Here is a 108,331-nt window from a genome sequence, read left to right as displayed (position 1 = left end):
GCTTGTGCGGGTCCCCGTCAATTCCTTTGAGTTTTAATCTTGCGACCGTACTCCCCAGGCGGTCAACTTCACGCGTTAGCTACGTTACTAAGGAAATGAATCCCCAACAACTAGTTGACATCGTTTAGGGCGTGGACTACCAGGGTATCTAATCCTGTTTGCTCCCCACGCTTTCGTGCATGAGCGTCAGTGTTATCCCAGGGGGCTGCCTTCGCCATCGGTATTCCTCCACATCTCTACGCATTTCACTGCTACACGTGGAATTCTACCCCCCTCTGACACACTCTAGCCGTGCAGTCACCAATGCAATTCCCAAGTTAAGCTCGGGGATTTCACATCGGTCTTGCACAACCGCCTGCGCACGCTTTACGCCCAGTAATTCCGATTAACGCTTGGACCCTACGTATTACCGCGGCTGCTGGCACGTAGTTAGCCGGTCCTTATTCTTCCGGTACCGTCATCGACCCCAGGTATTAACCAGAGCCATTTCTTTCCGGACAAAAGTGCTTTACAACCCGAAGGCCTTCTTCACACACGCGGCATTGCTGGATCAGGCTTTCGCCCATTGTCCAAAATTCCCCACTGCTGCCTCCCGTAGGAGTCTGGGCCGTGTCTCAGTCCCAGTGTGGCTGATCGTCCTCTCAGACCAGCTACTGATCGTCGCCTTGGTGGGCCTTTACCCCACCAACTAGCTAATCAGACATCGGCCGCTCCTATAGCATGAGGCCTTGCGGTCCCCCACTTTCACCCTCAGGTCGTATGCGGTATTAGCTAATCTTTCGACTAGTTATCCCCCACTACAGGGCACGTTCCGATGTATTACTCACCCGTTCGCCACTCGCCATCAATCTAGCAAGCTAGATCATGCTGCCGTTCGACTTGCATGTGTAAGGCATGCCGCCAGCGTTCAATCTGAGCCAGGATCAAACTCTTCAGTTCAATCTGCTGTTTTTCGCTCTTTACGAGCGGTCGCTCACTCTCAGAATCTGACTTGAACTTTCGTTCAAACCTTACTTCTGTGCGAGCACTTCATTACTTGTTAGCTAGCGGATCGAAATCCGCCGCATCCAGTATTAAGCGCCCACACTTATCGGCTGTTTGCTTGTTAAAGAACTTCGCGATCAACTTTGTTCACCGCGTCGCTGCGTTGTCTGCAGCAGAGAAACGAGATTATGCAGAGCTTTTTCGTCGCTGTCAACAACTCGTCGAAGAATTTTTATCATCAACTCGCCGCCAACCACTCCTGAATTTCCAGCCAATCGCCAACCACACAATCGACCGCAAACCCGCCCCACTCCTGCTTCTCCACCACCTAACTCCACCGCCTCAACCTGCGTTTCGGCGCTGTGTTTTGCAGCGAGGGGCGAACTATAGGCGGGTTTTCCGAACAGTGCAAGCCCTTTCTCATTACGGGGTCTTTCTGCACTTTCCCCAGGGTTATGGCGCCTTGTGGGACCGCATCCATCGCAGACCCTTGGCTGCCCGGCCCCGCGCGCTGCTGGCGCGCTTGTGAAAGGCGTTCACTATAGACAGCGGCGGCGTCGCATCCAATACGCCCGCAACGCAATCAAGGGCGACACTCGCATCGTGTACCTCGCCCAGGGCGTCTTGCAGTTTGCGCAAATGGCTCCGGTACCGCTTGGCTACGTTGGCGCCAAGCGCCGGGTAGAACGCTTCATATAGATAGCGCCATTGCTTGGCGGCGATGCGAGCACGATGCAGCCGCGGTGCAGACAACCGCCTGGGGTGGCGCCCGCGACGGATCAGCTTCTTTCTGAGCGCCCGGGCCTGTGCACGAGCGAAACGGAGATGCCGTTCGGGCTCACCTTCTATATGAAACGCAGCGACCGCCTGCTCCAGTTCAAGCAGCGCTTCCGACACATCTGGCGACGCCAGCTCAGCACGCAGTTCCTCCCATGCACGGTTGCGCGCCCCTTGGGACTTTGTAAGCGCCTCGTCCAGCCATGCCCGGCCTGCCTCGTCACTATCGAGTAGCGACTCCCGGGCAGCGGGAAGCCAATCGGAGAGCAACACATCCCATTCGCGCACAGGACCCGTGGAAGCGGCGAGCGCACGCAGGCGCGGTATCCACTCTGCGGCAAAGCTGGTTGGCAGGACCGGCGCGAACGTCACCCAAGCCGAACGCAGGCGGCGCAGAGTGACGCGAAACTGGTGAAGATCTTCGCCGCTTGGGCTGGGCGCAGCCAGCCTGGCGAGGGCATCGCGCAAAGCAGCGATGTGTTCGGTGACGATGCCCGCGAAGATCGAAAGGATTGCCGCATGTGAGTGCTTGCTCACGATGCTCCCCGTATGACGAATCTGGATGACAGTGCGGCTCGCAAGGTGCGCGCCTTGTCATTTCACTGTAGTCGACGGGGCGAAGACTGCAGGAGCGCCAGATCAAACGTCAGAGCGTTTCGCTGGCGACGACCACGTCGACCTCGGCGGCGCGGAAGACTTCGGCCATCGGCTCGGGCACCGGGACGTCAGTGAAGAACTTGTCGATCTGGGAAACATGGCCCAGGCGGACGACCGCGCGGCGGCCGAACTTGGAGTGATCGGCGACAAGCCAAACTTCGCGCGACTGCTCGATGATGGCCTGGGCGACGCGGACCTCGCGGTAATCGTAGTCGAGCAGCGTGCCGTCTTCGTCGATGCTGGAGACGCCGATGATGCCGATGTCGACGCGGAACTGCTTCATGAAGTCGATCGTAGCCTCGCCAACGATGCCGCGGTCGCGGTTGCGCACGAGGCCGCCGGCGACGATGACTTCGGCATCCGGGCTGCCGGAGAGGATCGACGCGACGTTCAGGTTGTTGGTGATGACGCGCAGGCCGCGCGGTCCGCTCTGGCCGACCAGCGCCTTGGAGACTTCTTCGGTGGTCGTTCCGATATTGATGATGAGCGAGCGGCCGGACTCGACATGGCGCGCGACGACTTCGGCGATGCGGCGCTTGGCGTCGATGTGCAGGACCTGACGCTGGTCGTAGTCGATGTTCTCGACCGACGATGGCAGGCCAACGCCGCCGTGGTAGCGCGCGAGCAGGCGCTCGTCTTCGAGCTGCCGAATATCGCGGCGAATGGTTTGCGTCGTGACGCCGAGCACGCGAGCAAGCGCGTCGACGGAGGCATCGCCGTGCTGGCGGACGTATTCGAGGATCTGGCGGTGTCGCGGAAGCATCAAGTCACGAAATGAACACAAACGAACACATGTGAGCGGATTAGGCGATTCCCTATGTTGCTTTATTTTCGCCCTTCACTAAACTATCCGCCAACGCGTCACTATTCGCAAGAAAAGACGCGCAAATCAACAGATTCCAACCCATGCAACTCACTGACGCGTCGCATCTGGACTGTGATCTGCTGGTGGTCGGAGGCGGCATCAACGGCGTGGGTATCGCGCGGGATGCCGTGGGCCGTGGCCTGTCGGTGGTCTTGTGTGAAAAAGACGACCTGGCCCAGCACACCTCTTCGGCCTCAACCAAGCTGATCCACGGCGGGCTGCGCTACCTCGAATATTACGAATTCAGCCTGGTGCGCAAGGCTCTGCAGGAGCGCGAGGTGCTGCTGCGCATGGCGCCGCACATCATGTGGCCGCTGCGTTTCGTGATGCCGCACGATGCGGCGCAACGCCCGGCATGGATGATCCGCGCGGGCCTCTTCCTCTATGACCACCTGGCGCGCCGGCGCTTTCTGCCGGGTTCGGAATCCATCAAGCTTGCGCAGCACCCGGCAGGTAAGCCGCTCAAGGCAGGCTACACGCGGGGTTTCGTCTATTCCGACGGCTGGGTGGACGACGCCCGCCTGGTGGTGCTCAACGCCCGCGACGCGGCGGACCGCGGGGCGCAGATTTTCACCCGCACGCGCTGCCTGAACGCCGAGCGCCGCGCCGATGGCTGGCACGCCTCGCTGGCCGGCCCGGAGGGCATTCGCTCCGTGCGCGCAAAGGCAATCGTCAATGCAGCCGGGCCGTGGGCAGCGGAGTTCGCCCGCTCTGCGCACGCCCTGCCGAGCACGCGCGGCCTGCGCCTGATCAAGGGCAGCCACATCGTCGTGCGGCGGATGTTCAACCACCCGTTCGCCTATATCTTCCAGAACCCGGACGGGCGGATCGTGTTTGCGATTCCGTACCAGAACGAATTCACGCTGATCGGCACGACGGATCTGGAATACAAGGGCTCGGTGGACCAAGTGGCCATTGACGCGGGCGAAATCCAATACCTGTGCGAAATGGCCAGCCGCTATTTCACCCAGCAGCTGACGCCGGGCGACGTGGTGTGGAGCTACTCGGGTGTGCGGCCGCTGCTGGACGACAGCGCCGCCAACGCTTCGGCCATCACGCGCGATTACCTGGTCGAATGCGAAACCGGCGCCGACGGCGCCAGCGCACCGCTCGTCAACGTGTGGGGCGGCAAGATCACCACCTACCGCAAGCTGGCCGAAGAAGCGCTGGACCACCTGGCCCCGCATTTGCCTCTTGCGGGCAAGCCTTCGTGGACGGCCACCGCATCGCTGCCGGGCGGCGATCTGGAAGCGCCGGGGCAGTTGGTTGCCGAATACACCTTCGACGATTTTGTGACGCGCCTGCAAAAACGTTTGCCTTGGCTGCCGACCCAACTTGCGATGCGCTATGCGCACCAGTACGGCACGCGCCTGAACACGATGCTGGCCGGCGCCACGCGGCTGGAAGAGCTGGGCGCCGAAGTGACGCCCGGGCTGTACGAAGCCGAAATCCGTTATCTGATCGAACACGAATGGGCCCGCACGGCGCAAGACATCCTGTGGCGGCGGACCAAGCTGGGCCTGCACGCCAGCGATGCAGACCGCAGCCGCCTGGAAGGCTGGCTGGCGCGGCATCTGCCCGAAGGCGAGACCGCGCCAGTTGCGGAACGCGCGCCCTGACGCACCGGGCCGGGCGCACGAGCCAAGACATCAAGAAATCAAAGCAGTAAGACGGGAGACATCAATTGATTCTGGAACTGGACCAGGTTACGGCCATGGTCGGGGCGCAGACGCACCTGTACCCGACCAGCCTGCGGCTGGCGCCCGGCGCCATCAACGTGCTGCTGGGGCCGACGCAGGCCGGCAAGACCACGTTGATGCGCATCATGGCCGGGTTGGACCGGCCGACGACCGGCCGCGTACTGGTCGACGGCAAGGACGTGACGGGCGTGGGGGTACGCGATCGCAATCTGGCGATGGTGTACCAGCAATTCATCAACTACCCGGCGATGACGGTGTACGACAACATCGCCTCACCGCTGCGCCTGCAGGGCACCAACAAGAGCGAGATCGACACGCGTGTGCGTGCCGTCGCCGCAAAGCTGCACATCGAACACCTGCTGCAGCGCCTGCCGGCGGAGCTGTCCGGCGGACAGCAGCAGCGTTGTGCGCTGGCCCGGGCACTCGTCAAGCGTGCACCGCTGGTGCTGCTGGACGAACCGCTCGTCAACCTCGACTACAAGCTGCGCGAAGAACTACGTGCCGAGCTGGCATCGCTCTTTGCCGACGGCGGCACGACGGTCGTCTACGCCACCACCGAGCCGCAGGAAGCGCTGCTGCTGGGCGGCCACACCGTCGTCATGCATGAAGGCCGCGTGCTGCAGGACGGTCCGACGCTCGACATGTACGAAGTGCCGGTATCGGTCAACGCGGCGGCCATCTTCAACGACCCGCCGATGAACGTGCTGGACGCCACCGTGGTTGAGGGCAACCAGATCCGGCTGCCGCAAGGCATTGACGTTGCGTGGACGCGCCCGCTGCCGATGGCGGCCGGCACGCGCTGCCGCATCGGCCTGCGTCCGAGCCACATCCGCCTGACGCCGCGCAACGGCGGCGCAGTTGCCCTGCCGGGCACGGTAGAACTGGCCGAGTTATCGGGCTCCGAGACCTATCTGCACGTGCGCGCGCATGCTGCCGGCCAGTCGAACACGATCGGCTTGGTCGCGCAGTTGCCCGGCGTGCACGAGTTCAAACTCGGCGCGGCGCTGGACGTGTTTGTCGATCCGGCCGAACTGTTCCTGTTCGACGATGCGGGCAAGCTGGTGAGCGCGCCCAAGCAGGGAGGCGCACATGGCACGCATTGAATTCCGCAACCTGGGGCACAGCTACCGGCCCAATCCGCAAAGTCTGAGCGACTACGCGCTGCAGCCGATGAACATGACCTGGCGCGACGGCGGTGCATACGCATTGCTGGGCCCGTCGGGCTGCGGCAAATCCACGCTGCTGAACATCATCTCCGGGCTGCTGACGCCGTCCGAAGGACAGGTGCTGTTTGACGATCGCGACGTCACGCACGCAACGCCGCGCGAACGCAACATCGCGCAGGTGTTCCAGTTCCCGGTCATCTACGACACGATGACCGTGTTCGACAACCTCGCCTTCCCGCTGCGCAACCGCAAGACGCCGGAAGCCGAAGTGAAGAAGCGCGTGGAGGAAGTGGCCGAGATTCTCGAACTGCAGCACGCGCTCAAACGCCGCGCCTCGGGCCTGGCGGCTGACGCCAAGCAGAAGATCTCCCTGGGCCGCGGCCTCGTGCGCAAGGACGTGGCGGCCATTCTGTTCGACGAGCCGCTCACCGTCATCGACCCGCACCTGAAGTGGCAACTGCGTCGCCAGCTCAAGAAGATTCACCACCAGCTCAAGCTCACGCTGATCTACGTGACACACGATCAGGTGGAGGCGCTGACCTTTGCCGACGAGGTGGTGGTCATGACCGAAGGCAAGGTCGTGCAGCAAGGCGGCCCGGAAGCGCTGTTCGAGCGGCCGGACCACACCTTCGTCGGGTACTTCATCGGAAGCCCGGGCATGAACCTGTACCCGGTGACGGTGGACGGCGATGTGATTGCCCTGGGCGATCAGCGTCTGACGGTCGGGGGCGACACGCTCGCCACGCTCAAGAACGCAAACGGTTCGCTCAAGCTCGGCATCCGCCCGGAATTCGTGCAGCTGGCGGCGGCCGGTGAAGTCGGCACCGTGGCCGCCAACGTGCATCAGGTGCAGCAACTGGGTACGCACCAGTTGCTGACGGCCAGCCTGAGCGAGGCCGGCGGCTTGCCCATCAAGGCAAAGCTGCCGAATGAAGTGAGCATCACCGAATCGCGCGTGTGGCTGCGCCTGGATGCGCCGCAGACGCTGTACTACAGCAATGACGAGAGGATCGGCCGATGAACAAGCCGCTCAACAACAAGGCGTGGTTCCTGATCCTACCGGTGTTCCTGTGCGTGGCGTTCTCCGCCATCCTGCCGCTGATGACGGTGGTGAACTACTCGGTGCAGGACATCATCAGCCCCGAGCAGCACGTCTTCGTGGGCGTGGACTGGTTCCGCCAGATCCTGCGCGACAGCGATCTGCAGGACGCGCTCACGCGCCAGCTGATTTTCTCGCTGTGTGTGCTGGCCGTGGAGATTCCGTTGGGCATCGGCCTGGCACTGTCGATGCCGTCCAAGGGCTGGAAGGCTTCGGCTGCACTGGTGGTACTCGCCATGCCGCTGCTGATTCCCTGGAACGTGGTCGGCACGATCTGGCAGATCTTCGGGCGCTCGGATATCGGCCTGGCCGGATACTGGCTCAACGAGATGGGGATCGACTACAACTACACGTCGCACTCGTTCGATGCGTGGATCACCGTGCTGATCATGGACGTGTGGCACTGGACGCCGCTGGTGGCGTTGCTGGCGTATGCCGGCCTGCGTTCGATTCCGGATGCGTTCTACCAGGCCGCCGAGATTGACGGCGCCAGCCGCCTGGCCGTGTTCCGCTACATCCAGTTGCCGAAGATGCGCGGCGTGCTGATGATCGGCGTGCTGCTGCGCTTCATGGACAGCTTCATGATCTACACCGAGCCGTTCGTGCTGACCGGCGGCGGCCCTGGCAATGCCACGACGTTCCTGTCGCAGTACCTGACGCAGAAGGCGGTCGGCCAGTTCGACCTGGGTCCGGCGGCGGCATTCTCGATCGTGTACTTCCTCATCATCCTGCTGTTCTGCTTCGTCCTCTACAACTGGATGCAGCGCATGGGCAGCGCCAGCACGGCCGCGGGAGACGACCATGCCTAAGCAGAACAACAACGAGCACAAGCGCAAGATTGCTCGCGCGATCACGCTGGCGGTGTATGTGGCGTTTGCCGTGCTGCCGCTGTACTGGATGTTGAGCATGTCGCTCAAGACCAACGAGGAGACGCTCGCCGGTTTCTCGATCTGGCCGAAGCTCGTCACGTTCGACAACTACAAGATCATCTTCACGGACCCGTCGTGGTACTGGGGTTACATCAACTCCATCATCTACGTGACGATGAACACGGTGCTCTCGACCGTGGTGGCGCTGCCGGCGGCCTACGCCTTCTCGCGCTACCGCTTCCTGGGCGACAAGCACATGTTCTTCTGGCTGCTGACGAACCGCATGACGCCACCCGCGGTGTTCCTGCTGCCGTTCTTCCAGCTGTATTCGACGGTCGGCCTGATGGATACCCACCTGGGCGTGGCGCTGGCGCACATGCTGTTCAACGTGCCGCTGGCGGTGTGGATTCTGGAAGGCTTCATGTCGGGCATCCCGCGCGAGATTGACGAGACGGCCTACATCGACGGCTACAGCTTCCCCAAGTTTTTCCTGAAGATCTTCCTGCCGCTCATCAAGGCCGGCGTGGGCGTGACGGCGTTCTTCTGTTTCATGTTCAGCTGGGTGGAGCTGCTGCTCGCGCGCACGCTTACGTCCGTCGATGCCAAACCCATCACCGCGGTGATGACGCGCACGGTGTCGGCCTCGGGCATGGATTGGGGCGTGCTGGCTGCGGCCGGTGTACTGACGATCATTCCCGGCGCGCTGGTGATCTGGTTTGTGCGGAACTACATCGCAAAGGGTTTTGCGATGGGCCGCGTGTAAACGCGATCAGGACGATTCTGACGGCCCGGCGCGGCCTTGCCGTACCACACGTACTGTCTGCGGCCACGCCGAACCGTCAGAACCGCTGTGCTTCGCCCTGATCACGTTTCCACGAACGCGGGAACGAATGTTGGAGAAAAGAATATGTTCAGTTGGATGGCCTGGACGCCCGAAGTGGCGACCTTCTTCGGCTGCATCGCCTTGATGCTGGCCAGCATGACGGTGTGGGAGGTCGTTCGACCGACCGTGGAGCGCAAGGGCTTCCTGCCCATTGCCACCACGCGCGGCGACCGCCTCTTCATCGGCCTGCTGACTGCGGCCTATATCAACCTGGCGTGGGTTGGGCTCACGTCGGAAGAGACGAGCGCCTGGGGTGGCTTCATCGCCTCGATGGTGGTGCTGGTGATCGTGATGTGGCGCGGCTGATGCGCCATCGATGTACTTGAATTTGCAAGTCCGGAGGCATCGGCACACGTTGATGCTTCCACGCCCAAATTGACGTACGGGCACAGGCATTCCATCACGCTCCCCGCGTCGGAATGCCGGATGTTTTCGCTGCGGGGAGAACAACAAGCCAACAAGCACGAGGAGATACCAATGAAAACATCCTGGCGCATGACGCTTCAGATCAGTGCCATTGCACTGGCGAGCGCCCTGGCAGTCGGCGCAACCCATGCCGGCGAAGCCGAAGCCAAGAAGTGGATCAGCAGCGAATTCCAGCCCAGCACGCTGTCGCAAGACAAGCAGATGGCGGAAATGAAGTGGTTCATCGACGCCGCAGCCAAGCTCAAGGCCAAGGGCGTGACCGAGATCCACGTCGTGTCGGAAACGCTCGACACGCATGCGTATGAATCGAAGACGCTCGCCAAGGCCTTCGAAGAAATCACCGGCATCAAGGTCAAGCACGACATCATGCAGGAAGGCGATGTCGTCGAAAAACTGCAGACCTCGATGCAGTCGGGCAAGAGCATCTATGACGGTTGGATCTCCGACTCCGACCTGATCGGCACGCACTACCGCTATGGCGTGGTGATGCCGCTGTCGGACTACATGGCCGGCGAAGGCAAGGAGTTCACCAACCCGGGCCTGGACCTGAAGGACTTCATCGGCACGAGCTTCACCACCGCGTCTGACGGCAAGCTGTATCAGCTGCCGGACCAGCAGTTCGCCAACCTGTACTGGTTCCGCGCCGACTGGTTCGCCCGCAAGGACCTGCAGGACAAGTTCAAGGCCAAGTACGGCTACGACCTGGGCGTGCCCGTCAACTGGACGGCCTATGAAGACATCGCCAACTTCTTCACGAACGACGTGAAGGAGCTGGACGGCAAGCGCGTCTACGGCCACATGGATTACGGCAAGAAGGATCCGTCGCTGGGCTGGCGCTTTACCGACGCCTGGCTGTCGATGGCCGGCTCCGCCGACAAGGGCATCCCGAACGGCCTGCCGGTCGACGAATGGGGTATTCGCGTGGAAGGCTGCGCCCCGGTGGGCGCCTCGATGTCGCGTGGTGGTGCCACCAATAGCCCGGCCGCGGTGTACGCCCTCACCAAGTACATCGACTGGATGAAGAAGTACGCGCCGCCCGAAGCCACCGGCATGACCTTCAACGAAGCCGGCCCGGTGCCCGCACAAGGCCACATCGCCCAGCAGGTGTTCTGGTACAGCGCCTTCACCGCGCCGATGACCAAGCCGGGCCCGGTCGTCAACGCCGACGGTTCGCCGAAGTGGCGCATGGCCCCGTCGCCGCACGGCCCGTACTGGAAGGACGGCATGCAGAACGGCTACCAGGACGTCGGCTCGTGGACGTTCTTCAAGTCCACCCCGTTCGAGCGCCGCTCGGCCGCGTGGCTGTACGCGCAGTTCGTCACGTCGAAGACCGTGTCGCTCAAGAAGTCGATCACCGGCCTCACGTTCATTCGTGACTCCGACATCCACAGCGACTACTTCACCAAGAACGCAGCGAAGTACGGCGGCCTGATCGAGTTCTACCGCAGCCCGGCCCGCGTGGCCTGGACGCCGACCGGCAACAACGTGCCCGACTATCCGAAGCTGGCCCAGCTCTGGTGGAAGAACGTCGCCACGGCCGTCACGGGCGAAAAGACCCCGCAAGGCGCGATGGACAACCTGGCCAAGGAAATGGACCAGGTGATGGGTCGCCTGCAGCGCGCCGGCATGAAGAACTGCGCGCCGAAGCTGAATCCGGAAAGCGATCCGTCGAAGTGGCTGTCGACCGAACACGCCCCGTGGAAGAAGCTCGACAACGAGCGTCCGAAGGGTGAGACGGTGGCCTACGACAAGCTGCTCGCAGCCTGGAAGGCAGGCAAGGTGCGCTGAACCCGCTCACGATCCTACGGCGCGGCCCGATCTTGGCCCCGCGATGCTCGCCGTACCCATGTACGGCTGCGCTTCTCAAGCCAACCTCGGGCCGCTCGCTACGGATCGTGAACAGGTTCCAGATAACGAGTGATCCGGCACCAGGATCATCTGCATCGCACGCCTGCCAACGGCGGGCTATGCTTTCGCATCACCATTGCATCAATTGCCGGGGTAGAGTGATCTTCCCCGGCACTTCAATGTCTCTGCCTTATGGAATACCTCCTCGCGCTCGACCAGGGCACGTCCAGCTCACGCGCTATCGTCTTCAACCGCGCCGGCCAGATCGTCGCCAGCGCCCAGCAGGAGTTTCCCCAGCATTTTCCGCAGCCCGGCTGGGTCGAGCATGACCCGTTCGACATCTGGAACAGTCAGCTCGCCACCTGCCGCGCCGCACTCGAACAAGCGAAGCTCTCCGCCGCCGACATGGCTGCGCTGGGCATCACCAACCAGCGCGAAACGACCATGGTGTGGGAGCGCGCCACGGGCAAACCGATCTTCAACGCCATCGTCTGGCAGGACCGCCGCACGGAATCCATCTGCGAGCGCCTGCGCGCCGAGGGCCTGGAAGACGAGGTGCGCAAACGTACCGGCCTGATCATCGACCCGTACTTTTCCGCCACCAAGCTGCGCTGGATTCTCGACCACGTGGATGGCGCCCGCGAGCGCGCCGCGCGCGGCGAACTTGCCTTCGGCACCATCGACAGCTGGCTGGTGTGGCAACTCACGCGTGGCCGCCTCCATGTGACCGACGTGTCGAACGCCTCCCGCACGATGCTGTGGAACATCCACACCGGCGAATGGGACGCTGACCTCATGCGCGCGCTCGACATTCACCCGAGCCTGTTGCCCGAGGTGCATCCATCCGCGTATCAATTCGGGCAGACCGATGCCGACTGGCTTGGCGCCTCGCTCACCATCGGCGGCATTGCAGGCGACCAGCAATCGGCCCTATTTGGCCAAGCCTGCTTCAAACCCGGCATGGCCAAGAACACCTACGGCACCGGCTGCTTCATGCTGCTCAACACGGGCGACAAAGCTGTCCAGTCGCACAACGGCCTGATCAGCACGGCGGCTTGTCAGAGCGGCGCGAAACGCAGCTACGCGCTCGAAGGCAGCGTGTTCGTTGGGGGCGCGGTGGTGCAGTGGCTGCGCGACGGCCTGCGCGCCATCCAGCGCTCGGCCGACGTCGAGGGCCTGGCCGCCTCGGTGCCCGATTCCGGCGGCGTGGTGTTCGTGCCGTCGTTCACGGGCCTCGGTGCGCCGTACTGGGACCCGACCGCGCAAGGCGCCATCGTCGGCCTGTCACGCGGCACGACCATCGGACACATCGCGCGCGCGGCGCTGGAATCCATCGCCTTCCAAAGCACCGCCCTGCTGCAGGCCATGACGCGCGATGCCGTCTCTACCATCTCGGAACTGCGCGTCGATGGCGGTGCCTCGGCAAACAATCTGCTGCTGCAGTTCCAGGCCGATTTACTCGGCATCCCGGTGGTGCGCCCGGAGATCATCGAAACCACGGCGCTGGGTGCGGCCTATCTGGCCGGCATCGCCACGGGCTTCTATCGTGACGAAGCCGAGGTCGCCCAGCAATGGCGCGCCTCGCGTACATTCCACCCCGTCATCAGCCGCGACGAAGCCGCGCATCGCATCGCCCAATGGGAAATGGCCGTCGCGCAGGTCCGCCTGCCGACAACGCGCGGGCACTGAAGGCAAAATCAGCGGACAGAAAAAAGGCGACCCTCGGATCGCCTTTTTTTCATGGTTCGGCCGGCGGCTTACTTGCCTTCGCTGGCCGGCGTCTGGGCAGGCCCGCCCTGTCCGCTCATGGCTTCCTTGCGCTTGGCGCGGGCTTCCTTCTTCTCCGCCTTGCGGTTGGCCTTGGCGGCCTTCTTCTCTTCCTTGTACGCGGCCTTGGCGTCGGACTTGCGGGCCTTGTATTCGTCGCTGGCGGCCTTGTCGTCAATGCGCTTCTGCACCAGCGGGTCAGACGACGAGGTGGCCGGCCCACCTTGTGGGGCGGTCTGCACGGTGCCGGTGGTCTGCGGTGAAGTCTGCGGTGCCGGCGTCATCTGTGCGAAAGCAGCCGACGCAGCAAACGTGGCGGCCACGGCGAGGGCGGTTTTCAGGCGCAGTTCAATCATGGTTGGGCTCCTTCTTTTACAAAAACACGGAATGGACTGACCACATAAGCGGCGCGCGAAGCACCCGAAGTGATCTCGGCGCACATCAACAGCGCACGCCGGACGTTGCAAATCACAACACCCATCCCGTCGCAAGAAGCGCTCCCAGGCCATCGACTACACTGCGCGCTATCTCATCCCTCCTATGCGCCGTGTCCAATCACGCCCCTGATTTCGTCCTGCTTGATCCGCCCGCCGATGCGCTGCCCCTGAACGCGGATGACGCAGCCCATCATGTCGCGCGCGTGCAGCGCTGGCTCGAAGACGCCGTCATCGGCCTGAACCTGTGCCCCTTCGCCAAGGCCGTGCATGTCAAACAGCAGGTTCGATACGCCGTCAGCCGCGCGACGATGGACGGCGACGTGCTCGACCACCTGCGTGCCGAAGCCGATTTGCTGCACGCCACCCCCGCCGCACAGATCGACACCACGCTGCTGATCGTTCCCGCCCTGGCTGACTTCCTCGATTTCCACTCGCTCACGGAGCGCGCTGACTCCGTGCTCGCCAAGGCCGGCTACGAAGGCGAGCTGCAACTGGCAAGCTTCCACCCCGATTTCGTCTTCGCCGATGCCGCCCCAGACGACATCGCCAACGCCACCAATCGCGCGCCCGTCCCCATCCTGCATCTGCTGCGCGAAGACAGCATCGCCCGCGCCGCAGCAGCCGTACCCGATGCAGCGGACATCTACGAGCGGAATATCGCGACGATGGAAAAGCTCGGCCCCGAAGGCTGGGCAGAAATGGCGGCGAAGTTCAGCAAGACATCGCCCCACAACTAACCCAGAGCAGCGACGGTTTGGCCGTCCCCTGCCCTAGATGGCGCCTTGAATTTCTGTTGCGGGGAGGAAAAAGAAGGGAGGCCTGTCTGAGCGCAGCGAGTTTGCCTCCCTTCCCTCCCCGCGACATAAATTCAAGGGATGGGTCGCCATCTCGGGCGCGCCTTTCTTTGCCTACTTTCTTTGGCAAGACAAAGAAAGTAGGTCAGCCCCGGCAGGGGATGAAACAAGGGACGCACCACGCGCATCAATCAACCAAGCCAAAGAATCAAACCGCCCGATCCACCGGCGGCGTCCACTGATACGCCCAAGTCTCAGACAGCAACCGCTCCCCCGACTGCAACGTCAGCAACAACTCGATCGGCGCGTTGCTGGCATCCGGCACCACGTCAAACATCGCCCGCACACCGTCGATGCTCGCCAGCGGCCGCGCCGATGCAATCTCGACCCGCCCGCGCGAGGCTCGGATGACAGGCTCCACGGTCGACCCCGCCGTGCTGCGCCCCAGCCGCGACAACTCCCCACCGGCAAAGTCCACCACAAACCGCCAGGAGAAGTATTTGCGCGGCTGCCCGACCACGCCGCCAATGCCCGTGCGCGTGGCTACCACCCGCGCGAGCGGCGAGGCCGCCGCAGGCTGCGCGCCCCACGTCAGCCGATAGCCAAACGCCAGCTCCTGCCCCGCATGCGGCGCCACGGCCGGTCGCCAGAACGCGACGATGTTGTCGAAGGTTTCATCGTTGGCCGAAAGCTCCACCAGTTCCACCGCGCCTTCACCCCAGTCATGCGTGGGCTCCACCCACACACTTGGGCGCTTCTCGTAGAACACGCCGTCATCCTGGTAATGATCGGGATTGCGATCGCGCTGCAGCAGGCCGAAGCCGCGCGGGCTGTCGTCGGCAAAGCGCTGACTGCGCAGCATGGGCGGATTGGCCAGCGGCCGCCAGACCCACTCGCCCGAGCCGCGCCAGATGGCCAGGCCGTCGGAATCATGAATTTCCGGGCGCCAGTCCGATGCACGCCAGCGGCGGGCGGCGCTGTGGCGATCGCCAGCGCGGTCGGCGCGGTCGTTCTCGCCGTAAAGGAACATGCTGGTCAGCGGCGCGATACCCAGGCGCTCGATCGGCTTGCGCACGTAAAGGGTGACGGCCACGTCCATCACCAGCGTGTCGCCGGGGCGGATGTCGAAGCGGTAGACGCCCGCCACGCTTGGGGAATCGAGCAACGCATAGACGCGCAACGTATCGGCGTCGGCGGCCGGGCGCACCAGCCAGAATTCGGTGAAGTCCGGAAACTCTTCTGCGCGGGGCAAGCCGGTATCAATCGCCAGCCCCCGCGCCGACATGCCGTACTGCCACTGCCCGCCGACGGCTCGGAAATAGCTGGCACCGAGGAAGGCAGCCACATCGCGCGTCGGGTCTGCCTTGGTGGTCAGCCGAAAGCCGGCAAAACCGAGATCGGCCGGCAGCGCCCGATGATCCAACCCGCTCTTGCCGTAATCGAACATGGCGGGGTCGTAGGCGATTAAGCGAGCTTGGCCGTCGACCACCTCGTGCATCTGCACGGCCGACTTGAAGAACAGCCCCAGGTGGAAGAACTTGGCCTCAAAAGGCAAGTGCTGCCCGGCCCACAGAGCGTGATCGCGGCGATAGCCGATGGATTGGTAGCCGTCCCAGCCGAGTACGGCCAGTGGCGGGGGCAACTGCGTGCTGCGAGGCCGGTATGGCCGCGCCGCCAAGGCCCGTGCACGCGCCAGCAGGCGTGCTTCGTCAAACGGTTCGGAGGCGCCAGCGGCGGAGCCGGGCGCGGCACTGCGGGACAAACCAGGAGCCAGGGCAAGCAGCCCGGCGGCCAACTGCTTGAGCAGATCGCGACGGTGCATGGATCGGGGCAAGACCAGGGGGTGAGCCAAGGATGATTCATCTTCGCACAACCCACGCCCGGGCAGCATCCGGGAAAAAACCTTTCATTGGACCCACAACCCTGCGCCGTGACCGGGATTGGACCGGTTGCGCGTGGCGCGGGGCAGCCAGTTGGAGCACAATCCCGGGTCTGTTCACATGTACAACGCATGTACGTCGCCTATGGTGAACAGAACAGATCCGAGCAATCGGCCGGGCTAAAACGGGTCGACGCCCGCCACGATCATCACGGCGCACATGCTTTCACAATCCTCCACGCCCCCGCTGCCCGATACGGCCACCGAACTGTCCGCTGACATTGCGGCTGCCCTGGAATCATTCGACCGCTATTACGACGACGTTCTGCTGCCCATGTGGCTCGGCCCGGGCTGGAACGCGCAGGCCGGTCTCTGCTATGAGGCGCTCGTCGTCGACAACGGCGCGCTGGTGCCGGCATCAACCGCGCGGTACCGGGCGATGGCATGTGCGCGGCAGTTGTATACCTTCGCGCGCGCCACGCAGCTCTCCAAGCGCCACCGCGATCTCTGCGCCGAACGCGCCGCCGCGCTGTGCCATGCACTGGACACGCGCTTTCGCGACACGATCCACGGCGGCTGGCTGTTTGCGATCGACAGCGCGCTGGCGCCGCACGACACCACCAAGGATCTGTACACGCACGCCTTCGTGCTGTTTGCCGCTGCACATTGGCTGGCCGTGAGCGAAGACCCGCGTGCCGCCGCGCTGATGCACGACGCGCACGACGTGATCGTGCGCAGCTTTGCTCGCGCCGGGGCCAAACCGCTGCCGGTCGCATCCATGGACGCCACGTTCAGCACCACGCTGGCCGGTGTCGCACAGAACCCGGTGATGCACCTGACCGAGGCCTACCTGGCCGCCGCCGCGCTGGACGAACCGCCCGCCTGGGCCGAGACCGGCGTGCGCACGCTGGCCGAAGGCATCCTCGCGCGCTTCATCGACCCCCGCACGGGCGGCATCGCGGAGTTGCCGGTGGACGAGGCCAGCGCCGACAACCGCATCGAGCCCGGTCACCAGTTCGAATGGTTTTACCTCGTGCGCGCACACGCCGACGTCTTTACGCGCTCCGAAGCCGGCCGCCATCTGGCCGAGAGCCTCGCCCGTGCGGTGGACGCGGCCTGTGCCGACGGCGTGGATGCCGAGACGCAGGGCGTGTGCCTGTCACTCAATCTGGACGGCACGATGCGCGACGCCAGCCAGCGCATCTGGGCACAGACTGAATACGGCCGCGCCCTCGCGCTGTGCACCGAAACGCAGGGTGCCATGCTCGCGCGCCTGCTGCCGGCGTGGTCGACACGCTTCCTGCACGCACACGGCTGGAACGAGGTGATCGACCCCGCGGGCCAGCGCCTGCGCGCCGACATGCCGTCGAGCACGCCGTACCACATCACCACTTTTTACGAGGCGGCCCGCAGTTCGCTGTCCGGCTCGCCCGCGCGTTGTACCCAAGCTGTTGAGTGAGACCCTTCATGCATACCTCCAACCCCAACGAATCCAAGGCCCGCACCATCTTCCGGGTGGTCAGCGGTAACTTCCTGGAGATGTACGACTTCATGGTCTACGGCTATTACGCCAAGGCCATTGCCGACACCTTCTTTCCGGCCGGCAACGAGTTCCTCTCGCTGATGCTGTCGCTGGTGACCTTTGGCGCCGGCTTCCTGATGCGGCCGCTGGGCGCGATCTTCCTGGGCGCGTACATCGACCGTCACGGCCGCCGCACGGGCCTGATCGTCACGCTAGCGCTCATGGCCTGCGGCACGCTGCTGATCGCACTGGTGCCCGGCTACGCCACCATCGGGCTGGCGGCGCCGCTGCTGGTCCTGGTCGGCCGGCTGCTGCAGGGATTCTCGGCCGGCGTGGAGCTGGGCGGTGTGTCGGTCTACCTGGCCGAAATCGCCACCCCCGGCAAGAAGGGCTTCTTTGTGAGCTGGCAATCGGCCAGCCAGCAAGTGGCCGTCATGTTTGCCGCCCTGCTGGGCGTGTTGATGTCGTACCTGCTGCCGCCGTCTGAGATGAGCGCATGGGGCTGGCGCGTGCCGTTCCTGATCGGCTGCCTGATCGTGCCGTTCCTGTTCATCATCCGCCGCTCGCTGCAAGAGACGGAGGAGTTCCAGAAGCGCAAGCACCGCCCGGACCTGGCCGCCGTGTTCCGCTCGATGGGCCAGAACTGGCGCCTGGTAGGCGCAGGCACGCTGATGGTCGTGATGACCACGGTGTCGTTCTACCTGATCACCGCCTACACGCCGACCTTCGGCAAGAGCGTGCTGCATCTGTCCGACATGGACAGCCTGATCGTCACGCTGTGCGTGGGCGCCTCGAACTTCTTCTGGCTGCCTGTGATGGGCGCCGTGTCTGACCGCGTCGGCCGCCGCCCGCTGCTGATCCTCTTTACAGTGCTGATGCTGGCGACGGCCTACCCGGCCATGCAGTGGCTGGTTGCCGCACCGTCGTTCGCCCGCATGCTGACCGTGCTGCTGTGGCTGTCGTTCCTGTATGGCAGCTACAACGGCGCGATGGTCGTCACGCTCACCGAGATCATGCCGCCGGAAGTTCGTACCACCGGCTTCTCGCTGGCATACAGCTTGGCCACGGCCATCTTCGGCGGCTTCACTCCCGCGATTGCCACGTGGCTGATCCACACCACCGGCAACAAGGCGATGCCGGGCGTATGGGTGTCGTTTGCCGCGTTGTGCGGGTTGATTGCCACGCTGGCGATCGTCAAGCCGGCGGGCAGGCATGAGCATGGGGCGGGCACGGCGCCTATTGCCTGACCGACATCGTGGATGAATGAACGCCTCTCAGAGGGGAATCTCTCTGAGAGGCGTTTTGCTTTGTGCTTTTGGCTTTTTGCTGGGATTTTTTTTAGTGGTTCATCCCCCTTTCGGTCCCGGCAGGGGATGAAACAAGGGATGCACCACCAACAAAGAAATCCCCGCCCCTCGCAACTTCCAAATCCGCCATTAGGCACAACAAACTGCACAGACGCAGCCTTACTGAATCACCAGCCCATTAGGCCCCACCACCCCCAGCTCCACATAGTGCGAACCAGGCCGCGTACGGTCGGAAAAGTCCACCATAAACCCGCCTCCCACATCGAAATTGCGCAGGTGGGCCAGCTCGCGGCGCACCTGGTCGCGCGTGGGCTTGGGGCCCGCGCGGCGCACGGCTTCGGCAAGCACCTTGGCTGCCACAAAGCCTTCCACGGCTCGGAATGAAAGTTCGACATCTCTGGCGCCCACGGCTGCGCGTGCGCGGTTGAATTCGCGGATGACGGGGTTGACGCCCTTGCCCGGGTTCGGCATCACAAGCGCCAGCGAATAGCCGCGCACCGCATCGATACCGGCCACCTTGAGCAGGATGCCCGGATCGATGGACGACAGCCCCAGGAGTTGCGCAGCACCGCCGCGCGCGCGGTATTGCTTGATGAACTGCGCGGCGGGCTCCGCCGTGGCGCCCAGGAAAATGGCCTGCACATCGGCGCCGAGCAGCTTGTCGACAGCGGCGCTCACCGAGGCCGTGTTGCGCGGGTACGAAGCGGTGGCCGCAATCATCAGCTTGTACGGCTTGAGCGTGCGCTCAACGCCCGCCAGCACCTCCTTGCCCAGCGCATCGTCCTGATACAGCACGCCGATACGCGTAACGCCGATGGTGGCGAGCGCCCCCACCATCTTGTCCATCTCCTGCTGATAGCTGGCCTTGATGGGGAAGACCAGCGGATCGCCGGTCATGCTGGAGGCCCCCGTGGCGGGCCCGACCAGCGGCAGGTTGGCTTCGGCCAGCACGCCGCTGCGCATGAGCGCTTCCACATTGGCGGTGCCGACCACGGTGAGCGCCGCCACGGGGTTGTCGATCTTGGCCATGTCGCGCACATTGCGCAGGGTCTGCTCGACCTTCTGCTCGTCGTCGCGGGCGACCAGGCGGATGGTCTCGCCGTTGATGCCGCCATCGAGGTTGAGCCAGTCGAAATACAGGCGTGCCCCGGCATTGAGCGCCCGCCCCGTCGCGGCTTGTGTGCCGGACAGCGGCAAGGACTGGATGATGCTGATGTCGGCGCGGGCGGCCGGCGCTGTCAACGCAGCCATGCATGCCACACACATGGCAAGCGCGGCCCACGGCCGCAACCATCCCATCGCCCCGCGCGCCCCCCGGCTACGCGTGTGATTTCCCGTTTGCATTGTTCGCACCCATGTCGCCGCGTGCCTCGTGGGCAACGGCGTTTTTTGTCGAGACCGCTTGAGCGATCCGCTTTGTTGTGTGGCGCCAAACATCTGCGGCGCCGGGCGATAGCCTGCCATCGACATCTGCCTTCGACAAGTCCTGCCGGCGCATTTACACTGGGCTGACCGCTTCTGTCGCAAACCCGCCATGCCACAGCGCATCCTGCCTACCGATATCGAAGGCCGCACGCCGCCCTCAACGGCGCATCCGGTGCGGCTCTACACGCGGCAGATGGACGCCAACACGCGGTTCCCGCGCCACACCCATCCGTGGGCGCAGGTGGCGTATAGCCACAACAGTGTGCTGCGCGTGCAGGCGGGCGACACCGCCTGGGTAGTGCCACCTTCACGGGCGATCTGGATTCCGCCCGGCATCGAGCATGAGGTGTGGGTGGTCGAAGCCGCCTTTCTGCGCACGCTGTATGCCGACCCGTCCGTGGTGACCGGCACGCTGGCGCAGTGCCGCGTGATGGAGGTGTCGCCGCTGTTGCGCGAGCTGATTGCCGCGATGGACGTGCGCCAGCCGCTGCCGGCCGCGCGCGAGCAGGCGCTGGCCATGCTCATCCTCGACGAGCTGCGCCGTAGCGCCCCGCTGCCGCTGGATTTGCCCATGCCCGCCGACAAGCGCCTGCGCGCCCTGTGCGAGCGCGTGATGGCCGACCCCGGCACCCCGCTCACCTTCGACGTCCTCGCCCGCGATGTAGGCGCCAGCGCCCGCACGCTGGCGCGGCGCTTCCGGGACGAGCTGGGCGTAAGCTTTTCGCAGTGGCGCCAGCAGGCCGTGCTCGCCAGCGCCATCCCGATGATGTCGCAGGGGATGCCGCTGTCGCGCGTGGCGCAGGAGCTGGGCTACAACAGCCAGAGCGCGTTCTCTGCGATGTTCCGGCGGGCGTTCGGCAGCAGCCCGAGCGCGTTTCTGCATCGGCCGGGCGGCGACCAGGCCTAGCCCCCCAGGTTGACCGATCCAGCTGCGCTTACAGCGGCGGAATCGCCATGTCAGGCAGCAGCACGGAAAAGCGCGCACCGCCGCCCGTTGCCGCATCGAGGCGGACATCACCGCCATGCACCAGCGCAATACGCCGCACGATCGCCAGCCCGAGGCCGAAGCCTCCGGTATGGCGGTCGCGGCTGGCATCCAGGCGCAGGAACGGCTCGAACACGCGCGCGCGATCCGGCTCGGGAATGCCGGGGCCGTCGTCTTCCACCGTCAGGCGCAGCGCACCGGCGGGGCCCGCTTCGGCGCGGATGGTGATGGTGTTGCTGGCATAGCGCGTGGCATTGCGGATCAGGTTGAGCAGTGCACGCGCCAGCAGGCGCGGGTCGCACACGTGGTGCGCGGGGGCGCCCTCGGCATGCACGGCCAGGGTGAGCTGGCGGTCGGCCACGTCGTTGGCGACGCTGGCAACCACGCTGTCGAGCCATTCACCCACGGCCACGCGCATCAGCACGAGGTGCATGGCGCCCTGCTCCAGGCGGCTCAACGCCAGCAGCTCGCTCACCAGTTCATCGAGTTCACGCACGTCACGGCGCAGCGCATCGAGCCGCACGTTGCGCTGCATTTCTGACGACGGCGACACCGGCGACTGCAGCAGCGCAATGCCGAATTCCAGCCGCGCGATCGGCGTCTTCAGCTCGTGCGAGATGCCGTTCATCATCTCGCGCTGGTGCTGGATCGAGCCCTGGATGCGCTCGGCCATCTCGTCGAACTGGCGCGCCAGCGCATACACGTTCGAGCGCTTGCGCAGATTGGCGCGCGTCGCCAGCTTGCCGGCGCCAAAGCCGCGAGCCGCTTCTTCCAGCACGCGCAGGTCGCGCCAATGCATCCAGACCCAGAGCAGCAGCGGCAGAAGCGCGGCAATGGCGATCAGCGAATAGGCGACCAACTGGATGCCGAGGTAGTCCATGTCCTCGCTGTAGGCGTGCAGGACGGTGCCGTCGCGCAGCGGCAGGTAGTAATCCTTGCCGTTGGTCATCAGCACGAGCTTGTGATCCGCCAGATCGCGCCGCTGCTGGGCTGAGAAATTCGGCACGGTGTCCGGATCGACGAGGTCGAATGTCTCCCACGCGTTCTTGTTCAAACGCGCGATGGCGGCATCGCGCCCGTCGGGGCCCGCGCGATCAAGGTAGTCCTGCAGCACGAAGGCGTAACCCTTGCGCACCTCGCGCTCGCCGTGGGTGAGTGTGTCGTGGAACAGCCAGACGAACGACTTGTTGACGCCGATAAGCGCCAGCGCCGCGGCCACCACGACCATTGCGTACAGCTTCAGTAACGACTTGAGCACGGTTCAGTCCTCCCACGCCGACGGGCTGAACAGATAGCCGCGTCCCCAGATCGTCTTGATCTTGTGCGGCTCGGGCGAGGCGTCGCCAAAGCGGCGGCGCAGGCGCGAGATGCCTGAGTCGACGGTTCGATCCAGCCCGTCGAACTCGATGCCGCGCAACTGCTTGAGGATGTCGTCGCGGCTGAGCACGGTGCCGGCGGCGCGCGCGAGGATCAGCAGCAGATTGAACTCCGCCGTCTTGAGGTCGACCGGCTGGCCGCGCCAGGTGACGGTGCGGTTGGGTGGCGAGATGGCGAGTTCGCCAAAGACAAGCGTGTCGTCGCGCGGCGCCACCGGCTCGGACGTCGACATGGCCGGCACCGAACGGCGCAGCAGCGCGCGGGCCCGGGCAACGAGCAAGCGCGGCTCGATCGGCTTGAGCACGTAGTCGTCGGCGCCGATCTCCAGCCCGGCCACCTGGTCATACGTATCCACGCGCGCGGTCAGGATCAGCACCGGCACGCGCGAGAACGCGCGGATGCGCCGGCACACTTCCATGCCGTCCATGTGCGGCAGCATCAGGTCGAGGATCACCAGCGCAGGGTGGTGTTCGCGCACGGCAGCCACGGCGATGTCGCCACGGCGCACCACTTCGACTGCAAATTCATAGTTGCCCAGGTATTCGCTGACGAGCTGCGCGAGACGGTCGTCGTCTTCGATCAGCAGCACCTTGGTCTTGAGCGGCTCGTCGGTCATCGCCGTCATCGCTCGTACCCCCGTTTCTTCTTGTGTTGGCGCGCAGTGTACGGCGATGGCCTTGCGAGCGGATGGCGTGGAGAAACTTGCAGACACTCGCGCACAATTGCGCACAACTTCCCGGCAATTTCCAGACAGACGTGCGTGCGGCACCTCGCCAGACTGCGGGCTCTCTCTCAAGAGGTCCAACAAGAGGTCCTACGTGCTCAATCGTCTCTCCCCCCGGTTCTCCATCGCTTATCTGGCCGCGCTCTCGGGCATGTGGCTGTCGCCCTCTTCGGTGTATGCCGACGATGCGTCGTACTCGCTGTCGCTCAACGCGGGTGTAGCGCCGCGCTACCAGGGCGGCAAGGAGTACACCGTGACGGCCGGCCCCGGCTTGCGGGCAGATTTCGGCAACGGCTGGTTCATCGACCCGACCCAGGGCGGCGCGGGCTATGCCATCCGCTTCCTGAACGGCATGTTCGCCTCGGCCGCGCTGGCGTACGACCCCGGCCGCTCCGACACCAACCGCTACGGGCGCCCCGGCTCGGACCATCTCAAGGGCATGGGCACCGTCAAGGGCTCGCTGCTGGGCGTGGTCACGGTGGGCGGCAAGCTCATCGGCGACACCACGGGCAGCGCCACGCTGGAAGTGCCCATCACCAACCGCGAGCGCGGCTGGTCGGGCCACATTGACGTGGCGGCGCCGGTCGTGAGCTGGGGCAGCGACAAGATCACCGTCAGCCCGAGCCTGCATTTCGGCTCCAGCAAGTACATGCAGACGTACTTCGGGGTGACGCCGCAGCAGTCGGCCAACAGCGGCTTCGCCCAGTACAGCGCGGGCAGCGGCCTGCAAGCCGCCACGCTCACGGTGGCCTGGACGCACGAGTTTTCGCGCCATTGGGCGGTGCAGACGGCGATCGGCACCTCGCGCCTCTTGGGCAACGCGGCGAAGAGCCCGATCGTGCAGAACAAGCAGAGTTACTTTGGCGGTACGGGCGTCGTCTACACGTTCTAAGCGCGCGGAACCGCAAAGGACGGCTCAGGCCAGGGCATCGAGCCACGCCACGGTTTCACGCCACCATGGCGCACCGGACGATGCCCGGAAGAAGCCCATGTGGCCGACACCCTTTGCACCCAATGCTGCACCGCCCATTTGTCGGCGCGTCACGCGCGTGGCGGGAAACTGTGCGACCAGCGCATCAATGGCGTTAGCCGGTGCCAACGGGTCATCGTCAAAACCCCAGGCGAGCAGCGGCACGGCGAGCCTCGGATAACGCGAGGTATCCAGCCCGGTGCGCGGCGCGAAGATGTAGCCGCGCAGGCGGGCAAAGCGCGCCCAATCGCCCAGGATGGCGGCCGGAATCGACATCGGCCCCATGCCGACGGCCGCGAGCGGCAGCATGCCACCGCGCACGCGCGCCACCGCCAAGGGAATCCGCACACGCAGCAGCCAAGCAAATTGCGGACGGGCCAGCGGCCCGCGCCACGGCCACAGCCGCGCATCTGCCAGCGGCACCGCTACGTGCGCCAGCGCATCGGCATGCACGATGTGCGGTGCCAGCCCCGCCAGTTGGCCGCCCGCGCTGTGGCCGAGCACCACCAGCTTGCGGCCGCTGCAGCCCTCGGGGACGAGCGTGTCGTGCACCCATTTCAGCACGGCGTCGATGTCCTGCCGGCCCCAATCGGCAAAGCGCGGGGTGCCCGGACCGGTCGCGACCGCCTCGCCAATGCCGCGGTAGTCGAACGTCACCACACGCCAGCCCGCCAGGCACAGGGCACGCGCAAACGCCGCGTAGAACTGGCGTGGCACGCCCAGCGCCGAGCAGATCACCACCGTGCCGTGCGCACCCAGCCCAGGGCTGGTGACGGTCACGGGCAGCGTCCAGCCGTCGGCTGTGCGGACGCGGTCGTCGCGGGTGGGAAGGGCATCGGCGGGGTAGTCGATCGGTTCGCGCTGCATGGGCACTCGGCTCGGGAGTCTCGGGATAGGCTCAGTATTGGCGCCGCCCGTTGCGGTCACAATTACGCGACAGGTAATCGCGGCAGCTACCTGACTCTGCTTCAATAGGTGGCATGACATCCGCCAAGCCTGCCTCATCATCCTCGTCCTTGTCCGCCACCGACGACACCCTCATGCTTGAAGACGCCGATGCCGCCCCAGTGGCGATTGAGCCGCCCGAAGCAGCGCTGTCGCGCTTTCCGCAGTTGCTGCGCTTCTGGCGCACGCGGCGCGGGTATAGCCAACTGGCGCTGGCCCTGGCAGCGGGCGTATCGCAACGGCACGTGAGCTTTCTGGAATCCGCGCGCGCGGCGCCCAGCCGGAACATGATCCTGCAACTGGCAGAGGAGCTGAACGTGCCGCTGCGCCATCGCAACCAGATGCTGCTGGCGGCCGGTTTCGCCCCCGCCTATTCCGAGCAGGGCCTCGCCACACCGGCCGATGAGGCCTCGCCGATGATGCAGGCGGTGCGCCATGCGGTGAAGCTGATCCTCGACAAGCAGGCACCGTATCCGGCCATCGTGCTCGACCGTTTCTGGCATGTGCTGGATGCCAATGCCGCGCATCGCCGCCTGATGCGCTGGGCCATCGGCGACGACCGGTCCGAAGGCGCACCGGGTGCCGTCAACATGATGAAACTGGTATTCGACCCGACCGCGCTGTGGCCGGCCATCGCCAACCGTGACGTTGTCGGCCGCTACCTGGCCCGGCGCGTGCGGCAGGAACTGGCGCTGCAAGCCATCGACCCGGCAACGCAGCGGCTGCTGCACGACATCCGCGCGATGCAACCGGCGCTGTTCGATGCGGCGGATGCGCCGGCAGCCCCCGCCGCGCACGCGCACGATGCCGGCGATCCGCCGCCGTTCCTGCCCATTTCACTGCAGCGCGACGGCGTGACGATCTCGCTGTTCTCCACGCTCACCACGCTGGGCACCCCGCGCGATGCGGGGCTGCAGGAGATGCGCATCGAGTGCTTCTATCCGGCGGATGAGGCATCGCGGCGGGCCTTGGAGCGTATTACGTTGTAACCGGCAGTCGATTGCAACGAGAATCATTCTCATCTATATTGGCCGGTCGATTTGCCTCCCTCCGGCGGCCCTTGCGCCGCCTTGTGCTTCATGACCGACCTGTCCCATCCCCGGCTCTCGGCCGAGCCCGACGCCAATCCAGGCGCCAACGCGCGCCCCGCGAAGGCCAAGGCCGAGCATCCCGCCAATCGCCGCGCCACGATCGTCCGGTGGTTGCGCAAGACACACGGCTGGTTCGGGCTGTGGGGCGCGGTGATGGGCCTGATCTTTGGTGTGTCAGGCATCTGGCTGAATCACCGCGCGGTATTGAAGCTGCCCGTGGCGCAGCAGCGCACCAATACGCAGATCGCCCTGCCCGACCCGGTGCCTGCTACGCCCGACGCGATGGGCGCCTGGCTGCAGCAGACGCTCAACATATCGGAGCCCGCCACCCGCACGCGCGTGGAAAAAGCCAAGCTGGTCGCCTGGGCCGAGCGCCCTGCCAAGGGTGAAGGCGCGCAGGACGAGAAGAACGCCGACGCCCCGCGCGAACCCGCCGCCAAGCCGCTCATGCAGCCCGAGCAATGGACCTTCAACTTCGGCAGCGCGACCACGCAAATCCAGGCTGAATACTGGGCCGGCAATCGCTCGGTATCGATCCGCCAGACCGACAATGGCTTCCTCGGCACGCTGATGAGTCTGCACAAGGGCGTCGGCATGACGGTGCCGTGGATTCTGCTGGTGGATACGCTGGCCGGCTGCCTGATCTTCCTGTCGATCTCGGGTCTGTGGCTGTGGGTGATGACGACCAAGCGCCGCACGGTCGGCTGGACGATCTTCGGGCTGGGGAGTCTGCTGGCGATCGGGCTGGCAATCTCGCGGCTCTGAACGCCGCATTTGCTACGGATGGCGCCCGCGTGGCGCCATTTTTTTCGCCTTCGCCGTTTAGGGGCGGTCGACGCTGCGCTCTGTCAGCAGCCGCTGGATCGCACGCATGCGCGAGCGCACCATCTCATCGCGGCGTTGCGCCACGCAGGTCATCAGGATTTCGATGACGGTCAGATGCACCAGGTACGCCTCGGTGCCCACCCGCATCACGGCATCTTCCGGCACGTCCACCGTCAGCGCGATCTGCGCGCGTTCCGCCAGCGGTGTGCCCGCCTGGGTGATGGCGATCACGCAGGCGCCCTGCTCCGCCGCATAGGCGATCGACTCGAGCAGATACGGCATCCGCCCCACGTGCGAGAACGCCACCACGACGTCGGACGCACCCAGCATGGCTGGCCGACACGAGCTGCAGATGCGCATCGAAGTAGGCGTTGGACGCCAACCCCAGCCGCATCAACCGCGCTTGCATGTCGTTCGCCATGAACGATGACGCCGCACCGGCCGCATAGCAATCGACGCGGCGGGCGCGGGCGATGCGCTCGGCGGCGGCGTCGACTTGTGTGGTGGACAGCGATTCACGCAGCTTGGCCAACGCCCGCGCGGCACCGTCAATGACCTTGCTGGCGACCAGTGCCGGCGGATCTGCCCGGCCGACATGGCCCGGCAGCGTCGGCTGCGCGTGCGCTAGCTCGGCGGCCAGCGTGGCCTTGAACTCGCGCAAGCCTTCGAAGCCGAGCGCCTGGCACATCCGCACGATGGTCGGCATCGACACCCCGGCGCGCACGGCCAGCGTCTCCACGGATTGTTCGAGCGACAGCTCCGGCGCTTCCAGGATCAACCGCGCCACACCCTGCTGCGCCGGCGAAAGCGCGGGCAACTTGTCACGCAGGGCGTTGAGCACGGGAACGGAGAGCGATGGCATGGCGGTACGCGGGTGGCGATCGGAAATCAGCGTCGCCAGTGTAGCGGCAGCCCCGCACCACGCCGCTTGCCCGAGGGAAAACCCCCAAGAATCTGTAAGCCGGCGGTTTACGCTCAACGCCCCTTCAGCGGGCAACACCCCACCCGGCGCGACGTGTGCGGCGCTTTGCCGGTGCATGCGTAACTTCAACCCTTACAGCGCAGACTTGCCTGAGAGTCGGCCCCCGAGCCAGGCCGGAAAGCCCATTCCGGCCAACACAACAGTCGTCACGACAACAAGGGAGCCACATGACCACTTCGAACCGTTCCATTCCGCTATCGGCCGTTGCACTGTCGGCACTGCTTGCCTGCGGCGAGGCGCACGCCCAATCGAGCGTCACGCTGTACGGCGTGATGGAAACCGGCCTGCGCTACAGCACCAACAACGACGCCGACGGCCACGGCAAGGCCGAGATGGCGGGCGGTTACTACAGCGGCAGCCGCTTCGGCATTCGCGGGTCGGAAGACCTCGGCAACGGGCTGAAGGCCGTGTTCCACCTGGTCAGCGGCTTTGCACCGGACACGGGCGTGGGCTCCACCAACGACATGGGCCTGGGCGGCTACAAGCCCACCACGCCTGCGACGTCGCGCCTGTTCGGGCGCCAGGCGTATGTCGGGCTGGAAGGCGGGTTCGGCTCGCTGACGTTCGGCCGGCAAGAGAACCTCGTCTTCAACACGGCCGGCCAATACGACGCGCTCTCCATTGGCAACCTCGGCGCGACAGCCTGGCACGTGACCGCCACCGGCGTGCGCATCGACAACTCGGTCAAGTACGTGGGTGATTTCAACGGCTGGCGCCCGGGCGTGATGGTCGGCATGGGCGAGCAGGCAGGCGCGTTCTCAGCGGGTAACTACAGCGCCCTGTCGCTCAACTACGCCAGCGGCCCGTTCGCCTTCGGCGGCGCGTGGGAGCAGCAGAAAGACCTGCAATCGGTCGGCACGCGCACGTGGACCACCGGCGGCAGCGTACAGGTCGGCCCCGCAAAACTGATGCTCGGCTACATCAACTACCGCGACGGCACGCCCACCAAGAACGACCTCATCCTCGGCGGCGTGAAGTACGACTTCAGCGGACAGTACAACCTGGTGGTCGGCGGCATGGCCACCCGCCAGCGCGACCCCGACGGCCTGCGCTACACCGCATACGCGATCATGAATTACGTGGTCAGCAAGCGCACGTGGCTATACGTCGGCATGGACTACACCCACCAGAAGGATGCGGGCACCGTGCTCGCAGCCGCGCTGCCCAAGGCCTCGCAGACCGGCGTGATGGTCGGCATGCGCCACGGGTTCTAAAACGAAGACACGGCCTGGGCGAAAACACACGCGCCCAGACGGTTTGGCTTTTGGCTTTCCCTGCCCTAGATGGCGCCTTGAATTTCTGTTGCAGAGAGGAAAAAGAGTGCAGGCCTGTTTGAGCGAAGCGAGTTGCCTGCGCTCCCTCTCTGCGACATAAATTCAAGGGGAAGTCGCCATCTCGGGCGCGCCTTTCTTTGCTTACTTTCTTTGGCAAGACAAAGAAAGTGAGTCGGCCCCGGCAGGGGACGAAACAGCAGCAAACCATCAACGCCCTTACGCCGGCGCAGCAGCGGGTGGTTCATTAGAAGCCGACGCCCCTTTCCCCTCATCCGCCCCAACCCGCGTCATCCACTCCTCAAACGCCGCCGAAGTCCGCAACACCGTCCCCGGCGCCGCCAGCGGCACGTGCGCCTGATCGAACGCATCCTTGAGCACAACGTTGAACGCCCGCAGCACGTCAGCCTGCTTCTGCGGGCGCGTCTTGAACCGCCCCTTGACGATCATCGCGCCACCTTCGAAGCGGTCCAGCCCGAAAATTTCCGCACCGCCGAGCAGCGTGTAGGCAAAGCGCGGCTCACCAGCAATCTGATCAGCCGCCGTGCGCACGAGCTCGATCGCCTGCTGCGGTTCAGCCTCCATCGCCACGCGTACTTCAAAATCGGCAAACGAGTAATCGCGCGAGAGGTTGCGCACGGTCTTGATCTGGCTGAACGGAATCGACAGCACCGCACCGGTGCCGTCGCGCAGCCGCACCGTGCGGATGGTCAGGTTGATGACCGAGCCTGTGGCCACGCCCACGTCCACCGTATCGCCCACGCTGATGGTGTCTTCCATCAGGATGAAGATGCCGGTGATGAAATCCTGCGCCAGCGACTGCGCACCAAAGCCCACCGCCAGGCCGATCACCCCAGCGCCGGCTACCAGCGGCGTCACGTTGACGCCCAGGTTGGCCAGCACGCCGATGCTGGCCGTCACCACCAGCGTCACCTTCAGGCCATTACGCAGCAGCGGCAGGATGGTCAGCGCGCGCGTGCTGGGCTGCGCCCGCGCCGAGGCCGGCGACAGCGCCCGCAAGATCGCCGTGTCGAGCAGGATCCAGACGAGCCAGGTGGCAAAGACGGTGCTGATCAGGCCCACCATGGCATCGGCGATGCGTTTGCCGTTGACGGAGCTGTGCGCCAGCTCCACCAGCGTGTGGCCCCACACGCGCAGCACCAACTCAAGAAAGGCGATCCAGATGACAAGTTTGATCAGCGCACCAACGAAATGCTTGAGCCGCTCCACGTAAGGCGAACTGCGCCCCAGACGTAGGTGCGAGCGCCAGTTCGCGCGGGGGCGAATCAGCGCCGACAGAAAGAACGCCGCCACCAGCAGCAGCGACGTCATCACCGCGCGGCGCGCCACGACGTCAACGTTGTCGGGCGTCGTCAGCGTGGCCACGACGGTGGCGCTCGCCAGCACCACCACCGGCACGGGCCAGAACGCCGCCAGCAGACGGCGGACCTGGTTGCCCGTGTGTTCGCCGCTGCGCAGCTCCAGCGGGCGATTGGCGATCAACTGCCCGATCGGCCGGCGCGCCCACAATGCGCCCACCGCCAGCATCAATGACGCCACCACGTTGCACGCCGTGGCCAGCAGCAGACTGAGCGAGCCGCCCAGCACCAACGCCACGCGCGGGTCGACCAGCGCATCGCCACAGGCCCCCAGACTGGCCGTCAGAAAGATCGGCCACATGCCGTGCTTGAACAGGTATTCCACCGCGACGCGCCGGTGCGCACTGCCGGAAAAGAGCGAGAACAGCATCGCCACGCCCGCCGTGATGATCGCGCCCCATACGATGGCGTAGGCCAGCACCAGCGCCAGGACAAAGCCGGGCGAGGCTTCGCGCTCCAGCCGCATGATGACGGCAAAGGAAATGGCCCATGGGCCGATCTTGCGCGCCGCGTCGATCAACAACGCGCGCGTGGTCGGATGCGGCCCGAGGCCCGCCGTGAGGCCAAACACACGGCGGATCAACCAGCCCAGGGCGAGCAGGCCACCGGCAATGGCGGCCCAGATGCCCACGGTGCTGGCAAAGTCGGCGGCCAGCGACATGCGCTTGTCTGGCGAGAAGAGCAGGCCGGCATTACCGCTGGCGGCCTCGATGCGGCGCAGCCAGTAGCGCGGCGCCCCGGCTTCCACATCGGCCTGCAACGAGCCGTTCTCGATGAGCGACGCCACCGCGCCCAACAGACCCGGCGCCTGTTCGGCCTGAACCTTCTGCTGCGCGCTCATGCCGTCGCGCAACTGCTTCAGTTCATTGACGAGGGCCGTGCGCTGCTGGTCGTTGTTGAGCAGCGTGATGACGGTGTCGAGCGACTGGCGTGTCTGCGCAGGGTCCGCCGCCGGCGCCGATGCGCTGGCGGTGGAGCTCGGCAGCCCGGCCAGTTTGGCAAACGACACCGGGGCAGCGTTGACCACGTTGGCGGCGCAGGCCACCAGCACAAGCAGGAACGATGCGAGCGGCCACAGTCGCCGCGTCAGGAAGAGAGAATGAGTACGCATGACAGGGAAAGCGATCGTGCAGACATCGACCACGGCACGATACGCGAATTCCCCGGGCGCACAACCTCACCGCTTGGCGCCCTGCGGCAGCGGAGCCCGCCGCCAGAGCCAGACCGCCGTGCCCAGCGCACATGCCATGCACGCCATCACCAGGGCCACCACCCCGGGCCAGCCCCACGGCGCGTAAAGCTTGCCGCCTGTCGTGCCGATCAGGCTGGAGCCCAGGTAATACGCCAGCAGATACAGCGCCGCAGCTTGCCCCTTGGCACGCTGCGCACGGCGCCCAACCCAGCCGCTGGCCACCGCGTGCGCGCCGAAAAAGCCGAAGGTCAGCAGCGCGATGCCGCCAATCACCAGCACCAGCGGCCCCGCCAGAGTCAGCAGCACGCCCGCCGACATCAGCGCCGTGCCCGCCAGCAGCATGCGGCCCCGGCCATGGCGATCCGCCAATCGGCCAAACCAGGCGGAAGCGCCAATGCCCAGCAGGTACACCATGAAGATGCCGCCCACCGCCGTCTGGCTGAGGGCATACGGCGCATCGAGCAAGTGAAAGCTCGCGTAGTTGTAGATCGTGACGAAGCCGCCCATCAGCAGAAAGCCCATGGCGAACAGCGCGCGCAGGCCCGGCTCGCACAGATGCGCGCCCAGCGTGTCGAACAGATCGCCCAGCGCCACACCCTTGCGCGGCACAAAACGGCGCGACGGCGGCAGCAGCCACAGGAACGCCAGCGCCACCAGCAAACCCAGCGTGCCGGTAAAGCCGATGGCGGCACGCCAGCCAAAATGGTCAGCCACGGCGCCGGTCAACACACGTCCGGCCATGCCGCCGAAGGCCGTCCCGCCGATGTACAACCCCATCGCCATGCCAAGCCCTTGCGGATGCACCTCTTCGGCCAGATACGCCATCGCCACCGCCGGCACGCCGCCAAGGACCACGCCCAGCAAGGCCCGCGTGGCCAGCAACCCGTGCCAGCCCGGCAGCACAGCCGCCGCCAGCGTGAGCCCCGACGACAGCACCAGCGACACGCCCATCAGCGTCTTGCGATGGATCGACTCCGACAGCAACCCCGCAAACAGAATCGCAAATGCCAGCAGCAGCGTGGACACCGACAGCACGAGGCTCGTCTGCGCGGGCGTGAGGCCGAAGTCGTGCGCCAGCATTGGCATGAGCGGCTGCACGCAATACAGCAGCGAGAACGTAGAGAAGCCCGCCGCGAACAGCGCCAGATTGGCGCGCAGATAACCGGGGTGGCCCCGGACCAGCCAGTGGGCAGGATCAGCGGCGTCGATGGCGGGCGAAGGAACCTGCGAAGAAGAAAGTGGAGCGTTCACGGCGGGCGGGTTGAAACAAGCGCAGAGGCAAGCGCCTATTATCGTTCGCAGGCACCGTTCCCGCTGCGATGCGGCATCGCTCTTGCTGCGCAGCACCCACCTCGCTTATCCGCCCGACCATGGACACCACGCTCTACTACTGGCCCGAAATCCAGGGCCGCGGTGAATTCGTCCGGCTGGCGCTGGAGCAGGCCGCCGTGCCCTATACCGACCTCGGCCGCGAAGATGAATCCGCCATCGAAGCGTTTCTCGACGATGCCGGCATTCCGACGCCGCCGTTCGCGCCACCGTTCCTGGTGGCCGGGCCGCTGGTGATCGCGCAGACGGCCAACATCCTGCTCTACCTGGGCCAGCACTACGGCTTGGCTCCGCACGACGAAGCCGGTGGCCTTTGGACGCACGGCCTGCAACTGACAATTGCCGATTTTGTGGTGGAGATTCACGACACGCACCACCCCATCGCGTCAGGCGAGTACTACGAAGACCAGCGGCCCGAAGCGAAGCGCCGCACGCAGGATTTTCTCGATCACCGCGCGCCCAAATTCCTGCATTACTTCGAGCGCGTGCTCGAGCGCAACCCCGCCGGCCCGACATGGGCCGTGCGTGATGCGTTGACGTATGTGGATTTGTCGCTGTTCCAGATCGTGGCGGGGCTGCGCTACGCATTTTCGCGCCACATGCGGCGATACGAGCGCGAGCTGCCGCATCTGGTGGCGCTGCACGATCGCGTGGCGGCGCAGCCGAACATCGCGGCGTATCTGGAATCGCCGCGGCGCATTCCGTTCAACACGATGGGCATTTTCCGCCACTACCCCGAGCTCGATGCGCTGAAATGACAGAACCCGGCGCAAGGCCGGGTTCGCATGGAGATTGAATCGCTCAGACCGCCAGCGGCGTATCGGGCAACCTGCGGGGCAACCGGCCGCGAATGTCTTCCAGCGCCGCGGGCCAGCTTTCGATGGCGGCCAGATCGTGGATGTCCTGCAGATTGATCAGCAGATCCACCACCTGATCGTCGTCGACATTCACGCCAGAGCAGCGCAGCGCACACGCGAGCGGATCGTCGCCAGGCACACGCAGCAGACTGACGCCCAGGCGCTCGATGGCGCCGCAGTAAAACGCATCGTCGATGAGAATGCCGACGCCGCACCGACGGTTGTCGAGGCCTCGGTAACGCGGCTCGCCGTCGGCGTCTTCGGAGCGGCATTGCTGTGCGAGCAGGTGCGTGCGCACGCGTTCAAAAATGTCCTCGATGCCGAGGAACGTCCCCTTCCCTTTCATGGCGTCACCTTCTATAGGGTGATCTGTGACCGGCCGGTCGGTCAGAATGTATCGACGAGAGCGCCGCTCAGGCCGAATTGGCGCGCAATCGACTGCAGGCGGTCCTTCCACTCCCACGTGCCGAACACGTCGTGCGCGTTCTGCAGCTTGGAGAGCAGCTCGACGGTGTCGCGGTCGTCCACGTCAATGCGCGCACGCTTGAGCGCGCGGCGCAACGCGATGACGCCGGCATCCATGTAACGCGGAATCTCGTTGGTGGGCTTGAGGATGTAGCGCACCGGCACGCTTTCCATCGACGTGGTGTAGTCGCGCACGCCGATCAGGTTACCGATCGGGCAGCAGCGCCCGCCCTGGCCATGGTACGCAGCACCGCCGCGCGGCAGGATGGCAGCACCGCCCTGTCCGAACAGATGGCGGACTGCGCCGTCGTAGATTTCTTGTTTGCTGAGATATTGCGTCTTCATGTTCTTTCCCCTGACCCCAGATTGCAGGCGTCGCCGATTCGATTCACTTCCGACTTCCGGCCTGACGTTGCGTCCGACGTCGCACAATCTGCCATCCGTGCGATCTATCTTGGTTCAGGATGCACCAGAACCATGGGCCGAAAAAGGACCGGAATGTAAGTCATTTTTACCGTTTGCTTTTTGGCAACGGATTGCCCGCAAAGGTGCGCCAGTCAACGCTTTGCGGGTGCTTCAGACACCACGCGATCGGGCCGTTTTGGCATGCCCTGATGCGCGCTCGCAACAGCATGTGCGCATGGCTGCTCGCACGTGGCGCATGCGTCGTAGGCGCGGCGCTTACATCCCGATGATCTGGTCTGCGTGGCCGAGACAGAAGCCACGTCGGTCATGGTGCCCACAGGTGGGCATCACCTCGTAGCCGGCAGCGCGCAGCAACACTGCACGCGCGGCCACCTCCACCGGAGGCAGGGGCTGCCCCGAGTCTTCATCGCGCACCAGCCGGCCGAGTTGGGCAAACGGCTGGCGCAGCAGATGGTCCAGATCCAGCGATCCGCAGTACCGCATCACATCACCTTCTTCAAAACGGCGGCAGCACTGGGGTGCGCCGACTACATCGATTCGTCTGCCAGCTCAGGACACGCAACGAGCGTCCGGCGCACACGCGCATAGGCGGCACGCTGCGCCCAGATCGAGTCGGTCAGGGCCGCGATGAGCGCATCGCGTGGCAGGCTTTGCGGTGCCACGCCGAACTGCGCCTCCACGGTACGTAGAGCCTCCGTCACTTCGCTTCGCCATCGGGCGTCGAGTCGCTGGGTCATGTTGTTCTCGTTGGGTCGGTTCTGGCGCGGTGGGCGGCGGGCTTGTGCCCACTCTGGCCGCGCTGGGAAGGGATTGGCGGAATGGGTTCCGCTCTTGTTTGTGAAGAACGGCACACGGGGCCGAAACTTGATTGCTGCGGCGGGGGGTAAACCGGCGCCTCCGTCGGACTTTGCGACACCCGGCGCCACTCCGCCAAATGGGCTCCCCCATTCGCGCAGCAACTTCGGCGGGTGCCCGTGGCCCAATCGGTTCTGCAACCGCCACCGAGCCACCGATGAAGATGGAGCGTCACGTGTCCCGACTGTCTTTCCTGCGCCGTACCGTGCTGGCCCTTGCCTGCGCGCTGACCGTGCCCGCCGTTGCGACGGCCGGCGCCCCCGACCCGCGTCAATACATGCATGGCATTGGCGCGGTGCCTGGCACAACGGCCAACACCTTCAACGTGTTCTTCAGTGCCTCGGGCCTGCCCCCGCGCGGCGCCGATCGCAGCGGCAGCTGGCCGCACGATGTCTATGTCGCGCAATGGCATGCCGACACGGGCGTACTCGATGCCCCGCGCATCTTCATCCAGAAGCCCGAAGCACAGGAACCTGTGACGGTGGCCCGCAACCGCGCTGGCCAGGTGATGGTGTCATTTGAAGACGGCTGGAATGCGCCGGAGAACGTCAACCAGCGCTTCGGCATCTACGACACCGCGCTGCGGCCCATCAAGCCGTATCCGCAACTGGTGGAATCCGGTGGGCACTCGGGCCACATCACGGCCGTGGGCGACCGCTTCGTGGTGTTCTATTCCGATGGCTGGATCACCGGCGGCGGCGTCGACAACCTCGGCAGCGGCAACGGTGTCTACCTGAAGGTCTACGACGGACGCGGCCGTCGCCTGCACAACGTCGATGTTGCCGATGGCCGGCGCGAATGGTGGCCCATGGTGGCAGGCGGCAGCACCAACGCGCTGCTGGCCTGGCAGCAGTTCGTGCCGGGCCAGACCGAGGCCAATCTGAAGATCGCCGTCTTTGATCCGGTCAGCGGACGCGTAACGGGCGAGCAGCTTCTGCACAAGCATCTGCAGTACTACACCTACAGCGTCACGTGGATGCCGGCGATCGAGCGGTACTTGCTGGTGGGCGTAGCCAAGGGCAACGGCTTTGCTGATCTGATCGACACGACGGGCAAGGTGCGCGCGTCCATTCCATGCATGCCGGCAACCGTGCGCGAAGCGGGCATCACCGTGAACCAGAACACCGCTTATACGCCCGCCGCTGATGGCCGCCTGCTGCAACTGCAGGCGGGGCCGGATTCGCTCACGCTATCGGCCACGCTGCTGAACACCGACGGCAAGCGCGTGCAATGGCGCCCGGTGGGCAGCACCGGTTTGCTGCGCACGTCGGGCGCAATAGACTGGATGTCGCTGACGGAAAAGGGGCTGGAGCAGCTGCACTTCGACCCCACCAAGACGCAGCCGGCCAACGCGGTTGACCAATGCCGTTAGCGCGACAAGCTTAAGCGTCGGTAACGTCGGTAACAAGCACGCGCAGGCGTACGATGCCATCCCACCTGGTGTGGATGGCATCGGCAATGCGGGCGATTTCGGGGGCCAGCGCCGGCGGCAGAACCAGGTCGACCTCCACCGCGCCATCGACGTAATGCAGCACGCAGTGGCGCGCGTCCAGCGGCGTGCCGGGCGGCAGCAGTTGTGCCAGCACGGCATGCAGCGCATCGCGATCGGGTAGCGGCACGGGGTCGGTCGCGATGTGCTCGCGCGGGTCGACGTGAATCTGCACGTCGAGCACCGCCATCGCCGTGTGTGCCGTCAGCACGTTGGTGCGGGCCCGGACGGCAATCGCATGGCCCTCGCTCACGGAGACACGCGGGTCCACCTCGATATGCGCGTCCACCAATGCCTGGTCTCCCGTCACACGCGTACGCAGATCGTGCACATTGATCACGCCCGGCGTGGCTTCCAGGCTGACCCGGATCGCCTCCACCTGCGCGGGCGGCAAGGCCCGGTCCATCAGGTCATTGAGCGCCTCCCAACCAAAGCGCACGCCCACACGGCCAATCATCAGCCCGACGATGCAGGCGGCCACCGGGTCGAGCCAGTGATAGCCCATCAGGTTGCCCGCCACGCCAATCGCCGCCACCAACGACGACACCGCATCGGAACGCGCATGCCACGCATTCGCAATCAGCATGCGTGAGTTGATGCGCTTGGCCACGGCCAGCATGTAACGGAAAAGTCCTTCTTTGGCCGCCAGCGCGATCAGTGCCACGACCAGCGCCAGACCATGGACCGGCGTCGGCCCCTGCGGCGAGCGCAGGCTCTCCACCGCGGCCCAGATCATGCCCGCGCCCGCGCCCATCAGCAGCAGCCCGAGCCCCAGCGACGCGGCGTTCTCATAGCGCGCGTGGCCATATTGGTGGTCTTCGTCTGGCCCCTTGTGGCTGTTGCGGTTGGCAATGAAGACGATGCCATCGGCGATCAAGTCGGACAGCGTATGCAACCCGTCCGCCACCAGGCCCTGCGAATGCGACCACAGCCCCGCCGCAATCTGCCCCGCCGAGAGCAAGCAGTTGACGCTCGCACTTACCAGAGTGGAGCGTTCGGCGCTCTGCTTGCGTGCGGCCGCAGAAGGTGCTGTCGAGGATGTGGGCGTCATGGGAAATCGGTGCGATCAAGCGTGCGAAGCAATCGCGAGCATTGTGCCACGCACCGACGCGCCGCCTTGGCCCGAAATCATGGCTGCGATCGCAACGCGATGCGACGAATTTGCACCAGAAAAGCGCAGATCGGGGCGTACTAATAGGACTTTTCCGATGTTCCGCCCCTGAGGCTTCGGCGATTCTCAGCAATGCGGCAAACACGTTGCCGCACGTTACACGCTCGGAGACACGTCGACATGCAGGCCCCCATCCAACTCGTCATTGCAGATGATCACCCCGGCGTGGTGGCGGCCGTGCGGCGCCTCGTATCGGTGGTCGACGGCTTCGAGGTGGTGGGCGAAGCCAGCAACGCCGATGAGCTGCTCGCCGTGCTCGGCCGCGTGCGCTGCGACCTTGTCATCACCGACTACGCCATGCCCGGCAGCCGCTATGGCGACGGCATCCTCCTGCTCGAATTCCTCGTGCGCCGCCACCCGGACCTGCGCGTGATGGTACTCACCATGCTTGAGACCCGCGCACTGATGAGCAACATCCTGCGCGCGGGCATCAAGGTCATCGTCAGCAAATCCGACGAGCCGCAGCACATCCTCGAAGGCATGCAGGCGGCGGCGGACGGTCGCATCTATCTCTCGCCAATGCTCAATGTCAAGCTGCTCTGCCGCAACGGCGAACCGCAGCCCGTCCACGACGACCCGGTCTCCAAACTCGGCAAGCGGGAGCTGGAAGTGCTGCGCATGTACGTGACCGGCAAGACGGTCAGCGAGATTGCCGTGCAGCTCAACCGCAGCGTCAAGACCATCAGCTCGCAGAAGCAGACGGCTATGCGCAAGCTCGAGCTTGGCACTGAGGCGGCGCTGTTCGACTTTGCGGTACGCCACGGGCTGCTGGGCAGCAGCGAGGGCTGACGCGATGATGGCGTGGCTCGCGCCCAGGACGGCTGCCCACCTGCGCGTTGGTATCGTTGCGGGGTTGCTTGCCTGCGCGGCGGCGTTTGTCTGGCTGGGCGGAGCGCGCAATGCCGACGCGGAGGACGCCGCACAGACCATTCAGCGGCTCAAGCAGTTTCCGCCCAAGGTAACGGTCGGCGTGATCAGCGACGCCATGGCTCCACTCGAAGGCGTCGAAGCCGACCGGCTCAGCGGCTTCTCGGGTGACCTGCTGATGCGTTTGATTCCGCAGGATCAGGTACGCGTCATCCCGCACGTCTTCGCACGGCGTGACGAGCTGCTCAAGGCGGCTTGCCGAGGCGACGTCGACATCATCATGAGCGTGGCACCCCGCTCGCAATACGATCACTGCCTCATCTATTCCGCGCCATACCTCGAACGCCCCATCGCGGTGGTCGCGCGCAACGACAACACGCACGTCGCGCAGAACCCGTTTGCCTCCGGCATGCGCATCGCCGTCGAGCAAGGCTCTTCACTCGAAGAAGAACTGGCGGTGCAGTACCCGAGCATCCGGCTGATCAGTACCCCCACGGCAGCCGACGCCCTCGATGCCGTGCTGCACGACGCGGCCGACGCTTACGTGGGTGTGACCTACCCCACGCGGGAGTTGATGTCGCAGCCGCGCTACCGGCGGCTGTCGATCGTGCAACTGGTGAACCAGCAGGTTGACGCGCTGCACTTTGCCGCGCCGCGTGAACAGGCGATGCTGATCCGTTATCTGGACCGCCATCTTGCCCAGTTGCCCGACGCCACCATGAGCGAGCTGCGCGCGCGGTGGATCACGCAAGGCGGCGGTCCGTTGGCGGGCCTGCAGTTGTCAGCCGACGAGCGGGCCATGCTGGCGTCGCTGCCGCCGCTACGCTACGCCGCCGACCCCGACTACATGCCGTACACCTTCAACGGATCGGGCGGCGGGATGCTCGGCATCTTTCCCGAGTACCAGAGCTTTCTCTCGCGTACGCTCGGGTTGCGCTTCGAGCGGGTGACCGTGCGCGACTGGGCCGAAGCACTCGCGAAGGCGCATAGCGGCGAGGTCGACATCCTGCTCGGCATATCCGACCAGGATTCCCGCCCCGCGGGCTTTACGCTCACCCAGCCGATCGATGCCACGCCGATGGTGATCGTCGGGCGCAGCGACGCGCTCACGGTGGCGGCGCTTCCCGAGCTTTCCGGCAAGACCGTCGCTCTGCCCACGAGCGAGACCCTGACCACGTTGCTGAACCAGAATGTGCCGAAGATCCGCATCCTGCCGGCACGTTCGGTAAGCGATGCGTTGTCCATGACGGCAACTGGAGAAGCCGATTTCACCATCGCGAACCTGCCGGTGGCCGATGCGCTGATCCGTCATCACTTTCCGGGCGAGCTGAAGGTTACCGGTTCCGCGAATACGATCGAGAGCCTCGGCGTGGGGGTGTCGTCGCGTTACGCTGCGCTGGTGCCACTCATCAACCGCGCGCTCTTCGCCATGCCCGAAGGCGAGCAGGTGAGCATCCGCAACAGGTGGCTGTCGGTGAGCTACCAGCTGGGTCCGTCGGCGTCGGCCGTGCTCGGCAGGTTTGGACCGGTAGCGGCGCTGGTGCTGGTAGCGCTGCTGGCACTCTTCATCAAGCAGATGCAGCTGCGCCGCGAGAACCACCAGCGCCGCCACGCTGAAGAAACCCTGGCTCGCCAGCTCAGCTTCCAGCGCGCGCTGATGGAAGCCGTGCCGTTCCCGCTCGTCGCCAATGACGCCGGGCACCGTTACGTTGCCGTGAATGCGGCGTTCTGCAACATGTTCGGCCGGACACGGGCATCGCTGCTCGGGCACACGCCGCAGGAGCTCGGGCTGCAATCGGTCGGCAACACGTCGCCGCTGTCCGATATCAACCGGCGCGCCGTGGAGACCAGCGAAAGCACACGCGAAGAACTCATCATCGACACGCCCGACGGGCCACGCAACGTTCTGTATTGGATCGAGCCGCTGCACATGCCGGACGGGCAGCCTGCCGGCACCGTCGCCTCGCTGGTCGACATCAGCGAGATTCGCGACGCGCAGGCCCGTGCTGAGCGCCTTGAGCAGCGCCTGCGCGAAGTCACCGAATCGCTGCCGGCGCTGGTCTATCAGTTCGAACTGCGGCCAGGCCAGGTCCAGGGGCGCATCACCTACGTCGCCGGCAAAGCGTACGAGACGCTGGGCGCGCGGCCTCAGGATCTGCTGGACTACCTGTCCACCCCGGAGCTGCTCATTCACGAAGACGACCGGCAGCGCATGCTCGACACGGTGCTGGTCTCGGCGCAGCAGCTGACGCCCCTGGACCAGCAGTTTCGCCATGTCAGCGCAGACGGCGTGGTCCGCTGGCTGCATGCGCGCTCGATCCCGCACCGCGAAGCGGACGGCCGCACGATCTGGAACGGCTACCTGAGCGACGTCACCGCAGAGCGCGAGCAAGCCGACGCATTGGAAGCGGCCAAGAACGCGGCGGAATCGGCGTTGCACGCGAAAGACCGCTTCCTGGCCATGATGAGCCACGAAATCCGCACGCCCATGAATGGCGTACTCGGCCTGGTCGAACTGCTGCAGCAGACGAAGCTCGAGGGCGAGCAGAAGCAGATGGTCTCGTTGGTGCAGGATTCGGGACGCGCCCTGCTGCATATCCTCGATGACATCCTCGATTACGCAAAGGTCGAGGCCGGCCGATTGGATATTTCACCAACAGCCACGGACCTGCGCGACGTCTTCGACGGCACGGTGGGCCTGCTGGCAAGCCGCGCGCACGAAAAATCGCTCGCCGTACAAGTGGAGGTGGCCGCCGACGTGCCGGCCAGCGTCTCGGTCGACAGCATTCGTCTACGGCAGATCCTCTTCAACCTGCTCTCCAACGCCATCAAGTTCACCGACACGGGCAGCGTGCGGCTTTCAGCGGAGTGCACGCGCATCGAGAACGACACGGCGCACCTTGCCATCTGCGTCAGGGATACGGGCATCGGGATCTCATCCGAGGTCCAGGCCACGCTGTTTGCACCGTTCGTGCAGGCTGAGCGCTCGACTACGCGGCGCTACGGCGGCACCGGTCTGGGCCTGGCGATTTCGCGCCAGCTTGCCGGCCTGATGGGCGGCAAACTCGTCATGGAGAGTGTTCCCGGGCATGGCACAGCAGTCACGCTGCACCTGGCCGTGCCGATGCTCAGGGCGCAGTATGCGTTGCCGCAACTGGCAGGCCGCAGCGTTGCCATTTTGGTGGACGACCCGGCCGTGCGGCACAGCCTCACGCAGTTCGCGATCGCGGCCGGGCTGCAAGCGGGCCCCGCAGCCAACGCCGACATCCTGCTGGCCTCCACCGTCCAGGCAGACGCACGCACGATCCGCATCACTTCAGAAGCGTGCTATGCCGGACCCGGCAACACACTGAGCAGCAACCCGCTGAACTGGCACGCCTTCGTGCAGGCGTGCGAGCGCACGCTCCCTCGATTTGACGATATGCAGGCGGCCAGCGCGGCGGTACACACACTCGCTGCCACCACCCCCTGTGATGCGCCGGGAGCGCATATCCTCGTGGCGGAAGACCACCCGATCAACCGCGAACTGATCGCCAAGCAACTCCGGCTACTGGGTTATCGCGTCACGCTGGCCGAAGACGGCGTCGTCGCGCTCGAGCGTCTGCACGAACATCATTTCGATGCGTTGCTCACGGACTGCCACATGCCGCGCATGGACGGCTTCGACCTGGCGCGGCACATCCGCCACGAAGAACGCGCCGACGGCCCTCGCCTGCCCATCATCGCCATCACGGCCACCACGCTCGCCGAGGAACACGCGCGGTGCCGCGCAGTGGGAATGGACGCAAGCCTGCTGAAGCCGACCACGCTTGTCACGCTGCAAGAAGCGCTGTCTGCGCTATGGAGCCCCGAAGCCGCAGAACCAGCGGAAGCGCCCCAGGAGGAGCCATTCGCCCTGTCGCTCGACGATCTGCACGCCGCGCTGGGGGCCGACCCCGCCGCAGCCGGGCTGGCACAGGTCTTCCTGTCATCGCTGGCCGAGGATGCGCAGCGGCTGCAGCCGCTGCTGGACGCAATGGACCGCGCAGCGCTGCGCCAGTGGGCCCATCGCACCGGAGGCGCGCTGGCGCTGCTGCACAACCCGAGCGTCGACGCCACGTTGGAAGCCCTCTGCCATGCCGTGCATGACGGTAGCGAGCGTGACATCCGCGTCTCGGGGGGCCATGCCACGCGGCTTCTTGCGCACATCAACGCGTTGTTGAGTGCCTTCGCGCCGGCGGCCACTGAGGTTGTGCACCGCACGCAAGTGACGGATTCATAAGGGAAAACCGTTTCAAGCGATCGATGCATCGCTTTTAGACGAGCCGTTCCAATCGCCCGATTGACTCGGTCCTGGCAGCCTCCTACGATGACATCGACCAATGTCACATTAAGAGGCGCCCATGTGGTGCCCACGGAGACACCACGTGAACGCACGGACCGATTTTCCGCGCGCCGACGCTCTTGCGCCGGCCCCGCACAGCCCTGACGCCCCCGCCCTGATCGATGCCGCCATCATCGGGACGGGTTTTGCCGGCCTGGGCATGGCGATCCAGCTCAAGCAGAACGGCATCGACAACTTCCTCGTCTTCGAAAAAGCGGGGTCTGTGGGCGGCACGTGGCGCGACAACCATTACCCCGGCTGCGCGTGCGATGTGCAATCGCACTTGTATTCGTTTTCGTTCGCGCCCAATCCGGACTGGTCGCGCATGTATTCGCCGCAGCCCGAAATTCGCGCGTATCTGGAGCGCTGCACCGATGAATTTGGCGTGCGCCCGCATGTGCGCTTCCATCACGAGCTGACGCGCGCCACGTTTGACGAAGCCGCCGGCGTGTGGAATCTGGAAATGGCCGACGGCCGCCGCTACCGCGCCCGCACGCTCATTTCCGGCATGGGCGGCCTGAGCCGTCCGGCCTGGCCGAACATTCCCGGCATCGAAAACTTCCAGGGCACGGCGTTCCACTCGCAACTGTGGGAGCACGATTACGACCTGCGCGGCAAGCGCGTGGCCGTGATCGGCACAGGCGCGTCCGCCATCCAGTTCGTTCCGCAGATTGCGCCGAAGGTCGGCCGCCTCGACCTGTATCAGCGCACGCCGCCGTGGATCCTGCCCAAGCCCGACCGCAAGGTGTCGCGCGCTGAACATTGGCTGTTCCGCCACCTGCCGGTCACGCAAAAGCTGATGCGCACGGGCATCTATTGGATGCTGGAGTCGCGCGTGCTCGGCTTTGTGGTGCACCCGAAGCTGATGAAGGCGGTGGAGCGCATGGCGCGCGGTCATATCAAGCGCCGCATTGCCGATCCCGTGCTGCGGGAAAAGGTCACGCCGAACTACACCATCGGCTGCAAACGCATCCTGATCTCGAACGACTATTACCCGGCGCTCACGCGCGAGAACGTCGACGTGATCACCTCCGGCATCGCGCGCGTCGAATCCAACGCCATCGTCACCACCGACGGCACGCGGCGCGAAGTCGATTGCCTGATCTTCGGCACGGGCTTTCATGCAACGGACCCGTTCCCGCGTGGCGTGCTGCTTGGCAGCCAAGGCGTGGACATTGTCGATGCGTGGGACAAGCACGGCGCCGAGGCCTACCTCGGCACCACCGTGTCGGGCTTTCCGAACTTCTTCATGGTGGTGGGCCCGAACACGGGGCTCGGCCACTCGTCGATGGTGTTCATGATCGAGTCGCAGGTGGCATACATCGTCGACGCGCTCAAGTCGATGCGTGCGCACAACGTGGCGGCCATCGACGTACGCCCCGACGTGCAGCGCCGCTTCAACGACGGCATCCAGAAGCGGCTGTCGAATGCAATCTGGTCTGCCGGCGGCTGCGTGAGCTGGTACCTCGACCCGAAGACGGGCAAGAACACGACGCTGTGGCCGGGATTCACTTGGCAGTTCCGCCGCGCCACCGCGCATTTCCGGCTGGCGGATTACCGCACGCGCCCGATGGTTGTACCGAAGGGCGTGCCCCTGCGCGTGCCTGCCCGCACGGTGCCCGCCGCTCAAAACACCCCCAACGAAGAAGCGCTCGACCGCGTCTGACGCGCGCCCGCCCCAAGGAGACCACGCCATGAAGTCATTCAACAACCAGGTTGCCGCCATCACGGGTGCCGCGTCGGGCATGGGCCGCTCGCTGGCACTGCAGCTGGCACGCGAAGGCTGCCACCTCGCGCTGGCCGATCGCAATGAAGCGGCGCTCGCGCAGACGCTGCAACTGGTGCGTGCGCACGAAGGCGACCGCATCCGCGTGACTACACATGCCGTCGACGTGGCCGACCGCGCCGCTGTGTACCGCTGGGCCGAAGAAGCGGCCACCGCGCACGGCAAGGTCAACCTGATCTTCAACAACGCGGGCGTGGCGCTGTCCAGCACGATCGAAGGCATGGAAGACGACGAGCTGGCCTGGATCATGAACATCAATTTCTGGGGCGTCGTGCACGGTACCAAGGCGTTCCTGCCGCTGCTCAAGGCAACAGGCAATGGCCACATCATCAACACGTCGAGCATCTTTGGCATCTTCGCGCAGCCGGGCATGGGCGCCTACAACGCCAGCAAGTACGCCGTGCGCGGCTACACCGAAGCGCTGCGCCAGGAACTGGACCTGATGAACTGCGGCGTGTCGGCCACGTGCGTCCACCCCGGTGGCATCAAGACCAACATTGCCAAGTCGAGCCGCGTCTCGCCGAGCATGAACGGCTTCCTGATGCGCGACGAACAGCAAGGCAAGGCGGAGTTCGAGAAGTTCTTCATCACCTCGGCAGACAAGGCTGCGCAGGTGATCCTGGATGGCGTGCGCAAGAACAAGCGCCGCGTGCTGATCGGCCCCGACGCTCACGCCGCTGACGTGATGGCCCGCGTGCTGCCCGCCGCATACCAGGCGCTGGTCGTGCGCGAAGCCCGCCGCACGCGCAAGAAGGCACTGCGTGACGATGCGGCGCCAGCCACCGCGCGCGCAAAGTAGGAGCCGCCGATGAACACGGCCACCACCAACGAACTGTTCGCCAGCCCCCCGCGCGCGAACCTGCTCAACGTCGCCCGCGCGATGCTGCGCCCCGGCCGCATCGGCCTGCGCAGCATCGGGCGCGATGTGCTGATCGCGCGCTACGCCAAGCCGCAATCGCGCTACCTGCCGCTGATGGGCACGCGCGTGCATTACACCGATGAAGGCGCCGCCAACTCGGAAGGCACGTTGCTGCTGATCCACGGTTTTGGCGCGTCGCTGCACACGTGGGACGGCGTGTTGCCGCAGCTCACGCGGCGCTACCGCGTGATTCGGCTCGACCTGCCGCCGTTCGGCATCACTGGCCCGCTGCGCGATGCACAAGGCCGCCCGCGCGCGATGGAGCTGCCGCTGTACCGCGACTTCATCGACGCGTTTGTCGATACGCTGGGCCTGTCGAAACTGACGCTGATCGGCAACTCGCTGGGCGGCATGGTGTCGTGGGACTTTGCCGTGCGGCACCCGGGCCGCGTCGAGAAGCTCGTGCTGATCGATTCGGCAGGCTTTCCGATGAAGCTGCCGATCTACATCGACCTGTTCAATCACCTGGGCGTGCGGCTGACATCGCCGTGGATGCTGCCCGAGGGGATCATCCGCGCCGCCACGCGCGATGTATATGGCGACCCGTCGCGCGTGTCCGAACCGACGCTGCGCCGCTACGCCGACTTCTTCTATGCCGACGGTGCACGACAGGCCATCGGCAAGATGGTGCCGAAGTTCCGCTTTGACGATGTCGATACCAGCGGGCTGGCCTCGATCCGAGTGCCCACGCTCATCCTCTGGGGCCAGCGCGACCGGTGGATCCCGCCCGCGCATGCCGGTGAATTTGCCCGCCGCATTCCCGGCGCCACGCTGCGCATGTATCCGGCACTCGGCCATATCCCCATGGAGGAAGACCCAGTGCGCGTGGGGACCGACCTCTGTGCATTCCTCGATCAAGGGCGCGCATCGACGCGCCTTTCAGAAACCACATTCCAGGAGAACCGCCCATGATGCCAGTCCGCCGCGACGTGCATCCTCACCTGCCGGCTGATCGCATCAGCAACTGGCACGAGCGAGGCACGCACGTCACCCACTTCCTGAACGCGCTGTCGATCTTCTTCCCGACCGGCGAGCGCTTCTTCATGGATAGCGTGCGCAACTACCGCCATCTGGTGACCGACCCCGAACTCAAGCAGGCCGTGGCCGGCTTCATCGGCCAGGAAGCCATGCACACGCGCGAGCACGTGCTCTACAACGATCTGCTCGACCGCGCCGGCCTGCCCGCCACACGCATCGACCGCTTTGTCGGCAAATTCCTGAACGTACTGCGCAAGTGGACCCCGAAGTCGCACCAGTTGGCCGTGACCGTGGCGCTGGAGCACTACACCGCCATGCTGGCCGGGCAGGTGCTTTCACATGAAGATGGGCTGGGTCGCAACTCGGAACCCGGCTATCGCCAGGTCTGGCTGTGGCATGCCATGGAAGAGACCGAGCACAAGGCCGTCAGCTACGACGTGTGGAACCTTGCCATCAAGCCGGGCCTGCACCGTTACATCCTGCGCACGTCGACGATGCTGCTGACCACGCTGATGTTCTGGTCGATGGTGTTCTACGTGCACTTGCGGCTGATCTTTGCCGATCGCACCTGCAAGAACAAGTTCTTCGGTCTGGGCAAGGCGTTCCACTTCCTGTGGATCCACCCGGCGCCGCTGCGCAAGATCATTCCGGAGTTCTTCGACTTCTTCCGGCCTTCATTCCACCCGTGGGATGAAGACAACCGTGACGCACTTGAACGCCTGCCCAAGCTGATTTCGGAAATCGAAGCCTACGCCGCAGCAAACGGCGAGGCGCCGTCGCCGTCGATCCGCCGCAAGCTGTCGACGGCAGGTGCAGCCGGGTCTTGAGCAGGCATTCAAAACGCCTGCAGCACCCGTCGTATCAGGATCAAACTAGAAATAGATAAGGCGCGCCCCACGCATGGGCGCGCCGGAGACACTAGCCTTTGTCCGGCCCAGGCGCGTTGCCCGGCGGTTCATGCATGTGCTCGATGACCTGCGCCACGCGGTCGCCCAGGTATTTGTTGGCGGCCGTCTCAAGCGCGCGCATCAGCTCGGCTTCAACCGCCACCAGCGCCAGCGGACGGATGCGCCAGATCACGTCGACCAGACGCGGCACGTCTTCGACTGGCGGCAGATCGCTGCCGTATTTGTCGAGTTCGCGCACGACCATGGAGACGAGATCGTCGGCCACCGCCTGCGTATGCGGCCGGGCACGCTCGATGATGTCGAGCACTTCGACCAGCGGGAAACCGGCCTTTGCCATCTGCGCGCCGGCCAGCAGTGCTTTCGGGCTGCGCGCCAGATAGCCGAGGCCATCGGGTTCAAGCAGGCCAAGCGAAATGGCCCGCGCGAGCGCCTGACGCGACATGGCACGGCCAAACAGCTTGGCCAGTGCCAGGAGCGAGTAGTGCTTGGGCGACTCATCCGACCACGGGCTGGCGATGGCGGATTCGAGCCCGAGAATGGAGCGCAGGTCATGGCCCTCGACAATGGCCTTGAGCAGCTCCTGGATGTTGGAGAGCGTGTAGCCGCGCCCGAGCAGGTGATTGATGAGCTTGAGCCGCCCCAGATGCGCCTGCGTGTAGATACCCACGCGACCACGCCGCTCGGGCGGATCGATCAGGCCGCGATCCTGATACGAGCGGACGTTGCGGACGGTGGTTTCAGCCGCGCGCGCCAGTTCATCGATGGTGAACTCGCGGGCATGCGGAATAGCGGGTGGACCGGCATCGCCGGTTGGTTTGCGGGCAGGCATGCAAAAAATTCTACACGAGCGCGGCGACAGACCGCGTCGGTTACCGGAACGTTTCCGGTGCGTTTCTCGCGACGAGGAGACCGTCGATGTGGGACTTGACCTTGCGTCACCGTAATAGCGCGCTCCGGGCTGCGGGCGCGGTGGTTGCGGCGCTGCTGCTGCAAAGCTGCGCCACCGCCAGCGATGAACACGGCGCCATCGAGGCCGAAAAGGCCAAGCAGCTGGAAGATGCACGCGCGCAAGCCCGCGCACCGTTCCAGTCGGGCAACCTCGCCACGCGCGAGGTACGGCCCGCCACGCTGCGCGATTCCGGCCAGCCCGATGCGATCTCGTATCTGCGTCATGTCGATTTCCGCTTCGATGGCGGCGTGGGTTTCCTGGTCGATCAGCTCGCGCTACGCATGGTGCCGCGTGCGCCAGGCGATCCGGTGTGGCTCGACGATGTGTCGTCGTACACGCTGCAGCCAGTGAATGGTTCGGTACGCGTCACGGCCGAGAGCATGGCCGCGCTGTTCAATACCGTGGTCTTTGCGCGCGGGCAGGGCGATGACCCTCCGCTGCGCAACTTCAGCTTCTCGCTCGACGACGGCACGCTCGACATGCGCGCCGAGATGCGCCGTCGGGGCGCGTGGGTGCCGATCGAACTGCACGGCCCGCTGGTCCTGCGCGACCCGCAAACCATCGTGTTCCGCCCCAACGTGGTCAAGGTGCGAGGCCAGGATGCCAGCGCGCTGATGGGCGCCGCGCATATCGAACTGGCCGATCTGTTGCCGGTGTCGACGCCTGCCGTTCAACTGACCGCGAGCGAAATCGTCATGCAGGTGCCGAAGCTGTTTCCGCCCCCTGCGCTGGATTTGAAGCTCTCCGCCATTCGTGTCACGCGCGAGGGGCTGCTCATGCAGATCGGCGATGGCAACCCGCAGATGCCGCCGCTGGCCAACGCCGCTGACGCGCAGCGCCCGTACATCCTCTTTCGCGGCGGCGACATCCGGTTCATGCGCTCGATGCCGATGAACGCGCGCATCGATATCGTCGTGGCCGACCCGGCCAAACCGTTCGTCTTCAACCTGTACCGCTATCGCGATCAGCTTGTGGCAGGGTCGCTGCGCTTCTCGCCCGACGGCGGCATCCGCGTGCTGATGCCGTCGTTCGACTCGATCGCCGCCACCAAGCCCGCGAAGGCAACTGCCCTCGCCAAAGCGGGCAAACCCGCCCTGCAACTCGCCAAGAGGACCGCGCCATGATCGCCCCCGCCTTCGCTCTCGCCGCTCTGATGTTGCGCCTGGCGTTGGTGACGCTCGGCTTGGCCGGCCTCGTGGCCAGTGCGCTCGCCCGCGCTGCCGAGCCGCCGATGGCCAGCGCGCAACGCAAGGAGTTGACCGCGGTACGCCAGCAATGGGCGCAGCGCTGCGATCCTTCCTCCGGAGCGCCCAACGCCAGCGGCCCCGCCGTTGCGCGCGACTCGGGCACGGCACCGCCCGTCGTGCAGATGCGTGATGTGGATTTCCGCATCACCGGCGACATCGGCTTCCGCGTGCACCAACTCACCGCGCAGCTCGTGCCACACAAGCCGGGCCAGCCCGTCGACATGGACGATCCGAGCCAGTTCGACATCCGCATCCTCGGCGGCGAAGTGACGGTGCCCAAGGATTCGCTCGACGCGCTGTTCAACCGGTATCTGCTCGACTATTCGCCGCGCTCGCTCAATGCGCTGTCGCTCACGCCGGGCGACGGCGTGCTCGACGTGTCGGGCGGGCTCAAGCTACGCAATCATTTTCCCGGCGTGTGGCTGCCGTTCGGCATGCGGGGCACATTGGCGCTCAAGGAATCGCGCTACCTCGTCTATACGCCCACCGAGGCCCGCGTGATGGGTATCCAGACACTGGCGCTGCTCAAGGGAATGGGGCTGGAATTGTCGGGGCTTGCGCCGCTCAATCGCGACGGCGCCAAGCTGGACGGTAATGACATGGTGCTGGACCAATACACCGTCTTCCCGCCGCCGCGCCTGATCGGTCAAATGAAAACGGCGCGTGTCACGCCGGACGGGCTGGTGCTCGGGTTCGGCCCCGCGCCCGCGATGTGTGCGTCTGCACCAACCGACGCGGCCAGCCGCATCTGGATCCAGTCCGGTGACTTGAAGATGTACAACGTGCTGGTGACCAACAGCCGCGTGCTGGTGACCGATACGTCAACGCACGGGCCGCTGCGCTTCGACCTGTACCACTACCGCGAGGCCGCCGCACGCGGCACCACGCACATGGATGCGGACGGCACGCTACGTGTCGACCTCGCGCCGGCAGCGGCCGTCCAGTAACGCTGTCGTCGGCGCCCTATTTTTGGCAGACAGCGTGCAGGATTGCCTCGCCCTCTGAGCGCGACACGACGGCTTCCCAGCGGGGGCCGTCGATGTTTTTGGTGAGCACCGTGGCGTGCTGGCCGTCCTGGATCAGCGCGCTGACCGGCAGGATGCGCCCGTCCTTGCAGTCGTAGACGGACGTGCGTGTGTCGTACTGGTACGCCCTGCCGTCGGAGAGCTTGCGGGGCGCGTCATAGGCGTCGCGCGTCGTGGCACGCACGGTGCCGTCCTTGTTGTGCTCAATGGAGTCCTTGTCCAGATAGAGCGAGCCGCCGTTGTCGGCCAGCGGGGCCAACTTGACCCAGTTGTCGGCCGCCATGGCGGTCGAGCTACCGATTGCCAACGCGGCAGCCACCCAGTAGATCAGCGTCGTTCGTTCCGTTCGCATCGCAACCTCCGTTTGCCTCATTTCACAGACGTATGCGGGGCGACGCAGCATAGCTGCCTCGCTCTCTGCACATTCGAATTTGGCGTAGCAAACCGCATGCCCCGCGCGTGACGCTGCCACGGCAGACAACAAAAAAGCCCGCACGGGGCGGGCTTCTTCGGGAATGCGGGACGGCTTACTTGGCAGCGGCGGCCATGTAGTCGACGGCGGCTTTCACATCGTCATCGGAGCCGGCATAAGTGCCCTTGGGCGGCATCGCGCCCTTGCCGTGCAGCGCGGAGTCATACAACTTGGCCTTGCCTTGGGCAATGCGCGGCGCCCAGGCGGCCTTGTCGCCAAACTTGGGCGCGCCAGCCACTCCGGCGGCGTGGCACATCTGGCAAGTCGAATCGTAGACTTTCTTGCCGACTTCACCCGCAGAGGCTTGCGGCGCGGCAGCCGCAGCCGGCGCAGCCGATGCTGCAGCAGCGGGTGCCGGCGCAGCAGCGGCCGGAGCGGGGGCAGCCGCCGGCGCCGAAGCTTCCGGTGCCGATGCAGCAGCCGGCGCTGCGCCCGCGCCCGCCGGTGCAGCCGGTTCTTGCAGCTTGCCGCCAGCGGAGTTGGCCATGTAGACGATGGCGCGTTCGATTTCGTAGTCGCTCACGTCATCCGGCGACGTGCCGCCGCGTGCGGGCATGCCGCCCTTGCCGGCCAACGCCACCTTCGTCAGGCCATCCAGGCCCTGCGGCAGGCGCGGGCCCCAGCTTGCCGCGTCGCCAAATTTGGGCGCGCCAGCCACGCCAGCCGCGTGACAGGTCGCGCAGACTTCCTTATAGAGCTGCTCGCCCGTCTTGAAAACGTGCGGTGCGCTCGGGTCTTTCAGTTCGAGTTGCGCAACGGGCTTGATGCGATCGTTGACGGCCTCTTCCGACATGCCGGAACCGCCCGCGCCTTCCCTGGCGCCCAGGCCAACGTAATTGGCCAGCAGGATGATGATGAGAATGGGAACGACAAAGGCGGCGATCACCGCGATGATCAGCTGCTTGGGGGTCTTGATCAGAGGCTCGTGTTCGTCGTGTTGCGCGTCGCTCATGCTCAACTCTCAGGATGGTGAAACCGCTCTTGGAGCCCTCAGAGCGCCGCCGGCAAGGTCACGAGCATCGCCGGCAGGGCGTGGGGGCCGCATTGGATCGCGATGAGGGCAGGAAGACCGTGGCGATTCAATCGCCGCGTCGGCCCAGACAGACCTGTCCCCGTCTTTCTTCTGGCAAATAACGCGCGATTATATCCGTAATGCTTTGGCCTTTGACACGCGGGACAGCCCTAGGCGCCGCTTTTCGACCTGCGTCAAAAACCCAACGAAACGTTGCAGCAGCAGGCCTCGTACCCAGGGGGTCACGGGCGTGCGATGGACGCTTGCGCCTAAATGCGCTATCCTGCGGGGCTTCTCTTTCGGTGCGTTCTGTGCCGATATGCGCCCGTAGCTCAATGGATAGAGTACTGCCCTCCGAAGGCAGGGGTTGCTGGTTCGATCCCAGCCGGGCGCGCCAAAAATCAAAGATTGACGCAACTTGTACGGTTTTCCCACGCCAGAACCGCGCTTCTGCCGCAACGTGCAGGCCTGCCTATTCCCGAACCTTACTCAGCTCCCCTGCATTTTTCGATTCATCGATCGCGCTGCGGGCACGCTTAGAAAATAGTCACCTCATCAGGAGTCGAGCCGTGAGCCGTTACTGGAGCGATATCGTTCAGCAACTTGTGCCCTACGTCCCGGGCGAGCAGCCGGCCATTGCGCGGCCCATCAAGCTAAACACCAACGAGAACCCGTACCCGCCGTCGCCGCGCGTGGTGGCCGCAATCTCTGCAGAGTTGGGAGAGACGGGCGACAACCTGCGCCGCTATCCCGATCCCTTGTCGCGCCGGCTGCGCGAGATCGTGGCCGCGCAGGTCGGCCTCCAGCCCGAGCAGGTCTTTGCGGGTAACGGGTCGGACGAAGTCTTGGCGCACGTCTTCCAGGTGCTGCTCAAGCACGACAAGCCGCTGCGCTTTCCGGACATCTCGTACAGCTTCTATCCGACCTACGCGCGGCTTTACGGCGTGCAGTGCGAAGTGGTGCCGCTGGCGGACGACTTCTCCATCCGCGCCGATGACTATCTTGGCGACGCAGGCGGCGTGCTGTTCCCGAATCCGAACGCGCCGACCGGCCACGCGTTGCCGCTGGCAGAGATCGAACGGATCGTCGCCGCGAACCCCTCTTCGGTCGTCGTCGTAGATGAGGCCTATGTGGATTTCGGTGCGGAGTCCGCCATTGCGCTCATTGATCGCTATCCGAATCTGCTCGTTGTGCACACGACGTCGAAGTCGCGCTCGCTGGCCGGCATGCGCGTGGGCTTTGCGTTCGGGCATACGGCGCTCATCGAAGCGCTTAATCGCGTGAAGGACAGCTTCAATTCGTATCCGCTGGATCGCCTTGCACAGGCGGCTGCCCAAGCGGCTTACGAAGACGATGCGTACTTCCGCGCCACGTGCGCGCGCGTGATGGCAAGCCGCGCACGGCTGACGCAATCGCTGCAGTCGCTGGGGTTCGAGGTTGTGCCATCGATGGCGAACTTCGTGTTCGCGCGGCATCCGGCCCACGACGCGGCAACGCTGGCAGCACGGCTGAAAGAGCAGGCCATCTTCGTGCGCCACTTCAAGCTCGCGCGTATCGATCAGCATCTGCGCATCACGGTCGGCACCGATGATGAATGCGACGCATTCTTAAAGGCGCTGCGGGGTCTGCTGGCGTAAGCACGTACGCGTGTGCGGCAAATTGCCACCGGGGTTGACCGGCCATTTGGGGGACTGCGCCCGCGCTGATAGCGGCATTCCTCGACCACGCGGTGCATCCGCGGCGTTGCGCGGTGTGGATCGGAGGCCACGAAAGCAACCCATTGCTGCACTCAGGTATGTGGAACATTGACCATACGCAGATGCTGCCGGCCGATTGCTGTGCCAGAATGCACGAGCGGGGAAACGGCGCGCCGACGCCGTCCGCTGTCCCCTAGGGCGAGCCTGAGCATTGCGCGGGCGGCACGGGACGCCACACAACACACTCCCACAAAAGGAATCAGCATGTCCAATCGTCGTCAATTCCTGAAGAGCATTCCCATCGTGGCCGCCGCAGGCGCCGTCATGTCGATGTCGGACCTGGCACTGGCTGCACCGATGGTGGCGGAAACCGACCCGCAAGCCAAGGCGCTGGGCTACGTGGCTGACAGCGCCAAGGCCGATAAGGCCAAGTTCCCGAAGCACACGCCGGATCAGCATTGCGGCAACTGCGCCCTGTACCAGGGCGGTACGGCTGCGCAAGGCGGTTGCCCGCTGTTCGCCGGCAAGGACGTCGCCAACAAGGGCTGGTGCAGCGCCTGGGCCAAGAAGGCTTGAGCGAAGCGGTATCGCGCGCAAGCAAAACGGACCCTTCGGGGTCCGTTTTTTTATGGTCGCGCCCTCTACAATGCGTGCCATGCCGTTCACATTCACACCCACCGTCCTCGTCATCGACGACGAACCGCACATCCGACGCTTCGTCCGCGCCGCTTTGGAGGAGGAAGGCTGCGAAGTCCATGAAGCCGATCGCGTCGAGCGCGGCTTGATCGAAGCCGGCACGCGTCAGCCGGATGCGGTGATCCTCGATCTCGGCCTGCCCGATGGCGATGGCATGCAGTTGATTCGCGAGTTGCGCACCTGGACGGAAGTGCCGGTGCTCGTGCTTTCGGCCCGTGTGGATGAGCGCGACAAGATCGACGCGCTCGATGCCGGCGCAGATGATTACCTGACGAAACCCTTCGGCGTGGGCGAGCTGGTTGCGCGCCTGCGCGTGCTGCTACGGCGGCACGCCAAGCGCGGCGAAGGCGGGGGCAGCATCATCCGCTTCGGCGAGGTGGAAGTCGACCTGGCGCGCCGCCTGGTCAGCCGCAATGGCCAAGCCGTGCATCTCACGCCGATCGAATACCGGCTGCTAGCGGTGCTGCTTGGCCGCCGCGGCACCGTGATGACGCACCGCGAACTGCTGCGCGAAGTCTGGGGCCCCGCGCATTCCGACAGCAGCCACTATCTGCGCATCTACATGGGCCACCTGCGCCACAAGCTGGAGCGCGATCCGGCGCGGCCCGAGCACCTGCTGACCGAAGTCGGCGTCGGGTACCGCTTCACGGCCTAAGCCGGTTCACTGTTCCTTGATGCCTGCGGCGCGGACGATGCGGCCGTTGCTGTCGTATTCCGCGCGGATGGCCGCGGCAAACTGTTCGGCCGTGCCGCCGGCCGGCACCACGGCGGCCTGCGTGAGGCGCTCGCGCAGATCGGGCGCAGCCAGCGCCTTGTTAATCTCGGCATTCAGTCGGGCAATGACGGGCGCAGGCGTCTTGGCCGGCGCGAACACACCGAAGGTCGACGCCATGTTCGCCTTGGCGTAACCGAGTTCGGTGAAGGTCGGCACGTTCGGCAGCGTATCGAGCCGGTGCGGCGCACCCACCGCGAGCGGGCGCAGCTTGCCGCTCGTGATGTGTTGCATCAGGGTCGGGCCGACATTGGTCGACATGACTTCCACCTGGCCGCCCAGCGCATCCGTCAATTGCTGGCCACCACCTTTGTACGGGATGAGCGTGATATCCACGTGCGCCTGCGACTTGATCTGCTCCAGCGCGAGATGCCCCACCGTACCCAGGCCCGATGTCGACCAGCGGATCGAACCCGGCTTGGTGCGCGACTGGCTCAGCATGTCGGCAAAGCTCTTTCCCGTGAACGACGGCGTGCCCAGCAGGATCATCGGGGCGTACATGACATTGGCCACGGGCGCGATGTCTTTCTGCGGGTCATACGGAAGCTTGCTGAAATGCGGGTTGAGCGTGAGCGGGCTGACCGACGAAAAGCCCAGCGTGTATCCATCCGGAGCCGCCTTGGCCACCGCGTCCATGCCGATGCTGCCGCCGGCCCCTGCGCGGTTCTCGACCACCACGGGCTGGCCAAGTTGCGCCGACAGCTTTTCGCCCAGCGCACGCGCCACGTTGTCGGAAATGCCACCGGTCGGGTACGCGACGATGATGCGGATCGGCTTGGCCGGATAGTCCTGCGCCTGTGCAGGCACAGCGGAAAGCAGCGGCAGGCCGGCGCACAGCAGCACGGCAGAGGCAATCAGACGACGGCGGGCAGTACGTGCGGAAGTCATGGCGCAATGTCAGATGAACGAAACAGGAAGCAACATTGTAGGCGGATGCCCAGGCAACCTCGCCCGACGACGCACAAAAACAGCCGGTAAAAGAAAAGGCGCCCGAAGGCGCCTTTTCCGTTCCCAATCGAGTGACTGCGTCGATTAGAAGATGTGGCGAATACCCACGCCAACGCTGGTCTGGTTCGACTTGCCAGTGCCGGTTGCGTTGCCGCCACCCGACAGTTCCGGCAGAGCTGCGTCCTTGACCTTGTTGTAGTCGACCGTGCCATACACTTGCGTGCGCTTGGACAGAGCGTACTCAGCCAGCAGCACACCGGTGTAGCGCTTGCCGTCGTTGCCGGCGGTCAGAGCAGCGTTCTTGATGCTGTCGTAGTAGAACGCGCCCGTCAGAGCCAGGGCCGGGGTGATGTTGTACGTCACGCCCAGGATGCCGACGTGGTCACGACGCTTCGTGGCGCCCGGGGTCAGGCCAGCGCCCGAGGTGGCGTTGCCGTAGATGTTCAGGCCGAAAGCGCTGCCGCCGACGCAGTTTGCCGAGCTGTTCACGCAACCCGTGGCGTCGCTGCTGTCGATGTAGCCAGCGAACAGCTTGGCTGCAGCGATGGTGTAGTTACCACCGATACCCCACACGGTTTGCTTGTTGCCAGCAACGTCCTTGTGCTGTTGTGCGAAGGCGCCGATGTAGGCCGGGCCGAATTCATAGGCCACCGTGCCGCCAACGTACGAGTTCTGGCTTGCAGCGCCAGCCACTTCGCCAAAGCCGTAGGCCAGGCCGACCGACAGGCCGTTCCACTTGCCTTCGTACTTCAGCATGTTGGATTCACGCAGACCGGTCAGGCCGTAGTACATCCACGAGTTGCCGTCGTAGTTACCCACGCCCAGCGGGTCGAAGTTGCCGCCGGTCGTGAAGCCGAAGTTGTATTGACGGCCCAGCGTGATGGTGCCCAGGTCCTTGTTGGACAGGCCCACGAACGATTGACGGTTGAACAGCGTACCCGAGCTGCTCATGCGGCCCGAATCCGAGTTGAAGCCGCTTTCCAGCACGAACAGTGCCTTGTTGCCGCCGCCCAGGTCTTCCGAGCCCTTCAGGCCCCAGCGGCTGTTCGACACAGCACCGCTTTCCATCTGGGTCACGCTGTTGCCAGCTTGGTTGGCGTTGTTGATGTAGTGAATGCTGGTATCGACAATACCGTACAGCGTCACGCTCGATTGGGCGTAGGCAGAACCTGCGAACAGGGCGCCAACTGCAACCAGAATGGCAGACTTTTTCATGTGGGCTCGTAATAAAAGAGTTGTCTCAAACCGCCCGACCCCGTGTGCATGAGGTTGGGCTCCTCCGTTTCCTTAACTTCCGTGTCGGAAGTGCCGCGCAAATTTAACAAAAGCCCATATGCGCGGCAAAGTAATTCACGGAATCGTTCTACCAAGTGTGGTACGCGCGCATCGCTCTTAATGCGCCGCACCAAATCGGCCTACGACAAGGCTTGCCAGCGCGTCGCGCCCTGCTGTGGTGCACCAAGGCGGACCGCCGACTTTGGACCGCTCTCTTGATTAGACAAAAAGGTTGGGCGGATTGCCGGGGCGTTACGTCATTGGCGCGTTTTTCAGCGCCATTCACGCTGACTTGCATCATTTCGGCGCCGACAACAAACCGTTCGTCGCACCACCGTGGATACGGCATGCCCCCTGACCTAGGCTGTACACCGTGGCAGGACATCAAATGACCACGAACAACACCGAAAATCAGTTGAAGAAGGAGTTCGCCATGCGACTCAAGCAAATGGGGTTGGCCGCCATGTTGGCGGTCGGAGCCCTCGCGGCGGGCAGCGCTTGGGCGCAGGCCAGCCGCGTGGAAGTGTTCGGCCAGAATGCACGGGCCGAGCGGTTTGACGTCTATAGCGACGGTGCCCGCACCGGACGCTTCGACACGTATACAGAAGGCGCACGCAGCGGCCGCTTCGATCCGTATTCGGACGGCATGCGCAGCGACCCGGCCGGCCGCTCCCGCGACGGCGGCGGTACGGTCTACGGGTACCCGGTTCCGAATTGATGCGCTGAGCGGCATTCACCGCGTTCGTCACGCATTGATCAATTACGGGCCGGTCTCCAGGCATCCTCCGTTTTCCGCCTCTTGGCCCACTCTGGCCCCGCCTGGTGATGCGCCAGCGGGGCTTTTTCATGCGCGCTCAGATGAGCTTGTCGAGCGTGATCGGCAATTCGCGCACGCGCCGGCCGGTGGCGTGATAGACCGCGTTGGCAATGGCCGCCGGCACGCCGGTAATGCCGATCTCGCCAATGCCCTTGGCGCCCAGCGGGTTGATGTGCGGGTCCGCCTCGTCGAGCACGAGGATGTCGATATCGGGCACATCGGCGTTCACGGGCACGTGATACTCCGCCAGGTTGTTGTTGACGATGCGGCCGTAGCGCGTATCGAACAGGCTCTCTTCGAACAGCGCCATGCCCATGCCCCACACGATGCCGCCCATGAGCTGGCTGCGTCCCGTCTTGGCGTTGAGCAGCCGCCCCACGCCGTAGCTCGCCACGATGCGCGAGACGCGGATCACGCCCAGGTCCGCATCGACATGCACCTCGGCAAACACCGCGCCGAACGAGTGCATTGAGTACTTCTGCTTTTCTTCGCCCGGCTGCACCTTGGCGGTCACCTCGATGGGGCGGCCATAGCGCGCGACCACGGCGGCCACGGGCTCACGCGCACCGCTGCGGGCGCCCAAGACGCCGTCGGCCACGGTGATCTCGCTTGCGGCCAGCCCGTGCAGCGGCGAGCTGGCATCGGCAATGGCCGCGGCAATCAAGGCGTCGCGGGCCTGCGCGCCGGCGGCCTGCACGGCGGGCGATACGCTGGCCACACTCTGCGAGCCGCCCGACACCGGCGCCTCGGGCATGCGCGTATCGCCCAGGCTGAAATGCACGCGGTCGACGGGCATGCCCATGGCATCGGCGGCCACCTGCGTCATCACCGTGTAGGTGCCCGTGCCCAGATCCTGCGAGCCCGATTCGACCTGCGCCGTGCCGTCCGGCAGGTAGCGCGCGGTGGCACCCGCCGCGCTGCGGTTGGCGGGGTACGTGGCCGTGGCCATGCCCCAGCCGATGCGTGTATTGCCTTCGCGCATGCTGCCGGGCTGCGGGTTGCGGCGTGCCCAGCCGAAGCGTTCGGCGCCAGCGCGGTAGCACGCCGCCAGCGATTTGCTCGACCACGGGATGCGTTTCTCGGGGTCTTGCGCGGCGTCGTTGCGCAAACGCAGTTCTACGGGGTCGATACCCAGGGCGTAAGCCATCTCATCCAGCGCCACTTCCAGCGCGAACGTGCCGGTGGCTTCGCCCGGTGCGCGCATGAACGTCGGCGTGCCGATGTTGAGCCGCGCGAGCCGATGCGTGGTCCGCTGGTTGGGCGTGTCGTAAAGCATGCGGGTGACGATGGCGCACGGCTCGGTCCAGTCTTCGATCATCGACGTGGTGGTCAGCGAATCATGCGAGATGGCAGTGAGGCGGCCATCGCTGGCGGCGCCCACGGCGATGCGCTGCTCGGTGCGCGGGCGCCCGCCAACCGGGCCGAACATCTGCGGGCGTTCCAAGACCAGCTTGACGGGCCGCCCCGCCTGGCGCGCGGCCATCGCCGCCAGCACCACGTGCGACCACACCGAGCCCTTGCAGCCGAATCCGCCACCCACGAACGGGCACATCACGCGCAGCTTGTCGGGCGACAAGCCGAGCGTCTTGGCGACGGTGCGGCGCACGCCCGAGACGTATTGCGTGCTGTCGTACAGCGTGAGCGAATCGCCCTCCCACACGGCGATGGTGGCGTGCGGCTCCATGGGGTTGTGCGCTTCCATGGGCGTCCCGTAGACGGCCTCGATGCGCCGCGCCGCCTGCGCCATGCCGGCAGCGATGTCGCCGCGCGTGGTGTCGGCCGATTGCGTCTGCACCTTGCCAGGCGAGTGCGCATCGGCGCGGGCGGTTTCGAAATCGAGCCGCGCTGGCTGCTGGGCAACCTCCACGCGCACCATGCGGGCTGCGGCCTGGGCGTGTTCCAGCGTGTCGCCCACCACCAGCGCAACGGGCTGGCCGTTGTAGTGCACCTGATCGTCCTGCAGCAAAGAAAGCGCGCGTCCAGCCGGTGGTTCCAGCGCGGGCTTGCCGCCGTTGGGCAGGCGAGGTGCGTTCTCGTGCGTCATCACCAGCAGCACGCCGGGCATGGCCTGCGCGACGTGGGTATCGACCCGCGTGACGCGCCCGGCCGGCACCGTGCTCTGCACCAGCACCGCATGCACCAGACGCGGCACCTGAAACTCTGCGGAGTAGCTCGCCTGGCCCGTGACTTTGAGCAGACCGTCCGTGCGGTCCAGCGGTTGGCCGACGTTGCTCATGCCACACCTCCGGTCGGCTTGGTCGGCTTGGTCGGCTTGGTCGGCTTGGTCGGCTTGGCAGCCACGGCCAGCGCGCGTGCCACCGCCCGCTGTGCGAGCCGCACCTTGAAGCCGTTGTCACGCAGCGGCTGCGCACCCTGCACGGCCAGTGCACCGGCCTGGGCAAACAACTGCGCGTCCAGCACCTGCCCCGCCAGCATCTGCTCCGCCGCATGCGCGCGCCACGGCTTGTGCGCCACGCCGCCAAGCGCAATGCGCGCCTCCCGAATCGTCCTCCCATCCTCCTGCAGCGCCAGCGCCGCAGCCACCGACACCAGCGCAAACGCATAGCTCGCGCGGTCGCGCACCTTCAGGTAGTGCACCTGCGTGCCGAACACCGGCGGCGGCAAGTCGATAGCGACGATCAGCTCGCCGGGTCCGAGTGTCGTGTCGATTTCGGGGTGCGCTTCCGGCAGCCGATGGAACGCTTCGATGGGAATACGCCGCTCACCGTGCGCGGCATGCACCACCACCGTGGCATCCAGGGCGGCCAGCGCGACAGCCATGTCGGACGGATGCGTCGCCACGCACGCCTCGCTTGCACCGAGGATGGCATGCATACGGTTGACGCCCTCACGCGCGGCACAGCCGGAGCCGGGCTGCCGCTTATTGCACGCCGGGTACGCTGTGTCGTAGAAGTAATGGCAGCGTGTGCGCTGCATCAGGTTGCCGCCGTTGGTGGCCATGTTGCGGAGCTGCCCGGACGCGCCCGACACGATCGCCTCGCTCAGGAGCGGATACCGCGAGCGCACCAGCGGATGCGCCGCCGTATCGGCATTGCGCGCCATCGCGCCCAGGCGCAGGCCACCGTCGGGCAACGCGCGTATCTGCGCCAGCGGCAGGCGGCTCACGTCCACCAGCCGCTGCGGCTGCTCGATGCCGCCCTTCATCAGGTCCAGCAAGTTCGTCCCGCCGCCGATGTAGCGGGCGCCCGGCTCATGGCCCAGGCGCACGGCAGCTTCGAGGGAAGACGCACGGTCATAGGCAATCGATTGCATGGCGGCTCCTCAGGCAGCGTTGCCAGACTTGGCAGCCACCACGCGAATCGCCGCCACGATGTTGGGGTACGCGCCGCAGCGGCAGAGGTTGCCGCTCATGCGCTCGCGTATTTCGTCTGCGGTCAGCGCAACGGGGCCGTCATTGCCCAGTGACGCGGGCGACGTGACCGTGCTGGGCATACCGCAACGCGCCTCCTCCAGCATGGCCACCGCCGAACAGATCTGCCCCGGCGTGCAATATCCGCACTGAAACGCGTCGTGCTCAAGAAAGGCGGCCTGCACCGGATGCAGCGCCGTGCGGTCGACCACGCCGTCCTGCGCGTGTGCCAATCCTTCGACGGTGGTGATGGTCTCGCCCTCGTGCATGATCGCCAGCGTCAGGCAACTGTTGATGCGCCGGCCGTTCACGAGGACGGTGCACGCGCCGCACTGGCCGCGGTCGCAGCCTTTCTTGGTACCGGTCAGTCCCAGCACTTCGCGCAGCGCATCGAGCAACGTGACGCGCGGCTCCAACGACAGCGCATACGGCTTGCCGTTGATATTGAGCGATACCGGCCGCGCCGGCGCCAACGCAGCCGGACGTGCCGGGGCCGACGCGGAAGTGCGCGCGCCGGCCGACTCGTGCGGCAACGCAAACGCCGAGGCCGCGGCTGCTGCGCTCTGCAGAAAACCGCGCCGGCTCGGGCGCGCAGGCGGCCCATCCGGGTCGTTGGCGGGGTCATTCGATGCCGCTAAGGGATGTTCGGACATGGCGCGCGCTCCACCGGCCGGGGCAGCCGTAGCTGGGGACATGCGTCAGGGGAAAGCAAGCGGAATACCCGGCACCCGGGCGTTGGGAAACCACCGAACAGTGGCTTCGCGAGGGGGAATTGCTGCGGCGCGTGTAAGGCTTACGCGCCGCGTTGCAGTGCGGTTACCTGGCCGGGCCGACGCGATCGCGCGACACATCCATGACCATGCGCGTCAACAGGTACAGGCGCGGCACGATGGAGTTCAGGTCGACATATTCGGCGTCATTCGAGTGCGCGCCAAAGCTCGCCAGACCGAAGCGCTCGATCACGGGCGCCTTGGTTTTCGAGGCGGCAAACGCGGCATCGGTGCCTCCGCCTTCGGCCTTGTCGTCAATCTCCAGCGTCTTGCCGAGTTCGCCATAGATCTTCTGGGCGTGCTCGGCCAGCGCGCGCGAGGCCGGCGTGGCTTCCAGCGGCGGGCGGCGGCGCTCGAACCGGGCCGAGACCTGGGTATCCGGAATCAGCTTGTTCTTGATGCGCTCGTTGACCACCTCTTCCAGCTTGTCGGCATCAGCCGCCCGCAGCAAGCGCACGTCGGCCTGGGCGCTGGCCACGGCGGGGATCACGTTGCGGTTGGTGCCCGCCTGCGCCACCGTCCAATTCACCTTCAGGCCGGTATCAGGCTTGGACAGATCGCGCATCTGCAGGATCTGGTGCGACAGCTCGTACAGCGCGTTGCGGCCCTGTTCCGGCGCGCCGCCCGCGTGCGAAGCCTTGCCCTTCACATCCAGCAGGATCGCGCCGATGCCGCTGGTGGCCAGCGACAGCTTGTCGGAGGTCACGCGCGTGCCTTCGCACGAGAACACGGCGTCCTGCTCGGCGCCCAGCTTGGCCTGCATGGCCCGCGCGCCCGGCGAGCTGATCTCCTCGTCGCCGTTGATCAGCACCGTGAGCGTGCCGTACTGCTTGAAGTTGACGGCCTGCAGGATCGATACCGTGTGCAGGATGACCGCCACGCCGTTCTTGTCGTCGGCAATGCCCAGGCCGTAGGCGCGCTCACCGTCGATGCGGAATGGCTGGTGCGCAAGCATGCCCTTCAAGTACACGGTATCCATGTGCGCGATCAGCATGATGTTGCGCTTGCCCTCGCCCTTGAAGCGCGCAAGCACCATCTTGCCGATCTTCTCGGGCGTGTCGGCCATGCGGTAGGCATGGTCGCTGGGGTCGATGAGCTTTACGTCGCCGCCCATGCCGCGCAGGCGCTCGGCGATCACGCCGGCAATCTTGTCCAGGCCTTCGATGTCCTTGCTGCCCGATTCGATCGAGACCAATGTCTTCATGGTGTCGATCAGCGCCGGTTTTTCCTGCTGGGCACGCTTGTAGATTTCAGCCGGCGGCACGGCGGCGGCCTGGCCGGCAGCCAGCGCACCCACCATTGCGATGACGGCGAGCACTGCAGGGCGCACGCCCTTGGGCAGCAACGGGGCTCTCATGAATGTTTCCTCACCTGTTCTTAGTTATGGTCTGCAACAAAACGGCGATTTTCGCACGCCCGCCTGAGCGTTGCCCGAGGGCTATCCCCCCTTTGGGTAGGCGCATGACACCGCGCAAAGGAATACTGATAGAGATGCGTAAAACGAAAGCGCCGGGCTGACACTCTCGCTACAATTGCTGCCATGCAATACATCCATGTCGTCAACGGCGATGTTGCCGGCGCCACGCTCAAGCAGGCGCTCGCACAGGCTGGCCGCCCCGATTCCGTAGTCGTACTGCGCGACGATCTCGCCGTCGGGCCGCTGGTCGACGTCGACAGCGTCGCCATGGCGCGCTCCGGCTTCTGGCAGCGCGTGGCGCCCAACAGCAATATCGACTTCGCCGCCGAGATGCGCGATGCACTTGCGTCGCTCGCCGAGCTGCGCGATGCCACCACGGAAGTCGCCATCTGGCACGGCCAAAGCGCGTCGGACCAGCTCATGCTGCGCCGCGTGGCGTTTCACCTGCACCAAGCGCCCCAGCGCATCAATGAAGTCGGCATGGATGTGCGCGAACTTGAGGCGCCCAACGGTCAAGGCCCGCTGACGACCATCGGCATGTATTCGGGCGCCCGGCTGGCGCGGCGGTTTTCGACCATCGCGCCAGTATCGGTGCTGCGCATCGGCCGCCTGGCCTACGAATGGCAGCAGACCGTGCGCGAAAACGCCGATACGCGGCTGTGGAAAGGCAACACGCTGGTGCCGGTGTCGTACGGCACGGTGGATGAAGTGATCCTGGAGCACGTTCCCACCGACTGGGCCAGCGCCCGCGACGTGGTCGGCAGCATCATGGGCGCCATCGACGGGCTGCTCGCCAGCGACTGGTTCGTCTTCTGGCGCTGCCGCGAACTGGTCGGCAACGGTCAGTTGCTGCTACGCGGCGAGGCCGATTCGCTCAGCACCTGCGAACTGCGTCGCAATGTGAGCGTGGCCGTGTAAGTGCCACCCGAAACCTGGATCTGCCCCGAGGAGCGCCGAAAGCGCTCCTTTTTTATTTGTTCGCGCTGCTTGCGCATGAATCGCGTCCGTAACCGGCGCGAGTCAGCCGTCTCGGCGGAGACCTGCGCGCGCGGGGCAATCGATCGGGGTTTCGGCGTCACTGCCGTCGACCTCGTTGGCCAGATCGCTATCAGGCTGCGTGCTTTCCACGTCGCTATGGACGTCGCCCTCGCCCCATGGCAGGCCGGATTCGCGCAGGCGCTTGCGCTGGGTGCGGTCGCGCTGGAACATTTCGGCCAGTTCGTCGCGCCCCTGCTGTGCAAGGGACACAAGCTTCTTCTGGTCGCGGTAAACCGGGTAGACCTGCTCCATTGAATTGAGCGTGTGGCGGCGGAACGTCTGCGCGATGCGGTGCGCTTCGTACGGCTCCTTGCCCAGCCCTTCCAGCACCCGGCGGCTGAGCATGAGCGAGCCCTCGAACATCTCCCGCTCGATCACTTCCACGCCGCGGTCGCGCAGTTGGTACACGTGCGACACGTTGCGCGCCCGCACGTACAGCTTCAGGTGCGGAAAACGCTCGCGCACACGGTCGACCACCTCCAGGTTGGTCTCCATGTCATCGATGGCGACAACCATCATGCTGGCCTTGTCGGCGCCGGCGGTTTCCAGCAGGTCCATGCGCGTGGCGTCGCCGTAGAAGACCTTGAAGCCGAAGCGGCGCAGCATGTCGATCTGGTCCGGGTCGTGATCGAGCACGGTCGCGCTGTAGCCCTGGCTGTACAGCATGCGGCCGACGATCTGCCCGAAACGGCCGAAGCCCGCGATGATGACCTGGTTGTCCTGTGGGTCGATGGCGTCGGGTGCGCGCTTCTTTCCGTCCATCAGACGCGGTACCAGCACCTTGTCGTGCAGCAGCAGGAGCAATGGCGTCGCGGCCATCGACAGCGCCACCACGAGGTTGAGCGCAGCGGCGGTCTCCGCACCCAGCACGTTGCCGGCCACACCAGGGCCGAACACCACGAATGCAAATTCACCGCCTTGCGAGAGCAGAAACGCAAACAACCACGCCTGCCCACGCGCAATGCCAAAGCGGGTGGCAAGCAGGCGCAGCGCGCCAATCTTCACCGCCAGGAACACCGCAACCAGCCCGATCACGGCCAGCGGCTGGCGCATCAGCACGCCAAAATCGATCGACATGCCAACGGCCAGGAAGAACAAGCCGAGCAGCAGCCCCTTGAATGGCTCGATATCGGTTTCGAGCGCGTGACGGTATTCGGAATCGGCCAGCAGCACTCCGGCAATGAAAGCACCCAGCGCCATCGACAAGCCGACGCTGTGCATCAGCAGCGCAATGCCCACCACCAGGAGCAGCGAGAACGAAGTGAACATCTCGCGCATGTTGGTGCGGGCAATGGCGCGCAGCACCGGCCGCAACAGCGTGCGGCCGCCAAAGATCACGGCAGCCACCACGCCCACCGCCTTGGCCGCAGCCACCCAGCTATGGCCGTCGGACGCGTCGCTTGCCTCGGTCGCCAGCAACGGCAGCAGCGCGATCATCGGGATGGCCGCAATGTCCTGGAACAGCAGAATGCCGAAGCTGGCCGTGCCAGCGGGCGTGCGCATGAGGTTGCGCTCGGAGAGCGTGGCCAGCGCAATCGCCGTGGACGACAGCGCCAGCCCCAGCCCCGCCACCACAGCCGCGCGCCACGGGTGGCCCACCGCCATGACCGCCAGCCCGACGGCCAGCGCGCACACCACAATCTGCAGCCCGCCGTAACCGAAGATGCTGCGCCGCAGCGACCACAGCCGCGCCGGCTCCAGCTCCAGGCCAATCACAAACATCATCAGCACGACGCCGAATTCCGAGAAATCCAGAATCGACTGCACATTGGTGATGAGCCGCAAGCCCCACGGCCCCACGATCACCCCGGCCAGCAAATAGCCGAGCACCGAGCCCAGCCCCAGCCGACGCGCCAACGGCACTGCCGCCACGGCCGCGGCCAGGTAGATGACGAAATTGACGAGCAGATCGTGCGATTGCATGGGCAAGGAAGAAGTCGGAAACCTCAGGTGACGGCGTCGGTCGGGAGCCAGGGTTGCAGCGCGGCGCGCACCTCGGCGATATGGGCGTCGATGACGTCGGCAGGCACGTCGTCAGCGTCGTGCAGCACATGCGGCGGCTGCCATTGCATGCCGCACAGCGCGGCGGTCTGCTGCAGCGGCAGCAGGAACATGTCGAACGTGTGGCCGTGGATGCCATCCGGGTTGTAGGAATGGGCACGGCCGCCAGTAGTGGCCAGCACCATCAGATGCTTGCCGCGCAAGGCGGTGCCGTCCGGCCCGTAGGCCCAGCCCATCTCCAGAACCACGTCGATCCACTCCTTGAGCAGCGACGGCGTGGCGTACCACTGCACCGGAAACTGGAAGACGATCAGCTCCGCAGCTTCCACCGCCTCCTGCTCGAGGCGCACGTCGATGTCGAAATCGGGGTAATGCCGATAGAGATCGTGCATGGCCACGCCGGGCAGGCTGGCCAGCGCACGCGCGAGCGGCTTGTTGGCGCGCGAACGGCGCGGCGCAGGATGCGCGTAGATCACAAGGATGCGCGAGGGCGTCATGGAAAATCAGGAGGCTGGGGCGTCTTGATGGCGCATCTTCGCACGGCTATTGTTGAGCGGCGTTACGAGCGGGGATCGCGCTTCGAGTGGTGATGTAACGCGCCCAGCACCTGAAAAGCGTGCCTTCCCTCGCTTTTGCGCGGCGCAGCATTTACGTTGCTGTCGCACCACACTGCTGGAAGCCGTGCTCGGATGCGCTAAATCAATGATTTATCGGGAAATCCTGCGGAAAGTCTGACGCCAGACTTACGGGGAAACCCTGATTGCACTACAATAGCATGGTGCGTTGCACAACACTCAGTTGCACCCGATTGAGTGCCCCGGAGGTGCCATCCGCGCCTCCGATTCATCACTTCGCTGCCTTCCACTGAAGCGCGCGATCAGAACAGGAACCGTGTCGTGAACCCGCTCGAACTGAGCAAGGCCATCGGCGTCGTCACCCAGGACGACATCGACAAAACGGAAGCAGCGCAAGGTGCGCCGCGTTCCACCGTGCTGGTGCGCGAGCTTGCTGCCCACCACCGGTCGCGCCTGCTCAAACACTTGCTCGCCCTGGGCGAGGAGGACCGCCTGCTGCGATTCGGCCAGGTGGTGCGGGATCACGTCATCGAGGCGTACGTCGACAGCATCGATTTCGACCACGACAAGGTCTTTGGCGTCTACAACGAGCGCCTTGAGTTGACCGGCGTGGGCCACCTTGCGTACCTGCGCGACAACCCGCAAGGGCGCGTGGCGGAGTTCGGCGTGTCGGTGTCGGAATCGGCGCGCGGCAAGGGCGTAGGCAGCGCGCTGTTCCAACGTGCCGCCATGCACGGCCAGAACACCAAGGTGCGTACGCTGTACATGCACTGCCTGTCGCGCAATGCGGCCATGATGCACATCGCCAAGAAGGCGGGTATGCGTGTGCAGTACGCCTATGGCGAAGCCGATGCCTATCTCGAACTGCCGCCCGCCGACACGATGAGCCTGCTGACGGAAGCCATCGACGAACAAGTGGCCGACCTGGACTACATGCTCAAGCGCAACCTGCGCGATGTGCGCCGGTTCGGACAGCGCTTCTGGCGCTCGCTGGCGCCCCAAAAGCGTACTGTGTAACTGCTTCGCCCAACAAGAAACGCCCGGTTCCCGCCGGGCGTTTTTGTTTTACATGACACTTTTGGATTGCTCGCAATTTAATGTAAGTCATTTCAATAAAATAATATCTGCAAAAAGCGTCATCGATATTCCCGGACTTATTTTGTGATGTCAGTCCGACATGCCATTACGCATATTGAGTAATTTTATTTAAATCACTCAAGCTCCCGCCATACCGCTCGATAGTGCATTCGTTATCGATTATGACGGGGACAAACATGCGCTTCTCGAAAATGAAGGTGGCCACCCAACTGGCGTGGGGTTTTGGCTTGACGATGGGGCTGCTCGTGCTGCTCATGGCATTCAGCCTGCAGCGCATGTCAGATTTTCGGCGGCTGCTGGAAGACACCACGGAAATCAACGCCGTGGAAGCCAAGCTCGCCGCAAAAATGTATTCGAGCGTCACTGAACGGGCATTGGCGTATCGGAATATCGTGCTGCTGGAACAGCATGACGAAATTCAGCTCGAACTGAGCCGTATTGAAAAGCAGGAGGCCCTGTACAGCGAGGCCGACCGCAAGCTCGGCCGCATGTTCGACGCGTTGCCGGACACCACCACCGAAGAAAAAACGCTGCTTGCGCAAATCCGGCAGCAGACTGAATTGGCCGCGCCGTTCGCAACGCGCGTCAAGGCGCTGATTGCCGCCGGCCACAAGGAAGACGCGTACAAGGTGTTGCGCTTCGAATTCCGCCCCGTGCAGCGCGCTTGGTGGGATCTGCTCGGCAAGCTGCAGGCGTTTGAAGAAAAGCTCAACGACGAAAACACCGCCAAGGCCAAGTCGAGCTATATCGACAGCCGCAACTGGCTGCTGGCCCTGAGCGTGCTGGCGCTGTTGGTGAGCCTCACGGCCAGCACCCTCATCACGCGCGGGCTGCTGCGCAAGCTCGGCGGCGAGCCCGGCACGGTGGCCGACATTGCCAGCCAGATCGCCGGCGGCAACCTGGCCGTGGTCATCGACACGCGTCACGACAATCCGGCAAGCCTCATGCACGCCATGAAGCGCATGCGCGACAGCCTCGCCACGATTGCCGAACAGGTGCACACCAGCACCGACACGCTGGCCACGGCATCGGAGCAGATCGCCACCGGCAACTTCGATCTGTCGACCCGCACGCAGGAACAGGCCTCGGCGCTCGAAGAATGCGCCGCGTCAATGGAAGAACTCAACGCCACCGTCAAGCAGAATGCCGAGCACGCGCGGCACGCCAACCAACTCGCCGCCACAGCCGCCGAGGTCGCCACGCAAGGCGGCACGGTGGTGGCGCGCGTGGTGGACACCATGGGCGCGATCAGCGAATCGGCACGCAAGGTGAGCGAGATCATCGGCGTGATCGACAGCATTGCGTTCCAGACCAACATCCTCGCGCTCAATGCGGCCGTGGAAGCAGCGCGCGCCGGCGAGCAGGGGCGCGGCTTTGCAGTGGTCGCCAGCGAGGTGCGCGGGCTGGCGCAGCGCTCTGCCGCGGCAGCCAAGGAGATCAAGCTGCTGATCAGCGATTCGGTCAACCACGTGGATGCGGGCAACACGCTGGTGGAGCAAGCCGGCACCACGATGCAGGATGTCGTGACCAGCATCCACCGCGTGACCGCCATCGTGACCGAAATCATGGGCGCGACCGACGAGCAGGCCAGCGGCATCGACCAGATCCACCGCGCCATCACGCAGATGGACGAAGTCACGCAGCAGAACGCCGCGCTGGTTGAAGAAGCGGCCGCAGCGGCGGAATCGATGCGCGAGCAGTCGAGCCGACTGGTGGGGGTGGTGAGCGTGTTCAAGCTGGCAAACCAGGCGAAAGCCGCAGCCCCCGCAGCGCGCATCGGCTACCACCAACCCGCCCTGTTGCCGGCTTGAGCCGGAGGACGCCGCGATGAAATCTGCCCTGTCTTCCTGCGCCGGCCCCGCTGCACGCAACGTCTACTGGCATGCCGGCTCCGTGGCTGACGAAGCCCGCGCGCATCAGTTCGGCCATGCGCCGCTCACGTTGTGGCTCACGGGCTTGAGCGGCGCGGGCAAGTCCACCCTCGCCTATGCGCTGGAAAAGCGCTTGTACGAAACATGCCAGCGCTGCGCCGTGCTCGACGGCGACAACCTGCGTCACCACCTGAACCACGATCTCGGCTTTACCGAAGCCGACCGCACGGAGAACCTGCGCCGCGCCGCCGAGGTGGCGCGCCTCATGAACGACGTCGGCCTGATCGTCGTGACGGCGTTCATCTCGCCGCTGCGCTCCGATCGCGAGATGGCGCGCGAGATCATCGGCGCAGACAGGTTTGTGGAAGTGCACGTCTGCACCGCGCTTGATGTGTGCGAGGCGCGCGACCCGAAGGGGCTGTACGCCCGGGCGCGCGGCGGGCAGATCCCCCAGTTCACCGGCGTGTCGTCGCCGTATGAGGCACCGGAGGCGCCGTCGCTGCAGCTCGATACCGGCGCCATGCCGCTGCTGGCGGCCACAGCCGCGCTGCACGCGCACTTGTCCGCCTGGCTGGACACCCGTCAACCGGAGACCGTTCGATGACCGCCCTTCCCCGTCCCGTCCTGATGATTCCGCTGCGCCGCTGCGGCAGCCATGCGCTGCGCCTGCGCCTGAACTTCAACCCGGCGTTCTACGCGCCGTATCCGCTGCACATCGTCGACTTCATGCCGCTGGTACCGCTGTACGGCAACCTGCAGGACGATCGCGCCTACTTCCGCCTCGTGACCGACGTGATCGGCCTGCAGGCGGCGAGCATGGTGAAATGGCCCGGCATGGTGTTTGATCCGGTGGAGGTATTCGAAGCCCTGCGCGACCAACCGCGCAGCGTGCATCGCGTGGTGTGGGAACTGCTGCTGCGGGCGGGCGCACAGCACGGCGCCCGCGTCGTCATGGACAAATCGCTCGACAGCGTTCACTACGCCGCCGAACTGATGACGCTCTTCCCGGACATGCGTTTCCTGAACGTGGTGCGCGACCCGCGCGCGCAGGTCGCGTCAATGAACCGCGCGATCATCCACGACTTCGACACCCTGCTGAACACGCAGACCTGGGTGGCCGCGCACCGCGCCGCCAACGCACTCATCGCCCAGTATCCGGAGCGCACGTGCACCATCCGCTATGAAGATTTCCTGGTCGATCAGGAAAGTACGTTGCGCCGCGTATGCAGTTTCCTGGAGATCGACTTCCTGCCGCAGATGCTGGATGTCTCGCGCTCGGCCGAAGCGCGGCAGATTTCGCGGTTGTCAGCGCTGTGGACGTCCAACTGCTTTGCGCCCATCACCGCCAATATCGACAAATTCCACCAGCAGTTGTCGATGGATGAAATCACGATCATCGAAACCCTGGCACGCGACGACATGACCCGCTACGGCTATGCCCCGTTGACCGCCGCCAACGCCCACATCGAAACACGCGAACTGGAAGCGGCACGCATGCGCTCCGAAGCCGACCGCCAGACGGCGTGGCGCGCTCTGGAAGCCGACAACTACCGCGATTTCGTCTTGCGCCGCCACCGCGCTGATTTTCTGAGCAGCGTGCGCGAGCGGCTCATGCTCCAAGCGATGACGGCGGCGGCCGTCAAACCCACGGTACCGCATCGGCTGGAGGTGCTGACCGACCCGGCTGCGTTTGAAGTCGCGGACTAACCGACGCGCCCGCTTGGGTGCCGATGCGTTGCCGCGGACGGCCGCCAGCCACCGGCAAGGTACATAAACAGCCGTTAACACGCGGCTGGCGAGCGCTGGCTACCATGCCCCTCCACAGGTCACGCAACCACGGAGGGGCGCATGGTCACCAAGGCCCAGGTCAAACCGAAAACCGATTTCGAGCGCTGGCAGGATTACATCAACACCTCCACCCAGCACCCCGACCGCTGGAACGGCTACGACTGCGATATCCAGTCTGCCGTGGGGGAATACAACCGTTATCTGATGGGCAACGCCGGTTATCTGCCGCTGGACTGGCAGATCGTCAAAGCGATGGTGTGGGTCGAGACCGGAGCGGATTCGGAAGCGTGGCAGACCAAGCCGATGCAGATCGGCAACTTGGGGGACCCCGGTTTGAATACCTTGCTACGCGGCGAAGAGGGCAGCGACCTGATCGTCCCTCCGGCCATCCGCACCCGGCTGAATGCGGGCCTGGCCCGAACGGTGCCAGCGTGGAACATTCGCGCCGGTATCGGCTACCTGCTCACGCGCATGGCAAAGTTCGACGTCCGGAGCGTGCGCGACACCGACGACAAGGTCTATGAGGTCACCGTCAAGGCGGGCGACAGCCTCGACAAGATCGCCCGCGCGCAAGGCTCTACCCTGGCGGAGATGCGCGCGCTCAACCCGAATGCCGCAACACTCAAACCCGGGCAAGTGGTCAAATACCGCAAAGCCGCCATGCGCAAGGTGATTACCGGCTGGCGGCCGGTGACGACGCAAAACATTGCCGTGCTGTACAACCACGGCGACGCCGCGTACATCCGGAAACTCGATTACGTGCTCACGCTCATCCCGAAGATCGGAACCGCCGCATGCAAGTAGGTCGCCTCCTCATCGCCGTGTCGCTGCTGGCCGCGCAATCGGCCATGGCTGCAGACACTTTGACCGGAACCTTCCGCGGCGATGGCCGTGCGTGCTACGGAGCGTTGTTCGTCCGGCCGAAGACCATCGAGTGGAATGCCAGCTTCTTCAAGTGCGGCCCAACGCGCTACAAGGTGATCGAGCAGGACCTGTCGGGCGACCACCCGCACGCGGCCTTCAAGATTGAAGACCACCGCAAGCGCTGCGGCCTTGCCGTCATCGAGGTCTCGCGCTACAGCGAGTTCTCTTGGAGCGTAAAGGGCTACCAGACCATGGAGGCCTACCAGAAGCGCGAAGAACCCGGCTGGAAGGATTCCGCCGACCCCGCGCGCCAGGTCGCCCTGTGCGGCACGCGCAAGGAATAGCGCACGCACCGCGCCGCCGTCATGCAGCCGCTCCAACGCTTCGCCCTGGAGAAACACAGCGGCCCGTATGAGCAGTGGCCCATGCGCACGCGCGTGATCGTCGACGGCGTGCCTCACACCACACTCGCCATCCCTGGCTACGAACTGCTGCGGCAGTATCAGACCGATCTCGGCTTCGTCCTCATCACCAGCTACGACTGCCCGTTTGAAGAGGCGGTCTCCGTCACACTCGTCGCGCCCGACCTCTCACGTGCGATCAGCACCGGCACCATCGGCGCGGCGTACTACACGTTCTGGCTGGATGACGTCGAATGGCTCGACGCGAACCACTTTCGCCTCACCTGCGAAAACGCCGTGGGCGATTGGCTGGTCACACTGCGTGCCCGGCATATCCCGGTGTTATCCCCGGCGGTCTTCATCAAGCGCCGCGTGGCGCCACCGGTCGAACCCGCGGTGTAGAGTCAACAGCTACCGCTTCAACGAGACCCGCACCGCCATGACCGACGACGAACGCGCCATCCGCAACGTAGTGGACACCTGGCTCGCCGCCAGCAGAAGCGGCGATCTGGCCACCGTGCTCAGCCTCATGACCGACGACGTGCTTTTCCTCACGCTCGGTCAGGCGCCCTTTGGCAAGGAGGCTTTCGCCAAGATGTCCGAAGGCATGAAGGACGTGCACGTCGACGGCACGAGCAATATTCAGGAGGTGCAGGTGTTCGGCGACATCGCCTACCTGCGCAACGCACTGCACATCGTCGTCACCATGCCGGATGGGAAGGCGGCGCGGCGCTCAGGCCAGACGCTGACGATTCTGCGCAAAGGGGCGGATGGGAAGTGGCGGGTGGTGCGGGATGCGAATTTGGTGGTGGCGGACAATGCCTGATACGGGCGCACATCTCAAACCACCACCGGCAACGCCGTCGTATCCTTGATCCGCTCCAGCGCGAAGCTGCTCTTCACATCAATCACCGCCGGGTGCGCAAGCAGTTGGTCGCGTATGAAACGCGCGAAGTGCTCCATGTCTTCCACGAACACCTTGAGCAGGTAATCCATCTCGCCGGTCATGGCGTAGCACGTGACCACCTCCGGCCACGTCGCCACAGCCGCGCGAAAATTGTCGGACGGGCCTTTCCCTTTGGGCGCACCACCCTGCTTCTCCAGCCGCACGTTGATGTACGCCGACAACCCGAGCCCGATCTTGGTCGGGTCGAGCAGCGCGGCGTATTGGCGAATGACACCGCTTTCCTCCAGGCGGCGGATGCGTCGCAAACACGGGCTGGGCGACAAGTTCACCCGCTCGGCGACTTCCAGATTGGTGAGGCGGCCGTTGTTCTGCAGGACTTCCAGGATCTTGCGGTCGATCTTGTCGAGTTCCACTTTATTCATTTTTGTTGCTCCGCACCAATTAATTCGGCAATTTTCTTGCGCAAATTTAGCAAGACGGGCACAACTTCGCAATTTTTGCTTGGATCGACACTCCTACACTGCGAGGATCGTCAAAGACCTGAGCGCTGTCACAGCGCCCGCCCCGCAGGAGACTCACCATGCAATTCACGCCTTGGGAAAACCCGATGGGCACCGCCGGTTTCGAATTCATCGAATACGCCGCGCCGGACCCCATTGCCATGGGCAAGCTGTTCGAGAACATGGGCTTTACCGCCATCGCGAAGCACCGTCACAAGAACGTGACGCTGTACCGCCAGGGCGAGATCAACTTCATCATCAACGCCGAGCCGGATTCGTTCGCGCAGCGCTTTGCGCGTCTGCACGGCCCGTCGATCTGCGCGATCGCGTTTCGCGTGCAAGACGCCGCGTTCGCCTACAAGCGCGCGCTGGAGCTGGGCGCCTGGGGCTTCGACACGCACAGCGGCCCGATGGAGTTGAACATTCCGGCCATCAAGGGCATCGGCGATTCGCTGATCTACCTGGTGGACCGCTGGACCGGCAAGAACGACGCCAAGGCCGGCGACATCGGCAACATCAGCATCTACGACGTGGATTTCGTGCCCATCGCGGGCGCCAACCCGAACCCCACCGGGCACGGCCTGACCTACATCGACCACCTGACGCACAACGTCTACCGTGGCCGGATGAAGGAATGGGCCGAGTTTTACGAACGCTTCTTCAACTTCCGTGAAGTGCGCTACTTCGACATCGAAGGCCAGGTCACGGGCGTGAAGAGCAAGGCGATGACGAGCCCGTGCGGCAACATCCGCATCCCCATCAACGAGGAAGGGACGGAGAAGGCCGGTCAGATCCAGGAGTATCTGGACATGTACCACGGCGAAGGCATCCAGCACATCGCGCTGGGTTCGACCGCGCTGGACAAGACGGTGGACGCACTGCGTGCCAACGGCATCAAGCTACTGGACACGATCGACACGTACTACGAACTGGTCGACAAGCGCATCCCCGGCCATGGCGAAAACGTGGCGGAGTTGAAGAAGCGCAAGATCCTGATCGACGGCGCTCCGGGCGATCTGCTACTGCAGATATTCTCCGAGAACCAGCTTGGCCCGATCTTCTTCGAGTTCATCCAGCGCAAGGGCAACCAAGGTTTTGGCGAGGGCAACTTCAAGGCGCTGTTCGAGTCGATCGAGCTCGACCAGATGCGCCGCGGCGTGCTCAAGGCCGACGATCAGCCGGCCTGAAGACCCTCAAACTTCAGGCGTGCTGTACCCGCACCCCGATGGTTCGCCGTCGGGGTGTTTTTTTATGGGCATGAGCTGCAGCGGCGCATGCGGCGCAGACATGGCCCGATAGCAAAATCGACCCACACCCGCCTTGCGCCTCATTGAGGATGCGGACTGGCGTGGGCAATAAAAACGGCGCCCGAAGGCGCCGCTTGCGTGCGGAGATTCAGACGAGCCGTCACTCACCCTTCGTTGCCGACGGGCCGCCCGGCATGGCCGCGGCTGCAGGAGTGTTCTTCTGCGCCTTACGGGCATCGTGACGGGCCTTCATGTAAGCGCGGATTTCGTCTTCGGTGATCTTGCCGTCGTGGTTGGCGTCGATCTGGTCGAAGCTCTTGGCAAGGCGCGGCATGCCAGCCTGCACTTCGTCCTTGCTCAGGGAGCCGTCGTTGTCCTTGTCGGCCGCCTTGAACTTGGCGTCGAAGCGTTCCGCCATCTTTTCGTGCATCTCGCCCTTGTGGGCCTTGTGCCAGGCGGCCAGCTCGTCCTTGCTGAGTTGGCCGTCGTGGTTGGTATCGATCTGGTCGAAGTTCTTCTCAAGCCAGGCGTGGCCCTTGGCCTCGTCGCGCGAGATCTGGCCGTCGCCGTTGGTGTCGATGGCCTTGAAGCCGCCTTGGTGGGCCATCCTGCCGGGGCGGGCGCTGGTTTGCGGCGCAGCCGGTGCCGTGGCGGTGGCCGGCGCCTGTGCGCTGGCGGCTGGGGCGCTGGCATCCTGGGCGCGGGCGTTCATGCCCGACATGGCCAGGAACAGGGCCGAGGTGGCGAGGAAGGCGTGGACAGCACGCTTGTTGGTCATGGTCAGCTCCTTTTCACATGGACTGTGTAGCGGATTAGAACCCGACAATGCCGACGCGTTGCCGGCTTTTACACGCTGTTACCCCAATGACATGCGCTGTAATATGCGCCCGCCACCGCATGGCGGGCCGCCAGATGCCTATTGCCAGAGGCCTATTGGTTGGCACCCGGCTGGGGGTTATCGCCCTTGCGTGCGGCAGCCGCCGCACGGTGGCGCGGGCCGACGATACCGCCGCCCTGGTTGGCGGGCTCGTCACCCGTGTTGATCTGTGCGGGCGCAATGGGCAGCATGGCGCCCGGCATGGCGGTGTTGGCCGGGTTGTTGGGGACCGGCGGCGCGGGTGGCGTGGCGGGCGTCGATAGCGGAGCCGCGGCGCCTGCAGGTGGCAGCGGCAGCGGCGACGCATTGCGATTGGCCGGCGACACCCCCGCCACGGCGCTGGCCGGCAGCGGAATCTCCTGGCGCGTGCCATTGCGCTCAATCACCACCGAGCGCGCCTTGATTTCCACCAGCTTGAGGTTGGACGACAGCGACTTGCCGGCCCGCACGGCCTGCGGTGCGCCACCGTCCACCGACACGATGGCTGCGCCCGAACCATCCGCCAGATCGGCCACCACACCCATCACCTGCACATCGCGCGGACCATTCTGTGGGCCGCCGCCAAAGAGCGTAACGGCCGCGCCAGTCTCCAGCGCGTCGGTCTGGGCCACACGCGCCTCGCGCGGGGCGCCCAGCGAACGCAGTGACGACAGCGTCAGCACCCAGTGCGTCAGGAGCGCACACAGGGCAGCAAACAGTACAAGACTGAGCAGGCGGGACGACTGTCGAGCGTTCATGAAATGGGGCGAGGCACCGTAGGAATACGCCGATTCTATCCGCCCTTCATGCCGGTTCGGTGAACAGCTTGGAGGTGCGGCTCTAGAGCCAACGCAGCATGACCCTGCCATGCAATATATGGTCATATGTCACGGATATACTGTGTCTCTTCCCCTTATTGCCAACTCTGTCGCCATGATGCAAGGCCAACTTCGCTCTTCCTTCCGCCAGCGCGCCCTCGCCCGACAAGCAGCGCGTGGTTTCACCCTGATCGAGATCATGGTGGTGGTGGTGATCCTGGGCATCCTCGCCGCGCTGGTGGTGCCAAAGATCATGAGCCGCCCTGACGAGGCGCGCATCATCGCCGCCAAACAGGACATCGCTTCCATTTCGCAGGCGCTCAAGCTCTATCGCCTGGACAACGGCCGCTACCCGACCACAGAGCAGGGCATTGGCGCGCTGGTCGCCAAGCCGACGACCGAGCCGATCCCCAACAACTGGAAAGGCGGCGGCTATCTGGAACGCCTGCCCAAAGACCCGTGGGGCCACCCGTACCAATATCTGAACCCCGGCGTGCGCGGTGAAGTGGACGTCTTCAGCTTCGGCGCAGATGGCCAGGCCGGCGGCACGGGCAACGACGCCGACATCGGCAACTGGGACAACTAAGCCGCCGCCGTCCCCTCAGCCCCCCGCTCACCATGCTCGGCCATTCACACCGCCGCCGGCAGGCTCTCGGCTTTACGCTGCTGGAGTTGCTGGTGGTGGTGGTCATCATCGGCATCGTGCTGGCCGTGGTGGCCGTGAACGCCACGCCCAACCCGCGCTCGCAACTGGTCGATGATGCGCAGAAGCTGGCCCGCCTGATCGAGCTCGCACAGGAAGAGGCGCAGCTCACCTCGCGCCCCGTGGCGTGGGAAGGCGATGCACAGGGCTGGCGCTTCTACGAATCCACCCCCAACGGCTGGCGCCAGCTCAACCGGGACGTGCTCGCGCCGGGCCACTGGCGCCAAAGCATGGACAACGTACAGATCGTCGCCGGTGCCGCTGCGGTGCCGGGTGCGCCGCAGCGCCTCGTGTTCGGCCGTGAGGCGATCGGCCTGCCGTGGCGCGTGGCACTGACCTCGCAAGGCTCGCGCGTGGATGTCGTGTCCGATGGCGGCCCGCGCGTGTTGACGGAGGCGCAAACGCAATGACGCGCAAACACCGTCCTACGCGCACGCGCGGCTTCACCCTGCTCGAAGTGCTGGTGGCGCTAACCATCGTGGCCGTGGCGCTCACCGCCACCATGCGCGCCATGGGCAACATGACCACCGCAAGCGATTCCCTGCAGACGCGCATGATCGCCACCTGGAGCGCCGAGAACCACCTCGCCAACCTGCGCCTGGCACGCGTCTTCCCAGACCCCGGCGCGCGCGGTTTTGCGTGCCCGCAAGGCGATACGCAACTGTGGTGCGAAGAGACCATCGCCACCACGCCCAATCCGGTGTTCCGCCGCGTGGAGGTGTCCGTCTATCCGGATGCATCCAAATCCGTGCGACTGGCCTGGCTCGTGACTCTGTTGCCAAACGATGCGCGCAATGTCTTCTAACCGTTCGGCGCGCGGCTTCACCCTGCTCGAACTGCTGGTGGCGATCACGCTGCTGGCCATCCTGGCCGTGATCGCCTGGCGCGGGCTGGACAGCATGACCCGCACGCACGAGGCGCTGGCCCAGCGCGACGAACGCATCGAAGCACTCAAAACGGCTTACGCCCAGTTCGACGCCGATTGCACCCAGCTGGCCGATCCGAACACGCTGTCGCGCTCGCCGGTGGAGGTAGACGCCAACCGCGTGCTGATGGTGCGCGACCGCCGCGACGATGGCCAGCCGCCCGCCTGGCAAGTGGTGCTCTACCGCATCGTTGACGGCCGGCTCGAACGCCTCCAGACCCAACCGATCACCAACCGTGGCGACCTGCGCAATGCGCTGGACAACCTGCGCCAGGGCGGCGTGGGCGCCGCGCGCTACCTGCTCGCCACCAACGTCGACAGCATCAGCGCGCGCGTATGGATCGAACCCGGCGGCTGGATGGACAACACGGGCGCGCTGTCTGCGGCACTGTTCCCGGCCGGCAGCAATACCACCACCCTCACCGGCTTGCCGTCGGCTTCCACGCCCAGCGCGTCGGCCCCCTCGGCCAACACCCCGGGCGTGGTGGTGCCGGCCGCCTCGGTGCGCGCGGTGGAACTGGCATTGCTCGTGCGCATGACGCCGCAGGGCGCGCCGCAGCGCTTCACGCGCATCTGCATGACGGGGCTTTGACATGGCGCGATGCTCCCGTCGACTTGCTCAACGTCATCCGCATGCCGGGCGCCAGCGCGGCGCGGCCATCATCACAGCGCTGCTGGTGGTTACGCTGGCCGTGGTGATCGTGTCGGGCATGCTGTGGCGTCAGCAGGTGGAGATCCGCGCAGTGGAAAACCAGCGCCTGAAAGCGCAGGCCACGTGGATTGCGCGGGCCGGCATCGACTGGGCGCGCCTCATCCTGCGCGATGACCAGCGCCGCACTGGCGCGGTGGACCACCTGGGCGAAATCTGGGCCGTGCCGATCCAGGAAACCAAGCTGTCGGACTTCCTCGGCAGCTCGCTGCGCACGGATACGGCCGGCGAGGAGTCGTACCTGTCGGGCCGCATCTTCGATGCCCAGGCACGCTTCAACCTGATGAACCTGCTGACGGCGCAAACGCTGGGCGCCCGCACGCTCATTACCGGCCGCGACAAAGACGCCATCAAGGCTTACGGCCTGCTGCTGCAGTCGCTCAACATCGACCCGAGCCTGGCCAATATCACGGCGACCTACCTGGCGCAGATGCAGGGCGGCTTCCAGTCGATCGAGGGCATGCAGGGCGGTCAGCAAGGCGGCGAAGACAGCGGGGGCGGGGGCAGTAACAGCAACGGCCCACGACCGCTCGACGACGTGGCCAGCCTGCTGACGATCCCCGGCTACACGGCGGACATGATCGCCAAGCTGCGCCCCTACGTGATCGTGCTGCCCACCCGCACGCAGATCAACGCCAACACAGCCAGCGCCGAAGTGCTGGCCGCTGTCATCCCGAACCTGAGTCTGGACCGCGCCCGCTCGCTGGTGCAGGCGCGCGACCGCGCCTACTTCCGCAACATCGGCGATGTCACGAACCAGTTGCGCGGCATCGCGCCCGGCGTCGACACCACTGCCGCGGCCAATCTGCTGGACGTGCAGACCCACTATTTTCTGGTCTACGGCATGGCCCGCCATGAGCGCGCCCGGATCGGAGAAGTGGCGCTTGTTTCACGTGGCGATCCGATCAACAATAACGCGACCCGCATCGTCTGGGTCCGCCGCATCGACGAGATTCCGTCATGACGGCGGCGCAACACCCCTCTACGTGCGTACGCGCCGCTTGTAGACAGACCCTAGCCTTCGCCGTATTGTCATCCGCATCGTTCAGCATCGCGGGTTTTGCGCAATCCGGCGCTTCCGTTGGCAGTTCGCATTCACACTCTCAAGATCAATAGAGGAGCGGTTTGACGACCTCCCTGTACGTGCGCCTGCCGCACCGGCCCATTCAATCGCCCGAACGCTGGTCGGCGGGCGCGCTTGCCTCCGTGCCCTTCGCGCTGGTGCGTGAAGAGGGCGCGCTTGGGGCCCAACGTGTTCAGCGCGAAGGTACGTCGCGCACCGACGAACTGCCCGCGGCTGATCGCCTGATCCTTCTGCTGCCCGCCGCCGATGTGCTGCTGGTGCCGACCAACGTGCCGCCGCTGGCGCTGCCCAAGCTGCGTCTGGCATTGCCCAACTTGGTGGAAGACCGCCTCGTGCAGGACGCGCAGCAATGCCATATCGCCCTTGGGCCCCGCCTGGGCGACGCCCCTGCGCGTGGCTGGCGCGCGCCCCGCGAGCCGCAATCGCGCGCATTGATGATTGCCGACCGCGCGTGGGTCCGCTTCATTCTCGATACCTTTGCCGGCCACAAGCACCGCACCTGCCATCTGCTGCCCGCGCAGCTTTGCGTGCCGTTTGAAACGGCTATCGCAGCTGCGGTGCCGATTGCAGAATCGGCAAACGCCGTCGAACGTGCGGAACCGTCGCTTGACGCTTCCGCTTCCGCTTCCGCTTCCGCTGAACCTGCAGTCGCCGCGCCTTCTGCGGAAACCGTAGCCGCCGCTGCACCGGCAACCATCGCGCTCGATGCGGCACCGCCGTCCGACCCGGACGCGCCCGTCGCCATCGACATCACCGTACGAACCGGCCGCGCCGAGGGCTACGGCCTGCGCGTGCTGCCGGCCAACCTCGGCAACTGGCTGGGCATTGCCCCCACGCCGGCCACGCTGATGGTCTCGCCCGCATTGCGCGAGCTGGCGCCGGGCTTGTCGGCAGACCCGGCCGCCGCCACGCTGGACTGGTCCACCTGGGCCGCCGGCGCACGCGATGCCCTGGCTTCGGGCGAGGCGGACCTCTGCCAGTTCGACTTTGCGCGCGGCGGCGTGGCCGGTATGGACTGGAGCCTCTGGCGCCTGCCGATCGCGCTGGCCGTGCTGCTGGTGGTCGTGCAAATCGTCGGCATGAACGCACGGTGGCTCACGCTGCGTGCCGAGCAGAAGCGGCTCGATACCGCCATGCGCGCGCAATTGCAGACGGCATTCCCGAATACGCCGGTGATCCTCGACCCGCCCGCGCAGATGCGCCGCCAGGTCGAACAGCTCCGCTTGGCCGCCGGCAAATCGGCGCCGGAAGACTTCCTGCCGCTGGCCGATCGCTTTGCCCAGGCCGCGACCGGGCTCGCACCCGATGCGCTGCTCGCGCTCGATTACCACGGCCGCGCGCTTACAGTCACGCTCAAGGACGGCACCGACACTGCCAGCCTGCGCACCGCCGCCCGCAATGTCGGCCTGAACATGGACACCGCCGAGGCCCCGCGCGGCGCAGAAGCCACCGTACCGGGCTCGCGCTGGACGGTCTCTATCGCCCAATAACGATTCCTCCATGGCGACTTCCTCCCCCTCTTCCCGATCGTCATCCCGCCGCCTGCCGCGCATTGGCGTGCCCGACTCGGTGCGCGATGCGGCCACAACCTTCTGGATGCAGCGCGAACCGCGTGAACGCCGCATCCTGGCCGGTGGCGGCGTGGTACTGCTGCTCGTGATCGTCTACCTGGTGCTGTGGGAGCCGGCCTTCGAAGGCCAGCGCCGCATCGAAAAAGCCCTGCCGCAGATGCGCAGCCAACTCGCCGAGATGGAAACGCTCGGTCAGGAAGCGCGCGGCCTGTCTGCCATTGCCGCTGCGCCCGTGCCGCGCGGTGCGGAACTGCAGCAGGCGCTCAACACGAGCCTGACCAACCACGGCCTGAAGGCCACGCGGATGGCGATGTCGGGCGAAAGCGTGCAGGTGCAACTGGACAAGGTGCCCTTTGGCGCGGTCGCCGAATGGCTGCAGGAGATGCGGCAGGCGCAGCGCATGAAGGTGATCGACACGAACATCAAATACGTGGGCGCAACGGCCCTGGTCAACGTGACGGCGACGCTGCAAGGCCCTGCCGCCGCGGGCCACTGACGGGTCCGATCGTGCCGATGGGAATTGAATCACTGCCGCCGCTGCGCCTGCGCCGCCCTGCCGAGTCCGACGAGCGCACGAGCCTCGGTTGGCGCGTGCTGTGGTGTGGCGTGGCGCTGCTGGCTGTGGGCGTGACCGTGGTGGCGCAGTATCCGGCCGCGTGGGCGGCCGAGCGCGTGGCCGCGGCCACGGGGCACCGTGTGTTGCTGGCCGACAGCCAGGGCAGTATCTGGCACGGCAGCGCAACGCTGGCGCTGACCGCAGGCAACGGCGGGGCCGACGCGACCGTGCTGCCCGGCCGGCTGTCCTGGTCGATCGACATGCTGCCACTGCTGACCGGCACGCTGCGCGCGCACCTGACGCACGATCGCGCGCTGGAGAAGCCGGTCACGCTGACGGTCACGCCGGGGCATTGGGACGCAGAGGCTGGCACGGTTGCGTTGCCTGCATCGTTGCTGGAAGGCATTGGCGCGCCGTTCAACACGCTCAAGCTGGATGGCCGGCTGCGGGCGCAGTGGACGCCGCTCTCGGGCCAATTCGGCAGTAGAAAGGGCCAGCCAAACACCGCCCAGGGCGCGCTGACTGTCACGCTTGAGCAGGTATCATCCAGCCTCAGCCGGGTGCGGCCGCTGGGCAGTTACCAGGCCGTAGTGTCGTTTGGCGGCGTGAGCGGCGCGCCGATGCAGTTGTCGCTGTCGACGCTGGCCGGGCCGCTCACTCTGCAGGGCCAGGGCACCCTTGGGCCCAGCGCGCATTTTGCCGGGGTGGCCAGTGCCACGCCGGAGTCGGAACCGCAATTGATTGGCCTGTTGAGTCTGCTGGGCCCGCGCGACGGGTCGCATCATCGACTCCGCTTTTGATCCTCAAGCCGGCGCGCGAGCCAGCGTGCCGACAACCATGAACGAGACCATGTACAACGCCTCTTCCCGACTCACCGTTCGCGCCATCGTCCTGGCATGCTGCGCAACAATGGTGGCCGGCTCGATGCCAGTCTTCGCCGCCCCGCCGAGCGCGGCATCTGCCCAGAACGGCGCCGTCGGCAACCCCGGGGATGAGGTCTCGCTGAATTTCGTCAACGCGGATCTGGACTCGGTGGTCAAGGCCGTCGGCCAGGCCACCGGGAAGAACTTCATCGTCGACCCGCGCGTGAAGGGCACCGTCAACCTCGTCACCGAAAAGCCGGTGACGCGCGCGCAGGCGCTGGAATCACTGGGCTCGATCCTGCGCATGCAGGGCTACGCGATTGTCGAGGGCAACGGCTTCACCAAGGTCGTGCCGGAAGCCGACGCCAAGCTGCAGGGCTCGCCCACAAGCGTGGGCGCGGCAGGCTCGCGCGGCGGCGAACAGGTGGTCACGCAGGTCTTCCGCCTGCAGCATGAATCGGCCAACAACCTGGTGCCGGTGCTGCGCCCGATGATCGCGCCCAACAACACGATCACCGCATACCCTGCCAACAACACGCTGGTCATTACCGATTACGCCGACAACCTGCGCCGCATCGGCCGCATCATCGCCTCCATCGACACGCCCGTGGCCGGCGAGACCGAACTGATTCCGCTGAAGAACGCCGTGGCCATCGACGTGGCGGCCACGCTGCAGAAGCTGCTCGACCCGTCGGCCGGTGGTGCAGGCGGTGCGGGCGCCGGCGCGGCGCTGTCGGACCCAAGCCTGCGCACGTCGGTCGTGGCGGAGCCCCGTTCGAACAGCGTGATGGTGCGTGCGTCGAGCGCGGCACGCCTTGCGCAAGCCAAACAACTGATCGCCAAGCTGGACGTGCCGAATGCGCGCCCGGGCAACATCTGGGTGGTGCCGCTCAAGAACGCCAACGCGGTGCAGCTGGCCACCACGCTGCGCGCGATCGTCGCGGCCGATGCCACGCTGTCGGCCTCGGCATCGACCGGCCCGGGCGGCCAGAGCGCCGCCCAAGGCGCGACCTCGCAGCCGGCCGGCGGCGTGAACACCTCGCAGAACCAGAACACGCAGAACACCAACTACGGCAGCAGCTCGGGTTCGGGCAGCGGCTCGGGCAGCGGCAGCTCTTCGTTCCGCGCCTCGTTCGGGCAGAACAACACGCCAACCACCGGCGGCATCATCCAGGCCGATCCGGCCACCAATGCGCTCATCATTACCGCCAGCGAGCCGGTTTATCGGAACCTGCGCGCCGTGATCGACGACCTCGACGCGCGCCGCGCGCAGGTCTATATCGAATCGATGATCGTGGAAGTGACGGCCACCAAGGCGTCGCAGTTGGGCATCCAATGGATGGCCGGCGCGGGCGGCCCGACCACCTTTTTTGGCGGTGGCACCAACTTCGGCTCCGGCGCCAATAACCTGATCAACCTCGCGGGCACGATTGCCACCATCACCAGCGGCGGCATCGGCAGTACGGCCGCACAGACTGCCATCGGCACGCTCTCAAACAGCGTTGGCCAGCTCAACGGGGGCAACTTCGGGGTGTTCAACAGGGGCAGCGGTTTGGGCGCCATCCTCAGTGCGCTGGGCTCGGACGGCTCGGTCAACGTGCTGTCGACCCCGAACCTGATCACGCTCGACAACGAAGAGGCCAAGATCCTGATCGGCCAGAACGTGCCGATCACGACCGGCTCATATGCGCAGACCGGCGGCGCCGCTTCGGTCACGCCGTTCCAGACCTTTGACCGCAAAGACGTCGGCATCACGCTGCGCGTCAAGCCGCAGATCACCGATGGCGGGCTGGTGAAGATGCAGATCTTCCAGGAATCGTCGGCCGTGGTGCCGGGCACGCAGAATGCCACGCAGGGCCCCACCACCAACGTGCGCTCGATCGAGACCAATGTGCTGGCCAACGACGGCCAGGTCGTCGTGCTCGGCGGCCTGCTGGAAGACAACTATCAGGACGGCGAGCAGAAGGTGCCGGGCCTGGGCGACATCCCCATCCTGGGCGCGCTGTTCCGCTCGGAAAACAAGACGCGCGTGAAGACCAACCTGCTGGTGTTCCTGCGCCCGATCATCCTGCGCACGGCCGATGCCACCGGCGCGCTGTCGGACAACCGCTACAACTACATGCGCGACACGCAGCAGGGCTTTGTCTCGCCGAACATGCTGCCGACCACGTCGGACAAGGACACGCCGGTACTGCCCACGCCCAGCGCCATGCGCCCGGCTGACAATTACGGCGATGTGTCGATCGTGCCGAAGGGCCCGGCCGGCACGCAGGTGCCTCCGGGCGCCCCGATGCCGATGCCGCAAGGCACCACGCGCAGCCAGCCGCGCCTGCAGAACTTCGCGGCGCCCACTTCGGGCGGCTACGATGGCAATGCGCCGCGCAATGGTGGCTGACAACGGACAACGAACCATGGCAACGCAAGCTCCCACCACCGACGTCAGCACGCTCGAGCCGCCCTCGCAGTCCGCCGTGCGGCTGGTGCCGTATGCGTTTGCGCGCGACGCCAAGCTGCTCGTCGCCCGCCAGGACGTCGACACGCTGGAGGTGTGGGTCTGCCCCGAAACCTCGCGCACGGCGCTGGCTGAACTCGGCCGCGTGTTCGGCGCGCTGCAGTTGGTGACGCTCAGCGCCGCAGCACTGTCCACCGCCACGCAGACGGCTTACAACGCGCAAGACGGCAGCGCAGCCCAGGTGGTGGGCGAAGTGGAAGGCGAAGTCGACCTCTCGCGCCTGATGCAGGACATTCCGGCCGTGGAAGACCTGCTCGAATCCGAAGACGACGCGCCGATCATCCGCATGATCAACGCGCTGCTTACGCAGGCCGCGCGCGAAGGCGCCTCGGATATCCACATCGAGCCGTTCGAGAATGCATCCGTGGTGCGCTTCCGGGTGGACGGCACGCTGCGCGACGTCGTGCGCCCCAAGAAGGCGCTGCACGGCGCGCTCATCTCGCGCATCAAGATCATGGCGCAGCTCGACATTGCAGAGAAACGCCTGCCGCAAGACGGCCGCATCACGCTGCGCGTGGGAGGTCGCCCGGTGGACGTGCGGGTGAGCACCCTGCCCACCGGCCACGGCGAGCGCGCGGTGCTGCGTCTGCTCGACAAGGAAGCCGGCCGCCTGGATCTGAGCAAGCTCGGCATGGGCGCCGGCACGCTGGCGCGCTTTGACCACCTCATCAATCAGCCGCACGGCATCGTGCTCGTCACCGGCCCCACGGGTTCGGGCAAAACGACCACGCTGTATGCGGCACTGTCGCGGCTCGATTCCGCTTCCACCAACATCATGACGGTGGAAGACCCGATCGAATACGACCTCGACGGCATCGGCCAGACGCAGGTCAACCCGAAGATCGACATGACGTTCGCCAAGGCCCTGCGCGCCATCCTGCGCCAGGACCCGGACGTGGTGATGATCGGGGAAATCCGCGACCTGGAAACCGCGCAGATTGCCGTGCAAGCCTCGCTCACGGGCCACTTGGTGCTGGCGACGCTGCACACGAATGATTCTGCCTCCGCCGTGACGCGCCTGATCGACATGGGGATCGAGCCGTTCCTGCTGTCTTCATCGCTGCTGGGTGTGCTGGCGCAGCGGCTGGTACGCCGCCTGTGCGTACATTGCCGCCGCGAAGAAGTGCTCGAACTCACGCCTGCGGAAGTGGAAGCCGTGGCCGGCACGCCGGTTGCGGATGGCGTGGCACCCGCCGCACCGGCACGCAAATCGGTGTGGCATCACGTCGGCTGCGACCGTTGCAGCAACTCCGGCTACCAGGGCCGAACCGGCGTCTATGAACTGCTGACCGTCACGCCGGAAATCCAAACGATGATCCACCGCCAGGCCGCAGAATCCGAGATCAAGGCGCTCGCCATCGGCCAGGGCATGCAGACCATGCGCATGGATGCACAGCGCTGGATCGACACAGGCGCCACGTCGCTGGAAGAAGTACTGCGGGTCACACGCGACTAAGGCGCGATCAAACGAATAGCGCATGCCAGCCTTCCGCTACGAAGCCGCCGACGCCGCCGGCAAGACCGACAAGGGTGTCATCGAAGCCGACAGCGCACGTCAGGCGCGCACGCTGCTGCGCGCACGCGGGCTGACTCCGCTGCTGGTCGACGTATTGGGCGCACAGGCCACCAAGCGCAGCGGGTCCAGCTTCGGCAAGCGGCTCTCGGCGCAGGAAAACGCGCTCGTCACGCGCCAGCTCGCCAGCCTGCTGGTGGCGGGTCTGCCGCTCGATGAAGCGCTGGCCGCGCTGGCCGATCAGGCCGAACGTGCGTACGTCGGCGAGCTGCTCGCGGCCATTCGCGCGGAAGTGGTGGGCGGCAGCTCACTCTCGGTGGCACTGGCGCAGCATCCGAAGGATTTTCCGGACATCTACCGCGCCCTCGTTTCAGCGGGGGAGCACTCGGGCAACCTGGGCCTCGTGCTCTCGCGCCTGGCGGACTACATCGAGAGCCGCAACGCGCTGACCTCCAAGATCAAGCTGGCATTCACGTATCCGGCCATCGTCACGGTGGTGGCGTTTGCGATCGTGATCTTCCTGCTGTCATACGTGGTGCCGCAGGTGGTGAGCGTGTTTGCCAACACCAAGCAGAAGCTGCCGACACTCACGATCATCATGCTGTGGCTGTCGGATTTTGTGCGGAACTGGGGCTGGCTGGCAGCGATCGTTCTGGTGGCGATCGGCGTGCTGATCCGCAATCTGCTCAAGCAGCCGGCATTGCGGTTGTCGTGGCACAAGTGGCTGTTGACAGCGCCGCTGTTCGGCAAGCTCGTTCGCGGCTATAACACCGCGCGGTTTGCCAGCACGCTCGCGATCCTCACCAGTGCCGGCGTGCCGATCTTGCGGGGCTTGCAGGCGGCAGGCGAGACACTGAACAACGTCGCGCTCAAGACCAATGTGGAGGATGCGTCCACGCGGGTGCGGGAAGGGACTTCGCTGGCGCGGGCGTTGGCGGCGCAGAATCAGTTTCCCCCTGTGCTGGTGCATTTGATCCGCTCGGGCGAGGCGACGGGCAATCTGCCGGCGATGCTGGAACGTGCCGCACAAGGTGAGGCGCAGGAGTTGGAGCGGCGCACGTTGTTTCTGACTGGCTTGCTGGAGCCGGCTTTGATTTTGACGATGGGCGTGGTGGTGTTGCTCATCGTGTTGGCTGTGTTGATGCCGATTATTGAGATTAACCAGCTGGTGCACTGAGTTTTTTGCTCGTGGTCCACCCCCCTTTCGTTCCCTGCCGGGACCGACTCACTTTTCTTTGTCTTGCCAAAGAAAAGTAAGCAAAAGAAAGGCGCGCCCGAGATGGCGACCCATTCCTTGAATTTGCGTAACCGGGCGGAGACGGGAAAAACTCGCTTCGCTCAGACAGTTTCCCGTCTTTTTTCCGCCCGCTTACGCAAACTCAAGGCGCCATCAAGGGCTCAACGTCAAAAGAAAAAGGCCAACCCATCGCGAGGTTGGCCTTGTCGTCTGAGCTGGCGCCCAGAGTGTTTGGCTTTTGTCTTTGACTTTCCCTGCCCTATGCGGCGCCTTGAATTTCTGTTGCAAGGAGGAAAAAGAGGGGAGGCTGTCTGAGCGCAGCGAGTTTGCCTCCCCTCCCTCCTTGCGACATAAATTCAAGGAGTCTTTCGCCGCATCGGGCGCGCCTTTCTTTGCTTACTTTCTTTGGCAAGACAAAGAAAGTGAGTCAGCCCCGGCAGGGGATGAAACCAGGGATGCACCACCAAGACCAAAACAAAACCAACCAGCACCCAGCAGCCATCACAACATCACCGCATCCACCACCGACACACGCGCACTATTCCTCCACTCCTGCACGTAGTCGGGCGTACCTGCAGGTGCCGCATCCACCACCGGCGCCAGTGGCAACAGCGCCATCGGCAGCACGCCGGCCCACACCGGCAAGTCGAGATCCTCAGCATCGTCCTTCGGACCACCCGTGCGCACTTTGCACGCGGCTTCATCCAGCGGAATGCGCAGCACGGTCGTGGCGGCAAGCTCCTTGGCATTACCGGGCCGTGCCTGTTGCGAACGGCCCGGCGCGAGGACTTCGATGAAGGTATCGAGCACCGCAGGCTTCTGCGCATCGGGCACGACTTCGAACGCGCCGTAGATGACCGCCGAGCGATAGTTCATCGAATGGTTGAACGCCGAGCGCGCCAGCACCAGGCCATCGATGTGCGTGATGGTTACGCAGACTTGCGCACCGCTGCCTGCCAGCCGGAGCATGCGGCTGCCGTTGGAACCATGGATGTAGAGGTGATCGCCCTCGCGCCAGCACGCGGTCGGGATGCAATGCACGCCATGCTCGTCGGCAAAGGCGATGTGGCAGACGTAGGCCTCGTCGAGGATGGCATGCAGCGTGGTGCGGTCGTAATGGCCGCGGTGCGCGACGCGACGCACACGGGTGCGCGCGGTGGGCGATGTGGGTTCTGTGCTCGACATGCAAGGCTCCGAAATCGTAATCGATATGCCGACGATAAAAAAACCGTGGCACCATGCATAGACCCACCAAAATGCAGAGTCTTGGAGCCACGATGGATTACGGCGTCCTGCTGTCGAACTACGAACGCACCGCGACGCACGCCGAGGGCGTGGCCCGCGCCTCGCAGCAGCATCGGCTATATGCGTGCCTGCGTGCAGCCATCCTCAGTGGACAGATCGAGGAAGGCACGCGCCTGGCGCCCTCGCGCACGCTGGCCGAAGAGCTGGGCATCGCGCGCAACTCGGTGCTCTACGCCTACGAGCAACTCGCCACCGAGGGCTTCGTGCTGAGCCGACGGCAAGGCACGGTGGTGGCGCGCGTCGGCCTGCAGCAGACGTCCGAGCATGCGCCCGAAGCCCCGCCCGAGCTGTCGCGCCGCGTGAACGACCTCGAACGCCCGCGCGGCGGGATGGGCGACCTGCTGCCCTTCTTGCCCGGCACGCCCGCACTGGATGAATTCCCGCTGGCGCAATGGCGCCGCTGCATGGAACGCGGATGGCGCCGGATCGGCCCCGGCCAGATGGGCTACGGCCCGGTCGAAGGCAATGTTGCCCTGCGCCAAGCCGTGGCGGAATACCTGCGCGTTTCGCGCGGCGTGCGCTGCGACGCGTCGCAAGTGTTCATCACCGACGGCACGCAGAACAGCCTCGACATGTGCGCCCGTACGCTCGCCGATGCGGGCGACACCGCGTGGATCGAAAACCCCGGCTACTACGGTGCGCGCGCCGCCTTGCAGGCAGCAGACATGCGATTGGTACCGATCAGCGTCGACGCCGATGGCCTCGCCCCGCGCGAGGAAGACTGGCGCGACACGCCGCCCAAGCTCATCTACATCACGCCGTCGCACCAATACCCACTGGGCGCGGTGATGAGTCTGGAGCGTCGCCTCGCGCTGATCCAGCACGCGCGCGCAGCCGGCGCGTGGATCATCGAAGACGATTACGACAGCGAGTTCCGCCACACGGGTGCGCCGCTATCCGCCGTGCAGGGCCTGACGGAGGATGCGCCGGTCATCTATCTCGGCACGTTCAGCAAGATGCTGTTCCCGGCGCTACGCCTCGGCTATATGGTGGTGCCGCCCGCGCTGGCGCCCGTGCTGAAAAAGACGGCAGGTGCGCTGATGTTGCGCGGGCGCGTAGCCGAGCAGCTCGCGCTGGCCGAGTTCATCGAGGCGGGACATTTCACGCGGCACCTGCGGCGCATGCGTCGTCTGTACGGCGAGCGCCGCGATGCGCTGCAGGCCGCAATCGAGCGGCACCTGGATGGCATCGTCACCGTATCGGGCGGCGCAGGCGGCATGCACCTCTCGGCACGGCTCGACGCGCCGGTGCGCGATACCGAAGTCAGCCGCGCCGCGCGCGAGCACGGAATGGTGCTGCGCCCGCTGTCGCGCTTCTGCCTGCCGGGAACCTTCACCGCGCAGTACAACGGCCTGGTGCTGGGCTATGGGAACGTGCCTGCCCAAGCAATGGACGGGCTTATCGTCCGCATGCGGGAAGTCATCGAACGCCTCGGGGATTGATTCCGTCCGTGCCGGTGCGTCGCGAAAGCGCATCGCCCCGGCCCGCTTTGCCGCAAACGTTGCATGCACCGCACAACCGGTGCAACCCCGTCGTCCAGCGCTGTGCATGCGTGCACCGGACACCACAACCAAGGGAAAACCCACCCCCATTCTTGCTGCGTTGCACGGTGTTCGGAATGTCACGCGATGCTACGATGCCTCGACCTACAGCTGCATGCCAGTTTCCACAAGAAGCGGCGCAGGCAGCACCAAAAGAGACCTGCTGTCGGTGATCCCGACACACCCACACGGAGCACGCATGAATGCCCCTCTGAACGACGCGCTACGCCGCGCGCTCGAAACTGTTTCCCTGGACGACAAATACACGCTTGAGCGTGGCCGCATCTACATCAGCGGCACGCAGGCTCTGGTGCGTCTGCCGATGCTGCAGCAGGAGCGCGACCGCGCCGCTGGGCTGAACACGGCAGGCTTCATCTCCGGCTACCGCGGCTCGCCGCTGGGCGCGCTGGACCAAGCCCTGTGGAAAGCCAAAAAGCATCTGGCGGGGCACAACATCGTCTTCCAGGCGGGGCTCAACGAAGACCTGGCCGCCACGGCGGTCTGGGGCTCGCAGCAGGTCAATCTGTATCCGAACGCCAAGTTCAGCGGCGTGTTCGGCATGTGGTACGGCAAGGGGCCGGGCGTGGACCGCACGATCGACGTGTTCAAGCACGCCAACTCGGCGGGCTCGTCCGCGCATGGCGGCGTGCTGGTGCTGGCGGGCGATGACCACGCCGCCAAGTCGTCCACGCTGGCGCACCAGTCCGAGCACGTCTTCAAGGCAGCCGGCATTCCGGTGCTGTATCCGTCCAACGTGCAGGAATACCTCGACTACGGCCTGCACGGCTGGGCGATGAGCCGCTACTCCGGCCTGTGGGTGTCGATGAAGTGCGTGACGGACGTGGTGGAATCGTCTGCGTCGGTGGATGTCGACCCGCATCGCGCGCAGATCATCCTGCCCGAAGATTTCGTCATGCCGCAGGGCGGCCTGAACATCCGCTGGCCCGATCCGCCGCTGGTGCAGGAAGCCCGCCTCCTTGACTACAAGTGGTACGCCGGCCTGTCGTACGTGCGTGCCAACAAGCTCGACCGCGTGGTGCTCGATTCGCCGCAGGCACGCTTCGGGATCATGACCGCCGGCAAGGCGTATCTGGACGTGCGTCAGGCGCTGGTCGACCTCGGCCTCGACGAGGAAACCTGTCGCCGCATCGGCATCCGCCTGTACAAGGTCGGCTGCGTGTGGCCGCTGGAAGCGCACGGCGCGCGTGCCTTTGCCGAAGGGCTGCAAGAGATCCTGGTGGTGGAAGAGAAGCGCCAGATCCTGGAGTACCAGCTCAAGGAAGAGCTGTACAACTATCGCGACGACGTGCGCCCGCGCGTGTACGGCAAGTTTGACGAGCGCGACAACGCCGGCGGCGAATGGTCCGTGCCGATGGCCAACTGGCTGCTGCCGGCGCATTACGAGCTGTCGCCTGCGCTGATCGCCCGCGCCATCGCCACGCGTCTGGAAAAGTTCGAGCTGCCGTCGGACGTGCGCGCACGCATTGCCTCGCGCATCGCCATCATCGACGCCAAAGAGAAGGCGCTCGCCAAACCGCGCATCACTGCAGAGCGCAAGCCGTGGTTCTGCTCGGGCTGCCCGCACAACACGTCGACCAACGTGCCGGAAGGCTCGCGCGCGCTGGCCGGCATCGGCTGCCACTACATGACCGTGTGGATGGACCGCCGCACCGACACCTTCAGCCAGATGGGCGGCGAAGGCGTGGCGTGGATCGGCCAGATGCCGTTCTCGGGCGACAAGCACGTGTTCGCCAACCTGGGCGACGGCACGTATTACCACTCGGGCCTGCTGGCGATCCGCGCGTCGATTGCGGCCGAGGTGAACATCACCTACAAGATCCTCTACAACGACGCCGTGGCCATGACCGGCGGCCAGCCGGTCGACGGCCCGCTGTCGGTGCCGCAGATCGCCGCGCAGGTGCATGCGGAAGGCACGTCGCGCATCGTCATCGTCACGGACGAGCCCGAGAAGTACAACGCTGCCATCAAACTGCCCGAAGGCGTGACGGTGCACCACCGCGACCGGCTCGACGCAATTCAGCGCGAGCTGCGCGAGGTGCAAGGCACCAGCGTGCTGATCTACGACCAGACCTGCGCGACGGAAAAGCGCCGCCGCCGCAAGCGCGGCACGATGGTCGATCCGGCACGCCGCGCGTTCATCAACGATGCGGTGTGCGAAGGCTGCGGCGATTGCTCGGTCAAGTCGAACTGCCTGTCGGTCGAACCGCTGGACACGGAGCTGGGCACCAAGCGCAAGATCAACCAGTCGTCGTGCAACAAGGATTTCTCGTGCGTGAACGGCTTCTGCCCGAGCTTCGTGACGGCCGAGGGCGCGCAGGTGCGCAAGCCCGAATCGCACGGCGTGTCGATGGAAGGTCTGCCGCTGCTGCCGCATCCTGAGCTGCCGGCCATCCAGCGCGCGTACGGCGTGCTCGTCACCGGCGTGGGCGGCACGGGCGTGGTGACCATCGGGGGCCTGCTCGGCATGGCTGCGCACATTGAGGGCAAGGGCGTGACCGTGCTCGACATGGCGGGCCTGGCGCAGAAAGGCGGCGCCGTGCTCTCGCACGTGCAGATCGGCGAGCGTCCGGATTCGATTCACGCCACGCGCATCGCCATGGGCGAGGCGGACCTGGTGATCGGCTGCGACGCGATTGTCTCGGCGTCGGACGAAGTGCTGTCGAAGGTGCAGCATGGCCAGACGCGCGCCATCGTCAACAGCACGGCTTCGCCCACGGCCGATTTCATCAAGAACCCGAACTGGCGCTTCCCGGGCAGCTCGGCCGAGGCGGACATCCGTGCGGCCATCGGCGATGCCTGCGCATTTGAAGACGCCAACACGCTGGCCGTGCGCCTGCTGGGTGATGCCATCTACACCAACCCGCTCGTGCTGGGCTTTGCGTGGCAGAAAGGCTGGCTTCCGCTGACGCACGACGCGCTCATCCGCGCGATCGAACTCAACGGCGTGGCCGTCGAGAAGAACAAGACCGCGTTCGAATGGGGCCGCCACCTCGCACAAGACCGCGATGCGGTGCTCAAGCTCGCCGACGATGCGCCGCGTGCCAAAGCCGACGTCATCGCCCTGCCCTCGCTGGACACGCTGATCGCCCGCCGTGTTGATCTGCTGACCGCGTACCAGAACGCAGCGTATGCCGCTAAGTTCCGCGCGGTGGTGGAACGCGTACGTGCAGCCGAAGCTGCCGTGGTGGGCGCAGGCCAGCCGCTGGCGTTCACGGAAGCGGTGGCGCGCAACCTGTCGAAGCTGATGGCGTACAAGGACGAATACGAAGTCGCCCGCCTGTACACCGACCCGGCATTCCTCGACAAGCTGCGTGCGCAATTCGAGGGCGAGCCCGGCCGCGACTACCAGCTCAACTTCTGGCTTGCGCCGCCCATAATTGCCAAGCGTGACGAGAAGGGGCACCTGGTCAAGCAGCGCTTCGGTCCGAACACGATGCGCATCTTCAAGCTGCTCGCCAAGTTCAAGGGCCTGCGCGGCACGGCGTTCGATATTTTCGGCAAGACCGAAGAGCGCCGCACCGAGCGCGCGCTGATCGCCGAATACCGCGCGCTGGTCGATGAACTCGCGCGCGGGCTGACGGCGCAGAAGCTGGGGCAGGCCGTGGAACTGGCCCGCCTGCCGGAGGACATCCGCGGCTTTGGCCATGTGAAGGAGGCCAACCTGGCGGCGGCGCGCATCCGCTGGAACAAGCTGCTGGCACAGTGGCGCGATCCGGCGGCGGCACAGCAGGCAGCCTGATCCGCGCCGCTTTAGGTATCACCATGAAAAAACGGAGGCTTCGGCCTCCGTTCTTCTTTGCGCGCGTCCGCTTCGTCAGCCCGGCTCCTCAGCCCGGTGCGATCTGCTGCGCGTAGTCGTACAGGTCCTGCAGGATGGTCTGCGCACGCGCGTCGCCGTTCTCCGTGGCTTCCGCGCCCAATTGTTGAAGCCGTTCGCCGAAGACCTCGAAGGTCAGATAGCCATCGCGGCCTTCGAACAAGCGCTCGGCGCGCAGTTGCTCCCACTGCTCGTATTCCTCTTCGTTCAACGTATCGGGGAAGTTGCGTGCGCGGTAGCGGAACAGCAACTCGGGCAGGCGTGCATCGGCAAAGTCCGCATGCAGGCGCGCGAGTTGTTCGCCGCTGAGCGTGCGCAGCTCGTTGAGCATGCGGCGGTCGTCGTTACCGACAAATCCGCCGTAGAGGTTCTGGTCGACGTCTTCGATCGGCTCCAGCTCGCGGGCGTACACCTGGCGCCACGTGTCGCGCATGTCCGGCGCCCCCTGCGCGATGGCGGCGTGGCGTTCAATGGTGGCGAAGTCGATGCCCCAGCGTTCTGCCTGCGCAGGCTGCAACGTCTTCATGTTGCTGATGACGATGGGCGACTTGTTGATGTGGATCGACTTGATCGGCAGTCGCGTGGTGCCTTCGGCCAGGTCAGCCGTACGCGTGAACATGCGCTCGCGGATCGTCGCAACGTCCATGTGGAACAGCTCGGACGGGTCGAACGCCAAATCCCACACGATCAATTCGTTCTTGTTGGTCGGGTGCCCGCCCAGCGGCCACACCACGGCCATGCAGCCACGCTCCACGCCGTACATGCCCGAAATGTGCAGCAGCGGCCGCGGCGCATCGCCGATCTCGGCCACCACGCGGTCTTTCTTGCGCAACGCCAGGCAAAAATCGAACAGGCGCGGCTGTGCGTTGCGAATGAGGCGCGCCAGCGCAATCGTCGCGCGCACATCGGATACCGCATCGTGCGCCGCATCGTGCACCAGACCGTTGGCCTTGGACAAATGCTCCAGCTTGAAGCTCGGCCTGCCGTCTTCATGCGTCGGCCATTGAATGCCTTCTGGGCGCAGTGCCCAGGTGGTGCGCACCACGTCGAGCAGATCCCAGCGCCCGCATTCGTTCTGCCACTCGCGTGCGTATGGGTCGATCAGGTTGCGCCAGAACAGGTGCCGCGTAACCTCGTCGTCAAAGCGGATGGTGTTGTAGCCGACGCCGATGGTGCCGGGCGTGCCCAGTTCGCGCTCGATGGCCTGAGCGAAACGGTATTCCGGAACGCCTTGCCTGGCGCACTGCTGCGGCGTGATGCCGGTGATGAGGCACGACACCGGATCGGGCAGCCAATCGTTGGACGGCTGGCAGAACAGCTCGACAGGCTCACCGATCTCGTTCAGCTCGGCATCGGTGCGGATGCCCGCAAACTGGGCCGGACGATCACGGCGCGGCACGGCGCCGAAGGTTTCGTAGTCGTGCCAGAGGAAGGTGGGAGTGACGGGCAAGGCAGCGGCTCGTTGGAAAGACTGAAGATGCCGGCATGCTAACAGTGTTGCCGATCCCGCTCGCCTTGACGGTTGACTCACATCAACCCGCACCGGGCAGGCGTCGACCAGACTGGTATTTCCCCCCAACCAGGAGATGTCTCATGGCCCAGTCGATGAAAGCTGCGGTTGTCCACGCGTTTGGCGAACCCTTGCGCATTGAGGAAGTGCCGGTTCCAACACCTGGGCGCGGGCAAATTCTTGTGAAGATCGCGGCCTCGGGCGTCTGCCACACCGACCTGCACGCCGCCGATGGCGACTGGCCTGTCAAACCCAGCTTGCCATTCATCCCCGGGCACGAAGGGGTGGGTTATGTGGCGGCGGTGGGCGAAGGCGTGACCGCCGTCAAAGAAGGCGACCGCGTGGGTGTGCCCTGGCTCTACACGGCCTGTGGCCACTGCGAGCACTGCCTGAGCGGCTGGGAAACCCTCTGCCACGAGCAGCAGAACACTGGCTACTCCGTCAACGGCGGCTATGCCGAATACGTACTGGCCGATCCGAACTACGTCGGCCACCTGCCCGCGCAGGTCAGCTTCGAAGAGATCGCACCGATTCTCTGCGCGGGGGTGACGGTCTACAAGGGCATCCGCATGACGGATACGCGGCCCGGACAGTGGATCGCCATTTCCGGCATTGGCGGGCTGGGACACGTGGCGGTGCAGTATGCGATCGCCATGGGCCTGCACGTGGTGGCGGTAGACGTGGCGCCGGACAAGCTCGCGCTGGCACGCGAGTTGGGGGCCAAGCTCGTCGTCGATGCCTCGCAGCAGGACCCCGCGGCCGTGATTCAGAAAGAGATCGGCGGTGTGCACGGCGTGCTCGTGACGGCGGTGTCGCGCAGTGCCTTTGCACAAGCGCTGGGCATGGTGCGGCGCGGCGGGACGATCTCGCTCAATGGGCTGCCGCCGGGCGATTTTCCGTTGCCGATCTTCTCCACGGTGCTCAATGGCATCACGGTGCGCGGTTCGATTGTCGGCACGCGGCGTGATCTGCAAGAGTCCCTGGAGTTTGCCGCCGAGGGGCTGGTACGCGCCCACATTCACCGCGACAAGCTCGACAACATCAACCAGGTGTTCGCCGATCTGAAGGCCGGCAAGGTGGATGGCCGCATCGTCCTGACGCTCTGAGTGCCGCCACCGGGCGGTGCGAGTAAGCTGCAGGCATCACGTCCGCTTACCCCACCGCCATGCGCATCCTCTTTTTCAGCAGCCACCGTTACGACGAAGACAGCTTCCGCGCCTCCCTGGCGCGCGGCGGCCACAGCTTCGACCTCGTTTTCCAGCGCGCGCACCTTGACGCGCAAACGGCGTCCCTCGCAGCGGGCTTTGAAGTGGTGTGCCCATTCGTGAACGACGCGCTCAGCGCGGAAGTGCTCGAAGCGTTGGCAGCGGGCGGCACGCGCCTGATCGCGCTGCGCTCGGCAGGCTTCAACCACGTCGATCTGCCGGCCGCACAGCGCCTCGGGCTGACGGTGGTACGCGTGCCGGCCTATTCGCCGCACGCGGTTGCCGAACATGCGGTTGGCATGATCCTCACGCTCAACCGGCGCCTGCACCGTGCCTGCAATCGCACGCGCGAAGGCGATTTCTCATTAGATGGATTGCTGGGCTTCGACCTGGCGGGCAAGACCGTCGGCGTGATCGGCACCGGACAGATCGGGCAGGTGTTCGCGCGGATCATGGCTGGCTTTGGATGCCAGTTGCTGGCATTCGATCCGTTTCCGCAGGCCTCGCTGACGGCGCTGGGCGTGCGCTACGTGCCGCTGCCTGATTTGCTGGCGCAGGCGGATATCGTCAGCCTGCACTGTCCCCTCAACACCGGCACCCACCACCTGATCGACGCCAACGCTCTGGCCAGCATGAAGCCGGGCGCGATGCTCATCAACACCAGCCGCGGCGGCCTGGTCGACAGCCCCGCGCTGATCGACGCCCTCAAGACCGGCCAGCTCGGCCACCTCGGGCTGGACGTGTACGAGGAAGAGGCGGATCTGTTCTTCGAAGACCGCTCCGCCGATGTGCTGCAGGATGACGTGCTGGCGCGGCTGCTGAGCTTTCCCAACGTCATCGTGACCGCACATCAGGCGTTCTTCACGCGCGAGGCGCTGGCGGGCATTGCCGACACCACGCTCGCCAACGTGGCGGCCTGGGTGGCTGGCGCACCCGTCAATGTGGTGAAGGCCTAGACCCGCAGCAAATCAAACTGCCTCGGCTTTCGGCTGGGACAGCTCGCTCTCGCCGTCCTTTACGTAGATGGAGTTGCGTGGCTTGGCCAGCACGCGTCGCACCATCGGCTCGAAGAACGACAGCGGCAGGTTGTCGTAATCGGCTATGAAGGCGGCGGCGTCGTATTTGGCGCAGAACTCGGCCGTGCGCTCGAACAGCTCGGGCTGGCTGCGGTACTGCTCGCGCAGGTTGCGGTCGAGCCCCAGATGGTGGAAGAAGTAGTAGCCCTGGAAGATGCCGTGCTTCTCGACCATCCACAGGTTTTCCGGGCTCACGAACGGCTTGAGGATGGCCGCGGCGATGTCCGGGTGGTTGAAGCTGCCCAGCGTGTCGCCAATGTCGTGCAGCAGCGCGCAGACCACGTATTCCTCGTCGCGACCGTCGCGGTGGGCGAGCGTGGCGGTTTGCAGGGAGTGCGCGAGACGATCGATCGGGAAGCCGCCGCAATCGCCGTCGAGCAGCTTCAGGTGCGCGAGCACGCGGTCGGGCAGCGCGCGGGCATAGGACATGAACTCGGCCGAGATGGCGGCCCAGTCCTCGCGGGTGCCGTGCTCCATGTGGGAAAACGTTGCGCGCGGGGCGGTGTGCTGCGGATCGGTCATTGGGGGTGTCTCCTTCGTCGCCGGAATGGTCGCGTCGGTGCCGCGTCGTATTGAATGGCTGCGCGGCTGATGGGGCATTCTCTGCCCGGCGCTTGCATGCAGACTGTCAAGCGTTTGACAATGATCGGACTGCCTTCGCCGCATTCTGCCGCCATGCCCGCAGACACCTCCCATACCGCCCCGGCTCCTACACCCGCGCAGCTCGCGCAGGGTTGGCTGCGCGACGCCCCCGCCGACCTGCTGGCCGAGATCGCGCCCACCGCGCGCCTGGTCACCTACCCTGACGGTGAATGCATCCACCCGCACGGCGGCCCGGCGCAGGGCATGTTCCTGATCGTGCGCGGCCGCGTGCGCATCAGTCGGACGACTGACGGCGGCAGCGAACTCGTCTACGGCGTGCTGCGCGCGGGCGAGTGGTTTGGCGAGATCGCGCTCATCGACGGCGGCGGCCGCACGCACAGCGCCCACGCGCAGGGGCCCACCACGCTCGTCCTGCTTGGCAGCGCGGCGTTTGCGCGCGTGGTGTCTGCCTACCCGGCCGGCATGTGGGCGCTGATGCAGCAGCTCTGCCAGCGCATCCGCCTGATCTTTGACGAGTTCGAGCACGCCAGCGAAATGCCCGCCGATGCACGCCTCGCCCAACGCCTGCTGCAGCTTGCCCGCGCCGGCGATGGTCGCACCGTGGCCGCCAGCAATGAAGAGCTGGGCCGCATGCTGGCACGCTCGCGGCAGACGATTTCCAAGTACCTGCAGGCATGGCAGCGCGCCGGCTGGATCCGTTGCCATTACCGGACGGTCGAGGTCGTCGACACGGCAGCTTTGCGGAGGCTGATCGACGGCCACGCTTCCTGAGCGCGCCCTGCGCAGGGGGCACGCGCGCCGCAACCTCCGCCGATAGAATGGATTGTTGCCGCGCAGATCTGCTTGCCCTCACCACTCCCTCCTCCATGCACCCCATGTTCTCGCCCGGCTCGCCCGAGGGCCGGCGCCTTGTGTTACTGCTCGGCCTCGCGCAGATGGTCTCTTGGGGCACGCTGTACTTCAGTTTCACCGTGTTTCTGGCGCCGATGCACGACACGCTCGGTTGGGCCCGGCCGTTTCTGGCGGGCGGGTTTTCACTCGGGCTTCTGGTGTGGGCGCTGTGCTCGTTCTGGGTTGGGCGCGCGCTGGACCGCTGGCCTGCGCGCCGTGTGATGGGCGCAGGCACCGTGCTGGCGGCGAGCGGCCTGCTGGCTTGGTCCTTCGTCTCGAACGAGACGGCCTTCCTCCTGCTCTGGCTGCCGATGGGCCTGGCGATGGCCACCACGCTCTACGACCCAGCCTTCGTCGTGCTTCGCCAGGCGTTTGGCGACGCGTATCAGCGCCCGATCATCGGCCTCACACTGATTGCAGGGTTCTCCAGCACGCTGTGCATTCCGCTCGCGCAATGGGGCGTGGAACACCTCGGCTGGCGGCACACGCTGCAGCTTTTTGCGTTGGCCCATGTGCTGATCTGCCTGCCGATCCATGTGCGCCTGCGCGTGCGGCCCCCCGTGCACGCGCCTGCCGAGGCGCTCGACCCGACGGCACCGGTGCATGCCTCGGCATGGCGCATGGTGTTGCGCTTGCCGGTGTTCTGGGCGGTGGTGCTGGCCTTCGTAGCGACCAGCCTGATCGCCACCGTGCTCGGGGCGCACCTGATTCCGCTGCTGACGGAGAAAGGCGTGCCGACCAGCCGCCAGTTGCTGATCGCGGCGCTCATCGGCCCCGCCCAGGTGCTCGGGCGGCTGGCCATGATGCGGTCGCGCCCGGCGCATCCGGTGCGCATTGCACCGTGGACGTACGGCGCCATGGCCGCAGCGCTCGTCTTGCTGGCGCTGTCCAGCGGGCCGCTGCTGATCGTGTTTGCGCTCGTCTACGGCGCAGCCAACGGCATCAACACGATGGTCCGCGCGATTGCGATGCCGGAGCTGGTTTCGCGCAACCAGTACGCCACGCTCAATGGCCTGATGATGACGCCCGTGCTGCTGGCGCAGGCCAGCGCCCCATGGCTGGGCGCACTGCTCTGGCGGGCCAGCGGCGGCTATGCAGCAGTCGAATGGGCGATGGTTGGGGCGGCCCTCGTCGCACTCGCGGCCTTCGCCTATGGCTTGCGGCACGCGCAAAAACGCCACGTACCTACCGCTGCGTCGCGCACCGAGGTGACGCAATCGCCATGACGCATTCACCACTTTCTGCGCAGAAGATTGCTTTTAGGAACCTTTGCAAGCGCACATCTGTCTTGAAACATGGGACGTGATGTTTCATTCTCATAGCAAGGGCGGCCCGCTTTTTGCGAGACTGCCGACGGAGGAAGCGCCTTGTCACAGGTTCATCTGGAAACATCTGAGAGCGAGCGCATGCCGTGGTCGGTCCAAGAGATCGCTTACGACAGCATCGACGTCGCACGCGTGCGCGAAAACGGCACGCTGTTCTACCTCGTTGCCAGTGCGTCGTTTGTGGAGAGCGGCTCCGACCTCTATGCCGGCAACCTCGCTCAGTACTACGCCGATCGCCCCGAAACCGCGCACTGGCTGATCCACCATTGGGAACGCGAAGAACTTCAGCACGGCCGTGCATTGCGCCGCTACGTTGAAACCGTCTGGCCCGAGTTCGACTGGGAGCGCGGCTACGCCCGCTTCTTCGAGGAATACTCGGTCACCTGTTCGGTCGACCAGTTCGAGCCCACGCAGGCGTTGGAAATGGTCGCGCGCTGCGTCGTCGAAATGGGCACTGCCACTTTCTATCGGGCCATCGCCCAAGCTGCGGCTGAAGCCGATGAACCGGTGCTGCGTGACCTCGCCAGCCGCATCTCGGCCGATGAAGTCCGACATTACAAACACTTCCTGCGTTTCTTCAACGAGTGCAACGCTGGCGAGGGCGTGGGCCGCGCGCGCGTGCTCAAGGCGCTCGCCTCACGCCTGCGTGAAATCAAGAATGAAGATTCGATGATCGCCCTGCGCAATGTGCTGCGCATCGAGCGCGGGCAGGAGGACGTGCCCGAAGCCGATGTCCGCGCGCTGAACTCGCGCGTCAGCGCGCTGGTGCGCTCTTATCTACCGCTCGATATGGCGGCCAAGATGCTGCTCAAGCCCTTGCGCCTGCGCCCGGGGTTCGAGCGCTCGATTCGGCCGCCCCTGGTGGCCGTGGTGCGGCGGGTGATCCTGCACTAGAACGCGGCGCACGAAAAAGGCGCCAACAAAAAACCCGGGTTGAAGCCCGGGTTTTCTATATCTAGCCGACAGAATGCCGATTAGAACTTGTGGCGGATACCGACCATGGCACCCATTTGGTTGTTGCTGCTGCCGTCCGCGCTGGTGAACACGTCGCCGAGGCCAGCGACACCGAGCGGCAAAGCTGCGTTGCTGCTGTTCTTGGCGTAAGCCACGTTCAGATAGGCGTCGGTGCGCTTGGACAGCGCATAGTCGCCGCTCAGGACAAACAGCCAGGGATTGCCGGCACCGGTGGTCTTGAAGTTCTGGTAGTAGGCCGTACCGGTCAACGCCAGAGCCGGCGTCACTTGGTAGCCGGCGCCCAGCCAGTACAGGTTCGAACGCAGTAAGGATTCGGATGCCAGCGGATGGGTCGCATTGAGCCAGCGATAACCCGCGTAGAGCTTGGCCGGGCCATAAACGTACGTGCCGCCGATGGTGGCGCGTTGTACCTTGAGGTCGGAAGCAATGCCGTAGGCCGCGGGCACGTCCGTATTCCCATTCATTTGGTCATACACGGCACCCACGGAGAACGGGCCGTTCGCGTAGTTCAGTCCAACGCTCCACTCGCGGCCCAGCTTGCTCGCGCCGGCAATCTCCTGGCCATCGTTGCGCGTCGAGTACAGCGCCGAAGCGGTCAGGCCGCCGAACGTACCCATGTATTTCACCGCGTTGTCTGCGCGCCCCGCCATGGCTGCGTCCTGCGAAGCCAGCGAATAGCGCGAAACCGCCATCGGGTCGTATTGCAGCGCGAAGTCGTACAGCAGGTTCTGCTGGCGGCCCAGGGTCAGTCGGCCCCACTGGCCTTCCAGCCCGACGTAGGCGTTACGGCCGAACAGGCGATCGCCCTGGCCCATCTTCCCGTCGTCAATATTGAAACCGCTTTCCAGGTTGAAGATACCTTTCAGGCCGCCGCCCAGGTCTTCCGTGCCGCGCAGGCCCCAGCGCGAACCGGACATACCGCCCGACTGCACGGCACCACGAGAGCCGCCGTTACCCGGCGCCTTGTTCACCCACTCAACGCCGGCGTCGACCACACCGTACATCGTCACGCTCGATTGAGCGAAGGCACCAGCCGAAACCAGGGCGGCAGCAGCGGCCGCAAACAGCTTGATCTTCATATCGTCTTCCTTGAAAAACACCATCGCGGGGATTTGCGATCGGCGGCCATTATGTATGCTCAATTCTCATATTCAGCAATTTCAAAAACGGCCTGTGGTAAATATGAAACCTAAGCGCCAATAGCGAAATTCTTCATATCAATCAACGTCTTGCAATCCCACGTAGATAGCCGTAAGTGGGGTCCACAAGAAGATAAGCCAATGCCTTACGAGACGTAATCCATTGGACGCACAAAGTCATCCAATCGATGATAAAAATTAAATTATTCGAGCGCACCGCTTTTCGATTATGATTCGGCCCGAAGCTTGAATGACAGTTTCACAGCTTCACATCGACTTTAAGAGGCCGCCTTAAACAGCGGTCTCTTTTTTTTGCCGGTGAACTGCACTGATCCGTCAGCCGGGGAGCCCGATCTTCCTGGAGATGCGGTGCTTGAAGGTGGACACCGTCTTGGGCGAAATCCCTAGGCGCCTTGCGATCTCGATGTTGCGATGGCCTTCGGCCAGCAGTTGGTTCACGCGCATTTCGCGCTGGGTGAGCGTGGCGACGCCGGCGCCATCTGACGGCCCCATCGCGGAAGCGGGAAATGAGAGGTAACCGCGTGCCGCCAGCAGCAGCGCCGCTGTCAACGCGGATGTTGCTTCCGATTTCGGCACGTAGGCGTTGGCGCCGGCCAGGAAGGCGAGCCGCGCCTCGTTGCCGGTGGTCTGGGCAGACGTGACCACCAGGCCGATATCGTGGCGTTGCGCTCGAACGCGGCGCACGAGTTCAAGACCGTCCAGGCTGGGCAGATTGATGTCGACGATGGCCAGCTTCGGGCGCGCCGAACGTATCAACTGCAGCCCGCGCGCGCCATCGGCTGCCGTCGCAACAAGCTGCAATTGCGGCGACCCGGCGAGCAGCGCCTGGATGGATTCGAGAACGATCGGGTGGTCGTCAATCGCGACGACGGAATGAAAGGCTTGATCTGCGGGGGACATGGTGGGCGGCGGTACCTGAGCGGGTTCCATGCTGCGAGTCCCCTGTGCGGGTCAGGTTCCGCGCGGTACAGGTTTGCACGATTGCCCGTCAAACCTTGTACCGATTGCAACGCCACGTCCTCAATTCATGACATCTTGCCGGCTCAGGCAAGCCGGAACACATCCACAGCGCCGCGCAGTTCCTGGGCCTGTTGGCGCAGGCTTTCGGCGGCAGCGGCCGCTTCTTCGACCAGCGCAGCGTTCTGCTGGGTCACCTCGTCCATCGACGTGACCGCATGGTTGACCTCTTCGATCCCTTGCGACTGCTCGCGCGAAGCGTGGCTGATCTCGCCCATCAGACCGGCGATGCGTTCCACGCGCGTCACGATGTCCTGCATGGCATCACCAGCGCCGCGTGCGGCCTCGTTGCCGGCCTGCACTTCTTCCACCGAGCGATTGATCAATTCCTTGATCTCCTTGGCGGCGGCTGCGCTGCGTTGGGCGAGGCTGCGCACCTCGCCGGCCACGACGGCAAAGCCGCGGCCCTGTTCGCCTGCGCGGGCGGCTTCCACGGCGGCGTTCAGCGCCAGGATGTTGGTCTGGAACGCGATGCCGTCGATGATGCCGGTGATGTCGGCAATCTTCTGCGCCGTGGCATGGATGCCAGACATGGTGCCGACCAGCCGTTCGACCGTCTGCCCACCAGCGTTGGCCGCCTCGCTGGCGGACTGCACCATGTCATGCGCGTGGTGGGCGCTCTCGGCGTTCTGGCGCACGGTGGCGGCCAGTTGTTCGATGCTCGATGCGGTGCGTTCCAGATTGCCGGCCTGCGCTTCGGTTCGGGCAGAAAGATCCGCATTGCCGGCCGCGATCTGGCCGGTGCTCGATGCGATGGTGGAGGCGCTGGCGCGCACCTTGTCGACGATGCCTGAAAGGCCGTCGCCCACGCCATTGACAGCGCGCATCACCTGGCCGATTTCGTCGCGGCGGCTGGTGGGCAGGCGGTGCGTGAGATCGCCCGCAGCCACACGCTGGGCGACGTTCACCACCTCGGCCAGCGGCGTGCTCACAGTACGGCGCAGCATCCAGTACAGCCCGCCGGCCAGCAGCGCACCGAGTGCCAGGCCCAGCAGCAGGAAGCGATTGCGGGCGGCCACCAGATCGGCGTCGAGTTCATCTACGTAAGCCGTGCCGGCAATCACCAGTTGCCAATCCGGGTACTGCGTGAAGACGGTCAGGCGCTCACGCGCGGTGCCACCTTCCGTGTCGGCCAGCGTATGACGCAGCGTGCCGTCCTTGCGCGCAATCATCTCGCGTACCCAGGCTTGGCCGGCGGCGTCCTTGGCGTCGAGCAGGTTCT

At 65.2% G+C, this 108,331-nt stretch carries 94 protein-coding genes, 1 tRNA gene, 1 rRNA gene and 1 pseudogene (1 of these 97 running past the window's edge); 59 read left to right on the top strand and 38 right to left on the bottom strand.

The window, feature by feature from the left end; translation table 11 throughout:
- From DOD19_RS17150 to DOD19_RS17140, 3 genes are all read right to left on the bottom strand, one after another.
- A 16S ribosomal RNA gene (locus DOD19_RS17150) occupies positions 1-939 on the bottom strand; the annotation flags it as partial.
- A 498-nt stretch (positions 940-1,437) separates the two neighbouring features.
- A complete protein-coding gene (locus tag DOD19_RS17145; protein WP_024977484.1) occupies positions 1,438-2,298 on the bottom strand; it encodes a CHAD domain-containing protein in 861 nt (286 codons plus the stop codon).
- Positions 2,299-2,407: 109 nt separating this feature from the next.
- The gene (locus DOD19_RS17140) at positions 2,408-3,181 is read right to left on the bottom strand and encodes a DeoR/GlpR family DNA-binding transcription regulator (RefSeq protein WP_112186791.1); all 774 of its coding nucleotides are present in this window, start codon (positions 3,179-3,181) and stop codon (positions 2,408-2,410) included.
- Positions 3,182-3,324: 143 nt separating this feature from the next.
- Here DOD19_RS17140 and glpD point away from each other — a divergent pair, with 143 nt between their 5' ends.
- From glpD to glpK, 8 genes are all read left to right on the top strand, one after another.
- Positions 3,325-4,902, top strand: coding sequence for a glycerol-3-phosphate dehydrogenase (glpD, locus tag DOD19_RS17135; RefSeq protein ID WP_112186789.1), 1,578 nt, complete (start codon positions 3,325-3,327; stop codon positions 4,900-4,902).
- A gap of 65 nt (positions 4,903-4,967) precedes the next feature.
- Entirely contained in the window at positions 4,968-6,086 is a 1,119-nt protein-coding gene (locus tag DOD19_RS17130; protein ID WP_112186787.1) for an ABC transporter ATP-binding protein, read from the top strand.
- Positions 6,073-7,170: an ABC transporter ATP-binding protein gene (locus DOD19_RS17125; protein WP_112186785.1), complete on the top strand. Its 1,098-nt coding sequence runs from the start codon at positions 6,073-6,075 to the stop codon at positions 7,168-7,170. Before DOD19_RS17130 ends, DOD19_RS17125 begins: the two co-directional genes overlap by 14 nt.
- Positions 7,167-8,057 (top strand): sugar ABC transporter permease, encoded by an 891-nt coding sequence (locus tag DOD19_RS17120; protein WP_112186783.1) that lies wholly within the window; start codon positions 7,167-7,169, stop codon positions 8,055-8,057. The genes DOD19_RS17125 and DOD19_RS17120 overlap by 4 nt, the downstream gene beginning before the upstream one ends.
- Positions 8,050-8,880: a carbohydrate ABC transporter permease gene (locus DOD19_RS17115; RefSeq protein WP_024977478.1), complete on the top strand. Its 831-nt coding sequence runs from the start codon at positions 8,050-8,052 to the stop codon at positions 8,878-8,880. Before DOD19_RS17120 ends, DOD19_RS17115 begins: the two co-directional genes overlap by 8 nt.
- Before the next feature lie 144 nt (positions 8,881-9,024).
- A complete protein-coding gene (locus tag DOD19_RS17110) occupies positions 9,025-9,306 on the top strand; it encodes a DUF2160 domain-containing protein (RefSeq protein ID WP_024977477.1) in 282 nt (93 codons plus the stop codon).
- 171 nt (positions 9,307-9,477) lie between these two features.
- On the top strand, positions 9,478-11,214 hold the full coding sequence (locus tag DOD19_RS17105) for an ABC transporter substrate-binding protein (RefSeq protein WP_112186781.1): 1,737 nt from the start codon (positions 9,478-9,480) through the stop codon (positions 11,212-11,214).
- 252 nt (positions 11,215-11,466) lie between these two features.
- Entirely contained in the window at positions 11,467-12,963 is a 1,497-nt protein-coding gene (gene glpK / locus DOD19_RS17100) for a glycerol kinase GlpK (RefSeq protein ID WP_024977475.1), read from the top strand.
- 68 nt (positions 12,964-13,031) lie between these two features.
- Here glpK and DOD19_RS17095 read toward each other — a convergent pair whose 3' ends face one another.
- Positions 13,032-13,397 (bottom strand): hypothetical protein, encoded by a 366-nt coding sequence (locus DOD19_RS17095; protein ID WP_112186779.1) that lies wholly within the window; start codon positions 13,395-13,397, stop codon positions 13,032-13,034.
- Positions 13,398-13,588: 191 nt separating this feature from the next.
- On the opposite strand from DOD19_RS17095, the gene DOD19_RS17090 reads away from it, so the two are divergent.
- Positions 13,589-14,215, top strand: a complete 627-nt coding sequence (locus tag DOD19_RS17090) for a DUF1415 family protein (RefSeq protein ID WP_112186777.1) — start codon at positions 13,589-13,591, stop codon at positions 14,213-14,215.
- A gap of 265 nt (positions 14,216-14,480) precedes the next feature.
- On the opposite strand, the gene DOD19_RS17085 is transcribed toward DOD19_RS17090, so the two are convergent.
- Positions 14,481-16,094 carry a glucan biosynthesis protein D gene (locus tag DOD19_RS17085; RefSeq protein ID WP_112186774.1) on the bottom strand — a complete coding sequence of 538 codons (1,614 nt, stop codon included), beginning with the start codon at positions 16,092-16,094 and terminating at the stop codon, positions 14,481-14,483.
- Positions 16,095-16,371: 277 nt separating this feature from the next.
- Here DOD19_RS17085 and DOD19_RS17080 point away from each other — a divergent pair, with 277 nt between their 5' ends.
- A complete protein-coding gene (locus DOD19_RS17080) occupies positions 16,372-17,610 on the top strand; it encodes an AGE family epimerase/isomerase (protein WP_112186772.1) in 1,239 nt (412 codons plus the stop codon).
- A gap of 8 nt (positions 17,611-17,618) precedes the next feature.
- Positions 17,619-18,920 carry an MFS transporter gene (locus DOD19_RS17075; RefSeq protein ID WP_112186770.1) on the top strand — a complete coding sequence of 434 codons (1,302 nt, stop codon included), beginning with the start codon at positions 17,619-17,621 and terminating at the stop codon, positions 18,918-18,920.
- A gap of 219 nt (positions 18,921-19,139) precedes the next feature.
- Here the strand turns inward: DOD19_RS17075 and DOD19_RS17070 are convergent, their stop codons facing one another.
- Complete coding sequence (locus DOD19_RS17070; protein ID WP_112186813.1) at positions 19,140-20,231, bottom strand: ABC transporter substrate-binding protein; 1,092 nt, start codon at positions 20,229-20,231, stop codon at positions 19,140-19,142.
- 283 nt (positions 20,232-20,514) lie between these two features.
- Between DOD19_RS17070 and DOD19_RS17065 the strand changes: the two genes are divergently transcribed.
- Entirely contained in the window at positions 20,515-21,312 is a 798-nt protein-coding gene (locus tag DOD19_RS17065; RefSeq protein ID WP_024977468.1) for a helix-turn-helix transcriptional regulator, read from the top strand.
- A 28-nt stretch (positions 21,313-21,340) separates the two neighbouring features.
- Here the strand turns inward: DOD19_RS17065 and DOD19_RS17060 are convergent, their stop codons facing one another.
- Together DOD19_RS17060 and DOD19_RS17055 are read right to left on the bottom strand one after the other, a co-directional pair.
- A complete protein-coding gene (locus DOD19_RS17060) occupies positions 21,341-22,648 on the bottom strand; it encodes an ATP-binding protein (protein ID WP_112186768.1) in 1,308 nt (435 codons plus the stop codon).
- A 3-nt stretch (positions 22,649-22,651) separates the two neighbouring features.
- The gene (locus tag DOD19_RS17055) at positions 22,652-23,383 is read right to left on the bottom strand and encodes a response regulator transcription factor (protein WP_024977466.1); all 732 of its coding nucleotides are present in this window, start codon (positions 23,381-23,383) and stop codon (positions 22,652-22,654) included.
- 202 nt (positions 23,384-23,585) lie between these two features.
- Here DOD19_RS17055 and DOD19_RS17050 point away from each other — a divergent pair, with 202 nt between their 5' ends.
- A complete protein-coding gene (locus DOD19_RS17050) occupies positions 23,586-24,383 on the top strand; it encodes a MipA/OmpV family protein (RefSeq protein ID WP_239498026.1) in 798 nt (265 codons plus the stop codon).
- A gap of 24 nt (positions 24,384-24,407) precedes the next feature.
- Here DOD19_RS17050 and DOD19_RS17045 read toward each other — a convergent pair whose 3' ends face one another.
- Positions 24,408-25,328 carry an alpha/beta fold hydrolase gene (locus DOD19_RS17045; protein WP_024977464.1) on the bottom strand — a complete coding sequence of 307 codons (921 nt, stop codon included), beginning with the start codon at positions 25,326-25,328 and terminating at the stop codon, positions 24,408-24,410.
- A gap of 113 nt (positions 25,329-25,441) precedes the next feature.
- Between DOD19_RS17045 and DOD19_RS17040 the strand changes: the two genes are divergently transcribed.
- Positions 25,442-26,395 (top strand): helix-turn-helix transcriptional regulator, encoded by a 954-nt coding sequence (locus tag DOD19_RS17040; protein ID WP_112186763.1) that lies wholly within the window; start codon positions 25,442-25,444, stop codon positions 26,393-26,395.
- A gap of 90 nt (positions 26,396-26,485) precedes the next feature.
- On the top strand, positions 26,486-27,262 hold the full coding sequence (locus DOD19_RS17035; RefSeq protein WP_112186761.1) for a PepSY-associated TM helix domain-containing protein: 777 nt from the start codon (positions 26,486-26,488) through the stop codon (positions 27,260-27,262).
- A 57-nt stretch (positions 27,263-27,319) separates the two neighbouring features.
- On the opposite strand, the gene DOD19_RS27960 is transcribed toward DOD19_RS17035, so the two are convergent.
- A complete protein-coding gene (locus tag DOD19_RS27960; RefSeq protein WP_239498025.1) occupies positions 27,320-27,604 on the bottom strand; it encodes a hypothetical protein in 285 nt (94 codons plus the stop codon).
- 397 nt (positions 27,605-28,001) lie between these two features.
- Positions 28,002-28,184, bottom strand: a pseudogene (locus tag DOD19_RS27955) (RpiR family transcriptional regulator); the annotation flags it as partial.
- 287 nt (positions 28,185-28,471) lie between these two features.
- Between DOD19_RS27955 and DOD19_RS17025 the strand changes: the two are divergent.
- A complete protein-coding gene (locus DOD19_RS17025; protein WP_024977456.1) occupies positions 28,472-29,518 on the top strand; it encodes a porin in 1,047 nt (348 codons plus the stop codon).
- Positions 29,519-29,794: 276 nt separating this feature from the next.
- On the opposite strand, the gene DOD19_RS17015 is transcribed toward DOD19_RS17025, so the two are convergent.
- Both DOD19_RS17015 and DOD19_RS17010 read right to left on the bottom strand, forming a co-directional pair.
- Complete coding sequence (locus tag DOD19_RS17015; protein WP_112186811.1) at positions 29,795-32,065, bottom strand: mechanosensitive ion channel family protein; 2,271 nt, start codon at positions 32,063-32,065, stop codon at positions 29,795-29,797.
- Positions 32,066-32,131: 66 nt separating this feature from the next.
- Positions 32,132-33,397 carry an MFS transporter gene (locus DOD19_RS17010; protein ID WP_112186760.1) on the bottom strand — a complete coding sequence of 422 codons (1,266 nt, stop codon included), beginning with the start codon at positions 33,395-33,397 and terminating at the stop codon, positions 32,132-32,134.
- Positions 33,398-33,516: 119 nt separating this feature from the next.
- On the opposite strand from DOD19_RS17010, the gene DOD19_RS17005 reads away from it, so the two are divergent.
- Entirely contained in the window at positions 33,517-34,233 is a 717-nt protein-coding gene (locus DOD19_RS17005; RefSeq protein ID WP_112186758.1) for a glutathione S-transferase, read from the top strand.
- Positions 34,234-34,276: 43 nt separating this feature from the next.
- On the opposite strand, the gene DOD19_RS17000 is transcribed toward DOD19_RS17005, so the two are convergent.
- From DOD19_RS17000 to DOD19_RS16985, 4 genes are all read right to left on the bottom strand, one after another.
- The gene (locus DOD19_RS17000) at positions 34,277-34,678 is read right to left on the bottom strand and encodes a hypothetical protein (protein WP_024977452.1); all 402 of its coding nucleotides are present in this window, start codon (positions 34,676-34,678) and stop codon (positions 34,277-34,279) included.
- A 41-nt stretch (positions 34,679-34,719) separates the two neighbouring features.
- The gene (locus tag DOD19_RS16995; RefSeq protein WP_024977451.1) at positions 34,720-35,142 is read right to left on the bottom strand and encodes a hypothetical protein; all 423 of its coding nucleotides are present in this window, start codon (positions 35,140-35,142) and stop codon (positions 34,720-34,722) included.
- A gap of 336 nt (positions 35,143-35,478) precedes the next feature.
- Positions 35,479-35,706 (bottom strand): hypothetical protein, encoded by a 228-nt coding sequence (locus tag DOD19_RS16990; RefSeq protein ID WP_024977450.1) that lies wholly within the window; start codon positions 35,704-35,706, stop codon positions 35,479-35,481.
- Between the two features lie 44 nt (positions 35,707-35,750).
- Positions 35,751-35,960, bottom strand: coding sequence for a hypothetical protein (locus DOD19_RS16985; protein WP_112186756.1), 210 nt, complete (start codon positions 35,958-35,960; stop codon positions 35,751-35,753).
- A 275-nt stretch (positions 35,961-36,235) separates the two neighbouring features.
- Here DOD19_RS16985 and DOD19_RS16980 point away from each other — a divergent pair, with 275 nt between their 5' ends.
- Positions 36,236-37,450, top strand: coding sequence for a hypothetical protein (locus tag DOD19_RS16980; RefSeq protein ID WP_112186754.1), 1,215 nt, complete (start codon positions 36,236-36,238; stop codon positions 37,448-37,450).
- Positions 37,451-37,460: 10 nt separating this feature from the next.
- On the opposite strand, the gene DOD19_RS16975 is transcribed toward DOD19_RS16980, so the two are convergent.
- Positions 37,461-38,618 (bottom strand): cation diffusion facilitator family transporter, encoded by a 1,158-nt coding sequence (locus tag DOD19_RS16975; protein WP_024977447.1) that lies wholly within the window; start codon positions 38,616-38,618, stop codon positions 37,461-37,463.
- Positions 38,619-38,858: 240 nt separating this feature from the next.
- Between DOD19_RS16975 and DOD19_RS16970 the strand changes: the two genes are divergently transcribed.
- From DOD19_RS16970 to DOD19_RS16945, 6 genes are all read left to right on the top strand, one after another.
- Positions 38,859-39,527 carry a response regulator transcription factor gene (locus DOD19_RS16970; protein ID WP_024977446.1) on the top strand — a complete coding sequence of 223 codons (669 nt, stop codon included), beginning with the start codon at positions 38,859-38,861 and terminating at the stop codon, positions 39,525-39,527.
- Between the two features lie 7 nt (positions 39,528-39,534).
- A complete protein-coding gene (locus DOD19_RS16965; protein WP_112186809.1) occupies positions 39,535-43,866 on the top strand; it encodes a transporter substrate-binding domain-containing protein in 4,332 nt (1,443 codons plus the stop codon).
- A gap of 145 nt (positions 43,867-44,011) precedes the next feature.
- Positions 44,012-45,634, top strand: a complete 1,623-nt coding sequence (locus tag DOD19_RS16960; RefSeq protein WP_204360073.1) for an NAD(P)/FAD-dependent oxidoreductase — start codon at positions 44,012-44,014, stop codon at positions 45,632-45,634.
- A gap of 28 nt (positions 45,635-45,662) precedes the next feature.
- Positions 45,663-46,553, top strand: coding sequence for an SDR family NAD(P)-dependent oxidoreductase (locus DOD19_RS16955; protein WP_112186750.1), 891 nt, complete (start codon positions 45,663-45,665; stop codon positions 46,551-46,553).
- Positions 46,554-46,562: 9 nt separating this feature from the next.
- Positions 46,563-47,585, top strand: coding sequence for an alpha/beta hydrolase (locus DOD19_RS16950; protein WP_112186748.1), 1,023 nt, complete (start codon positions 46,563-46,565; stop codon positions 47,583-47,585).
- Positions 47,582-48,478, top strand: a complete 897-nt coding sequence (locus tag DOD19_RS16945; RefSeq protein ID WP_024977441.1) for a metal-dependent hydrolase — start codon at positions 47,582-47,584, stop codon at positions 48,476-48,478. Before DOD19_RS16950 ends, DOD19_RS16945 begins: the two co-directional genes overlap by 4 nt.
- 91 nt (positions 48,479-48,569) lie before the next feature.
- On the opposite strand, the gene DOD19_RS16940 is transcribed toward DOD19_RS16945, so the two are convergent.
- Positions 48,570-49,388, bottom strand: coding sequence for a MerR family transcriptional regulator (locus tag DOD19_RS16940; RefSeq protein WP_112186746.1), 819 nt, complete (start codon positions 49,386-49,388; stop codon positions 48,570-48,572).
- Positions 49,389-49,474: 86 nt separating this feature from the next.
- Here DOD19_RS16940 and DOD19_RS16935 point away from each other — a divergent pair, with 86 nt between their 5' ends.
- Both DOD19_RS16935 and DOD19_RS16930 read left to right on the top strand, forming a co-directional pair.
- Positions 49,475-50,632 carry a hypothetical protein gene (locus DOD19_RS16935; protein WP_112186744.1) on the top strand — a complete coding sequence of 386 codons (1,158 nt, stop codon included), beginning with the start codon at positions 49,475-49,477 and terminating at the stop codon, positions 50,630-50,632.
- Positions 50,629-51,702: a DUF2993 domain-containing protein gene (locus DOD19_RS16930; RefSeq protein WP_112186742.1), complete on the top strand. Its 1,074-nt coding sequence runs from the start codon at positions 50,629-50,631 to the stop codon at positions 51,700-51,702. Before DOD19_RS16935 ends, DOD19_RS16930 begins: the two co-directional genes overlap by 4 nt.
- A 16-nt stretch (positions 51,703-51,718) precedes the next feature.
- Here DOD19_RS16930 and DOD19_RS16925 read toward each other — a convergent pair whose 3' ends face one another.
- Positions 51,719-52,132 carry a surface-adhesin E family protein gene (locus DOD19_RS16925; RefSeq protein ID WP_112186741.1) on the bottom strand — a complete coding sequence of 138 codons (414 nt, stop codon included), beginning with the start codon at positions 52,130-52,132 and terminating at the stop codon, positions 51,719-51,721.
- Positions 52,133-52,307: 175 nt separating this feature from the next.
- Positions 52,308-53,204 (bottom strand): c-type cytochrome, encoded by an 897-nt coding sequence (locus tag DOD19_RS16920; protein ID WP_112186739.1) that lies wholly within the window; start codon positions 53,202-53,204, stop codon positions 52,308-52,310.
- Positions 53,205-53,585: 381 nt separating this feature from the next.
- On the opposite strand from DOD19_RS16920, the gene DOD19_RS16915 reads away from it, so the two are divergent.
- The 4 genes from DOD19_RS16915 (at position 53,586) to kdpE (ending at position 56,312) form a co-directional block, all read left to right on the top strand.
- Positions 53,586-53,661, top strand: a tRNA-Arg gene (locus DOD19_RS16915).
- 172 nt (positions 53,662-53,833) lie between these two features.
- Positions 53,834-54,901, top strand: coding sequence for a histidinol-phosphate transaminase (hisC, locus tag DOD19_RS16910; RefSeq protein ID WP_112186737.1), 1,068 nt, complete (start codon positions 53,834-53,836; stop codon positions 54,899-54,901).
- 324 nt (positions 54,902-55,225) lie between these two features.
- Entirely contained in the window at positions 55,226-55,537 is a 312-nt protein-coding gene (locus DOD19_RS16905; RefSeq protein ID WP_024977387.1) for a high-potential iron-sulfur protein, read from the top strand.
- 70 nt (positions 55,538-55,607) lie between these two features.
- Positions 55,608-56,312 (top strand): two-component system response regulator KdpE, encoded by a 705-nt coding sequence (gene kdpE / locus DOD19_RS16900; RefSeq protein WP_112186735.1) that lies wholly within the window; start codon positions 55,608-55,610, stop codon positions 56,310-56,312.
- 6 nt (positions 56,313-56,318) lie between these two features.
- Here the strand turns inward: kdpE and DOD19_RS16895 are convergent, their stop codons facing one another.
- Both DOD19_RS16895 and DOD19_RS16890 read right to left on the bottom strand, forming a co-directional pair.
- A complete protein-coding gene (locus DOD19_RS16895; protein ID WP_112186733.1) occupies positions 56,319-57,317 on the bottom strand; it encodes a tripartite tricarboxylate transporter substrate binding protein in 999 nt (332 codons plus the stop codon).
- 144 nt (positions 57,318-57,461) lie between these two features.
- Positions 57,462-58,592: a porin gene (locus DOD19_RS16890; RefSeq protein WP_024977384.1), complete on the bottom strand. Its 1,131-nt coding sequence runs from the start codon at positions 58,590-58,592 to the stop codon at positions 57,462-57,464.
- Between the two features lie 493 nt (positions 58,593-59,085).
- On the opposite strand from DOD19_RS16890, the gene DOD19_RS16885 reads away from it, so the two are divergent.
- Positions 59,086-59,370 carry a hypothetical protein gene (locus tag DOD19_RS16885; RefSeq protein ID WP_024977383.1) on the top strand — a complete coding sequence of 95 codons (285 nt, stop codon included), beginning with the start codon at positions 59,086-59,088 and terminating at the stop codon, positions 59,368-59,370.
- 136 nt (positions 59,371-59,506) lie between these two features.
- On the opposite strand, the gene DOD19_RS16880 is transcribed toward DOD19_RS16885, so the two are convergent.
- From DOD19_RS16880 to DOD19_RS16865, 4 genes are all read right to left on the bottom strand, one after another.
- Positions 59,507-61,705 carry a xanthine dehydrogenase family protein molybdopterin-binding subunit gene (locus DOD19_RS16880; protein WP_112186731.1) on the bottom strand — a complete coding sequence of 733 codons (2,199 nt, stop codon included), beginning with the start codon at positions 61,703-61,705 and terminating at the stop codon, positions 59,507-59,509.
- Positions 61,702-62,742, bottom strand: coding sequence for a xanthine dehydrogenase family protein subunit M (locus tag DOD19_RS16875; protein WP_112186729.1), 1,041 nt, complete (start codon positions 62,740-62,742; stop codon positions 61,702-61,704). Before DOD19_RS16875 ends, DOD19_RS16880 begins: the two co-directional genes overlap by 4 nt.
- Before the next feature lie 9 nt (positions 62,743-62,751).
- Entirely contained in the window at positions 62,752-63,492 is a 741-nt protein-coding gene (locus DOD19_RS16870; protein ID WP_112186727.1) for a 2Fe-2S iron-sulfur cluster-binding protein, read from the bottom strand.
- 163 nt (positions 63,493-63,655) lie between these two features.
- On the bottom strand, positions 63,656-64,966 hold the full coding sequence (locus tag DOD19_RS16865; RefSeq protein ID WP_112186725.1) for a M20/M25/M40 family metallo-hydrolase: 1,311 nt from the start codon (positions 64,964-64,966) through the stop codon (positions 63,656-63,658).
- A gap of 183 nt (positions 64,967-65,149) precedes the next feature.
- Here DOD19_RS16865 and DOD19_RS16860 point away from each other — a divergent pair, with 183 nt between their 5' ends.
- Positions 65,150-65,944 carry a DUF1835 domain-containing protein gene (locus tag DOD19_RS16860; RefSeq protein WP_112186723.1) on the top strand — a complete coding sequence of 265 codons (795 nt, stop codon included), beginning with the start codon at positions 65,150-65,152 and terminating at the stop codon, positions 65,942-65,944.
- A gap of 102 nt (positions 65,945-66,046) precedes the next feature.
- Here the strand turns inward: DOD19_RS16860 and kefC are convergent, their stop codons facing one another.
- Positions 66,047-67,987, bottom strand: a complete 1,941-nt coding sequence (gene kefC, locus DOD19_RS16855) for a glutathione-regulated potassium-efflux system protein KefC (protein ID WP_024977377.1) — start codon at positions 67,985-67,987, stop codon at positions 66,047-66,049.
- Positions 67,988-68,010: 23 nt separating this feature from the next.
- Positions 68,011-68,562: an NAD(P)H-dependent oxidoreductase gene (locus DOD19_RS16850; protein ID WP_112186721.1), complete on the bottom strand. Its 552-nt coding sequence runs from the start codon at positions 68,560-68,562 to the stop codon at positions 68,011-68,013.
- Positions 68,563-68,961: 399 nt separating this feature from the next.
- On the opposite strand from DOD19_RS16850, the gene DOD19_RS16845 reads away from it, so the two are divergent.
- From DOD19_RS16845 to DOD19_RS16810, 8 genes are all read left to right on the top strand, one after another.
- Positions 68,962-69,657: a GNAT family N-acetyltransferase gene (locus DOD19_RS16845; RefSeq protein ID WP_024977375.1), complete on the top strand. Its 696-nt coding sequence runs from the start codon at positions 68,962-68,964 to the stop codon at positions 69,655-69,657.
- A gap of 257 nt (positions 69,658-69,914) precedes the next feature.
- Positions 69,915-71,549 carry a methyl-accepting chemotaxis protein gene (locus DOD19_RS16840; RefSeq protein ID WP_024977374.1) on the top strand — a complete coding sequence of 545 codons (1,635 nt, stop codon included), beginning with the start codon at positions 69,915-69,917 and terminating at the stop codon, positions 71,547-71,549.
- Positions 71,550-71,565: 16 nt separating this feature from the next.
- Positions 71,566-72,213: an adenylyl-sulfate kinase gene (cysC, locus tag DOD19_RS16835; RefSeq protein WP_024977373.1), complete on the top strand. Its 648-nt coding sequence runs from the start codon at positions 71,566-71,568 to the stop codon at positions 72,211-72,213.
- A complete protein-coding gene (locus DOD19_RS16830) occupies positions 72,210-73,316 on the top strand; it encodes a sulfotransferase (protein ID WP_112186719.1) in 1,107 nt (368 codons plus the stop codon). Before cysC ends, DOD19_RS16830 begins: the two co-directional genes overlap by 4 nt.
- A 141-nt stretch (positions 73,317-73,457) precedes the next feature.
- Positions 73,458-74,201, top strand: a complete 744-nt coding sequence (locus DOD19_RS16825) for a LysM domain-containing protein (RefSeq protein ID WP_112186717.1) — start codon at positions 73,458-73,460, stop codon at positions 74,199-74,201.
- Complete coding sequence (locus tag DOD19_RS16820; protein ID WP_112186715.1) at positions 74,192-74,605, top strand: hypothetical protein; 414 nt, start codon at positions 74,192-74,194, stop codon at positions 74,603-74,605. The genes DOD19_RS16825 and DOD19_RS16820 overlap by 10 nt, the downstream gene beginning before the upstream one ends.
- A gap of 21 nt (positions 74,606-74,626) precedes the next feature.
- Complete coding sequence (locus DOD19_RS16815) at positions 74,627-75,064, top strand: hypothetical protein (protein ID WP_024977369.1); 438 nt, start codon at positions 74,627-74,629, stop codon at positions 75,062-75,064.
- Between the two features lie 37 nt (positions 75,065-75,101).
- A complete protein-coding gene (locus tag DOD19_RS16810; protein ID WP_112186713.1) occupies positions 75,102-75,488 on the top strand; it encodes an SgcJ/EcaC family oxidoreductase in 387 nt (128 codons plus the stop codon).
- Positions 75,489-75,502: 14 nt separating this feature from the next.
- Here DOD19_RS16810 and DOD19_RS16805 read toward each other — a convergent pair whose 3' ends face one another.
- Positions 75,503-75,991 carry an Lrp/AsnC family transcriptional regulator gene (locus DOD19_RS16805; RefSeq protein WP_024977367.1) on the bottom strand — a complete coding sequence of 163 codons (489 nt, stop codon included), beginning with the start codon at positions 75,989-75,991 and terminating at the stop codon, positions 75,503-75,505.
- A gap of 158 nt (positions 75,992-76,149) precedes the next feature.
- Here DOD19_RS16805 and hppD point away from each other — a divergent pair, with 158 nt between their 5' ends.
- Positions 76,150-77,256: a 4-hydroxyphenylpyruvate dioxygenase gene (hppD, locus tag DOD19_RS16800; RefSeq protein WP_112186711.1), complete on the top strand. Its 1,107-nt coding sequence runs from the start codon at positions 76,150-76,152 to the stop codon at positions 77,254-77,256.
- Between the two features lie 220 nt (positions 77,257-77,476).
- On the opposite strand, the gene DOD19_RS16795 is transcribed toward hppD, so the two are convergent.
- Positions 77,477-78,094 (bottom strand): EF-hand domain-containing protein, encoded by a 618-nt coding sequence (locus DOD19_RS16795; RefSeq protein WP_024977365.1) that lies wholly within the window; start codon positions 78,092-78,094, stop codon positions 77,477-77,479.
- 152 nt (positions 78,095-78,246) lie between these two features.
- Complete coding sequence (locus DOD19_RS16790; RefSeq protein ID WP_024977364.1) at positions 78,247-78,930, bottom strand: type II secretion system protein N; 684 nt, start codon at positions 78,928-78,930, stop codon at positions 78,247-78,249.
- Positions 78,931-79,105: 175 nt separating this feature from the next.
- Here DOD19_RS16790 and gspG point away from each other — a divergent pair, with 175 nt between their 5' ends.
- The 11 genes from gspG to gspF all read left to right on the top strand — a co-directional run bounded on the left by gspG (position 79,106) and on the right by gspF (position 90,603).
- Positions 79,106-79,576 (top strand): type II secretion system major pseudopilin GspG, encoded by a 471-nt coding sequence (gene gspG / locus DOD19_RS16785; protein ID WP_024977363.1) that lies wholly within the window; start codon positions 79,106-79,108, stop codon positions 79,574-79,576.
- A gap of 32 nt (positions 79,577-79,608) precedes the next feature.
- The gene (locus DOD19_RS16780; RefSeq protein WP_024977362.1) at positions 79,609-80,103 is read left to right on the top strand and encodes a GspH/FimT family pseudopilin; all 495 of its coding nucleotides are present in this window, start codon (positions 79,609-79,611) and stop codon (positions 80,101-80,103) included.
- A complete protein-coding gene (gene gspI, locus DOD19_RS16775) occupies positions 80,100-80,498 on the top strand; it encodes a type II secretion system minor pseudopilin GspI (RefSeq protein ID WP_112186709.1) in 399 nt (132 codons plus the stop codon). The genes DOD19_RS16780 and gspI overlap by 4 nt, the downstream gene beginning before the upstream one ends.
- A complete protein-coding gene (locus DOD19_RS16770) occupies positions 80,479-81,210 on the top strand; it encodes a prepilin-type N-terminal cleavage/methylation domain-containing protein (RefSeq protein ID WP_204360072.1) in 732 nt (243 codons plus the stop codon). Before gspI ends, DOD19_RS16770 begins: the two co-directional genes overlap by 20 nt.
- 1 nt (position 81,211) lies before the next feature.
- Positions 81,212-82,291 carry a type II secretion system minor pseudopilin GspK gene (gene gspK, locus DOD19_RS16765; RefSeq protein WP_112186707.1) on the top strand — a complete coding sequence of 360 codons (1,080 nt, stop codon included), beginning with the start codon at positions 81,212-81,214 and terminating at the stop codon, positions 82,289-82,291.
- A 161-nt stretch (positions 82,292-82,452) separates the two neighbouring features.
- Complete coding sequence (gene gspL, locus DOD19_RS16760; protein WP_112186705.1) at positions 82,453-83,901, top strand: type II secretion system protein GspL; 1,449 nt, start codon at positions 82,453-82,455, stop codon at positions 83,899-83,901.
- 10 nt (positions 83,902-83,911) lie between these two features.
- On the top strand, positions 83,912-84,478 hold the full coding sequence (gene gspM / locus DOD19_RS16755; RefSeq protein WP_112186703.1) for a type II secretion system protein GspM: 567 nt from the start codon (positions 83,912-83,914) through the stop codon (positions 84,476-84,478).
- Between the two features lie 17 nt (positions 84,479-84,495).
- Entirely contained in the window at positions 84,496-85,338 is an 843-nt protein-coding gene (locus DOD19_RS16750) for a type II secretion system protein N (RefSeq protein WP_024977356.1), read from the top strand.
- 37 nt (positions 85,339-85,375) lie between these two features.
- Positions 85,376-87,796 carry a type II secretion system secretin GspD gene (gene gspD / locus DOD19_RS16745; protein WP_024977355.1) on the top strand — a complete coding sequence of 807 codons (2,421 nt, stop codon included), beginning with the start codon at positions 85,376-85,378 and terminating at the stop codon, positions 87,794-87,796.
- Positions 87,797-87,812: 16 nt separating this feature from the next.
- Entirely contained in the window at positions 87,813-89,369 is a 1,557-nt protein-coding gene (gspE, locus tag DOD19_RS16740; protein ID WP_024977354.1) for a type II secretion system ATPase GspE, read from the top strand.
- A 22-nt stretch (positions 89,370-89,391) separates the two neighbouring features.
- Entirely contained in the window at positions 89,392-90,603 is a 1,212-nt protein-coding gene (gspF, locus tag DOD19_RS16735; RefSeq protein WP_092976344.1) for a type II secretion system inner membrane protein GspF, read from the top strand.
- 561 nt (positions 90,604-91,164) lie between these two features.
- Here the strand turns inward: gspF and DOD19_RS16725 are convergent.
- Entirely contained in the window at positions 91,165-91,848 is a 684-nt protein-coding gene (locus tag DOD19_RS16725; RefSeq protein WP_112186701.1) for a pyridoxamine 5'-phosphate oxidase family protein, read from the bottom strand.
- Between the two features lie 92 nt (positions 91,849-91,940).
- On the opposite strand from DOD19_RS16725, the gene DOD19_RS16720 reads away from it, so the two are divergent.
- Positions 91,941-93,410, top strand: coding sequence for a PLP-dependent aminotransferase family protein (locus tag DOD19_RS16720; RefSeq protein ID WP_112186699.1), 1,470 nt, complete (start codon positions 91,941-91,943; stop codon positions 93,408-93,410).
- Between the two features lie 298 nt (positions 93,411-93,708).
- The gene (locus DOD19_RS16715; protein WP_112186697.1) at positions 93,709-97,269 is read left to right on the top strand and encodes an indolepyruvate ferredoxin oxidoreductase family protein; all 3,561 of its coding nucleotides are present in this window, start codon (positions 93,709-93,711) and stop codon (positions 97,267-97,269) included.
- Between the two features lie 88 nt (positions 97,270-97,357).
- On the opposite strand, the gene sbcB is transcribed toward DOD19_RS16715, so the two are convergent.
- A complete protein-coding gene (gene sbcB, locus DOD19_RS16710) occupies positions 97,358-98,797 on the bottom strand; it encodes an exodeoxyribonuclease I (protein ID WP_112186695.1) in 1,440 nt (479 codons plus the stop codon).
- Positions 98,798-98,940: 143 nt separating this feature from the next.
- Here sbcB and adhP point away from each other — a divergent pair, with 143 nt between their 5' ends.
- Positions 98,941-99,963 (top strand): alcohol dehydrogenase AdhP, encoded by a 1,023-nt coding sequence (adhP, locus tag DOD19_RS16705; RefSeq protein WP_024977348.1) that lies wholly within the window; start codon positions 98,941-98,943, stop codon positions 99,961-99,963.
- Positions 99,964-100,022: 59 nt separating this feature from the next.
- Positions 100,023-101,018, top strand: coding sequence for a 2-hydroxyacid dehydrogenase (locus DOD19_RS16700; protein ID WP_112186692.1), 996 nt, complete (start codon positions 100,023-100,025; stop codon positions 101,016-101,018).
- A gap of 12 nt (positions 101,019-101,030) precedes the next feature.
- On the opposite strand, the gene DOD19_RS16695 is transcribed toward DOD19_RS16700, so the two are convergent.
- Positions 101,031-101,660 (bottom strand): HD domain-containing protein, encoded by a 630-nt coding sequence (locus tag DOD19_RS16695; protein WP_112186690.1) that lies wholly within the window; start codon positions 101,658-101,660, stop codon positions 101,031-101,033.
- A gap of 96 nt (positions 101,661-101,756) precedes the next feature.
- Here DOD19_RS16695 and DOD19_RS16690 point away from each other — a divergent pair, with 96 nt between their 5' ends.
- The 3 genes from DOD19_RS16690 to DOD19_RS16680 all read left to right on the top strand — a co-directional run bounded on the left by DOD19_RS16690 (position 101,757) and on the right by DOD19_RS16680 (position 104,851).
- Positions 101,757-102,512, top strand: coding sequence for a Crp/Fnr family transcriptional regulator (locus tag DOD19_RS16690; RefSeq protein WP_239498024.1), 756 nt, complete (start codon positions 101,757-101,759; stop codon positions 102,510-102,512).
- 95 nt (positions 102,513-102,607) lie between these two features.
- A complete protein-coding gene (locus tag DOD19_RS16685) occupies positions 102,608-103,858 on the top strand; it encodes an MFS transporter (protein WP_112186688.1) in 1,251 nt (416 codons plus the stop codon).
- Positions 103,859-104,038: 180 nt separating this feature from the next.
- The gene (locus tag DOD19_RS16680; RefSeq protein ID WP_024977343.1) at positions 104,039-104,851 is read left to right on the top strand and encodes a ferritin-like domain-containing protein; all 813 of its coding nucleotides are present in this window, start codon (positions 104,039-104,041) and stop codon (positions 104,849-104,851) included.
- Between the two features lie 80 nt (positions 104,852-104,931).
- Here DOD19_RS16680 and DOD19_RS16675 read toward each other — a convergent pair whose 3' ends face one another.
- The 3 genes from DOD19_RS16675 to DOD19_RS16665 all read right to left on the bottom strand — a co-directional run.
- The gene (locus DOD19_RS16675; RefSeq protein WP_024977342.1) at positions 104,932-106,011 is read right to left on the bottom strand and encodes a porin; all 1,080 of its coding nucleotides are present in this window, start codon (positions 106,009-106,011) and stop codon (positions 104,932-104,934) included.
- 396 nt (positions 106,012-106,407) lie between these two features.
- Complete coding sequence (locus tag DOD19_RS16670; RefSeq protein ID WP_235193196.1) at positions 106,408-107,022, bottom strand: response regulator transcription factor; 615 nt, start codon at positions 107,020-107,022, stop codon at positions 106,408-106,410.
- A gap of 113 nt (positions 107,023-107,135) precedes the next feature.
- A protein-coding gene (locus DOD19_RS16665) for a methyl-accepting chemotaxis protein (RefSeq protein WP_112186686.1) crosses the window boundary here: on the bottom strand, positions 107,136-108,331 show its 3' portion. Its footprint extends 802 nt past the window's final position; only the last 1,196 of its 1,998 coding nucleotides appear in the window; its start codon lies off the right edge, out of view — the gene reads right to left on this strand; the stop codon is at positions 107,136-107,138.

Origin of the sequence: Ralstonia sp. GX3-BWBA (assembly GCF_003290055.1) — a bacterium.
Lineage (GTDB): Bacteria > Pseudomonadota > Gammaproteobacteria > Burkholderiales > Burkholderiaceae > Ralstonia > Ralstonia holmesii.
This window is presented reverse-complemented; position numbering and strand designations above follow the sequence as displayed.

Coding starts and splice junctions, on each gene's coding strand:
- DOD19_RS17140 (WP_112186791.1), bottom strand. CDS start 3,181: ATGCTTCCGCGACACCGCCAGATCCTCGAATACGTCCGCCAGCACGGC.
- glpD (WP_112186789.1), top strand. CDS start 3,325: ATGCAACTCACTGACGCGTCGCATCTGGACTGTGATCTGCTGGTGGTC.
- DOD19_RS17125 (WP_112186785.1), top strand. CDS start 6,073: ATGGCACGCATTGAATTCCGCAACCTGGGGCACAGCTACCGGCCCAAT.
- DOD19_RS17120 (WP_112186783.1), top strand. CDS start 7,167: ATGAACAAGCCGCTCAACAACAAGGCGTGGTTCCTGATCCTACCGGTG.
- DOD19_RS17115 (WP_024977478.1), top strand. CDS start 8,050: ATGCCTAAGCAGAACAACAACGAGCACAAGCGCAAGATTGCTCGCGCG.
- DOD19_RS17110 (WP_024977477.1), top strand. CDS start 9,025: ATGTTCAGTTGGATGGCCTGGACGCCCGAAGTGGCGACCTTCTTCGGC.
- DOD19_RS17105 (WP_112186781.1), top strand. CDS start 9,478: ATGAAAACATCCTGGCGCATGACGCTTCAGATCAGTGCCATTGCACTG.
- glpK (WP_024977475.1), top strand. CDS start 11,467: ATGGAATACCTCCTCGCGCTCGACCAGGGCACGTCCAGCTCACGCGCT.
- DOD19_RS17095 (WP_112186779.1), bottom strand. CDS start 13,397: ATGATTGAACTGCGCCTGAAAACCGCCCTCGCCGTGGCCGCCACGTTT.
- DOD19_RS17085 (WP_112186774.1), bottom strand. CDS start 16,094: ATGCACCGTCGCGATCTGCTCAAGCAGTTGGCCGCCGGGCTGCTTGCC.
- DOD19_RS17080 (WP_112186772.1), top strand. CDS start 16,372: ATGCTTTCACAATCCTCCACGCCCCCGCTGCCCGATACGGCCACCGAA.
- DOD19_RS17075 (WP_112186770.1), top strand. CDS start 17,619: ATGCATACCTCCAACCCCAACGAATCCAAGGCCCGCACCATCTTCCGG.
- DOD19_RS17070 (WP_112186813.1), bottom strand. CDS start 20,231: ATGGCTGCGTTGACAGCGCCGGCCGCCCGCGCCGACATCAGCATCATC.
- DOD19_RS17065 (WP_024977468.1), top strand. CDS start 20,515: ATGCCACAGCGCATCCTGCCTACCGATATCGAAGGCCGCACGCCGCCC.
- DOD19_RS17055 (WP_024977466.1), bottom strand. CDS start 23,383: ATGACCGACGAGCCGCTCAAGACCAAGGTGCTGCTGATCGAAGACGAC.
- DOD19_RS17045 (WP_024977464.1), bottom strand. CDS start 25,328: ATGCAGCGCGAACCGATCGACTACCCCGCCGATGCCCTTCCCACCCGC.
- DOD19_RS17040 (WP_112186763.1), top strand. CDS start 25,442: ATGACATCCGCCAAGCCTGCCTCATCATCCTCGTCCTTGTCCGCCACC.
- DOD19_RS17035 (WP_112186761.1), top strand. CDS start 26,486: ATGACCGACCTGTCCCATCCCCGGCTCTCGGCCGAGCCCGACGCCAAT.
- DOD19_RS27960 (WP_239498025.1), bottom strand. CDS start 27,604: ATGCCGTATCTGCTCGAGTCGATCGCCTATGCGGCGGAGCAGGGCGCC.
- DOD19_RS17025 (WP_024977456.1), top strand. CDS start 28,472: ATGACCACTTCGAACCGTTCCATTCCGCTATCGGCCGTTGCACTGTCG.
- DOD19_RS17015 (WP_112186811.1), bottom strand. CDS start 32,065: ATGCGTACTCATTCTCTCTTCCTGACGCGGCGACTGTGGCCGCTCGCA.
- DOD19_RS17005 (WP_112186758.1), top strand. CDS start 33,517: ATGGACACCACGCTCTACTACTGGCCCGAAATCCAGGGCCGCGGTGAA.
- DOD19_RS17000 (WP_024977452.1), bottom strand. CDS start 34,678: ATGAAAGGGAAGGGGACGTTCCTCGGCATCGAGGACATTTTTGAACGC.
- DOD19_RS16995 (WP_024977451.1), bottom strand. CDS start 35,142: ATGAAGACGCAATATCTCAGCAAACAAGAAATCTACGACGGCGCAGTC.
- DOD19_RS16990 (WP_024977450.1), bottom strand. CDS start 35,706: ATGCGGTACTGCGGATCGCTGGATCTGGACCATCTGCTGCGCCAGCCG.
- DOD19_RS16985 (WP_112186756.1), bottom strand. CDS start 35,960: ATGACCCAGCGACTCGACGCCCGATGGCGAAGCGAAGTGACGGAGGCT.
- DOD19_RS16980 (WP_112186754.1), top strand. CDS start 36,236: ATGAAGATGGAGCGTCACGTGTCCCGACTGTCTTTCCTGCGCCGTACC.
- DOD19_RS16975 (WP_024977447.1), bottom strand. CDS start 38,618: ATGACGCCCACATCCTCGACAGCACCTTCTGCGGCCGCACGCAAGCAG.
- DOD19_RS16970 (WP_024977446.1), top strand. CDS start 38,859: ATGCAGGCCCCCATCCAACTCGTCATTGCAGATGATCACCCCGGCGTG.
- DOD19_RS16965 (WP_112186809.1), top strand. CDS start 39,535: ATGGCGTGGCTCGCGCCCAGGACGGCTGCCCACCTGCGCGTTGGTATC.
- DOD19_RS16955 (WP_112186750.1), top strand. CDS start 45,663: ATGAAGTCATTCAACAACCAGGTTGCCGCCATCACGGGTGCCGCGTCG.
- DOD19_RS16950 (WP_112186748.1), top strand. CDS start 46,563: ATGAACACGGCCACCACCAACGAACTGTTCGCCAGCCCCCCGCGCGCG.
- DOD19_RS16945 (WP_024977441.1), top strand. CDS start 47,582: ATGATGCCAGTCCGCCGCGACGTGCATCCTCACCTGCCGGCTGATCGC.
- DOD19_RS16940 (WP_112186746.1), bottom strand. CDS start 49,388: ATGCCTGCCCGCAAACCAACCGGCGATGCCGGTCCACCCGCTATTCCG.
- DOD19_RS16935 (WP_112186744.1), top strand. CDS start 49,475: ATGTGGGACTTGACCTTGCGTCACCGTAATAGCGCGCTCCGGGCTGCG.
- DOD19_RS16930 (WP_112186742.1), top strand. CDS start 50,629: ATGATCGCCCCCGCCTTCGCTCTCGCCGCTCTGATGTTGCGCCTGGCG.
- DOD19_RS16925 (WP_112186741.1), bottom strand. CDS start 52,132: ATGCGAACGGAACGAACGACGCTGATCTACTGGGTGGCTGCCGCGTTG.
- DOD19_RS16920 (WP_112186739.1), bottom strand. CDS start 53,204: ATGAGCGACGCGCAACACGACGAACACGAGCCTCTGATCAAGACCCCC.
- DOD19_RS16905 (WP_024977387.1), top strand. CDS start 55,226: ATGTCCAATCGTCGTCAATTCCTGAAGAGCATTCCCATCGTGGCCGCC.
- kdpE (WP_112186735.1), top strand. CDS start 55,608: ATGCGTGCCATGCCGTTCACATTCACACCCACCGTCCTCGTCATCGAC.
- DOD19_RS16895 (WP_112186733.1), bottom strand. CDS start 57,317: ATGACTTCCGCACGTACTGCCCGCCGTCGTCTGATTGCCTCTGCCGTG.
- DOD19_RS16890 (WP_024977384.1), bottom strand. CDS start 58,592: ATGAAAAAGTCTGCCATTCTGGTTGCAGTTGGCGCCCTGTTCGCAGGT.
- DOD19_RS16885 (WP_024977383.1), top strand. CDS start 59,086: ATGCGACTCAAGCAAATGGGGTTGGCCGCCATGTTGGCGGTCGGAGCC.
- DOD19_RS16880 (WP_112186731.1), bottom strand. CDS start 61,705: ATGAGCAACGTCGGCCAACCGCTGGACCGCACGGACGGTCTGCTCAAA.
- DOD19_RS16875 (WP_112186729.1), bottom strand. CDS start 62,742: ATGCAATCGATTGCCTATGACCGTGCGTCTTCCCTCGAAGCTGCCGTG.
- DOD19_RS16870 (WP_112186727.1), bottom strand. CDS start 63,492: ATGTCCGAACATCCCTTAGCGGCATCGAATGACCCCGCCAACGACCCG.
- DOD19_RS16865 (WP_112186725.1), bottom strand. CDS start 64,966: ATGAGAGCCCCGTTGCTGCCCAAGGGCGTGCGCCCTGCAGTGCTCGCC.
- DOD19_RS16860 (WP_112186723.1), top strand. CDS start 65,150: ATGCAATACATCCATGTCGTCAACGGCGATGTTGCCGGCGCCACGCTC.
- kefC (WP_024977377.1), bottom strand. CDS start 67,987: ATGCAATCGCACGATCTGCTCGTCAATTTCGTCATCTACCTGGCCGCG.
- DOD19_RS16850 (WP_112186721.1), bottom strand. CDS start 68,562: ATGACGCCCTCGCGCATCCTTGTGATCTACGCGCATCCTGCGCCGCGC.
- DOD19_RS16840 (WP_024977374.1), top strand. CDS start 69,915: ATGCGCTTCTCGAAAATGAAGGTGGCCACCCAACTGGCGTGGGGTTTT.
- cysC (WP_024977373.1), top strand. CDS start 71,566: ATGAAATCTGCCCTGTCTTCCTGCGCCGGCCCCGCTGCACGCAACGTC.
- DOD19_RS16830 (WP_112186719.1), top strand. CDS start 72,210: ATGACCGCCCTTCCCCGTCCCGTCCTGATGATTCCGCTGCGCCGCTGC.
- DOD19_RS16825 (WP_112186717.1), top strand. CDS start 73,458: ATGGTCACCAAGGCCCAGGTCAAACCGAAAACCGATTTCGAGCGCTGG.
- DOD19_RS16820 (WP_112186715.1), top strand. CDS start 74,192: ATGCAAGTAGGTCGCCTCCTCATCGCCGTGTCGCTGCTGGCCGCGCAA.
- DOD19_RS16815 (WP_024977369.1), top strand. CDS start 74,627: ATGCAGCCGCTCCAACGCTTCGCCCTGGAGAAACACAGCGGCCCGTAT.
- DOD19_RS16810 (WP_112186713.1), top strand. CDS start 75,102: ATGACCGACGACGAACGCGCCATCCGCAACGTAGTGGACACCTGGCTC.
- DOD19_RS16805 (WP_024977367.1), bottom strand. CDS start 75,991: ATGAATAAAGTGGAACTCGACAAGATCGACCGCAAGATCCTGGAAGTC.
- hppD (WP_112186711.1), top strand. CDS start 76,150: ATGCAATTCACGCCTTGGGAAAACCCGATGGGCACCGCCGGTTTCGAA.
- DOD19_RS16795 (WP_024977365.1), bottom strand. CDS start 78,094: ATGACCAACAAGCGTGCTGTCCACGCCTTCCTCGCCACCTCGGCCCTG.
- DOD19_RS16790 (WP_024977364.1), bottom strand. CDS start 78,930: ATGAACGCTCGACAGTCGTCCCGCCTGCTCAGTCTTGTACTGTTTGCT.
- gspG (WP_024977363.1), top strand. CDS start 79,106: ATGATGCAAGGCCAACTTCGCTCTTCCTTCCGCCAGCGCGCCCTCGCC.
- DOD19_RS16780 (WP_024977362.1), top strand. CDS start 79,609: ATGCTCGGCCATTCACACCGCCGCCGGCAGGCTCTCGGCTTTACGCTG.
- gspI (WP_112186709.1), top strand. CDS start 80,100: ATGACGCGCAAACACCGTCCTACGCGCACGCGCGGCTTCACCCTGCTC.
- DOD19_RS16770 (WP_204360072.1), top strand. CDS start 80,479: ATGCGCGCAATGTCTTCTAACCGTTCGGCGCGCGGCTTCACCCTGCTC.
- gspK (WP_112186707.1), top strand. CDS start 81,212: ATGGCGCGATGCTCCCGTCGACTTGCTCAACGTCATCCGCATGCCGGG.
- gspM (WP_112186703.1), top strand. CDS start 83,912: ATGGCGACTTCCTCCCCCTCTTCCCGATCGTCATCCCGCCGCCTGCCG.
- DOD19_RS16750 (WP_024977356.1), top strand. CDS start 84,496: ATGGGAATTGAATCACTGCCGCCGCTGCGCCTGCGCCGCCCTGCCGAG.
- gspD (WP_024977355.1), top strand. CDS start 85,376: ATGAACGAGACCATGTACAACGCCTCTTCCCGACTCACCGTTCGCGCC.
- gspE (WP_024977354.1), top strand. CDS start 87,813: ATGGCAACGCAAGCTCCCACCACCGACGTCAGCACGCTCGAGCCGCCC.
- gspF (WP_092976344.1), top strand. CDS start 89,392: ATGCCAGCCTTCCGCTACGAAGCCGCCGACGCCGCCGGCAAGACCGAC.
- DOD19_RS16725 (WP_112186701.1), bottom strand. CDS start 91,848: ATGTCGAGCACAGAACCCACATCGCCCACCGCGCGCACCCGTGTGCGT.
- DOD19_RS16720 (WP_112186699.1), top strand. CDS start 91,941: ATGGATTACGGCGTCCTGCTGTCGAACTACGAACGCACCGCGACGCAC.
- DOD19_RS16715 (WP_112186697.1), top strand. CDS start 93,709: ATGAATGCCCCTCTGAACGACGCGCTACGCCGCGCGCTCGAAACTGTT.
- adhP (WP_024977348.1), top strand. CDS start 98,941: ATGGCCCAGTCGATGAAAGCTGCGGTTGTCCACGCGTTTGGCGAACCC.
- DOD19_RS16700 (WP_112186692.1), top strand. CDS start 100,023: ATGCGCATCCTCTTTTTCAGCAGCCACCGTTACGACGAAGACAGCTTC.
- DOD19_RS16695 (WP_112186690.1), bottom strand. CDS start 101,660: ATGACCGATCCGCAGCACACCGCCCCGCGCGCAACGTTTTCCCACATG.
- DOD19_RS16690 (WP_239498024.1), top strand. CDS start 101,757: ATGCAGACTGTCAAGCGTTTGACAATGATCGGACTGCCTTCGCCGCAT.
- DOD19_RS16685 (WP_112186688.1), top strand. CDS start 102,608: ATGCACCCCATGTTCTCGCCCGGCTCGCCCGAGGGCCGGCGCCTTGTG.
- DOD19_RS16680 (WP_024977343.1), top strand. CDS start 104,039: ATGCCGTGGTCGGTCCAAGAGATCGCTTACGACAGCATCGACGTCGCA.
- DOD19_RS16675 (WP_024977342.1), bottom strand. CDS start 106,011: ATGAAGATCAAGCTGTTTGCGGCCGCTGCTGCCGCCCTGGTTTCGGCT.
- DOD19_RS16670 (WP_235193196.1), bottom strand. CDS start 107,022: ATGGAACCCGCTCAGGTACCGCCGCCCACCATGTCCCCCGCAGATCAA.